Raw genomic sequence first — 81397 nt, 5'->3', positions numbered from 1 at the left:
CCTCAACGGAACCAACCCCACCAACCCCCACCCCAACCCCCACCACCCCAACCTCCCCACCTACCCCTTCCAACACCAACGCCACTGGCTCAACCGGACGGGCAACCGGACCGGAGGCGAGCACCCGCTCCTCACGTCCACGGTGGACCTCGCAGCGGGATCGACGGTCCACAGCGGACGCATCGCCGGCCACCTGCATCCCTGGAGCAGCGACCACGTGGTCCAGGGCATGACCCTGATGCCCGGCACCGCATTGCTCGACCTCGCTCTGCACACCGGCCGAACGGTCGAGGAGCTCACGCTCGACACGCCGCTGCCGCTCGACACGGCGGCGGAGCTCCAGGTCGTCGTCGACGGCACGACCGTGACCGTTCACGCCCGCCACGACGGTGAGTGGTCCCAGCACGCGAGCGGAACCCTCAGCGACCGGGAACTGCCGCCGGCCACCGTCGTTCTGCCACCCGACGCCGTCCCACTGGACGTCGAGGACGTCTACCCGGACCTGGCCGAGCTCGGATACCGGTACGGCAGGACATTCCAGGGATTGCGGGCCGCCTGGCGGGCGGGCGAGGATCTGTACGCGGAGGTCGAGCTCCCCGAAGATCCCGGATACGGGATCCACCCGGCACTGCTCGACGCCGCACTGCACGTCCTGGCGGTGGACGCGACCCAGCCGCGCATCCCGTTCGCCTGGAGCGGGGTCCGTCTGCACCGCCGTGGCGCGACGGCGCTGCGGGTACGTCTGTCCCCCTCCGGTACCGACACGGTCTCACTGGTCGCCACCGATCCCACCGGAGCGCCCGTGCTGACCGTGGAGTCCCTGGTTCTCAGGCAACCCGGAGCAGGCGCTCCGGAGCCGGTGTTCCGGGTGGAGTGGCGCCCGGTGCCCGAGGGGGCCGCGGCGGTCACCGGGCACTGGACCGTGGTCGGACCTCCATGGGCGGCCGCAGCGCTCGGCGCCCGCGAACACCACGAGTTCCGCGACGCGAAGTCGGTCCTCGACATCCTTCGTACCGTGCTCGTCACCGACACGCGGGTGCTCGTCGCGACGGGCGGCGCGGTCGCGGTCCACCCCGGCGAGGAGGTCGACCCCGACCAGGCGGCCGTGTGGGGCCTGGTCCGCAGTGCCCAGGCCGAACACCCGGGCCGGCTCGTGCTCGTGGACACCGACCGGGCGAGCGCAGGCGCCCTCGCCGCCACGGTGGCCGGCGGCGAGTCGCAGGCCGCGCTGCGCGACGGCAACGCTTTCGTCCCCCGGCTGGCCAGGTTGCCGGTGAGCGGAAGCCGGAGCCCGGCACTCGGCACCGTCCTGCTGACCGGGGCGACCGGAGCCATCGGGAAGGCACTCGCCCGGCACCTCGCCACCGAACACGACGTGCGGCGGCTGGTTCTGGTGTCCCGCCGGGGACCGGAGGCCCCCGGCGCCCGGCAGCTGCTCGCCGAGCTCGGACCGGTCGCCGAACTGGTGGCCTGCGACGTCGGAGACCGCACCGCGCTGGCCGAGGTGCTGGCACAGGCCGAGCCGGACACCATCGTGCACGCGGCCGGCGTACTGGCCGACGCCACCGTGGAAACCCTCACCACCGATGCGTTCGACGCGGTGTGGAAACCGAAGGCGGAAGCCGCTCGGCACCTGCACGAGCTGACTCGCGACCGGCAGCTCACGGCGTTCGTACTGTTCTCCTCCGTCGCCGCGACCGTCGGCAGTGCGGGGCAGGCCAACTACGCCGCCGCCAACGCCTACCTCGACGGTCTCGCCCAGCACCGGCACGCCGCCGGCCTGCCCGCCACCGCGCTGGCGTGGGGGCTGTGGGACGAGGCCGGTGGCATGAACGAGTCCGCCCGTACCGGCGGTGTCCTGGTCCCCATGCCCACCGTCGCCGCGCTGGCCGCGTTCGACGCGGCGCTGCACTGCGCCGACCCCGTTCTGGTGCCCGCGCGGTTGAACCCCGCCGCGCTGCGCGGCCGCCCGGCAGACGACGTACCGGCCGTCCTGCGCAGCCTGGTCAGGAACGGGTCCCCGGCGGACCGGGTGGCCCCCGTGCTGCGGGACCGCTCACCGGAAGGTCTCGCGGTGCTGGTGCTGGCCACGGTGGCCGAGGTGCTCGGGCACTCGTCCGGTCACGACCTCGACCGGGACCAGGCGTTTCGCGACCTCGGCTTCGACTCGCTCACCTCGGTCGAGTTGCGCAACCGGATCGGCGCGGCCACCGGGCTACGGCTCCCGGCGACCGTCGTGTTCGACCATCCGACGCCCGCCGCGCTCACCGCGCACCTGGTGGCCGAGCTGCTCCCGGCACAGGCAGGACCGGACGACGCCACGGACGAGCTGACCGGCATCGCCGACAGGATCAGTGCCGCCGACGCGGCCGAACTCTTCGACTTCATCGACCGGGAGCTGGGCCGGTCGGCCACCGGAGGAGACCGGGTATGACAGACGCCGACAAGCTGATCGACTACCTGCGGTGGACCACCGCTGAGCTTCACCAGGCACGTGGTGAGCTCGCCCGGCGCACCGAGCCGGTCGCGATCGTGGGGATGAGCTGCCGCTACCCGGGGGACGTGCGCGGGCCGGCCGACCTGTGGCGCGTGCTCGACGACGGGGTGGACACGACCACCGAGTTCCCGACCGACCGCGGATGGCCTGTCGACGAGCTGCACCATCCCGACCCCGACCACCCCGGCACCTCGTACACCCGCCGGGGCGGGTTCCTGCACGACGCGACCGACTTCGACGCCGGCTTCTTCGGCCTGGCTCCCCGTGAGGCACTGGCGACCGACCCTCAGCAGCGGATCCTGCTGGAGATCACCTGGGAGGCGCTGGAGGACGCAGGGATCGATCCGACGACGCTGCGCGGCAGCAGCACCGGCGTGTTCGCCGGGCTGATGTACAGCGAGCACGCGACCCGGTTGGGCACCGTGCCACCCGAGGTCGAGGGATTCGTCGGCAACGGCGCGGCGGCCAGCGTGGCCTCGGGCCGGGTCGCCTACACCTTCGGCTTCGAGGGGCCGACCGTCACCGTGGACACCGCGTGCTCCTCGTCGCTGGTCGCACTGCACCTGGCAATGCGGGCGCTGCGCGCCGACGAGTGCTCGCTCGCCGTGGCCGGAGGGGTGACGGTCCTCTCCACACCGGGTGTGTTCACCGAGTTCAGCAGGCAACGCGGGCTCTCCCCGGACGGCCGGTGCCGGTCGTTCGCCGCGGCGGCCGACGGCGTCGGTTTCGGCGAGGGCGCCGGGCTGGTCGTACTGGAGCGGCTTTCCGACGCGCACCGCAACGGCCACCGGGTACTCGCGGTGCTGCGCGGTTCGGCGGTGAACTCCGACGGGGCGAGCAACGGCCTCACCGCACCGAACGGGCCGTCGCAACAGCGGGTCATCCGCGCCGCGCTCGCGGACGCCGGCCTCGCACCGTCCGATGTGGACGCCGTGGAGGCGCACGGTACCGGCACACCGCTCGGTGACCCCGTCGAGGCACAGGCGATCCTGGCCACCTACGGACGCGACCGGACCGCCCCGGTGCGCCTCGGCTCCATCAAGTCCAACATCGGCCACGCCCAGGCGGCTGCCGGGGTGGCCGGGGTGATCAAGATGGTGCTGGCGCTGCGGCGGTCGACGCTGCCGAAAACGCTGCACGTCGACGAGCCGAGCCCGATGGTCGACTGGTCGGCCGGAGCGGTGTCGCTGCTGACCGAGCGGGAGGACTGGCCGGCCACCGACCGCCCGCGCCGGGCCGGGATCTCCTCGTTCGGGATCAGCGGTACGAACGCGCACGTGATCCTGGAGGAGGCGCCGCCGGCGCAGGCCCCGGCCGGTGGGTGCGCCCTGCCCGTGGTGGCCTGGCCGCTCTCCGCACGCGACACCACCTCGCTGCGTGCCCAGGCCGGCAGGCTCCGCGACCACGTGCTGGCGAACCCCGGGCTGGAACCCGCGGATGTGGCCTGGTCGCTGGCGGCCACCCGCGCGACGTTCGACCGGCGTGCCGTGATCGTCGGAGCGGACCATGCCGAACTGCTGGACGGGCTCGGGTCGCTCGCCGAGGGTGCCGTCGCGCCCAACGTGATCCTCGGCAGGCGCGGTACCGGGGGTACGGCGATGGTGTTCTCGGGGCAGGGCAGCCAGCGCGCCGGAATGGGACGCGAACTCGCGACGCGCTTCCCGGTGTTCGCCGAGGCCCTCGGCGAGGCCTGCGAGTACCTCGACCCGCACCTCGACCGGCCGCTGCAGGATGTGCTGTCGGCCCCCGGCACCGAACTCCTCGACCGCACCGACTTCACCCAGGCGGCGCTGTTCGCCGTGGAGGTCGCGCTGTACCGGCTCGTCGAGTCCTTCGGGATCCGGCCGGACTACCTGATCGGCCACTCCATCGGCGAGCTGGTCGCCGCGCACATCGCGGGGGTGCTCGACCTCGCCGACGCGTCCGCCGTGGTCGCCGCGCGTGGCCGGGCGATGGCCGGGGCCCCGGGCGGCGGGGCCATGGTGGCGATCCGGGCGAGCGAGGCCGAGATCGCCGCGTCGGTCGCGGAGACCGGGGCACCCGCCGCGATCTCCGTCGCGGCGGTCAACGGTCCGCTATCGACGGTGGTTTCCGGTGACTCGGCGGCGGTGCTCGCACTGGCGCGGCGGTGGCGGGCCGACGGCAGGAAGGTCACCCGCCTGCGAGTCAGCCACGCCTTCCACTCCCACCACATGGATGGCGCCCTCGACGAGTTCCGCGCCGCGCTGACGAAGGTGGTGTTCCGGCCGGCACAGCTGCCGGTGGTGTCGAACGTGACCGGCAGGCTCGCGAGCGACGCCGAGCTCGGTTCGGTCGACTACTGGGTCCACCAGGTGCGTACCACCGTCCGGTTCGCCGACGGTATCGCGTCCGTGCATGCTCTCGGGGTACGCCGGTACGTCGAGATCGGCCCGAGTGCGGCGCTGGTGCCGATGATCAGGGAATCCCTGCCGGAGCCCGCCGATGACACGGTCGTCACGCCGGCCATGCGGCCCGACCGCACGGAGACCCGAGCGGTGCTCGGCGCGCTCGGAGAACTGCACACCTCCGGCGTCCGGGTCGACCTGGCCGCGGTGCACGCGGGCGGCCGCCCGCTTCCCCTGCCGACGTACGCCTTCCGCCGGGTGCGGTACTGGCTTGACGCGGCCGGCTCGGGAACCCCGGCCGAGCGGCGGTTCTGGGCGGCGGTCGACGCCGGTGACCCGGATGCCCTGCTCGACCTGCTGGGTGATCAGAAGGAGGGTGTCGACCGGCAGGCCGTCTCGGCCCTGCTGCCCGTGTTGGCCGACTGGCACGCCCGCAGCCGGCCGGTACCGGCCGAAGTGACCTCACCGTCCGATGCGGACGACGACGGCGCGGCGCTCCGCGAGGAGCTCGCCGGCCTGCCACCGGAGGCACGCGAGGGGATCGTGCTCGACCTGGTGCTGCGACATGCGGCCGACGTACTCGGGCACAAGTCCTCCGGCGGCCTCGACCCGGCGGCGCCGTTCATGGAGGTCGGCTTCTCGTCGCTCACCGCGCTGGAGCTGCGCAACCGGCTGTGCGCCGCGACCGGACTCACCGTGCCGCTCGAGGCCATGTTCGAATACCCCACCTCGGCCGCCCTCGTCGACTACCTGAGTGCCGAACTGGCCCGGCACACACCGTGACCGAGAACCTGTCGGCCGACCGGCCTGCCTGCCTGCCTGCGAATCCGCTACGCATACGAAGTGGAAAGGGCCGTCAGCAAGCTGACGGCCCCTCATGCGAGATTCAGCTCAGTGGACGAGTGGCCCGGCGTCACTCTCGACCAGGATCGCGGTATGCAAGGTGCGCAACGACTGACACGGTTCGAGTCCCAACTCGCCCCGTAGCACCTTCCTTGCGGTCTGGTATACGCGCAGCGCGTCAGCCCGCCTACCGGACCGGTGCAGCGCGATCATGAGCTGGTGGTAAAACATTTCGTGCAACGGCTGCTCCGCGATCATGGCGTAAAGAAAGCCGATCACGTCGCTGTAGTTGCCGAGCGCGAGCGTGGACTCCACGAGGGCATCGATGCACTCAAGGCGATTCTCGGCGAGCCAGGCCGAGAAACCACTGATGATCGGGCCCGTCACAGGTGCGCCCAGCGCGGGCCCGCGCCACAGGTCCAGCGCCGCCTTCAGGTCGTCGACCGCCTCCTCGTGCTCGCCGGCACGCTGATGGGTTTTCCCCGTGCGCAGCAGTTGCTGAAAGTCCAACAGGTCGAGTTCATCGGACCCGAGGCTGAGCACATACCCCGGGGAACGGGTGACAATAGGACTTTCTGTGTATTTTTCACACCTGAGCAACTTTCGCAGTTGTGAGACATGCACATGCAATGCGGCGTTCGCCCTGCGGGGAGCATCGTCACCCCAGATCTCGTCGACAAGCTGACCGACCGACACAACCTGGTCGAACCGGGCGAGCAGAGTGAGAAGCACCGTTTCGGACTTTCGGGCGCCAATCGAAAAGGCGCCATTATCGGTTACGACACGTAACGGACCGAGAACCTCATACCTCACGCGTCCCCCAATCGAAAAACTTCTGAATGATGATCGAGTTTTCCGCGGCCAAGGTTACAGCGTCGCAGCCTGCCAAGAAATGTTGATTGGGCCACAACCTTCTGTCGCCCCACCCAGCGATAGCGCCATTGATACGCATAAGACTTGCAAAGTACGGCTGATACGTTGAAAAAAGAGGCCATTCTCCCCCGGCACAGCCTCGCCGAGCAGCGACGATGCCGCAGACCGATCGCCTCCACCTCTTAGCCGAGGTGCCCGAGTCGCCGATTCGCGCGCACGCAGAGATGGAAGGCAAGGAGAATTTGAGTTCCAAGCGGCCGACTACCGCCATCGTGGCAACTTGGGAAACATTTTACATACATCGATCTGGAAGTCGAAACCACGAACCGGACAGTAAACCAACCTACGAACGGCGGCGTCGACATTACCCGCACAGCATTTCGGCGTGGCCGTCAAGTGGTTTTTTGACGACCAGCACGCCGACCGTGCCGGCCGGGCCCGGACAAGGGCGGGGGGACAAGGGCCGGATGCGGACCGGCGCGGCGCTGTGGGTCCGGCGAGCGAGCGCGTCGGTTCACCGTCCGCTCTGTGCGCTTCGAGTGAATTCCCGGCATGTTCCCGCCGGGTGAGTTCCGCTGAGCAGGAGTCCACACCCACGCTCGATCAGGACGGACCGCAGCCACCGGGAGATCGCCGTGCACATCCTGCTTGTCGCAAGCGCCTTCAACAGCCTTACCCAACGCGTCCAGGCGGAGCTGAGGGACCACGGGCACTCCGTCGCCGTGCAGCTCGCGCACGAGGAGGACCCGGTCCGGGAAGCCGTCCGCCGGGAGTGCCCGGACCTTGTTGTGGCGCCGTACCTGAAGACCGCGATCCCGAGGGACGTCTGGTCGGTCCACACCTGTCTCGTCGTCCATCCGGGGCCGGTCGGCGACCGCGGGCCCTCCTCCCTGGACTGGGCCGTCCACGAGGGAGCGGACCGCTGGGGCGTCACCGTGCTTCAGGCGAACGCGGAGATGGACGCGGGTGACGTCTGGGCGTCCGTGACCTGTCCGCTGCCCCCGGTGGGCAAGAGCGACCTGTACCGCAACGAGATCTCGGACGCCGCCATGGAGGCGGTGCTCCTGGCGGTCGGACGTTTCGCGTCGGGGACGTACGCCCCGGCACCGCAGGCCTCCGGCGCCATCGAAGGCTGCCGCCCCCCGTTCCGGCAGTCGCTGCGTCGCATCGACTGGCGGTCGGACTCCACCGCGACAGCGGTCCGCAAGCTCAGGGCGGCGGACTCCCAGCCCGGTGTGCTCGACGAGTTGCTGGGCGGCGAGTGGTTCCTGCACGGCGGGTATCCCGAGTCCCGGCTGGGCGGGCGTCCGGGGGATGTGGTGGCCACCCGGGACGGCGCGATCTGCCGGGCGACCGTCGACGGCGCGGTGTGGATTCCCGAGCTGCGGCCACGGCGGGCGCCGGGCGGCCCGGCCACCTTCAAACTCCCCGCCGCCTCGGCGCTGGCCGGGCGGCTGTCCGCCGTGCCCGAGCGGCCGGCTCCGCTGCACCGGACCGAGAACGACGGCACCTGGTCCGAGATCGGCTACCGGGAGGAGGCCGGGACCGGCTTCCTGTCGTTCTCGTTCCGCGGCGGCGCGATGAGCACGGCGCAGTGTCAACGCCTTTTGCACGCCTACCGGTTCGCCTGCTCCCGGCCCACCTCGGTGCTGGTCGTCGGCGGTGGCCGGGACTTCTTCTCCAACGGCATCCACCTCAATGTGATCGAGGCGGCGGCCGATCCCGGCGCCGAGTCCTGGGCCAACATCAATGCCATGGACGACCTGGTCGAGGCGGTGCTGACCACCACGGACCGGCTCGTCGTCGCCGCGCTCGCCGGGAACGCCGCGGCGGGCGGGATGATGCTGGCCCTCGCCGCCGACGAGGTGTGGTGCAGGGCGGGCGCGGTCTTCAATCCGCACTACCGCCTGATGGGGCTGTACGGATCGGAGTACTGGACGTACACACTGCCGCGGCGGGTGGGTGCGGCGGCGGCCGGCCGGCTCATGCGGGACGCCCTGCCGGTCAGCTCCACCACGGCCCACCGGCTCGGGCTGATCGACAGGGTGATCCCGTGCACCCCTCAGTCGTTCGCGTCGGAGGTCGGCGCCCTGGCATCCCGCCTGGCAGCCCTGCCCGCGACGCAGTCCCGGATCCACGCGAAGAAGGAGGAGCGGGACCGGGTCGACCTGGCCCCGTACCGGGAGGCCGAACTCGCCCGCATGCACCGCATCTTCGCGGACCCGCACCACCCGTACCACGGGCTGCGCCGGGCCTTCGTCCGCAAGGAGCGCCCCACGACCGGCACCGCGGTCCCGCAGCCCCTGCTCCCCCGGGACTGAGCGCGGTCCGGCGGCGGAGCGGCTACCGCTGCTCCGCCAGCCAGTCGTACCACTGGGCCAGGCCCTCGCCGGTGGTCGCGGAGACCGTCAGCACGCGCACGTCCGGGTTCACCGAGCGCGCGTGCCGCTCGCACTGCTCCACGTCGAAGTCGACATAGGGCAGCAGATCGGACTTGTTGATCAGGATCAGATCGGCGGCGGCGAACATGTACGGGTACTTCAGCGGCTTGTCCGTGCCCTCGGTGACCGAGATGATCACGACCTTGCTGCGCTCCCCGAGGTCGAACAGGGCGGGGCACACCAGGTTCCCGACGTTCTCCACCATGAGCAGCGAACCCTCGGCCGGGGACAGCGCCGTGAGGGCGTCCCGCATCATCTCCGCGTCGAGGTGGCATCCCGCTCCCGTGTTCACCTGCACCACGGCGCAGCCCGTACGCCTGATCCGGTCGGCGTCGAGCCTCGTCTCCTGATCGCCCTCGACGACGGCCACCGGCCGACGGCCGCCGAGGTCGGTGACGGCGCGTTCCAACAGGGTCGTCTTGCCTGCGCCCGGCGAGCTCATCACGTTCACGGCCACGACGCCGCGGTCGCCCATCCACGTCCGGTTGCGCTCCGCGAGCAGGTCGTTCTTGGCGAGTACCCTCTGCTCGATGGTGACGGTCTCACCGGCTCCATCCGGCTGACGACGCCCGTGCGGATGAGGGTGCGGATCCGGATGCGGATGCGGATGTCCGTGGTCCGGTGCACCGTCCTCCCGCAGCATCACGATCCTGGTCCCGCCGGACTCCTCGGCACAGCCGCAGGTACCGCACATGGTTCAGCCCACTTCCATGGAGACGATCTGCAGTTCCTGTCCCGATGTGATCTCCACATCCGCGCTGCCGCAGGGACACAGCAGAATCAGGTCGGTCAAGGTGAATGCGACGGCACAGGTGCGGCAGCGGCCGGCGCCGGGCGGCTGGTCGATCTCCAACCGCGCGCCCTCGGCGGCCGTCCCCTCCGTGACCAGGCCGAAGCAGAACCGCATCGAGTCGGCGACCACGGCCGTGAGCACGCCGACGCGGACGCGGACCGACCGAACCGGACGCCCCCCGGCGCGTTCGCACACCGCGTCGACGACACTCTGTGTGATGGCCAGCTCGTGCACCGGTGCTCGTCCTTCCGCGGGTGGCTCCGACCGTAGGGCCACGGAAGCACCGTGGCGCCGTCCGACGGGACCGGTCCCCCGTCCGGATCACCCGAGCGGTCGACCGCATGCCGTCATTCGGGCCCCGGTGACGAGGCGGAGCGGCGAATTCCCCTGTTGCCGAGGCTCGCGAATCGAGGCGTGATGGTAGCAATGTGCGCATACCCACCTGTGGGGGCCGACGGTCGGTAGGCCGTCATCCTGAAAGGCGGCGATTCCATGCCGACAGAGGAAGCGGTAAAGGCGGAGGACACACTGATCCACGTCCTGTGGATCAACGCAGGACTGAGCTGTGACGGCGATTCCGTCTCCCTGACCGCCGCCACGCAGCCGAGCATCGAGGAGATCGCGCTCGGTGCCCTGCCGGGACTTCCGCAGGTCGCCGTCCACTGGCCGCTCATCGATTTCGAATGCGGTCCGAACGGCGGCGCCGACGATTTCCTCGAATGGTTCTTCAAGGCCGATCGCGGAGAACTGGAACCGTTTGTTCTCGTGGTCGAGGGATCCATTCCGAACGAACGGCTGCACGACGAGGGTTACTGGTGCGGGTTCGGCAACGACCCCGCCACCGGCCAGCCGATGACGACCAGCGAGTGGCTCGACCGGCTGGCTCCGAAGGCGACCGCGGTCGTCGCGGTCGGCACCTGCGCGACGTACGGCGGCATCCACGCCATGGCGGGCAACCCGACCGGCGCAATGGGGGTCCCCGACTACCTGGGCTGGGACTGGAAGTCCAAGGCCGGCATCCCGATCGTGTGCGTCCCCGGGTGTCCGATCCAGCCGGACAACCTCTCGGAGACGCTCACCTACCTGCTCTACATGGCCACCGACCAGGCACCGATGATCCCGCTCGACGACGCGCTGCGGCCGAAGTGGCTGTTCGGGTCCACGGTCCACGAGGGCTGTGACCGAGCCGGGTACTACGAGCAGGCCGACTTCGCGACGGAGTACGGCTCGCCGAAGTGCATCGTCAAGCTGGGCTGCTGGGGCCCCGCGGTCAAGTGCAATGTGCCCAAGCGCGGCTGGATGAACGGCATCGGCGGCTGCCCCAACGTCGGCGGCATCTGCATCGGCTGCACCATGCCCGGGTTCCCGGACAAGTTCATGCCGTTCATGGACGAGCCCCCCGGCGGAAAGCTCTCGACCAACGCGGTCGGGCCGTACGGGTCGACGATTCGGCGGCTGCGCAGTCTCACCACCCACGCCCTGGACCGCGAACCGAAATGGCGTAGGCCCGGCAGGAAACTCACGACCGGCGCCACACGCACCTGGTGAATGACCGCGTACATCACCTCAACGGACAGAAAGAAGAGGCGGCCAATGACCGCGACGCAGCACAAAGGTGCCGGAGGCGGCCAGGGCAAGAACGACCTGGTCGAAATGGCGTGGGATCCCATTACCCGGATCGTCGGCAGCCTGGGGATCTACACGAAGATCGACTTCAAACAGAAGGTGGTCGCCGAGTGCCACAGCACCAGTTCCATCTTCCGGGGCTATTCGGTCTTCATGAAGGGAAAGGACCCGCGGGACGCGCACTTCATCACGAGTCGCATCTGCGGAATCTGCGGTGACAACCACGCCACGTGTTCCTGCTACACGCAGAACATGGCGTACGGGGTGAAGCCACCGCACCTCGGCGAGTGGATCGTGAATCTCGGCGAGGCCGCGGAGTACATGTTCGACCACAACATCTTCCAGGAGAACCTGGTCGGGGTCGACTACTGCGAGAAGATGGTCGCGGAGACCAACCCCGGCGTGCTGGAACAGGCCAACCGCACCCCCTCCCCGCACGCCGACGCACACGGGTACCGGACGATCGGCGACATCATGCGATCGCTGAACCCGTTCACCGGCGAGTTCTACCGCGAGGCGCTCCAGGTCAGCCGGATGACCCGGGAGATGTTCTGCCTGATGGAGGGCCGGCACGTCCACCCCTCCACGCTCTATCCCGGCGGGGTCGGCACCGTGGCGACCATCCAGCTGATGACGGACTACATCACCCGCCTCCAGCGGTACGTGGAGTTCATGAAGAAGGTCGTGCCGATGCACGACGATCTCTTCGACTTCTTCTACGAAGCCCTGCCGGGGTACGAGCAGGTCGGCAACCGGCGCATCCTGCTGGGCTGCTGGGGCTCCTTCCAGGACCCGGAGCACTGCAACTTCGCGTACAAGGACATGACCGACTGGGGCCGGAAGATGTACGTCACCCCCGGTGTCGTCGTCGACGGGAAGCTGGTCACCACCGACCTGGTGAAGATCAACCTCGGCATCCGGATCCTGCTCGGTTCGTCGTACTACAACGACTGGGACGAGCAGGAGACGTTCGTCTCCCACGACCCACTCGGCAATCCGGTCGACCGGCGCCACCCCTGGAACCAGCACACCAACCCGCAGCCGCAGAAGCGGGACCTGGACGACAAGTACAGCTGGGTCATGTCACCCCGGTGGTTCGACGGCAAGGACTACCTGGCGCTCGACACGGGCGGCGGGCCGCTCGCGCGACTGTGGACCACCGCGCTGGCCGGTCTGGTCGACATCGGCTACATCCAGGCCACCGGCCACAGCGTCAAGATCAACCTCCCCAAGACCGCCCTCAAGGGGCCGGTGGAGCTGGAGTGGCACGTCCCGAAGTGGAGCAACACCATCGAGCGCAACCGGGCGCGCAGCTACTTCCAGGCCTACGCGGCAGCCTGCGCGCTTCACTTCGCGGAGAAGGCTCTCGTGGAGATCCGCTCCGGGAACACCAAGACCTGGGAGAAGTTCGAGGTGCCCGAGGAGGGCGTGGGCTGCGGGTTCACCGAGGCGGTCCGCGGTGTCCTCTCCCACCACATGGTGATCCGGGACGGCAAGATCGCGAACTACCACCCGTACCCGCCGACTCCGTGGAACGCGAGCCCCCGTGACACGTACGGCACGCCCGGCCCCTACGAGGACGCCGTGCAGGGGCAGCCGATCTTCGAGGAGAACGACCGGGAGCACTTCAAGGGCATCGACATCATGCGCACGGTGCGCAGCTTCGACCCCTGTCTGCCCTGCGGTGTGCACATGTATCTCGGCGAGGGCAAGAAGCTGGAGCTCCTGCACTCCCCCACCCAGTCCGCGGGCAGCGAGTGATGGCGCAGGAGGATTCCCCGGCCACGCCCGACTGGCGGACCGCCGGTGAACGCATCGACACCCTGATCGCCGCCAGCGGCTCGGGCGGCGCGGTCGCCCGCGAACGCAGCGAGGAACTGGTCCGGCTCGTCACCGACTTCTACGGTGCCGGGCTGGAACGGCTGCTCGGCCTCGTGCACGAGCAGGGGCGGCTGGACGACGACGTCCTGGCCGCCCTGGCCGACGACGAGCTGGTGGCCGGCGTCCTGCTGGTGCACGGGCTGCATCCCTACGGTGTGGAGACCCGGGTCGAGCGGGCGCTGGAGAGCGTACGACCGTATCTGGGGTCGCACGGCGGTGATGTGGAGCTGCTCGCCGTCACCGACGAGGGCACCGTCCGGTTGAGGCTGCTGGGCAGTTGTGACGGCTGCCCGTCGTCCTCGGTCACGCTCAAGCTGGCCGTGCAGGGTGCTGTGGAGGCGGCGGCGCCGGAGATCACCTCGATCGAGGTCGAGACCGCGGCCGACGAGGACGCAGGGGCGGCGGGGCCGCTGGTCCTGGTGGACTCGCTGTTCGCCCGGCTGCACGCGGAGTCCGGGACGGCCGGTGACGACGGCGCCTCGTGGGAGGTCGTGCCGGAGCTGTCGGGGCTGGAGTCCGGCGCCGTGGCCCGGTTCGGTGTCGGCAGGATGCCGGTGGTGGCCTGCCGGGTGGGCACGGATCTCTTCGCCTTCGAGGACCGGTGCGCGCGCTGCGAGCAGCCGTTCGAGGGGGCCACGCTGGCGCGGCGGCTGGGCGGTTTGGCCGGGGACGCGATCCTGCGCTGTGCCGGGTGTCGTGCGCACTACGACGTACGGCGGGCCGGGATCTGCCTCGACGGGGACGATGCGCACCTGGCGCCGCTGCCCCTGCTGTCGGACGGTGCCGCGGTCTCGGTGTCGGTTCCCGCGGCGGTGGCGCCGTGATCGCGTCGGGCCGTTCCGCCTCGCCGGCCTCCACCCTGCTGCGGCTCAGGCGCAACCGGCCGCGACCGCCCGCCGGTGAGCGCTGCGAGATGTGCGCGGAACCGATCGGCGAGAGCCACCCCCATGTGGTGAACCTCGACAGCCGCGCCCTGATGTGCGGCTGCCGGGCCTGCTATCTGCTGTTCACCGACGAGAACGCGGAGCTGCGCTACCGGGCGGTCCCCGAGCGCTATCTGCACTTCGCCGGGCTGACCGTGGACGGGCGTGCCTGGGACGAGTTGCAGATTCCCGTGGGGCTCGCCTTCCTGTTCCGCAACTCCGTCCAGGACCGGATGATCGCGTTCTACCCCGGGCCCGCCGGGGCCACCGAGTCGGAACTGCCGCTGGACGCCTGGGCGGCCGTCGTCGCGTCGAGCCCCGAGCTCGCCGTGCTGCGTCCGGACGTGGAGGCGCTGCTGATCCGGCGTACGGCGGAGAGCGATGGTTCGTGCCATCTGGTGCCGATCGACGCCTGTTACGAGTTGGTGGGGCAACTGCGTTCGCTGTGGCGCGGGTTCGACGGCGGCACCGAGGCCCGTGCCGCGCTGGACGGCTTCTTCGCACGGGTGGCGGAGCGAAGCCGGCCGGCCGCGGGGATCGGGGCGCCGTGAACGACTTCGCGTTCTCCGTGCTCGACGTCGTCGCCGAGCCGTACGCGGCCGCTCCGCAGCTGACCGCGCGGCTGCGGATCGAGGAGCGGACGGGTCGGCGGATCCATGCCATCGCGCTGCACTGTCAGGTCCGCATCGAGCCGCATCGGCGCCATTACGACGAGGCCGAACAGAGCGGCCTGGTAGCGCTGTTCGGCGGCCGGGACCGCTGGACGGACACCCTGAAGCCGTTCCAGTGGATGAGCTGCGACACCACCGTGCAGGGCTTCAGCGGTGCGACCGAGGTCGATCTCCCTCTGCCCTGCACGTACGACTTCGACGTGATCGGTTCCCGCTATCTGCACGCCCTGGGCGAAGGCTCGGTCCCCCTCGCCCTGATGTTCTCCGGCACGGTCTTCACCCGCGGCAGCAAGGGCTTCGGGGTCGAGCAGGTGCCGTGGGACTGCGAGGCCCGGCATCCGATGCCGGTCGAGGTGTGGCGACGCATGGTGGCGGCGCACTACCCGAGCACCGGATGGATCCGGCTGGACCACGAGGTGCTGGCGCGCTTCGCGGACTTCCGGGCCCGGCGCGGGCTGATCAGCTGGGACGAGACGGTCCAGGCCCTCCTGGCCGAGCACGACGAGGTGGTCCTGTGAGCCTTGACCAGGTGCGTTCGATCGCCGATGCCGTCCTGTACGAGGGGTACCTCCTGTACCCGTACCGGGCGAGCTCGCACAAGAACCGGTCGCGCTGGCAGTTCGGGGTCCTCGGTCCGCCGCAGGCCACGGCGGCGAGTTTCGGCGAGGAGCCGGAGATGGAGATGCAGTGCCTGCTGGCACCGCACGACGGGCCGGCCGCCGTCACCGTGCATCTGCGCTTCCTCCAGCTCCAGGTCCGCGAGGTGCGCGGCACGGGCGAGGACGGGGTGGACGTACCGGTCGGACAGCTCATCGTCGACGGGGTGCCGGTGATGTCCTGGGACGAGGCCGTCGAGCGTGAAGTCGTCCTGACCGCACTGCCGTTGGGCGAGGTGGCGGACGCCGTCCACGAGGTCCCGGGCGGCGAGGACACCGAGCCGGTGACCGACGCGCGCGGCGTTCTGGTGGGCCGGATCGTGCGACGGCGGCTGCCGTTGACGGTCCGGGTCCGCACGCGGGCCGTCGTCGACGACGGATACGTGCGCCTCTCGGTGGCGGTGCGCAACGAGCATCCGGAGCCCGTGGCCACCAAGGACGCCGCGATCCGGTCCTCGCTGATCGGCGCGCATCTGCTGCTGCGGGCGCACAACGCCGGGTTCGTCTCGCTGCTCGAACCGCCCGCCGGAGCGGCAGCGGCCGCCGGCCGGTGCCGGCAGCGCAGGTGCTGGCCCGTGCTGGCCGGGCCGAAGGGGACGACGGACACCCTGCTCGGTGCGCCGATCATCCTGTACGACTACCCGGAGGTCGCCGAGCAGAGCCCCGGCGCCCTGTTCGACTCGACCGAGATCGACGAGATCCTGACTCTCCGTGTGATGACCATGACGGAGGAGGAGAAGGCGGAGGCCCGGGCCACCGATCCCCGGGCCCGGGAGATCATCGACCGGTGCGACGGCATGTCGCCCGCCGACCTCCAGCGGCTGCACGGCCTGCTGCGCGACCCGCACCCGCCGGAGCCCGCGGCTCCCGTGGGCCCGGCGGCAGACGTCCGGGATGTGGAACCCGCCGCTTTCGACACCGCGGGCGCGCCCTGGTGGGACCCGGCGGCCGACGCCTCGGTACGGCCCGGCAGCGACGCGGTCGTGATCGACGGGGTCCGGGTGGCCAAGGACAGCCTGGTCCGCGTCCACCCCTCCCGGCGGGCGGACGCGCAGGACCTGTTCTTCGCCGGCCGGGTGGCCCGGGTCACCGCGGTCCTCTCGGACGTGGACGGTGGTACGCACATCGCCCTGGTCCTCGTCGACGACCCCGCCTCGGACCTGCACGACTGGTACGGCCGCTACTTCTACTTCGCGCCCGACGAACTGACACCCCTGAGCGCCGAGGAGACGGCGCTGCACCGAGAGGAGAACCGATCGTGAAGACCCTGGGCATCATCACCGCCGGAGCGGCCGCGGCCGTGGCGGTCGTCGCCGTGGCGGTGGGGATCAGGTCGATCCCCGACATCCGCCGCTACCTGCGCATCCGTTCGATGTGAATCCCGATCCGAGTGACGTGAGTAAGGAGCACCCCATGGCTGAGACACCGGAGAAGCACAGCGGCGTCGAGGAGGAGCCGCAGGAGGAACGGGGCCCGAAGGGATCCCGCGACACCGGCTCGGACCGGCCGTCGGGCGGCCCGGCAGACCGTCCCTCGGGCACCTCGGACGAACAGTCCGACACCTCCGTACACCCGGAGAGGACTCAGGACCCGGATTCGCCCGACCTTCAGTCCGGGGGCGGCTGACCGAGGATGACGAGGGAATCCGACAAGGCCGGCCGGGTGCTGGTCGCGGGCATCGGCAATCTGTTTCTCGGCGACGACGGCTTCGGCCCGGAGGTGGTGCGCCGACTGGCCCGCGACGGGGGGATGCCCCCGCAGGTCCGGGTGGTGGACTACGGCATCCGCGGCATGCATCTCGCGTACGACCTGCTCGACGGGTACGACGCGCTGGTTCTGGTCGACGCGTACCCCGGGGGCGGCGCCCCCGGGGAGGTGACCGTGCTCCGCATCGGCGTGGAGGACCTCGGTTCGGGTGAATTCGACGCACATGGCATGAATCCAGTTTCTGTCCTGGCAAATCTGGATCAATTGGGCGGTACGCTTCCGCTCACCTACCTCGTCGGCTGCACACCCGCCGGAGTAGAGGAGGGCATCGGGCTCGGCGAGGCCGTCGACAGCGCGGTGCCCGAGGCGATGCGGGCAGTGCACACCCTGGTCCGGCAGCTCGCGCCGTCCGTACCGACCGCGTCCGTGAACAGCACCGAACCCCGGAGATCCTGATCATGTGCCTAGGCATTCCTGGCCGCGTCGTGGAGATCGTGGACGGGTATGCGGGCCAGCTGGCTCTGGTGGACGTGGAGGGCGCCAGGCGCCGCGTCAACATCGGCATGCTCGACGAGGCACCCGGTCGCGACGACTGGGTGCTTCTCCACATGGGCTTCGCCGTGGAGCGCATCGACCGGGCGAAGGCCCAGGAGGCCCTGTCGGGACTGGAGATGATGGGCCGCGGCCGGGAGCAGCGGGTCCGGCGCAGATTCGAGGTGCGCGGCGTCGTGCAGGGCGTGGGCTTCCGCCCCTTCGTCTACGTCACCGCTTCGGAGCTGCTGCTCACGGGCTCGGTGACGAACACCGGTGACGGTGTGCTCGCCGAGGTCGAGGGAGCGGCCGGCGCCGTGGAGGAGTTCGGCCGCCGTCTGCGCTCCGACGCCCCTCCGCTCGCGGTCGTCGAGGACGTGCTGACGAGCGAACAGCCGACCCGCGGCGGCACGGGCTTCACCATCGAGCGGTCCAGCGCGTCCGACCGCGCCAGGACGCTGGTCTCGCCCGACATCGCGACCTGCCGGGACTGCCTGGACGAGCTGGGCGATCCGTCGAACCGGCGCTACCGCCACCCGTTCATCACGTGCACGCACTGCGGCCCCCGGTTCACGATCGTCACCGGCCTCCCGTACGACCGGGCCGCCACCACGATGGCGGACTTCGAGATGTGCGGGGCCTGCCGGGCGGAGTACGAGGACCCGCTCGACCGGCGCTTCCACGCCCAGCCGATCGCCTGTCCCGACTGCGGACCGCGGCTCGAACTCGTCGGCAAGCAGGGCGTGGCCCCGTCGCACGACGAGGACGCGCTGCGGACCGCGCGGAAGCTTCTTGCCGAGGGCGCGATCATCGCGGTCAAGGGCCTCGGCGGCTACCACCTGGTGTGCGACGCCCGTGACGACGCGGCCGTGGCGGAACTGCGCCGGCGCAAGCAGCGCGGAGGCAAACCGTTCGCCGTGATGGTGCCGGGCCTCGACGTCGCGCGTGAGCTGGTGACTCTCACGGCGGAGGAGGAGGAGCTCCTGAGCGGTGGGCGCCGGCCGATCGTCCTCCTCCCCCGTCACGCTGCCCGGCGCGGGGCGGGGGTGTCCGACGCCGTGGCGCCCGGCAGCTCCCACCTCGGGCTGCTGCTGCCGTACACCCCGTTGCACGTCCTCCTCTTCGGCATCGGTGACGACTCGCCGGGCCCGGACGCGCTCGTGATGACGTCGGCCAATCTGTCGGGCGAGCCGATCGTCACCGACGACGGCGACGCGTTGACCGCCCTGGCACCGCTGGTCGATGCCTGGCTACGGCACGACCGGCGCATCCATGTGCCGTGCGACGACTCGGTCAGCCGCTGGGCCGCCGGTGCCGAACTGCCGCTGCGCCGCTCGCGCGGATACGCCCCGCTGCCGATCGCGCTGCCCTTCGACGTACCCCCGACGCTCGCCGTGGGCGCCGACCTGAAGAACACCTGCGCGCTGGCCGAGGGCCGCTACGCCTGGCTGAGCCAGCACATCGGCGACATGGACGACCTGTCCACGGTCGATGCCCTGACCCGGACCGAGAGGCATCTGGAGGACCTCACCGGTGTGGCGCCCACCCGGCTGGTGGCCGACCGTCACCCCGGCTACCACTCCGGCGACTGGGCTCGCGCCCACGCGGCCGGGCGGCCGGTCCGCACCGTGCAGCATCACCACGCGCACATCGCCTCCGTGATGGCGGAGCACGGCCTGGGCGCGGACGAGCGCGTGATCGGCATCGCCTTCGACGGCACCGGCCACGGCACCGACGGGGCGGCCTGGGGCGGCGAGGTCCTGGTGGCCGGCTACGCCTCGTTCAGCAGGGCCGCGCACCTGGGTTGCGTACCGCTGGCCGGGGGCGATGCGAGTGTGCTGCGGCCGTACCGGATGGCCCTCGCCCATCTGTACGCGGCCGGCATCCCCTGGGACGAGGACTTGCCCGCGGTCCGTGCCTGCCCGCCCGCCGAACGCGACGTGCTGGCCCATCAGTTCGCGACCGGATTCGGCTGCGTGCCCACGTCGGGCATGGGACGGCTCTTCGACGCGGTCGCGTCCCTGGCCGGCGTCCGGCACATGGTGGCGTACGAGGCGGAGGCAGCCATGGAACTGGAAGGGCTGGCTCGTGGCGCGACAGCCGGCCCCGCGGCTCCGGAGGGCGGCTACCGCTTCGGTATCCGCCCCGGGAAGAAGAAGGAACCCGCCGTCGCGGATCCGGGCCCGGTCGTCCGGGCCGTGGTGTCCGACGTACGGGACGGTGTGCCGGCCGGGATGATCGCCGCACGTTTCCACGCCGCCGTCGCCGCTGTCGCCACCCGCCTCGCGGACCTCTGCCGCACACACACCGGCCTTTCCACCGTGGCGCTGGGCGGCGGCGTCTTCCAGAACGCCGTACTGCTCGAAGCGACCCAACGCGGCCTGACCGAACGGGGCTTCACCGTCCTGCGGCCGCGCCTGCTCCCGCCGAACGACGGCGGGATCGCCCTCGGCCAGCTCGTGATCGCCGCATCGGGCTGACGCCGCCGCACGACCGCACCGCCGTACCTCAAGAGGGATCCACAGAGGAGAGGGACCATGTGTCTGGCTGTTCCGGGGCGTGTCCTCAGTACCGCCGAAGTCGACGGCACCGTGATGGCCGAGGTCGATTTCGGCGGGGTGCACAAGGAGGTGTGCCTCCAGTACATCCCCGATGTGACCGTCGGTGAATACGTCATCGTGCATGTCGGATTCGCCATCCAGCGCCTCGACGAACGGTCGGCCCTGGACACCCTCGCCGACTTCGAACGGCTCGGCATCCTGGCCGAGGAGTTCGAGGACGGCTTCGAACGCGCAGCCCGCCAGGGTGCGTCCCACGAAGGAGCCGGCCGGTGAAGTACCTCGACGAGTTCAGTGACCCCGATGTCGCGAAGAGGCTGATCGACCGGATCCACGCGGCCACCACGCAGAAGTGGGCGCTGATGGAGGTCTGCGGCGGCCAGACGCACTCGATCATCCGGCACGGCATCGACCAACTGCTCCCGGACAGCGTGGAGATGATCCACGGACCGGGATGCCCCGTCTGCGTCACCCCGCTGGAGACCATCGACCGGGCGCTGGCGATCGCCGCCCGCCCCGGTGTCATCTTCTGCTCGTTCGGCGACATGCTGCGCGTGCCCGGCAGCAGCCAGGACCTGTTCTCCGTGAAGAGTGCCGGCGGCGACGTACGCGTGGTGTACTCACCTCTCGACGCATTGAAGCTCGCCCGGGAGAACCCCGACCGCGAAGTCGTCTTCTTCGGGATCGGATTCGAGACCACCGCCCCCGCCAACGCCATGACGGTGTATCAGGCCCAGCGGCTCGGGGTGCGGAACTTCTCCCTGCTGGTGTCCCATGTGCTGGTGCCGCCCGCGATCGCCGCGATCATGGAGTCCTCGACGTGCCGGGTGCAGGCGTTCCTCGCCGCGGGCCATGTGTGCAGTGTGATGGGGACGGCCGAGTACCCGCCGCTGGCCCGGAAGTACAAGGTGCCGATCGTGGTCACCGGCTTCGAGCCGCTGGACATCCTCGAAGGGGTCCGCCGGACCGTCGTCCAGCTGGAGGCGGGCCGGTACGAGGTGGAGAACGCCTATCCCAGGGCGGTGCGCGAGGAGGGCAATGTGCCCGCCATGGAGATGCTCGCCGATGTCTTCGAGGTGACCGACCGGACCTGGCGCGGCATCGGGGCGATTCCGCGCAGCGGCTGGCGGCTCTCCGAGAAGTACCGGGCGTTCGACGCGGAGCAGCGGTTCGAGGTGACGGACATCCACACCGCCGAGTCGTCGCTCTGCCGCTCGGGCGAGGTCCTCCAGGGCCTGATCAAACCGCACCTGTGCGAGGCGTTCGGCAAGGAGTGCACGCCGAGGAACCCGCTCGGCGCGACCATGGTGTCGTCCGAGGGCGCGTGTGCCGCGTACTACACCCACCGCCGCCTGGAACTGGTCGATGCGAAGTGACTGACGCGATGCAGGACATGACCGCCGTGGTGAACGATGTGCCCGACCTCGACTTCGAGGGGTGGGCCTGCCCGGTACCGCTGCGGGACATGCCGTCCGTCGTCATGGGCCACGGGGGCGGCGGCGCGATGTCCGGTGAGCTGATCGAGCACCTCTTCCTGCCCGCGTACGGTGCCGCGGCCGCCGCCGACCTCGGTGACTCGGCCGTCCTGACGGTGGGCTCCGGCACCCGTCTCGCCTTCTCCACGGACTCGTTCGTGGTGAAGCCGATGTTCTTCCCCGGCGGGTCGATCGGCGACCTGGCGGTGAACGGCACGGTCAACGACCTGGCCATGTCGGGTGCGACGCCCCTGTTCCTGTCCACCGCCTTCATCCTCGCGGAGGGCACCGCGCTGAGCGACCTCGGCCGGATCGCGCAGGCCGTGGGCCGGGCCGCCGAGGACGCCGGCGTACGCCTGGTCACCGGGGACACGAAGGTCGTGGAGCACGGCAGTGGTGACGGCGTCTACCTCAACACCTCGGGCATCGGTGTGGTCCCTCCCGGTGTCGACATCCACGCGCGCCGGGCTCTCCCCGGCGACGCCGTGCTCGTCAGCGGCGACATCGGCGTGCACGGTGTGGCCGTGATGAGCTGCCGGGAGGGCCTCGAGTTCGGTACGACGGTGGAGAGCGACACCGCCCCGCTGCACGGACTGGTCGCCGCCATGCTCGCCACCGGCACCGACCTGCGCGTGCTCCGGGACCCCACGCGCGGAGGCGTCTCGGCCTCGCTGAACGAGATCGCCCGCGCCTCGGACGTGGGCATCGAACTGGTGGAGCGGCTGCTTCCCGTACCGCCCACGGTGCGCGACGCGTGCAGCCTGCTCGGGCTCGACCCGCTCCAAGTGGCCAACGAGGGCAAGCTGATCGCGATCGTCCCGGCCGAGGACGCGGACCGGGTGCTGGCCGCCATGCGGGCCCATCCCCTGGGCCGGTCCGCCTGCCGGATCGGCAGCTGCGTGCCGGATCACGCCGGGATGGTCGTGGCGAGGACGGGGCTGGGCGGGAGCCGGGTGATCGGGCTGCCGATCGGCGAACAACTACCGAGGATCTGCTGAGTGAGTGCCGAGGGCGCGCTGCTGTTCGCGCGATACGCCTACCCGCCCAACGAGCTCGGCTACTGCGGCCCGGCCGACGCGGCGGCCCTCCTGCGCCGTGACGCGACCGCCGACATCGAGCGGCGCGCCCGGCAGTTCGAGGGGGCCTGGTGCTATCTCCAGTTCCTCGCGGAGACGGCGGGGCTGGCGGACCCGCTCGACGTGCGGGTGGTCGAGGCGTACTGGATCGGCAACGAACTGCTGGACCGGGCCGATCCCGCCGCTCTGGTGGAGCGCATGACCGACCGGTTCCGGGGGCAGCTCGGCGGCACCTGGCGCGACGCCGGACGGCGCGCCCTGGCCCATCACAGCTTCCAGGTGTTCGAGGTGTATCCGTGGGCCCCGCTCCTGCGGTCGATGGGCCATCCGACCGCCCTGTCCGTGCTCGACCAGTGCCGCGTCCGTACGGGAGTGGTCGTGGCCGCCGACAGGGACATCGCGACCGTGCGGTCACGCCCGCTGTGCTGGAACGGTGCGGTGCTGACCGACGGCGCGTGGCGGGAGGAGACCGTACGCTGCTCGGCCGGCGGACTGACGCTGCTCGACGGTCTCTCCGCGGGCGACCGGGTGGCACTGCACTGGGACTGGGTGTGCGATGTGATCGACGACGAACAGGCCCGGCGCATCGAGTTCATCGAGGCGCGCCGGCGCACGGACTTGGGCCTGGCTTCCTCCGAGCCGGGTGTCGCCCGCCACAACGCGCCCCCTCTGATCGCCGATGGCTCCGTCGATTCCTGACGCGGTCGGCCGGTGTGACCACGGCGCCCCCGCCAGGTCGGTGATCTTGCGGGTGTGATGGAGCGGTTCAGCGCCTGGCGTGGTGGCGCCACCACTGGCGGGAGGTTGCCGGGGCCGCGTAGGATCCGGTCGGTCCTGGAAGGGACCTGTCGGCCCTGCAGGTCGTGGAGGCCGTGAGGAAGCTCTCGATGCCTCAGGTGCCGCACACTTCACACAGGAGCGGTCACGAATCCCATGGGGGGACCAGGTTCTGGTGTCAGCGCTCCCGACCATCATTGTCGTGTTCTTCCTCGTCGCGCTGGTGGCATGGATCGTATCCGCGGTGGTGGGCGGCCGGAAGGACAACGGCGGAGGCGGCAACTGACCGCGGGAAGAGTTCCCCCCTGGGACGGTGCCCGATGTGGTGAGTCGGGTCCACGCTGTCCATGAGGGGCGGCGGCAGGGCATTCGCGAGGGATCTCGGTCAGCCCGGGAAGCTCGGCGGAGCCTGCCGAATGGCATTGTCGACACGCAGAGGTCGCCACCGCGCCGCTGCCCGGCGGTTCGGCGCGCTCTCCACCCGCGTGACGAGGGTCCGATTCCGGTGCACGTCCCGGCCCGACCTGCGGGAACAACGAGCGAACAAGCAGGCACGGTGAGGAGAAGTTCATGTCCGAAGCCTTGTTACGCCATGTTCTACGCGCGTATCTTCAGCTTCTGGATCTGTGCGAGACGCCCTCAAGCGTCCCCCGCCACCACTTTGACGAACCCTCACTGGCCCTGGCGCCGCTGTGGCGACCGGGCCGTTTCCTGCCATGAAGGAGTGCCGCAACGGTGCCCAGCCCCCTCCCCGCCCGCCGCTCCCGCCGCGCACTGCTGCGCGCCACCCTGCCCGCCGCGGTCACCGCGTCGCTGGTGCTCGTCCCGCTGCCCGGTGCGGTCGCCACCCCGTCCGCGGGCGCGGTCATCGCCGAGGTGTACGGCGGTGGCGGCAACTCCGGCGCGACGCTGAAGAATGACTTCATCGAACTCGCCAACCCGTCCGGGGCCGCCTTCGGCCTGGCCGGCTACAGCGTGCAGTACCTGCCGGGCACCCCCGGCGCCAGCAGCAAGTGGGGGGTCACCCCGCTGAGCGGCGCGGTCGCCGCCGGCGCCCGCTACCTGGTCACCGAGGCGGCGGGCACGGGCGGCACCGTGGACCTGCCGACCGCCGACGCCGTCGGCAGCCTGGCCCTGTCCGCCACCACGGGCACCATCGCGTTCGTCAACGGCACCGACGCGCTGACCTGCAAGACCGCCGCGGACTGCGCCGCCGACCCGCGCGTCGTCGATCTGGTGGGCTTCGGCACCGCCGTGGTCCACGAGGGCTCCGGCGCCGCCCCCGGCGCCTCCAACAGCGCCTCGGTGGCCCGCGCCGCGTCTCTCGCCGACACCGACGACAACGCCGCCGACTTCCAGGGCGGCGAGCCCACCCCGGTCAACAGCAAGGGCGAAACCGTCCCCGGAGGCGGCTCCGGCGGGGGCGACACCGGCCCGACCGAGCCCGGCACGGTGCGCGTCCACGACATCCAGGGCGCCACCCGCGTCTCGCCGCTGGCCGGCAAGACGGTCGCGGGTGTCCCCGGCATCGTCACCGGCGTCCGTACGTACGGCACCAAGGGCTTCTGGATGCAGGACCCGAACCCGGACGCCGATCCGGCCACCAGCGAGGGCGTCTTCGTCTACACCGGCGGTGCCGGCCCGGCCGTCGAGGTCGGCGACTCGGTCCTGGTCACGGCCAAGGTGACCGAGTACTACACGAACAGCTCGGGCGGCTCGCAGTCCCTCACCGAGCTGTCCAACCCCAAGGTCACCGTGGTCTCCTCGGACAACCCGGTGCCCGCCCCGGTGGTGCTGAACGGCTCGGCCGTGCCGGCGGCGTACGTACCGGACGCGGCGGGCGGCTCGATCGAGTCCCTGCCACTGCGGCCCGACACCTACGCGCTCGACCTGTACGAGTCGCTGGAGGGCATGAACGTCGAGGTCCGCGACGTACCGGTGACGCAGGCCAGCAACTCGTACCACGAGCTGTGGGTGAACGCCCGCGAGCAGGACCCGCGTTCGTCCCGCGGCGGTTCCGTGTACCTCGGCTACGACCGGCAGAACTCCGGTCGGCTCATGGTCCAGTCGCTCGGCGCGGCAGCCGACTTCCCGGTCGCAGATGTCGGCGACCGGCTCACCGGCGCCACCGGAGGCCCCCTGGACTACACCAATTTCGGTGGATACGCGGTGCAGGCCACCCGGCTCGGCGCCGTCCAGTCGGGCGGGCTGAAGCGGGAGGTCACCCAGTCCGGCCTGCCGAGCGAGCTCACGATCGGCACGTACAACGTCGAGAACCTCGACCCGAGCGACCCGGACGAGAAGTTCGCCGAACTGGCGGCCGGCGTCGTCACCAACCTGCGCTCACCCGACATCCTGGCCGTGGAGGAGGTCCAGGACGACAACGGCCCGGTCAACGACGGCACGGTCACGGCCGGTGCCACCGTCGCCAAGTTCGTCGAGGCGATCAAGGCGGCCGGCGGCCCCGCCTACGACTGGCGTTCCGTCGACCCGGTGAACGGCAAGGACGGCGGCGAGCCCGGCGGCAACATCCGCCAGGTGTTCCTGTTCAACCCCGACCGCGTTTCCTTCACCGACATACCCGGCGGCGACTCCACTACCGCCGTGGACGTGACCGGCAACGGCAAGCGCGCCTCGCTGACCGTCTCCCCGGGCCGGATCGACCCGGCCAACGAGGCCTGGAACAGCAGCCGCAAGCCACTGGTCGGCCAGTTCAAGTTCCACAACAAGCCGGTCTTCGTGATCGCCAACCACTTCAACAGCAAGGGCGGCGACCAGGGCCTGGACAGCCGCTTCCAGGCCCCGACCCGCAGCTCCGAGGTTCAGCGCGCCAAGCAGGCCGAGGTCGAGCAGGCCTTCGTCGCCAAGCTCCTGGCCGCCGACCCCGGCGCCCGGGTGGTCTCCCTCGGCGACTTCAACGACTACCAGTTCTCGCCCGCGCTCCGGACCCTCACCAAGGGCGGCGTCCTGCGCGACCTGGTGAACGAACTGCCCGCGTCCGAGCGCTACTCGTACGTCTACCAGGGCAACTCGCAGGTGCTCGACCACATCCTGGTCAGTCCCGCGTTCAAGCCGCAGCAGACTCGCTACGACGTCGTCCACATCAACAGCGAGTTCGCCACCCAGGCCTCCGACCACGACCCGCAGGTGGTCCGCGTCAAGCCCTGACCCGGCCCGTCCACCGCTCCCCCGTCCGGTCGCCGACCGGGCGGGGGAGCTCGTTGTTCTGCCAGTGCGTCCACACCTCGGACGGAAGCGGCGCATACCGTTCGATGCACCTCTTCCGATACGCAGCCCGAGCCGGATGGCTCGTCCGTCACCATCCAGGTCGCTTCGCAGGCATCTCGGCCCACCGAGCCAGCAGCGGCGGATTCGCATCCACGGGCTTCAGCGATCGCGCGATCCCGTCGGCGTCCGGTGCCACCGGAAGAGCGCAGACGATCACGGTGCTGCCCGTCGCGCTGGTGTGTTCTCCGCACTCTTCGGGGGGGGGCACCCCGAGGACATCCCCGGCGAACTGCGTGTGGGTGAACGCATCCGGCTCCTTCGGGAGTCGCGGTCCGCCCTGTGGCTCTTGCCGTGATCCCGGCGAGGACCTAGCATCCCCTCTCGATCGACAAAATTGGTCCAGTCCAGTCTGGTTCAAGGCTGAACACCACGTCGGGAGACTCTTGTTGCCCCCGTTCCCGCTCTCTCCGGAACAACGGAGCATGCTCTTCCTGGAAGGCCTCTTCGGTCCCGGGATCTTCCGCAACACGCTCATCGCCCTCCCGCTCCGGCCCGAGATGACCAGGGCCCGGGTCCAGTCCGCGATCACACGTCTGCAGCGGCGGCAGGAGGCGCTGCGCAGCGCCTTGGTCGGGCGTGCGCCCTACCTGCAGCGGATCGAGGCCGTCGACCCTCAGCTGCGCACCGTCATCGCGCGCCCCGGCGAGAGTGCGGGAGACCTGCTGGCCGCCAGAAAAGCCGCTTGCCTGGGGTCGGCACAGGTGCGCGAGATCCCTGGTCGCGCAGAGTACGAACTGATCGAGGACTCGGCCGGGCTGGAGCGGTTCCTGCTGGTGACCCTGGATCACCTCGTCTGCGACGGACATGCCGAGCGAGTCCTGACAGCCGAGCTGACGACCCTGCTTGAGGAAGCGCTCGGGCGGCACGGAGGCGATTCGGGCGAACTTCCGTTGGGTTATCGACAGTTGTGCGAGCAGCGAGTCGATGCCGCGGCGCGTGCCGAGCGCGAGACACGGTACTGGTCCCGCTCCCTGGACCGCCTCGAACCGGTTTCGGGACTGATCCCCCGGCCCGGCGGCGGATCGGCCGCCGGGCCGACAGGCGAACTGTTACTGGGCCAGGTGCAGAAGCTCTATCGTGGGCCGGCCCTGCATACGCTGGTCGGCACCGTCTGCCGAGCCCAAGGGGCCACCGCTTTTTCGGTGTTGGCGGCTCTGACCGCGGCGGCGATCTGGCATCGTGGCGGGCCCCGTACGCTCGCCCTGTTCACGCCGGTCTCGACTCGGCAGCGGTCCGGGTTCGGCGCCGCGGCCGGTTGCTTCGTGCACGACCGTCCGGTGGTCTGCCACATCGATCCCGCCCAGGCCCTGTCGGACTGCTTCAAGTCCGTCATGGGCCAGAATCTGGCCGCTCTCCGCTTCTCCGCGCTGAGCGTCGCGGATCTTGCCTGCGCCGTACCACCCTTGGGCGCGGCGCTGCTTTCCGACGGCATCGACTACGTGCAACTGCACGTCGGAATGCCGGCCGAGGCCGCAGCCGATACGCGTTCCGCCGACGCCGCCACCGGTCGGGTGCCGGCGCCGGACGAACGCGAGCCCCGTGCCCTGGGGCCCTTCCGTCCGGCCCTGGACCTGAGTGTCACCACTCTGCGCTTCGAGTTCACCCCCGAGGCAACGACCGCGCGGGCCTTCTGCGGGGGCCCGCCCGGCGGGCTGGCCGTGGCCGAGGGCCTCGCCGACGACGTGCTGGCACTGCTGGCCGGCGTGCTGCGCAACGCGGATGGCACAGTCGCGGCCCTGGTCGAGAGCTCGTTGCCGCGGTGAGAGCGCGGGCGCGCTCCGGGTACAGCGGTGCCGTAGCGGCGAAAGAGCGTGAACGGCGGCTGTGGTCACGGGACTTCAGGCTGTTCTTTCTCTCCCGTGCCGTGGCCCGGCTCGGCGACACGATGCTACCGGTGGCGCTGGCCGGAGGGCTGCTGCAGCAGGGCCACAGCGCCACGTCGGTCGGTGTGGCCATGGCGGTACCCACGGTGTCCTGGGCCGTCCTGGTCATCTTCGCAGGGGTGATCGCCGACCGTGTCGATCCGCGGCGGCTGATGATCGGGGCGGACCTGCTCCGGCTGGTCAGTCAGTCCTTCGCGGCCGGCCTCTTCTTCTCCGGCCACGTGGCGCTCTGGCAGATCCTGGTGATCGGTCTCGTCAACGGTGGCGCCTCGGCGGTCTTCCAGCCCGGAGTGGCCAGCACGGTGCGCCAGTTGTCCGCGGATGCGCAACAGGGGAACGGGGCCATCCGCACCGTCGAGGCGGTGATGTCGCTCGTCGGCCCGACGGTCGCCGGGCTTCTGGTCGCCGTCGCATCGGCCGGCAGTGTCTTCGCCGTGCACGCCGGCACATACGCGGCCAGCGCACTGTGCCTGTGGGCGGTGCGGCTGCCGGGCCATGCGGCATCGTCGGGAACGCGGGCCACGGAGACGGGCACATCGCCGTCCGCGACCGGCGGCATGCGCCAGGGCCTGCGAGAGGGCTGGAGGGCGGTCCGGGTGCGGCCGTGGCTGTGGGGAGTGCTGGCGCTGTGGAGCTTCTTCGCGCTCACGGCGCGTGGCCCCGCTGCCCCGCTGATCGCGACGGAGATGGTCCAGCAGCACGGCGTGACCGACTACGGCCTCGTCAACTCGGCTCTCGGCTGCGGCACCGTCGTCGGCGGGATCCTCGCCATGCGGCTCCGGCCCGCCTTCCAGCTGCGGGCCGGAGCCGTGGGCGTGGCGCTGTTCGCCGTCTTCCCGTTCGCGGTGGGCAGCGGGCTGCCAGTGCCGGCTGTCGCGGCGGGCGCGGTCGTCGGAGGTCTGGGGATGGCTTTCTGGGGGGTGATGTGGGCAACCAGCATCCAGACCCAGGTGCCGCACGAGGTACTCAACCGCGTGTACGCCTATGACATCGCCGGCTCGATCGCCTTTCTGCCGGTCGGCGAGGCGCTGGCCGGGCCCGCCGCGGAGCTGTTCGGACGACGCTCCATGCTGCTGGCCGGTGCAGTGTGCACCGTGGTCGTGTCGGTGGCGCTGCTGAGCGTGCCGGCTATACGACGGCTGCGGCGAGTCGACGGTCAGGACTGAGGCGGGCCGCGCTCCGGCTGCCCGGCTACGACTTGACCAGGCGGCTGTCGAAGCCGGCCCGCACCAGATGGTCGTAAGCCCCGCGCACCGGGGCAGGCACCCGCTGCTCGGTCGCGAAACCGAGCCGTGGATACTCCTGTATGCGCTGCAGCTCTCCGACCAGCATGTCGATGACGAGTTTGCGATCCCCGATGGCCGCCAGGTAGTCCTCCAGGCCGATGCGTTCGGACACACACTGCACAGCGACCTCCGGCCACACCTTGCGACAGGTGGCATAGGCCCGCCGCTCCATGTACGGCTTGCAGATGAGCATGACGGAGTCGACGGCCAGGCCCCGCTGGTCCAGCAGTGTTCGGGTGTAGGTGATGTTCTGCCCGGTGTTGGCGGCGCGCGGCTCGACCAGCACGGCATCCTCGGGCACGCCGAGAGCGATCGCATGCTCCCGGTAGTGCACCGCTTCGCCGCGCGGAAAGCGGTCCTTGGTGGTGGGGCTGTTACCACCGGTGAACACGAGGGTCGGAAAGAGCCCGGCGCGGTAGTGGCCGACCGCGGTTGTCGCGACCCCGAGATCATGGCTGCCGAGTCCGATCGCGGCTGAGCAGGGGCGGACCGGGCGGTTCAGGAGCAGGTAGTCCCACATCTGCTGTGCGGCGTGCAGATCCTGGTCATGGATGGTGATGGTCATGGGTGTTCCACCTTCGCCTCAGGTTCGCGGGTTCAGCAGGCCGTCGAGCAGATTTCGCGGCCGGGCGGCGGCGCCGAGCAGCGCCCGGTGCAGGGGCTCCAAGCGTTCGGGGGCGAAGCCGCAGGCGCTCCAGTCGTTGTAGGAGAGGGCGAAGCCGAGTTGCTGCCACAGTCGTCCGTTGGCGGCCTCGTGACTGCCCGCCGGCTCCAACAGGATCAGTGGGGTGGCCGTCCAGAGGCTGTCGAGCAAGGTGCCACCGCCCGGTTTGCTGACAATGGCACTCGCCGACCGGGCAAGCTCATACGGCAGTTGCCGCCCCTGTCCTTCGGGATCCGCGGGATCCGCGAGGACTTCGAGCAGCGGCGGCAGACCGTCGTCGTGCCAGGGGTGCCAGTCGGGGTCGAGAGTGAAGCAACGGGCCCAGTCGACGGCCGCGGGCGCCTCCGGCACGATCAGATCGAGCGGCAGGCCGGCCCCCGCCAGCTCCCGCGCCCGGTCCCGGTAGCTGCCGATGGCCCAGCCGCCGCCGTGCACCAGCAGCCGCCCCTCGCGTGCGGACCAGGGAATCGGCGGGCGTGTGTCGACGGGGATGGTCCAGGGCAGGGTGCCGTCTTCGCGGGCCAGCCACACATGCTCGGTCCCGGGCGCGTAGCGGCCCGCGCGGCGGTACGACGGTGAGACCACGGCATCGACGTGGCAGGCCATGGTGCGCGTCGGCCGACGGCCGAGGTAGCTGTCGAGGAGGCGCAGCCAGAAGCCGGAGAACACCACGAAGGTCTCCACCCCCTGCTCCTCCCAGTGCTTCTCCAGCGCTCCCACGGCCTGTGGCGTGAAGTCGTCGACCGGGTCGGTCGCCAGGCCCTGGGCCGCCACCGCGAAGCGCAGATCCCGCTGGAAGCGCCGGCGGGACTCCACCACGGCCGCCAGCCGGTCGCCGGGCAGCCAGCGTTCCAGCACGTCGACCATGACGTCCGCGCCGTGCTCCCGCAGCCGCTCGGCAAGGCGCAGACCTGGAACATGGGCACCGAGCGCCACCCCTGAGGTCAGGACGGCGATCATCCTGTGGGCACCTCCGCGCGTGTCGTGCTGATCCCGGCGGTCGCCGCGCAGTTCTCGGTGCGGGCGCGCAGCGCCGGGAAGTCGCCCGGTGCGCAGAATGCGGCGCAGACGAGCCGGCCCCGCGGAGTGCACAGACTGCCGCCGGACAGTGGCAGGACCCCGGGCCGTGCGCCGCCCCCGTACAGCAGTCCCACCGCACGCAGCGCGGCCAGCAGTGATGTCACGTCGGCTCCGTGCTCCACAAACATGTCCTGTTGCCACAGATGCGCCCGCAGGCCGTATGCCCGGACGCGTTCGTCGAGCTCCAGCGTCAACAGCCCCATCGACATCCGGGCGTTGATCTCCAGGACGGGCAGCCAGCCGCCGTCGGCCAGCAGCATGGAGTCGATTCCGGCGGGGCCGAAGTAGCCGGCTACCGCCAGCGCACGGGCCACCTGCTCCAGGACGGCCGGATAGCCACGCCGGTCGAGCTCGGCCGGCAGGTCCGGCGGCACCGGGTGGGAGACCGCGTGCCGGTAGCCGCCGTTGGTCATGCCCTGCAGGCCGCGCAGGGACCAGGTGCCGTCACGGCATATTTCCAGGTGGGCGGAGAAGTCCTGGGCCCGCTCGTAGCGGCGCTGCACCACCAGTTCGGTGCGCAGGCCCTCGTCCTCCTGGGCCTGCAGTCGGCGCACCAGTCGGCGCAGCGCCCCTGGCCCGGTGACCTCGACAGTGCCACGGCCGGCCACCCCGAAGGGGTCCTTCACCAGGACCGTGTCTTGCAACCGCTGCACGGCGACGGCCAGTTCGTCGGCGGAACGGACCACGGTGCCCGCCCCGGGCAGTTCGAGCGCGGCCGCCAAATCCGATGACCAGGCCTTGCCATTGACCTGCTGGACCACAAAGGGGTGCGGCAGCTCGTCAGCCTTGTCGGGACGATGCCGCAGCAGCTGCGTGGTCGCCGGGAACACCGCGTACGGCTGGACGTCCGCGGCCGTGGCCACGGCACGGCACAGTGCGGGATCATCGGCGATCGCCTCTTCCACAGCGGCGCCGGCGTCGCCTGTCGCGGCCGGTCCGGCCGCGACGGACCGGAAGGTGAGGCCCGCCGCACCGAGGGCTTCGAGCTGGGCCGGGGCCAAGGCGCTGCGGGTGACCAACAGGTCGTCCGGTCGGCAGGCCGCGGCAAGCGTCTCGTCCAGGCCGGCGACCACCGTGTGGGCCTCGGCGCCCACCAGGCTCGGTAACCGGGTGAGGGAGGCGGGGCGCCAGAGCTGCTCCGCGTCGAAGGTACCGAAGCGAGCGGTACCCCGGGGCCGCAGTGGACCGGTCTTGACCGTCACCGGGAGGGTTCCCGGCGTGCGATGACCTCCGCGCTGAACGTACGGACCGAATCGAGGTGCTGCAGATTCAGGTTCTCGAAGTCCAGCTCGATGTCGAATTCATCCTCGATCTGCAGCAGAAATTCTATCGCCTCCAGCGAATCCAGACCGAGCACAGTCACCATGTTGACGTCGGGCGAGATCCGAGCGGGATCAAGTCTGCTGCTGAGCACATTGGCCAGCACCTTCATCACGCGTGTCTCGGTGTCGGTCATCTCCTGCACCGTTCACACCCCGTTCATGTAGAGAAGAATGCACTTCGAACAGACCGGCATCATTCCCGTCTCCGCCAGGATCGTCCGGACGCGGCGGAACCGTTCGCTCTGCCACAGTTGCAGCGTCGGCGTCTCGTACAGATTCCCGACGACGAACTCCGGGAAGAACTTGCACGAACTCACATTGCCGTCCGCATGCACCTCCATGCGATTGGTGACGGCCAGGCATCGGGTGCGCCGCTGCGCCGGCTGCGAGGTGCCGAGGATGAACGACTCGACCTCGCCGTCCGCGAGTTCCGGCTGGTAGCGGATCCGCGGCGACCAGGTGCGCGAGGCCAGTCGCGCCATGGACTCCCGCAGCACCGGCAGCAGTTCCTCGGGCAGCCGGTACGTGTAGGAGTGCCAGGTGGGCCGGGCCGTACCGGTATCGGGCTCCAGCCAGGCGAAGTGCTCGCGGTAGACCTCGTCCATCGCTTCGGCGACCTGCGGGCTGATGTACCAGGGGAACTGGAAGTAGACGGTGTTGACCCCGACTTCCTCCGCCCATTCCATGAACTCGTACATGCGATGCACGGTGACATGAGAAACCATGCATCCGACCGATACCTGGCCGCGGTACTCGCCCTTTCGCTGCAGATCGAGCATGGCTTCCATGTTCTTCGTCGTCCGTTTGAACGTGCCGCGACCGCGCAGTTCGTCGTGGTCGGAGTCCAGCCCGTCCAGGCTCACGAGAAGATTGAGGTGCTCGCCCATGCGCAGCAGGTCATCCATGTTGCGCTGGAAAAGCAGACCGTTGGTGCACATGGTCACGGTGCGCGGATAGCGCTCGATCAGGCGTGACACCTCGTCGAAGCGACTGTGCATCAAGGGCTCGCCGCCCCAGATGTACAGACGTCCGGGCACCCCCGACGTCTCCTGCAGTATGTTCTCGATCAGTTCTGGGTCGAGTTCCTGCCGCTGCTTGTCGATTCCCCAGTCCCGAAAGAACCCCTGCTCATTCCACTGGTAGCAGTGCGTGCAGCGAAGGTTGCACTTGTAGGTGAGCTGCAGGCTCACCTCACGCGGCACGTCTGCCGCATAGGCGCGGTCGGCGCGTAATCCCGCCCGGGATTCGGAGCGAATTGCGACCGTGTGCTTGATGTCCGCGAATTCTTTGGCGGTGAGCTTACGGCTCGTCCTGGGGGACATCTCTCTCCTCGGTTCGACTGGCAAGGCTAAGCGAATTCGTGGAGCAATGCGACGCATCGTGGCGTGCTCACACCGCCACTGTCAACCGCTGCCCGGGCCGCCGAGCACGAGCGTCAACTCCCCCGCAACCATGAGCTGTTCCGAGGCATGACCCCAGGTGGAGGCTTGACACCCACAGATGGTCTAGGCCATTATTCCAGGGTCTCACCCTGCCGGCCCGGCACGGGTGAACCGCTGTATCCGGATTGCCACCCCGGAGGTCGGCCGTGGAATCGAGCGCGTTGGACAGGTCTGCCACCGCGGTAATTCAACCCGACTTCACCAGAACGATGACTGACGCAATACAAACGGCCCAGAACAGACCGTCGCACGGGCCCTTTGAGCGGTTCAACCTCAGGGCGAGGATTGCTCGACTCATGGATTTCGTTCAATTCGGACGGCAGTGCGCCCGGTGGAAGACGCGCCAGGTCTCCGGACGGGCGACGCCGCGTCCGACGGGCGCTCGGGCCTTGGCCGGGGCACGGCCGGCGGTGCGTTCGGTCGCCGGACAACAATGAAAAAGAGCTCGCCGGGAAGCTCAGCAGCAGGCCGTCCCGGCTGCCCGGCACATTCGCGAACGCCGAGGAGCCCGACGAGCAGACCGTCGCCGCCACCGAGCTGCGCGACGGAGACGGGTCACTGACCGGCCGCCGGCCGTTCCTCTCCGGTCACCAGGCGCGTTTGGTCCGGCCGGACTTCAGACCTGCGGTCGGCGTCCTCGTCACGCAGGGAATGACAACCGCACCTGCCGTACAGTCCCGCCGTCCGCTGCCCGAGGAACGACAAGCGCACTTGACGGTCGGGATTGTCCTTATCGGTGTCCGCGAAACTCCGTTGGGACAACCGTCAGCGTGGACGCCGGGCGGCACCGGTCCGTCAGGTCCCGGTGCCGCCCGGCGTGGCATGTGCTCTCCTCCGTGCGGGGTCGGACGAGTTCGGAGAAGAGCGGCTTCAGGGTCGGCCAGCGCTCGGCCGTCACGAAGACCGGAATGGTGCCGAGGGGTGCCTCACGGAGGATCTCCTGGCCGCCCGCGACCGTCTCGCCCGTCCATGCGTCGGCCCAGTCCGTGCCGACGGGCAGGTAGACGGTGCGGCGCGTGGCACCCGGTTCGGTGACCGGGGCGACGAGCAGCGCCGAGCCGAGCCGGAAGTGGTCCTGATGGTCCCAGATCTTCGGGTCGTCGGTGTGGTCGAAGAACAGGCCACGCATCAGCGGCTTGTTCTCGGCCGGGCCCGCCTTCGTCTCCTCGGCCAGGTACGGGATCAGGCGTTCACGCAGCTTGGCGTAGCGGCGGAAGCTGTCGAGGACGGTCGGGTCGCCGGAGCGGTCCGCGATGTTCCACGGGGTGCGGTCGCGCAGCGGCAGGCGGTGGTGGTTGCACTCGGAGCGGTACTGCATGACCGGCGCGAACATGGAGAACTCGGTGGCTCGAACGAACAGTTCGGCGTCCGGGACGTCACCGGAGAAGCCCGCTGGTGAAGTCTGCCCCTCTTGGAGGTGGCCGTCCGACCGCGGCGCTGAAGGGGCGCATGGGCGGCACATTGGCGCCCCACATAGGGAACGGCCCCCGATTCACGGGAGTAGCGCCCCTCACCTGCGGAGAAGGAAACGGGAAACAGCACCGATCACCTTGTCCGTCCGGCGGGGACTGTCGCACGCTTACCTGCGAACGCCTTCGCTTGGACGGACGGTCTGGAGGTTCCTGTGCCGCAGCCGTCCACCGGGTTCGGCGAGGAGCTGAGGAAGCGTCGTCTGGACGCGGGAATCAGCCTCACCACCCTGTCTGCCGCCGTGCACTACAGCAAGGCGCAGCTGAGCAAGGTCGAACGAGGCATCAAGGCGCCCAGCCGCGATCTCGTCCGACTGTGCGACGCCGTCCTCCGGGCCGACGGAGCACTTGTCGCCCTGGAAGCCAAACCCGGTTCCACCACGCCGCCGGTGCAGACGCCCGACGGAATCAGTGAGGAGGAGTGGACCATGCAGTTGTCACCGGACGGCCCGAGCTTCTTCCAGCCCCTGGGGCGGCGACAGGTCGTGGGTGCCGGCGCCGCCTCGTTGATGAGACTGCGCATGGGCGCCCCAGGACCGGTTGCTCCGGCTGCGTCCGCGGGCATGCTGGAAGCATCCCGTTCCCTGTTCACGCACTACCGGCGTCTTGGGCAGAGCGTCGAGCCCGGGTTCCTGCTGCCCGGCCTGATTGCTCAGACCCACACGCTGCGGGAACTGTCCGCACACGCCGACGCCAGCACCCGTAGGGACCTGCTGGCGCTCGGATCCCGGTATGCCGAGTATGTGGGCTGGCTGGTGCAGGAGACAGGGGACGAGCAGGCGGCCCTGTGGTGGACACAGCGCGCGGTGGCTTTGGCAGCTGCCGGCGGCGACCGTGCGCTGGGCGGTTACGCCCTGGTCCGCCGGGCACTGATCACGCTGTACCAGGACGACGCGGCGCAGACCGTCGCTCTGGCGCGACAGGCCCAAAGCGGCACACTGCCACCGCGGGTCCGTGGACTGGCGGCGCAACGTGAAGCCCAAGGGCATGCGCTGGCAGGCGACCGTGACGCCTGCCAGCGTGCTCTGGACCGCGCCCGTACGCTCCTCGCCCGCCAGGGGGACAGCGACGATAAACCGGTGATCGGCAGCATGCACCTTCCCGACTCGGTCGGCATGGTCACCGGCTGGTGCCTGGTCGACCTCGGTCGCCCGCGGGAGGCCGCCGAGGAGCTGGACCGGCAGCTCGCTCTGGTGTCCCACGACGCCGTCCGCACCCAGGTGCGGTACGGAGTACGCCGGGCATTGGCCTACGCATCGGACGGCGAGATCGACCACGCCTGCGCCATGACGGCGACGCTTCTCGACGGGGCGGCCGCAGTCCAGTCCGCGACTGTCACGATCGACCTTCGGCGCCTCGCCCGGATCCTGGCCCGGCACCCGAGTAACGCCGCCGTACGACGGCTCGCTCCGCGGCTCGGCACTTTGACGCGCCCTCCCACTTTCTGAAGAGAGGCTTCGACATGACCGACGTGTTCATCAACTACCGCACGGGGGACGGCGAGAAGACTGCCACCCTGATCGACCAGGAACTTTCGCGTCGCTTCGGCAGCGACCGGATCTTCCGCGCATCGAAGTCCATCACGCCTGGCCAGGTCTATCCCGATCAATTGCTGACCCGTCTGCGTCGCAGCGCGGTGCTCCTGGCCGTCATCGGCCCGGACTGGACCAACTTCCAGGCCCGGCTGCGCGATCCCGAGGACTGGGTACGCAAGGAGATCACGGAGGCGTTCGCCTGTGAGCTTCCCGTCGTTCCCGTACTGGACGGCAGGAAGACCGACCGGCTGAGCAGGCGCGACCTGCCTGACGAACTGGCACGGCTCGCAGAGATCCAGTCCGTCCCGTTCAGTACACACGACGCCGAGACGGGTCTGAAACGCCTCGGCGATGTGGTGGCCGACATGGTCCCGGGACTGCGCGGCCTGGACCGGGACGCCACCTCGTCGCTCGCCCCCGAATCCGTGTCCAACTCGATCGGGGACGTGAGTGGAACCGCCGTACAGAGCCGCGACTTCACCGGTGATGTCGGTGGCACCGTCGTCAAGGGCTCCATTGGGCCCGTCCATGCGGGCCAGGGCGACATTTACCAGAACTCCCGCCATGAGTCGGGCGGTCGGCACTTCTCCGGAAACGGGATGACGTACTTCGAGGGCAACCACCACGGCGACATCCGGCACCGGTTCGGTGAACCCGACGGACACGAGGACGACGGCCGGTGAGCGAGCGCAGCGGCACTGCGTGGGTCACAGGCACGAACGGGCCCCTGCACAACGGCACCGGCGACATGTACGTCACCATCGGCGCCGACCAGCAGGGCTCGGGCCGACCCTCCTTCCGGCGCGTCGCCGACGACCAGCTCGCGTGGCTGCGGCGCGTGCTGGTCGCCCCGAGCGGCATGGGGAAGGCACGCTCCGAACTGGCCGACACCGGCACCGTGATCCTGGACGGTGCACCTGGCAGCGGTCGGACGTGCGCGGCCCGTGTACTCCTGCGCGAACATCACCAGAACACGGGTGCTTTCCGCGAACTCCTGCCGGGCGAGGAGGGCGAACTGCCCCTGACACACCCGGAGCTGGTCGGAGTGGGCGACCGACTGCTGCTGGATCTGTCGGCTGCCGACGCCGTGCAGTGGGCAGCCGCCCGGGCCGGCCTCTCGGCCCTCCGCACGACCGTACACGAACAGCACGCACATCTCGTGGTCGTCATGCCTCATGGCGGCGCCCTCGACTCCGACCTCCAGCCGTACAGGGTCGAAATCCAGCAGCCGTGCCGTGAGTGGGTCCTGCGGCGGCACCTTCGTATCCATGGTGTGCCGACCGAGCAGTATCTCCTGCCTGATCCCACGGTCACGGAGTTCGTGCAGGAGCAGAGGCCGCTGCGGGAGATCGCGGACTTCGCCGACCTGGTCCGGCGGGCACGCGAGTCCGCCGCGTCGGGCGTGGGGTTCGCGCAGTGGTGCGCAACTGCCCGAAAGGCGCGGGCCGACCGACGGGGAGAGGTCGCCGCCCTCGTCACCTCGTTGCGTGAGAGCTCCCAGCGGGGACTACTGATCACCGTCGCCATGCTCCACGGCGCTCACGCCGACGTCGTCCACGATGCCGCGCAACTCCTGGTGCGCACCGTCGGGCAGCCGCCCGACGAACTCCCGCTGCTCCAGCGCAAGGATCTCGCCGAGCGCCTGGAGGAGATCTCCGCCGTTGCCGGACCGGACGGCCGCGTGCGATTCAGAGAGCTCGACTACGACTCAGCGGTCCGAACCCATTTCTGGGACCACCTTCCCGACCTGCGTCAGCATCTGGGTGTCTGGACCGCCCGCAGCGTGTCCCTGAGCGGCCCGCACATCACCCGGCAACTGCGCGACGACCTGGTGGCCAGGCTGGCTGGGGAATATCTGCGCACCGGGCGCGCGGAGGGTCTGGCCTCGCTGGCCGAAGCCTGGGGGTCGACGGCCACGAGCAGGGCCGGGCTGGAGGCCGCCACTCAGGCACTCACCTGCGGTCTCGGCGATCCCGCACACGCACGGGACTTCCGCGGCTTGATCTACCAGTGGTGCGCCAACAAGCAGCTCAAGGGAGAGTACGCCCAGGTTCTGGTCCAGGTCTGTGCCGACGTCATCGCGGCCAGCCACCCCGACCAAGCCATGCTTCGGCTGTACTACCTCGCGCGCCGCGAGCACGGCGCCTCCGGCGCGCTGCAAGCGCTGAGTGACCTTGTGGAGACGAGCCACCGGCTGCGCCGCCGATTGCTCCACCGCCTGGCACGTTCGGGACTCTCGGAGGCTGACCTCGGCATCTTCCTGCAGGTCTGCGTCGTCGAGGCGCTGACCGACCTGTACGACAACGGGCGCACACTGGTGGAGGAGAAGAGCGTGCAGTCCTCCTTGACCACCTGCTGGCGCGCCGTACTGACCGGGCTGCCTCGGTCGACATGGGAACCGTATGCGGAACGCTGGATTCACATGGCGGTAGATGCCGGGCACAGGGGTGACTCCCTGCTCGACGTCTTGGTCGGCGCCGCCGATCAGTGCGAGGACCGGCGCGGTGCGGCCTTCGCCGCGCTGTACGCGAGTGCGCGCGACGCCGAAAGCACCGCGCCCGGCGGATCCTCGCGCGCCGCGCTCACCACCGACCTGCTGCTCCAGAAGATCTGCTCAGCTCAGGCCCTCAGCCGGCCGACCACGCCGCCCCGGGCGGCATCATCCAGGGGGACCGAACCGTGACTAGCGGGCGCAAGACGACAACCGTCTTCCTCACCATCCTGTGCGGTCTGGTGTTGACCATCCTCGGTCTGACGCAACAGTGGCCCACGTGGGCATGGCCCACTCTCGCCGTGCTCCTCGTCGCGGCCCCGACCGTGGCCTTCAAAGTCACCGCGCGGCGCCACAGCTCCGTGCCGGTCACCTTCGAGGAACACCTCACCGCAGCTCCCATCGAGCGCACCGAACACCACGTCAGCCGTGTGGCACTGCCCAGTCAATGGGCCGACTACGATTTCTTGATCTCCGCAACCGTTCGCTGGCACCTCGACACGCCCGGCCACTGCCGCGTGCTGAACCCGGCGGGCCTCGCCGTCGAAGCCGTACTGGACCGTGCCCGAACCATCACCGAGCAGCGGGAACCCGGCCGGGTTTCACTCGTCCAGCACGAACTGAGCGGTGCGCTCAGCTCTTTGCTTCCCGACAGTACGGGTCGGCTCCAGGCCATGGCAGAGGATGTACGGCTCACCCTGCACGAGCACGACCAGGAACGTCTGGACAGCCTCGCTGGTGTACGCAAGGACCAGGCGGTCTGGGAGCACCAGCGGAAGTACGAGCAGAGCAAGCGCAGGTACCTGGGTGAAGACGTACTCAAGGACACCGGCAGCGCCGTGGTCTGGTGGCTCGCCAAGAACGACGAACAAGTGGAAAAAACCGTGGAAGACCTCGGCCTGCTCGCCCGGCTCACCTCCGCGGCCAATGACACCGACGTCCCGGAACGGTTGCGGGACATCGTCCCTCTGCCACGTGAGGAACGGGGCGGCGAGGAACACTCGGACTGGCAGGCGGCCGCCTTCGAGCGGGCACCGACGGCCGCGGACCACCTCGCGGACGCTCTGAACGCTCTGGGCCTCGATGACGGGGACACCCAACGGCGGTTGCTGGCAAAGCAGATCGCGGACGCCATCAGGGACCAGGAGCAGCATGAGACGGCTGACGATCTGCTGCGCCGCTTCGACCCGCCGGCGGCCTTCACCCCGAACGGAGAGCCGCCGGACAGCACCCCCGGCGTACCCCGGCCGACACCCGGGATCTGACCCTCAGGGAGGAAGCAATGGAAACCGAGTTCGCTGCACTCGCCGCGTCGGGAGCTACCACGTTGGTCTCGCTCATGGTCACCGACTCCTGGGTGCAGGCGCGTGCCCTCGTCGGACGGCTCTTCTCACGTACCGATGCAGGCGGCGCCACAGTCGCCGACCTGGACGCCGACCGCGCCAGGCTGGCAGCCGGGGACGCTGACGACCCGCAAGCCACCCGCGAGGTCGAGGATCGATGGCGCGCCGATCTGTACCGGCTGCTGGAGACGGACTCCGCCACAGTCGACGACCTGTATGACGTGCTGTCCTCTCTCCAGCAGCTGGTCAACACGTCCGCTGCCCGTCCGGTACCCGTACACAACGCCATCAACGGCGGAGTTCAGCACGGCCCGGTGATCCAGTCGGGCCGGATCACCGGGCTCACCTTCCACGTCCACGGCCCCGGCCTCCCCGTACAGGACTGAGATGTGTTGGTCATGAGACCTTTGCGGCCGGTTTCGAGGATCGCCACGCACTCCACGTGGTGCGTCATCGGAAAGACGTCACGGGGATCGACATTCAGAGAACCTGCAGGTCCGAGGCTGTTCGTCCTTGAGGTCATCCGGTTGGCCGCGTCGTAGGTGTACATCACGGTGCGACCATCGAAGTCGGACCCGGATATGAGACGTCCGGCCGGATCGTACTCGTAGTGCCACTCCAGGCCCTGGGGATTGATGACACCCGTCATAGGCAAGTCGGCATGCTACGGGTGTGCCACATGACGTCGCCTCTTTCGTCGACGAGTTGGCGGCCGGGAGCGGTTCGGGGACACGCCCGACGCACTGCCCGCGCCGCCGGACCCGGGGCTCCGATTGACGGCACGGCCTGGGCGGTGTGACGATGCGCCGATGTCGGACCTGCACGCCCGGATGGCCGCCCGGGTCGGTGACCTCACGGCCGTCGTGGTCGCGCGCTGCGCGGCGGAGGCGCCGTTCTACGGGGCGCTGCCCCGCGCCACCCTCCAGGGTGAGGTGGCGCGGTCCATCGCGGCCGTGCACGCGCTGTTGCTCAGGGCACTGCGCGAAGGCGGCGGGGGTCCGATGGGGCCGGGCGATCTGACCCGGCTCATCGAGTGGTCGGCGCGCCGGGCCGAGGAGCGCGTCCCCCTGGAGGCGGTGATCGCCGCTTACCTGATCGGCGCCGAAGTGTGGTGGCAGACGCTGACCGAGGTCGCGGAGCCCGGTGAGCTGGCCGGGGCGGGCGGCAAGCTGCTCGCCTGCCTGCACGCCGCGCTGCCCGCGGTCGTCCTCGCCCACCAGAACGCCCAGGAGGACCTCCACAGCGAGGACAAGCGCGTACGGCGGGCCCTGATCGGCGCCCTGATAGCAGGACGGCCGTACGAGGAGCTGGCGGGCGTGGCGCGGGTGGCCGTGGTGGGTGAGTACGAGGTGGTTGCCTTCGCGTTCGAGTCCGACCCGCCGAGCAGATTGGTGCAGTCCTCGCTCGACGCCTTCACCGGGATCCCTGTGCTGATGGACCACGTCGCTCGGATCGCCTTGTTGCCGGGCAGGTCCGACGTGCCGGGCCTGGTGGCCCGGCTGGAGAAGGACGTGAGGCAGCCCGTGCGCGCCGCCGCCGCCCGCTCCTCCGTGCCGGCGACCATCCCCTCGGCGGCGCAGGAGGCCGGCCGCGTGCTGGATCTCGTCCGGCGCCTGGGACGCCCGCCCGGGTGCTACCGCCTCGACGACGTGCTGCTGGAGCACCAGCTCGCGCGCCCCGGGGACGGCCTGGTGCGGCTGGCGGCCAAACTCGACCCCTTGGAGGAGCATCCGTACCTGCTTGAGACGCTGCGCGTGTTCGTGGAGCGGGGGCTCAACCGCCGCCAGACGGCGTTGGAGCTGTGCGTCCACCGCAACACCTTGGACTACCGGTTGCAGCGAGTGAGCGCGCTGACGGACCTCGACCTCGCGGTTCCCGCGCAGGCGCGGCTGATCCAGGCGGCGCTCGTCGCCAGGGACCTGGCCGGGCCCGCGGATCACCGCGGGGTCACCGGATGGCAGGGATCCGCGGGAGCAGCGGAAAGCGGATGAACCACGGCCGGCGTCGGCGAGCGGGGAAAACGGCCTCGGACCTTGCCCTGCCCGGTGGCCGCGATGAGGTCCATGGCGGTCCTTCCATGTGCGAACGGGGGCCGGCTGCCCCTGGTCGCGGGAGCGTCAGGGGCGGGCGGCGTGGATCGGGACGGCCGCCGGCCACGGCGGAAGGGATCTCCGGGAGCGGGTCACGGGTTTGCGAGGGCGTTGCGGCGGACGTCGGACCAGGTGCCTGTGTCGGTGCAGATCCCGCAGTCGGCCCCGAAGAACTGTGCCCTCGCCGTCCGGTCCCCCATCAGGTGCGCCTTGAACCAGGCGGTGGTGGGCGCGGCGAACGGGCCGGGGTCGCCCACGACCGTGAAGTGATCGGCGCCGCGCAGTTCCCCGTAGATGGCCGGTATGTGGTCGGCGTCGTTGTAGAAGGCCTTGACCAGGAAGGGGAAGACGATGCTGTCCTTCTGCCCGGCCAGGAGGAGCGCGGGTACGTGTACGTCGTCGATGTCGGCGAGCGGCCCGGGCTGGATGGGCAGGATGGTGTCGATGCGCGGGTCCGCGCCGACGACGATGGCGGCGGCGCCGCCCTGCGAGTGACCGGACGCGCCGATGTGCTCCAGGTCGACACGGTCGTGGAAGGGGCTGCCGTGGTCGGCGTTTCGACGGGTGAGCAGGTCGATCCCGGCGCGCATGGAGATGCCGAGGTTGGACTGCGGGGTGTTGGCGGCGGCGACGATGAAGCCCTGACTGGCCCAGTGGAGCAACAGGTCGCGGTAGACGACCGGGAAGGCGAAGGTGCCGTTTCCCCACACGATCACGGGGTGGCGGCGGTCGCTGGTCGCGATGTCACGCGGGTAGTACAGGGTGGTCACCGCCCCGACCTCCACCGCGGTGGCGTAGGGGCCGGGAGCGCCGTAGTCGGCCGCGGCCGCCTCGGCACTGGCACCGGCGGGGGAACCGGTGGACGCCGCTGCCGCTCCCGCGCCGGCGGAAGCCGTCAGCAGGAGCAGGAGCGAGGTCAGGGGGACGAGCAGTTTTCTCCAGAGCACAGCGGACTCCCGATGTCGTCACGGTGAACTGGATGTTTCATCCGGCTCACGCCTTGTCTGATCGCACATCCTGAAGCACGGTTCGAGACCCGTCTCTGCGCAATCGCGGCAAGCAGCGACGTCGGAGTTTGTGCAACATGCCGAGAGGCCTGAGCGCGGTGAGGGTGCCATGCTCGGTTCCGCCGCTACGACAGAGCGCCCGCCGCCCGGGGCTGACCTCGTACGACATGAGCAAGCCTCGCCAGCGCGTGGGCCTGTACCGCACCGTCCTGCACGAGGGCCTGCGATGATCTGCCCCACTACCTCAACCGGGATCTGCTTCTCCAGGTGTGGCCGGTGTTGCGCACCCTCGTCGGTCGCACCGTACGCGTCGTGCGGGAAGGCGCCTTCCCCCTGGAAAGGACCAGCACCGAGATCGGTGACACGGTGCGGGTGACCTACGAGAAGGAGACCGCGAACCCGCGGATCGTGGGCGCGTCCTTCGACACCTCGGGCAGCGAGCTGCTCAGTAGCCTGCGGACCGGCGGGCAGCAGTGCGCACCACTCAGTCGGCGCGGCCGGAATTCTCCTCCACAGTCCCACCGGAGCGACGCGCTATCCGAGGAAGCTCAACCGCACCTGACGGTTGTGATTCGAAATGTTGGTATCGACCAGGCACACCGACTGCCACGTTCCCAGCTCCAGCCGCCCCCCGATCACCGGAAGCGTCGCATGGGGTGGGACCAGTGCGGGCAGTACGTGGTCGCGGCCGTGGCCGGGGCTGCCGTGGCGGTGTTGCCAGCGGCCGTCGGCGGGCAGCAGGGTGTGGAGGGTGGCCAGGAGGTCGTCGTCGCTGCCGGACCCGGTCTCCAGGACGGCGATGCCGGCGGTCGCGTGCGGTACGAAGATGTTGAGGAGACCGTCCCCGGAGGCGGCGTTCCGGGTGAGGAACTGTTCGCATTCGGCCGTCAGATCGGTGACGGTCTCCGTCGTTCCGGTGGTGATGTGCAGAACACTGGTGGCGAAGGTGTGGGGCATGCCTCCATCTTCTCGCTTGTACGGCGAGATCGCGCGTCCACTTGCCGAGACACCATTGACCGTTTCCGTCATGGATCGCTACGTTCAGCGCCATGTTCCGTTCAGCCCTGCTCACTTCGCGCGGTCACATCGACCTGCTGCGGGTGGCTTCCGCCGCGTGTCGCGGCGGCTGCTGACGTTCCTTCAGCGCTTCCCCTCGCCGGTGACGGGGTGCTCCGGCCGCCCGTTCCCGCTGTCGTACGCGTCTGCGCGTACGCGCCCCGGCGTGTCCCGCCACGTCCCACGCGCCTTGTGACCCTTGTGCCGTAACGACGGCAGTGGGTCGCGTGTGCGTGGCCTCGGCTCGTCTCCCCCTGCCCGTGGACTGCTCGTGGAGCCCTCATGACCATCGGCCATGCTCTCGCCCCGCCGGATATACCGTTGGAATCCGGAGAAACAACTGCTTCATCTGCCCGTCGGTCGCCCGACCTGGAGCCCGTTGTCCCGGCCTCCGTGCGGGGCGGTCGCCTGCCCCCAGTGCCTCGTTGGCTCCGGCGCGCCGTCGGGCCGCTGCTGTTGCTGGCGCTGTGGCAGGTCCTCAGTGCCACCGGCGTCCTGCACGCCGATGTGCTCGCTTCGCCCGGCACCATCGCCCGTGCCGGATCCGATCTGATCGCCGACGGGACGCTGCCGTCGGCGATGGGGATCTCGTTGCAGCGGGTTGCCGCCGGACTGGTGCTGGGGGGTGTCGTCGGCACGGCGCTCGCGCTGGTTTCCGGGCTCTCGCGGCTCGGCGAGGATCTGGTGGACGCGAGCGTGCAGATGCTGCGCACCGTTCCCTGGGTCGGGCTGATCCCGCTCTTCATCATCTGGCTGGGCATCGGCGAGGCCCCGAAGGTGGCACTCATCGCGCTCGGGGTCGCCTTCCACCTGTACCTCAACGTGTACGCGGGCATTCGTGGTGTCGACGCCCGACTCATCGAGGCCGGGGAGTCGTTGGGGCTCGGGCAGTGGGGACTGATCCGGCATGTGGTGCTGCCGGGCGCGCTGCCCGGGGCCATGACCGGGCTGCGCTATTCGCTCGCCACCGCGTGGCTGGCCCTGGTCTTCGGCGAGTCCGTCAACGCCGATGCCGGGATCGGCTTCCTGATGAACCAGGCCCGGGAGTTCTTCCGTACGGATGTCATCGTCGTCTGCCTGGTCGTCTACGCCTTCCTCGGCCTCACCGCCGATGCCATCGTCCGCACACTCGAAAGGCTGCTGCTGCAATGGCGACCGACCTTCACGGGCCAGTGAGCCCCACCGCTCCGGCCGGCCCGGCCGGGACCGCCGTCCTGGTCGAGGGACTGACCCGTTCCTTCGATGGCCGGGACGTCGTCGACGGACTCGACCTCACCCTGCGCGCCGGGGAGTTCACCGCGCTGCTCGGGCGCAGTGGCTGCGGGAAGTCGACACTGCTCCGGGTGCTCGCCGGGCTGGACCGCGACATCGAGGGCACGGTACTCGTGCCGAAGCGGCGTGCGGTCGCGTTCCAGGCGCCCCGGCTCATGCCGTGGAAGCGGGTCTGGCGCAATGTGCTGCTGGGGCTGCCGGGAAAGCCGGAACGGGCGGTGGCCGAACGGGCGTTGGAGGAGGTCGGGCTGAGTGAGCGGGCCGGGGCGTGGCCCAGGACGCTCTCCGGCGGTGAGGCACAGCGCGCCTCGCTGGCCCGTGCGCTGGTGCGTGAGCCGGATCTGCTCCTGCTCGACGAACCGTTCGGCGCGCTGGACGCGTTGACCCGCATCAGGGCGCAGCGGCTGGTGGCCGAGCTCTGGCAGCAGCGCGGCTGTGCCGTACTGCTGGTCACCCACGATGTGGACGAGGCGCTGCTGCTGGCCGACCGCGCGCTGGTGATGCGGGACGGAACGATCGCGTACGAGACACCCGTCGCCCTGGACCGGCCGCGCAGCGCGAGCGGTCCCGGATTCGCCGCACTGCGCTCCCGGCTGCTGACGGAACTGGGTGTCGAGGACGATGCCGTCGAGAACGTCGAATCCGCCTGAGGCAGGGCCCCTCGCCTCCCGTCCGCTCCGGCCGCCGCCTTCCCCGTACGCACTGCGAAAGAGAAACCCGTGAGAATCCGCGCCCTGCCCGCCCTCCTTCTGCCCCTCACCCTGCTGGTGTCCGCCTGCGGCGGCGCCACCTCCGCCTCCACCACCGGAAACACCGACGGGAAGGGCAGCGTCATACTCAACATCGGTGACCAGAAGGGGGGTTACGAAGCGATCCTGCGGGCCTCCGGTGAACTCGACGACCTCGACTACCGGATCAGATGGTCGACCTTCACCTCGGGTCCACCCCTGCTGGAGGCGATCGATGCCAAGGCCGTGGACGTCGGGGGCGTCGGCAATACGCCGCCGGTATTCGCGGCGGGTTCCGATTCCAGGATCGTCGTGGTGGGCGCCGGTCACGGCTCGTCCGACGGCGAGGCCATCGTCGTCCCCGAGGACTCGCCGGTGAAGTCCCCGAAGCAGCTCAGGGGCAGGTCGATCGCGGTGGCACAGGGCAGCTCGGCCCACTACCAGCTGATCGCCTCGTTGAAGAAGGCGGGGCTCGGCATCGGGGACGTGAAGCCGAAGTACCTTCAGCCGGCCGATGCGCTGGCCGCGTTCAGCCGCGGCAAGGTCGATGCCTGGGCGATCTGGGATCCGTACACCTCTCAGGTGCTGCGCAGCACGAAGTCCCGGGTGCTGACCACCGGGCAGGGTGTGGTGAACGGTCTCAGCTTCCAGGTGGCCTCGCCGGACGCACTGGCGGACAGCGGGAAGTCCAGGGCGATCGGGGATCTGCTGGTGCGTCTGCAGCGGGCACAGTCCTGGGTGTTCAAGCACCCCGATGCCTGGGCGAAGGTCTGGGCGAAGGAGACCGGGCTGCCCTACGAGGTGGCCCTGGATGCGGTCGAGCGGAGTTCCGGGACCCGTGTGTCCGTTGCCGTCGACCCCGCCGCGATCGCCTCCGAGCAGGCCATCGCCGACACTTTCGCCGATCTGGAGCTCATCCCGCGGCGCTTCTCCTTCAAGGACTACGTCGACACCCGGTTCAACCGCGATCTGCCCCCGTCCTCCACCGCTCCCCGCTCGTACGGAAAGGCCTCGTCATGAATGTCCATCTGCACTGGTTCCTGCCCACCGGCGGCGACGGGCGCACGCTCGTCGACCGGCACGCGTACGCCGACGGCGGGATCAAGCGGAACCGGATCACACCGGTGAGCGGGGTGCGCGCCCCCGACATCGAGTATCTGGCGCAGATCGCCAAGGCCGCCGAGCAGCTGGGCTTCGAGGCCGTGCTGACACCCACCGGGACCTGGTGCGAGGACGCCTGGCTGACGACGGTGGCCCTGGCCCAGCACACCGAACGGCTGAAGTTCCTGGTGGCGTTCCGGCCGGGAGTGATCTCCCCGGTGCTCGCCGCGCAGATGGCGGCGACCTATCAGCGGATCACCCGGGGACGACTGCTGCTCAATGTCGTCACCGGCGGCGACTCGACCGAGCAGCGGCGGTTCGGTGACCATCTCGACCACGACCGGCGCTACGCGCGGACCGCGGAGTTCCTGTCGGTGGTGCGGGGCGCGTGGAGCGGGCGGCCGTTCGACTTCGACGGCGAGCACTACCAGGTGGAGGGCGGGCTGACCGCGCTGCCGCCGGACCCGCTGCCGGACATCTTCTTCGGCGGGTCGTCGGCGGCGGCCGGCCCGGTGGCCGCCGCTCATGCCGATGTCTATCTGACCTGGGGCGAGCCGCCGGGCGCGGTGAAGGAGAAGATCGACTGGATCCGGGGCCTCGCGGAGGAGCAGGGGCGTACGGTCCGCTTCGGTATCCGGCTGCATACGATCTCCCGCGACTCCTCGCGCGAGGCATGGGCGATGGCCGACCGGCTGCTGGGCGATCTCGATGCCGAGACGATCGCCGCCGCCCAGCAGGCTCTGGGCAGGAGCGAGTCGGTCGGGCAGCAGCGGATGCTGGCGCTGCACGGCGGCTCGCGCGACAGGCTGGAGATCTCGCCGAACCTGTGGGCGGGCGTCGGGCTGGTGCGGGGCGGTGCGGGGACCGCGCTGGTCGGCAGTCACGCGGAGGTCGCCGACCGGATCGAGGAGTACCACGCGCTGGGGGTGGAGCACTTCGTGCTGTCCGGCTACCCGCATCTGGAGGAGGCGTACTGGTTCGGCGAGGGCGTCACCCCCGAGCTGGCGGCACGCGGCCTGCTGTCGACCGTACCCGCGTCGCCGCTGCTCGGGGTGGCTGCCGCGAACGGCCGGCCGGCGTCCGCGCCGGGCGGGGCACCGCTGCTGGTCGCCGGAGGACGCTGACCGGCCGACCGGTGCGGACGGGCCGGCCCGTCCGCACCGGTCCCTGGGAAGAACCGTGGCCGGCCGGTCGGGAAGATCCGCGACCCCCTCACAGTTGGTAGAAACGTGAACAACTTTGGGGTGGTAGCGCCACGCGAGATCGATGTCGTCGTGATCGGCGCCGGACAGGCCGGACTGTCCGGCGCCTACCATCTGCGCCGCACCGGCCTGGCGCCCGATCGCGACTTCGTCGTGCTGGACCATGCCCCGCACCCCGGCGGCGCCTGGCAGTTCCGCTGGCCCTCGCTGACATACGGCAAGGTCCACGGCATGCACGCCCTGCCCGGCATGGAGCTCACCGGAGCCGACGGGGACCGGCCCTCCTCCGAGGTGATCGGTGAGTACTTCGCCGCGTACGAGCGCGCCTTCGAGCTGCGGGTCCACCGCCCCGTCGAGGTGAGCGCGGTACGTGAGGGCGTCGAGGGGCGGCTGCTCGTCGAGACCTCCGAGGGTACGTACGCCACCCGCGCCCTGATCAATGCCACCGGTACCTGGGACCGGCCGTTCTGGCCGCGTTATCCGGGGCAGGAGAGCTTCCGGGGACGGCAGCTGCACACCGCGAACTACCCGGGTCCGGCCGAATTCGCCGGACAGCGCGTGGTGGTGGTCGGCGGCGGTGCCTCCGGTACGCAGCATCTGATGGAGATCGCCGAGGTGGCGGCCGAGACGTACTGGGTGACGCGACGGCCGCCGGTCTTCCGGGACGGCCCCTTCGACGCGGACCGGGGACGGGCCGCGGTGGCACTGGTGGAGGAGCGGGTGCGGCGCGGGCTGCCCCCGCAGAGCGTGGTGAGCGTGACCGGGCTGCCGCTCACGGACGCGGTCCGGCGTGCCCGGGAGACCGGGGTGCTGGACCGGCTGCCGATGTTCGACCGGATCACGGCCGACGGGGTCGCCTGGGACGACGGCCGGACGATCGAGGCGGACGTCATCCTCTGGGCCACCGGATTCCGGGCCGCCATCGATCACCTCGCGCCCCTGAAGCTGCGCGAGCCGGGCGGCGGTATCCGGGTCGAGGGCACTCGGGCGGTACGGGACGCGCGCGTCCACCTCGTCGGGTACGGGCCGTCCGCCAGCACGATCGGCGCCAACCGGGCGGGGCGGGCGGCGGTGCGCGCGATCGGCCGGCTGCTGGACGGGCAGGACGCGGTGGCCGAGGCCGATGCGGCGCTCGCGCCGGCCGTGGTGTGACGGCGCGGGTGCTCAGCCGGTGGACGGGCCGCGGTGGTTGCGGTTGAACTCCGCCACGTTCTTCTGGTGTTCCGTGTAGCTGCTGGTGAACCGGGTGTCCCCCGGCGCGACCGTGACGAAGTAGAGCCACGCTCCGGGAGTGGGGTTGATCGCCGCCGACATCGCCTGCTCCCCCGGGTTCCCGATGGGGGTGGGCGGCAGCCCCTTGCGCTCATAGCTGTTGTACGGGCTGTCGATCTTCGTGTCGCCCTTGGTGGTGTGCAAGGTGCTGCGGTTCAGCGCGTAGTTGAGCGTGGAGTCCATCTGGAGCGGCATGCCCCGGTCCAGCCGGTTGTGGACGACCCTGGCGACCTTGCCCATGTCGGCCACGCTGTCCGCCTCGGCCTGCACGATGCTCGCGATGGTCACCGTCTGGTACACCGAGACGCCGTTGCGCCGCGCGCCCTCGGTGATGTGGTCCGCACCGAATCGCTGGACCGCCGTGTCCGCCATGTACCTGAGCAGGCTCTGCGGGGTCGTGCCGGAAGCGACGGGGTACGTCGCCGGGAAGAGGTAGCCCTCGGGGTTGCCCTTCGCCGCGGCCGGGAGCGGCAGGTCCGCCGTACCGGCGGCCTTCTCGGTGGTCCCGGGCTCCACCGCGAGGATCTTGTCGACCGCCGCGTACACCTGGGATGCCCGCCATCCCTCGGGGATCACGAGCGAGCGGGCCCGCTCGACCTGCGGCCCCCTCGTCAGCAGCGGCACAAGCACCGCCGCCACGACCAGGACGAGCAGGATGCCGATGAACAGCGCCAGACGGCCGCGCCGGTTCGGGCGGGGCCTGCGGCGGGGCGGGGTGTCCGGGGACTCGTTCACCATGCGGGCACGCTATCCCGCCGTCCGGAACCGCGGCCCGGACGACACGGGTCCGGCAATCCCGAAAGGGAACACACGAACAAGGGATCGGATGTTCGCTGGAACGCGTGATCGTTCCGCCATTCGTTGCTCAACTCCCCCGCGGCGCAGGATGATTACAGGGCGCAAGCGACGGGCTGCAGACCGCGACTGCGCTGTCCCACATATGCAGCACGCACAAGGAGAAACACCGAATGAACGTCATCACCAACCTGCTCGCCGGCATCATCCACTTCGTGGGTTGGCTCATCTGACCATCGCTCCGCCCGGCGCCGTCGCTCCCCGTCCCACGGGAGCGGCGGCGTCGCCGCGTGTGCGGCCCGACCGTCCGGCCGATCTCGTCGATCAGCCTGTCGCGGGGGCCAGTTGGGTGTCCCGCCGGACCAGCGCGGCATAGCGGCCGTCCTGTTGGAGCAGTTCCTCGTGACTGCCGCGCTCGGCAGTCCTGCCGCCGTCCAGGACGACGATCTGGTCGGCGTCGCGGACCGTGGAGAGACGGTGCGCGATGGTGATGGTCGTACGCCCTTCGGAGAGCGCGTCGATCGCTTCCTGCACGGCGAATTCCGTACGGGTGTCGAGGGCGCTCGTCGCCTCGTCGAGCACGAGGACGGGCGGGTCGCGCAGAATCGTGCGGGCGATCGCGAGGCGCTGCTTCTCGCCGCCGGAGAAGCGGTAGCCGCGCTCGCCGACGAGGGTGTCGTAGCCGTCGGGCAGTGACGCGATGTGGTCGTGGATCTGTGCCGCGCGGGCGGCCGCCTCGATCTCGGCGTCGGTCGCGTCCGGCTTGGCGAAGCGCAGATTGTCGGCGACCGAGGCATGGAAGAGGTAGGTCTCCTGGGAGACCACGCCCACGGCTCTCGCCAGGGTGTCGAAATCCAGATCGCGTACATCGACTCCGTCGAGCGTGACCCGGCCACCGGTGACGTCGTAGAGCCGGGGGACCAGATAACTGAGCGTGGACTTGCCCGATCCGGTCGGTCCGACGACCGCCAGGCTGCCGCCCGCCGGGACGGTCACATCGATGCCGCTGAGGGTCGGACCGCTCTTCTCGTCGTAGCTGAAGTCGACGTCCTCGAAGCGGATCTCGCCGCGGATCGTCTCCAGCCGGACCGGGTTCGCGGGCTCGGTGATGTCCACATCGAGGTCGAGGTACTCGAAGATCCGCTGGAAGAGCGCCAGGGACGTCTGCATGTCCACCCCCGTGGAGAGCAGGCTCACGGCGGGCCGGAAAAGTCCCTGCTGGAGCGAGACGAAGGCGACGAGGGTGCCGATGGAGACGGCTGGGCCGCCGGACTGCAGGGCGAGGCCGGCCGCCCAGTAGATGACCGCGGGCATGGCGGCCATGACGATGCCGATCGTGGACATCCGCCACCGCCCGGCCATGCTGGAGCGCACTTCGAGATCGACGAGCTTCTCGGACTCCTCGGCGAAGCCCTTGGTGAGGGAGTCGGCGCGGCCCATCGTCCGGCCGAGCAGGATGCCGCTGACGGAGAGCGACTCGGTGACCGTGGCCGCCATGGCGGCCATCTGCTTCTGGCGCCGGGTGGTGATCTTCTTGCGCTCGCGGCCGACCCGGCGGCTGATCCAGACGAAGACCGGCAGCAGCAGGAGCGAGACCACGGTGAGCCGCCAGTCGAGCGCCAGCATGGCGACGACCGTGGCGACGACCGCGGTGAGATTGGAGACCAGCGAGGTCGCGGTGGAGGTGACGGTCGCCTGCATGCCGCCGATGTCGTTGGCGATGCGGGACTGGACCTCGCCGGTGCGGGTCCGGGTGAAGAAGGCGAGCGGCATCCGCTGCAGCTGGGCGTAGACGGCGGTGCGCAGGTCGTGCATGACCCGCTGGCCGACCGTGGTGGAGATCAGGGTCTGCAGGACACCGAAGACGCTGTTCATCACGGCGGTGAGGATCATGCCGAGGGCGAGCAGCGACAGCAGCCCCGTACGCCCCTGGGGGATGGCGGTGTCCAGGATCTCGCGCAGCAGGAAGGGCGAGGCGACCGACACCAGCGACGAGGCGCCGACGAGCAGTCCGACCAGCGCGAGCCGGCCTCGGTAGGGGCGGAAGAGGCGCAGGATGCGGCGCACCTCGGCGGGCGGACGGTTCGCGTCCTTCGGCGGGGGTGTCCAGTTGATTGCGTCGGGTTTCATGGGCTCCTTCGTCGGGCGTGCGATGGCTGCGACTCGAGCGGGGGCCGGGCAGGACTTCGAGCGGGGGCTCGCAGCGAACGGACTTTTGAGAGCCTAGCTCATTGTTACCTATACTCACAATGAATGGGGTCCTGATATTGTTCCCTCCATGGACTCCTCCGACGCCGACGGCGTGCTCGCCGAGCAGCTGCTGCGGGTGACCCGCAGGCTCCAGCGGATCCAGAGCCGCCAGCTGGAGCCGATGGGTATCACTCCCGCACAGTTCCGGCTGCTCCGCACCGTCGCGCATTACGACGGCCCGCCCCGGATGGCCGATCTCGCGCAGCGCCTGGATGTCGTCCCGCGCGCCGTGACCACCCTGGTCGACGGCCTGGAGGCGAGCGGGCGGGTGCGTCGCGCCCCCGATCCGGACAGCCGCCGGGTGGTCCGCATCGAGATCACCGACGAGGGTCTCGCCACCCTCCGGTCGCTGCGCGACGCGCGCCGCGCCGCCGCGGAGGAGATCCTGGCCCCACTGACCGCCGATCAGCGCGAGGTGCTCGGCGGACTGCTGTCCGCTCTGGTGAACGGAATGCCGGAGCGCCGCTGTTAGAACACCGCACGGACACGCCCGCGCCCGCCGGGTGACGCGCGTCCGCCGCCGTGGTACCGAACCGAACCGCCGAGGAGACCTCGACATGCCACTGCTGGAGCCGAAGCCGGAAGCACTCCGCCCCGAAGCGGTGCGGACGCCGTCCGTGGACCGGGTCCCCGACCGGCAGGCTCCGGGCACGCCCGAACCGCTGCGCGGCGACCTGATCGCCCTGCTCGGTCCGGGGAAGGTGCTCTGGAAGGTCTCCGACCTGGTGAAGTACGCCTCCGACGCCAGCCCCTACCGCTTCGTCCCCCAGGTCGTCGTGGTCCCGGAGGACATCGACGACATCTCGGCCGTCCTGTCGTACGCGCACGGCAGGGGCCGTGAGGTCGTCTTCCGGGCGGCCGGCACCAGTCTGAACGGCCAGGCCCAGGGCGAGGACATCCTGGTCGACGTCCGCCACCACTGGGCGGGCATCGAGGTCCTGGACGACGGCGCGCAGGCCCGCATCAAGCCGGGTACGACGGTCGTGCGGGCCAACGCCGCCCTCGCCCGCCACGGCCGGCTGCTGGGCCCCGACCCGGCCAGTGCCATCGCCTGCACGATCGGCGGAGTCGTCGCCAACAACGCCTCGGGGATGACGGCGGGCACGACGCGCAATTCCTACCGCACGGTCTCCTCCCTCACCTTCGTGCTGCCGAGCGGCACCGTCGTCGACACGGCCGATCCGGCCGCGGACGCGGATCTCGCCCGCGCCGAGCCACGGCTGTACGAGGGACTGCTGGCCCTGAAGGCGGAGATCGAGGCGGATGCCGCGCTCACCGCCCGGATCCGCGCCAAGTACGAGATCAAGAACACCAACGGCTACCGCCTCGACGCCTTCCTGGACGGCACGACACCGGTCCAGATCCTGCGCGGCCTGATGGTCGGCTCCGAGGGCACCTTCGGTTTCATCTCCGAGGTCGTCTTCGACACGCTGCCGCTGGACCGCCGGATCTCCACGGCCCTGCTGTTCTTCCCGTCCCTGACCGCGGCGGCGGCCGCCGTGCCCCGGTTCAACGAGGCGGGAGCGATCGCCGTCGAGCTGATGGACGGCAATACGCTGCGCGCCTCGGTGAGTGTCCAGGGCGTTCCGGCGGACTGGGCCGAGCTGCCCAAGGAGACCGCGGCGCTGCTGGTGGAGTTCCGGGCCCCGGACGAGCAGGGCCAGGAGGCGTACGAGCGGGCGGCGGCGGCCGTCGTCGAGGAGCTCGACCTGGTCGCGCCCGTCCCCTCGGTGACCAATGGGTTCACCCGCGACGCCAAGGTCATCTCCGGCTACTGGAAGGCCCGCAAGGCGTTCGTCACCGCGGTCGGCGGCTCCCGCCCCTCGGGTACGACGCTGATCACGGAGGACTTCGCGGTGCCGCCCTCCCGGCTGGCCGAGGCCTGCGAGGCCCTGCTCTCGCTCCAGGCCGACCACGGCTTCGACGCCGCCGTGGCGGGCCACGCGGCACACGGCAACCTCCACTTCCTGCTCGCCTTCGACGCGGCGAAGCCGTCCGACGTCGACCGCTACGCCGCGTTCATGGACGACTTCTGCCGGCTGACGGTGGAGCGTTTCGACGGCTCCCTGAAGGCCGAGCACGCCACCGGCCGCAACATCGCCCCCTTCCTGGAGCTGGAATGGGGTCCGCAGGCGACCGAGCTGATGTGGCGCACCAAGCAGATCATCGACCCCGACGGCGTCCTGGCCCCCCGGATCGTCCTCGACCGCGACCCGAAGGCCCATCTGCGCGGACTGAAGACCATTCCCGAGGTCGAGGAGATCGCCGACCCCTGCATCGAGTGCGGTTTCTGCGAGCCCACCTGTCCCAGCCACGACCTGACCACGTCCCCGCGCCAGCGGATCGTGCTGCGCCGGGAGATGATGCGGCAGCCCGGCGGCTCCCCGGTGGAGACGCAGCTGCTCGACGCCTACGGCTATGACGCCGTCGACACCTGCGCGGGCGACTCGACATGCAAGCTCGCCTGCCCGGTGGGCATCGACACCGGCGCGATGATGAAGGACTTCCGCCACCGGCGGCACTCGCCGCGCGAGGAACGGATCGCGGCGCTCACCGCGAAGAACTTCAAGGCGGTGGAGGCGGCGGCGCGGCTCGCGGTGGCCGCGGCCGACCGGATCGGCGACCGGCTCGGCGACGGGCCGCTGGAGACCATCACCGCTCTCGCCCGCAAGGCCGTACGCCCCGATCTGGTGCCCGAGTGGCTGCCGGAGATTCCCGGCGCCGCCGCCCGGAAGCTGCCCCGCACCTCCCGTGCCGGGGCGAGCGCCGTCTACTACCCGGCGTGTGTGAACCGCATCTTCGGCGGCCCCGAGGGCCATCGCGGTCCGTCGCTGCCGCAGGCCGTCGTCGCCGTCTCCGCCCGCGCCGGAAAGCCGGTATGGATCCCGGACGACGTCGCGGGGACCTGCTGCGCGACGATCTGGCACTCCAAGGGATACGACGAGGGCAACGCGGTGATGGCCAACCGCATCGTGGAGGCCGCCTGGGGCTGGACGGCCGGGGGAAAGCTCCCGCTGGTCGTCGACGCCTCGTCGTGCACCCTGGGCATCGCCCATGAGGTGGTGCCGTATCTCACCGACGACAACCGGGAGCTGCACCGGGAGCTGACCATCGTCGACTCCCTGGTCTGGGCGGCCGACGAACTGCTTCCGGAGCTGACGGTCCTCCGGAAGACCGGTTCGGCGGTCCTGCATCCGACGTGTTCCATGCAGCATCTGGACGATGTGCAGCAGCTGCGTACGGTCGCGGAGGCATGCGCCGAGGAGGTCGTCATCCCCGACGACGCCGGCTGCTGCGCCTTCGCGGGCGACCGGGGCATGCTGCACAAGGAGTTGACGGCCTCGGCGACGGCGAAGGAGGCCGCCGAGGTGAACGGGCGCGAGTACGACGCCTATCTCTCGGCCAACCGGATGTGCGAGATCGGTATGGACCGGGCCACGGGCCACTCGTACTACTCGGTGCTGATGGAACTGGAGCGGGCCACCCGCCCAGGAGCTGTGGTGCGCTGATCACGGGGGCCGGCCCCCGTGGCCGCCCCGTATCGCCGGGCGGGCTCGACATCTTCGAGCCCGCCCGGCGTTTTCGCGCGGGCACGAAAGTCCATGGTTTCGGAACGGGAGTCCAATCGCTCCCCTTGCGCAACAACATCCCCAACTACCAAGGTCCTTACCGAGGTTCATTCACCAGCCGCGCACGTCAGACCCCCTTCACGGAGGATCGATGAACGACGCAGCACAGCAGAACGACGGTACGCAGGGCGGCGGCGAGGGCTCCATGAGCCGCCGCTCGGTCCTGTGGACGACCGCCTCGGTGGCCGGCGCCGGGCTCGGGCTCGGCGCCCTCGGCAGCTCCACCGCGGCCGCCGCCACCGGCCGGGGCCAGGAGGCCGCCGCGGACGTGGCGGAGGCTCCGAAGCGCCAGGGCCGGACCATGGTGGGGGTCCCCTTCGACCGGCGCTCCACCGTCCGGGTCGGCATCGTCGGCCTCGGCAACCGCGGCGGCAGCATGATCGATCTCTTCCTCGCCGTCAGCGGCGTACAGGTCGTCGCCGTCTGCGACCCGGTCAAGGAGAAGGCCCAACGGGCCGCCGCGAAGGTGACCGCCGCGGGTCAGCCGGCACCCGCCGTCTACACCAACGGTGAGCACGACTACGAGAACCTCTGCAAGCGCGGAGACATCGACTTCGTCTATGTGGCGACTCCGTGGGACTTCCACTTCCAGATGGCGAAGACCGCCATGCTGAACGGCAAGCACGTCGGTGTGGAATGTCCGATCGCTCTCCAGCTCGACCAGCTCTGGGAACTGGTCGATCTCTCCGAGCGCACCAGACGCCACTGCATGCAGCTGGAGAACTGCTGCTACGGACAGAACGAGATGCGGGTGCTGCGCATGGCACACGCCGGTCTCTTCGGTGACCTGCTGCACGGCGCGGGCGCGTACAACCACGATCTGCGTGGCCTGATGTTCGACCCGGACTACTACGAAGGCCCCTGGCGCAGGCTCTGGCACACCAGGCTGCGCGGCGATCTCTACCCCAACCACGGGTTCGGCCCGGTCGCCAACTACATGGACATCAACCGCGGCGACCGCGCGGTGAGCATCACCAGCGTCGGTTCCCCGTCCCTCGGGCTCGCCGAGTACCGCGAGAAGAACATGCCGGCCGGTGACCCGAGCTGGAAGGAGACCTATATCGAGTCCGACCGGACGATCAGTCTCGTCCAGACCGCCAAGGGACGGGTCATCCGGCTGGAGCACGATGTGTCCACCCCGCATCCGTACTCGCGGATCAACAGCCTCGGCGGCACGAAGGGCGTCTTCGAGGACTACCCCGCCCGTATCTACATCGAGCCCGACCACACCAATGACAACTGGGGCGACTTCTCCAAGTACCAGGAGTGGGACCACTGGCTGTGGAAGGAACACGCCAATCCGCCGGGGGGTCACGGCGGCATGGACTACATGCTGGTGTTCCGGCTGATGCAGTGCATGCGGCTCGGTCTCGTCCCCGACTTCGATGTGTACGACGCGGCGACCTGGACCTCCCCCGTGCCGCTCAGCCACCTGTCCATCCGGGCGAAGGGCGCGCCGCAGCAGATCCCGGACTTCACCCGCGGTGAGTGGAAGAAGGCCCGCTCCGGCATGGACTCGGAGAACCCCGAGAAGGCCTGAGTAGCCGGCCGGGCCGGGCACGCGCCCCGCGGGGCCCGTGCCCGGCCCGCTCGTGCGCCGTCGCGGCCGTGGCGCGATACGGCCGTTCCCGGAGAAAACCAATTGCTCGAACCGACGTCCTGGGGCGAACCTGGCACGGTTTGGATCATTCGCCTTGATCCATGCACCGAACGACCAGTCACACCGAACCATGGGACGTCATGCAGATTCGCGATCTTCCCTACCCGGATCCCGGCGATCCCGATGTCCGGTCAGGGCCACGCTTCCTGCTCTGGCTCGGCCGCAATCAGTTCAGGGGTCAGCTCAAGTCCATGGCCTGGGGGCTGCTGCACCAGTGCTCCATCGCCGGGCTGCCGCCCGCCGTCGGTCTGGCCGTCCAGGCGGTCGTCGACCGCTCCGCCGAACGGCTCGCCTGGTCGGGCGGGCTGATCGCGGTGCTGGGCGTGCTGATCGCGCTCGGCGACACCATGCTTCACCGGACGGCCATCACCAACTGGATCACCGCTGCCGCCCGGGTCCAGCAGCTGCTGGCCCGTAAGACCGCGGAGCTCGGCTCGGCGCTGACCCGTCGGGTCGCGGCGGGCGAAGTGGTCGCGGTCTCCACCGGTGACGTCGAGAAGATCGGATGGTTCGTCGAGGCTCTCTCGCGCTTCGCCGCGGCCGCCGCCGCCCTGGTTCTGATCTGTGCGGGGCTTCTCCTCTACCTGCCGTCGCTGGGCATCCTGGTGACGGTCGCCGTGCCGTTGCTGGCCCTCGCCGTGCTGCCGCTGCTCCCCCGGGCCACCCGGCGCGCGGACCTCCAGCGCGAGAAGGCCGGCAAGGCCACGGAACTTGCCTCGGACACCGTGGCCGGGCTGCGGGTGCTGCGCGGGATCGGCGGCGAGGAGCTGTTCCTCGGCCGTTATCGGCGCGCCTCCCAGGAGGTCCGCGAGGCGGCGGTGCACAGCGCGCGGATGTGGTCGCTGATCTCGGCGGTCCAGGTACTGCTGCCGGGCTTGCTGCTCATCGCGCTGGTCGTGTACGGGGCAACGCTGGCACGGGACGGCCGGATCGGCGTCGGCCAGCTGGTCACGGTGTACAGCGCGGCGACGCTGCTGCTGTTCCCGCTGCGCCACTTCGAGGAGATCGCGATGGCGTACTCCTTCTCCCGGCCGTCCGCCCAGCGCGCGGTCCGGGTGCTGTCGTTGCGCCGCACGGCCCGCCCGTCGACCCTCGATGGCTCGCCGACCGGCGATCTGTACGACCCGGTCACCGGTCTGATGGCTCCGGCCGGCCTGTTCACCGCGGTGGTCTGCGGGGATCCGGACGAGGCGGGCCGGCTGGCCGAGCGGCTCGGCGGGCACGCGCAGGCGGACGCCGGCCCGGACGAGGACGCCGCGGGGCGCGGGGTCCCGTCCGTGCTCCTCGGCGGCGTACCGCTGGACGAGCTCCCGCTGGACTCCGCCCGGGCCGCCGTACTGGTGCAGGACAAGGACCCGGTTCTGCTCTCCGGCACGCTCGGCGAGCTGCTGGACGTTCCGTCGTCCGGCCGGGTGACCGCCGAGGAGGCGCTGACGGCCGCGCAGTGCGGCGATGTGCTGGCCTCCTTGGCACAGGCCTCGCTCGCCACGGACGGCGACCCGATGACCACCCGGATCACCGAGCGCGGCCGCTCGCTCTCGGGCGGCCAGCGCCAGCGGCTCGCGCTGGCCCGCTCCCTGGTGACCGACCCGGAGGCGCTGGTGCTCGACGAGCCGACCTCCGCCGTCGACTCGCACACGGAGGCCCGGGTCGCCGCCGGGATCAAGGCACTGCGCCAGGGCCGCACCACCGTGGCGTTCGCCTCCTCACCACTGCTGCTCGACCTCGCGGACCGGGTGGTGCTGGTGCACCGGGGCACCGTCGTCGCGGTCGGGGACCACCGCGACCTGCTGCGCGCGGAGCCCCGCTATCGGGCCGTCGTGACACGTGAGACGGACGAGGAGATCGCGGCCCTGGCATCCCGGGGCACGACCGCAACGATCGAGGAAGTCGAGGAACGGGCATGATCGGCGTCGCAGTACCGGCGTACGACCCGGCCGCGCCGGAGTCGGCGACGACCCTGCCGGTCGGCACCCCCACCACCGTACGGAGCTACGTACGGGAGCTGCTGCGGCGCCATCGCGGACGGTTCGCCGTGCTCGTCGTGTTCAACGCCGTCGCGGTGATCGCGTCGATCACCGGCCCGTATCTGCTCGGCGGGCTGGTGGAGGACCTCTCCGACGGTGTGCGGGACCTCCATCTGGAGCGCACCGCCGGGGTGTTCGCGCTCGCGCTGGTCGTGCAGACCGTGTTCACCCGGCTGATGCGCCTGCGCAGCGCGATGCTCGGCGAGGAGATGCTGGCCGATCTGCGCGAGGACTTCCTCGTGCGGTCGGTCGGGCTGCCGCCGGGGGTGCTGGAGCGGGCCGGTACCGGAGATCTGCTCTCCAGGATCACCACGGACATCGACCGGCTGGCCAACGCGATGCGCGAGGCCGTGCCGCAGCTGGCGATCGGCGTGGTGTGGGCGGGGCTGCTGCTCGCCGCTCTCACCGTGACGGCTCCGCCGCTGGCGCTCTCGGTACTGATCGCGCTGCCGGTGCTGATCGTCGGCTGCCGCTGGTACTTCAGGCGGGCGCCGTCCGCGTACCGTTCGGAGGCCGCGGGATACGCCGCGGTCGCCGCGATGCTCGCGGAGACCGTGGACGCCGGACGGACCGTGGAGGCGCACCGCCTCGGTGCGCGCCGGGTGGCGCTGTCGGACCGGCGCATCGCTCAGTGGACCGCTTGGGAGCGCTACACGCTCTTTCTGCGCTCCGTGCTCTTCCCGGTCATCAACGCCACCTATGTGACGATTCTGGGCGCGGTGCTGATGCTCGGCGGCTGGTTCGTCATCGAGGGATGGCTGACCGTGGGACAGCTGACGACGGGCGCGCTGCTGGCACAGATGATGGTCGACCCGATCGGTCTGATCCTGCGCTGGTACGACGAGCTGCAGGTGGCGCAGGTGTCGCTGGCCCGGCTGGTCGGCGTACGGGACATCGAACCGGACGCGGGCGACGCGGAGGTCGTCCCGGACGGCCGGGACGTCCGGGCCGACGAGGTGCGCTTCGGGTACCGCGCCGGCCTCGACGTACTGCACCGGGTGTCGCTGGACGTCGCACCCGGTACGCGCCTCGCGCTGGTCGGCCCGTCCGGCGCCGGCAAGTCCACACTGGGACGGCTGCTGGCCGGGATCTACGCCCCGCGCACGGGCGAAGTGACGCTGGGCGGAGCCGAGTTGTCACGGATGAGGGCGGAGGACGTACGTACGCATGTGGCGCTGGTCAACCAGGAGCACCATGTGTTCGTCGGCTCGCTGCGGGACAACCTCCTGCTGGCCCGTACGGGCGCCGGGGACGCCGAGCTGTGGGCGTCGCTGGCGGCCGTCGACGCGGACGGCTGGGCGAAGAACCTGGAGGAGGGGCTGGACACCGAGGTCGGCTCCGGCGGTCTGGCGCTGACCCCGGCCCAGGCCCAGCAGATCGCCCTGGCCCGGCTGGTCCTGGCCGATCCGCACACCCTGGTGCTGGACGAGGCGACCTCGCTGCTGGACCCGCGGGCCGCCAGACACCTGGAGCGCTCCCTGGCCCGGGTGCTGGACGGCCGTACGGTCGTGGCGATCGCACACCGGCTCCACACCGCGCACGACGCGGATGTGATCGCGGTGGTCGAGGGCGGCCGGATCAGCGAACTGGGCGGTCATGACGAGCTGGTGGCGGCGGACGGCGCGTATGCGGCGCTGTGGCGGTCCTGGCACGGCTGAGCGCACCGCCCCGAAGCCGTCCGGGCGCGCCCGGGCGGCTTCGGGAAAGGGACGGCGAAGGGAAAACGCCGGACAGTCCCGGGGTATCGCCCCGCGACGATCGGCGCACGAACCCATGGCCGCCGACGACGGCGGGAGATGCGTCGGTCGCGCCGGGTTCTGTCGACGCCTCGACATCCACTCCGCGTTCTCGGCGTTCGCGGTCCGGTTCGACCGTCCGAGCGACGGCATCGGTGACCCGGCGGCGGAGCGCCGCCCGCGCCGTCAGATGAAGTTCAGCGCGGCCGCTCCGCCCACTCCCCCGAGCACCATGAACACCGGCATCAGCACCTTCAGCTCCACCCAGCTCCCGGCCCGGAACCGCATGGCCTTCGGCGGGCCGACCGGGTACCAGCGCTTGCGGCCGATCGGGATGGGCCACAGGATCGGGCAGCCGGAGACGGTCAGCGCGTCACCGATGTCGTGGACGAGCGCGCCGAGCACGATCGGCAGCCCGAGCCAGAGGTACTCCTGGCCGGGGGCGGTGAACAGCCAGTCCGAGCCGTTGCCCGGTTTGTCCAGGACGCCTGCCAGTATCCAGGCGCTGGTCGCGCCGAGCAGCCAGACCAGGACGTCGCTGGACATCCGGGCGGCCCGCCACAGGAGCCCTTCGACGGCGAGCACCAGATGGACGAAGAGGATCGCCAGGACCGCCCACCGGCCGCCGGTGATCGCCGCGGCGGAGGCCCCGGCGCCGATCAGGACCGCCCAGAGCCAGGTGTGGGTCAGGGTCCGGTGGCCGCCGTTGCGGGTCGAGTCGCCACGCATCCTGGTCGCCTTGTAGACGGCGTGCGAGAGCTTGTCGACGATCTCGCAGAGCCCCCGGGACACCGGCCCGAAGGCGCGCGAGATGGTCGCGGACTTGTGGTCGAGGTCCGGGGCCAGCGCGGCTCCGGCGGTGATCAGCGCGCCGACGACGAGGACGGGCCATGGCATCGCGTGGCCGGCGGCCGCCGCCGCCGCGCCCACCCCCAGCCAGGCCGCCGCCCCTGACAGAGAGTGTGCCGGTCCCATCATGGTTCTTCCCGCCCCCAGAGTCGTATCGCTGCCATTGCCGTTACGGCACGGCCGAGTTGAGTGGGAAGCGTATCGCCCATGATCTTCATACGGTCGTCCGGTTCCCTCATCCGGGCGGAAGGCAGGCAAGATGGGGGCGTGACCCTTATCGATCAGCTGCCCCCGACCGACGACCCCGACGCCCTCTTCGAGGCCTTCTCGTCATGGACCGAGACGCGGGGCATCACCCTCTATCCGGCCCAGGAGGAGGCGCTGATCGAGGTGGTCTCCGGCGCGAATGTGATCCTTTCCACTCCGACCGGCTCCGGAAAGAGCCTGGTCGCGGCGGGTGCGCACTTCACCGCGCTGGCCCAGGACAAGGTCACCTTCTACACCGCGCCGATCAAGGCACTGGTCTCGGAGAAGTTCTTCGACCTGTGCAAGCTGTTCGGTACGGAGAACGTCGGCATGCTCACCGGCGACGCCTCGGTCAACGCCGACGCCCCGGTGATCTGCTGCACGGCCGAGGTGCTGGCGTCCATCGCGCTGCGTGACGGCAAGTACGCCGACATCGGCCAGGTCGTGATGGACGAGTTCCACTTCTACGCCGAGCCGGACCGCGGCTGGGCGTGGCAGATCCCGCTGCTGGAGCTGCCGCAGGCGCAGTTCATCCTGATGTCGGCCACACTCGGTGACGTCCGGATGTTCGAGGAGGACCTGACCCGCCGCACCGGCCGCCCCACCTCCGTGGTGCGCTCCGCGACCCGGCCGGTCCCGCTCAGCTACGAGTACCGGCTGACCCCGATCACCGAGACCCTCACCGAACTCCTGGACACCAGGCAGTCGCCGGTCTACATCGTGCACTTCACGCAGGCCGCGGCCGTCGAGCGGGCGCAGTCGCTGATGAGCATCAACATGTGCACCAAGGAGGAGAAGGAGAAGATCGCCGATCTGATCGGCAACTTCCGCTTCACCACCAAGTTCGGCCAGAACCTCTCCCGTTATGTGCGGCACGGTATCGGGGTGCATCACGCGGGCATGCTGCCGAAGTACCGGCGCCTGGTGGAGAAGCTCGCCCAGGCCGGACTGCTGAAGGTGATCTGCGGCACGGACACCCTCGGCGTCGGCGTCAACGTGCCCATCCGCACCGTGCTGTTCACCGCGCTCACCAAGTACGACGGCACCCGCGTCCGTACGCTGCGCGCCCGGGAGTTCCACCAGATCGCCGGCCGTGCGGGCCGGGCCGGCTTCGACACGGCGGGCTTCGTCGTGGCGCAGGCGCCCGAGCACGTCATCGAGAACGAGAAGGCCGTCAAGAAGGCGGGCGACGACCCGAAGAAGAAGCGCAAGGTGGTCCGCAAGAAGGCCCCCGAGGGCTTCGTCGCCTGGTCGGAGACCACCTTCGACAAGCTGATCCAGTCCGACCCCGAGCCCCTGACCTCCCGTTTCCGGGTCACGCACACCATGCTGCTGTCCGTGATCGCGCGTCCCGGCAACGCCTTCGAGGCGATGCGGCGCCTGCTGGAGGACAACCACGAGCCGCGCCGGGCGCAGTTGCGGCACATCCGCCGGGCCATCGCGATCTACCGTTCGCTGCTGGACGGCGGTGTCGTGGAGCAGCTCGACAAGCCGGACGCGGAGGGCCGGATCGTCCGGCTCACCGTCGATCTCCAGCAGGACTTCGCGCTCAACCAGCCGCTGTCCACCTTCGCGCTGGCCGCGTTCGACCTGCTGGACCCGGACTCCCCCTCGTACGCGCTGGACATGGTCTCCGTCGTCGAGTCGACGCTCGACGACCCCCGGCAGATCCTCGCCGCGCAGCAGAACAAGGCGCGCGGCGAGGCGGTCGGGCAGATGAAGGCGGACGGCGTCGAGTACGAGGAGCGGATGGAGCTGCTCCAGGAGGTCACGTACCCGAAGCCGCTGAGCGAGCTGCTGTGGCACGCGTACGACGTGTACCGCAGGAGCCACCCGTGGGTGGGCGACCATCCGGTCTCGCCGAAGTCCGTGATCCGTGACATGTACGAACGCGCCATGACGTTCACGGAGTTCACCTCCAACTACGAGCTGGCCCGTACCGAGGGCATCGTGCTGCGCTATCTCGCCAGTGCGTACAAGGCGCTGGAGCACACCATCCCGGACGACCTCAAGTCCGAGGACCTGGAGGATCTGATCGCCTGGCTGGGTGAGATGGTCCGCCAGGTGGACTCCAGTCTGCTGGACGAGTGGGAGCAGTTGGCCAACCCGGAGGTGGAGACCGCCGAGCAGGCGCAGGAGCGGGCCGACGAGGTGAAGCCCGTCACGGCCAACGCCCGTGCCTTCCGGGTGCTGGTGCGCAACGCGATGTTCCGCCGGGTGGAGCTGGCCGCGCTGGACAAGGTCGGTGAGCTCGGTGAGCTGGACGGCGGCGCGGGCTGGGACGAGGACGCGTGGGGCGAGGCGATGGACGCCTACTGGGACGAGTACGACGACCTGGGCACCGGTCCGGACGCCCGCGGCCCGAAGCTGCTGAAGATCGACGAGGACGGGGCGCACGGTCTGTGGCGGGTCCGGCAGACCTTCGCCGATCCGAACGGCGACCACGACTGGGGCATCAGCGCGGAGATCGATCTGGCCGCCTCCGACGAGGAGGGCCGGGCCGTGGTCCGCGTGACCTCCGTCGGTCAGCTGTGAGGACGTACGCCGCGGGCGCGGCGCCGCTGCGAGAGTGGAGACGAACCGCATGACGAACCCCGCCGAGCGCCTGGTCGATCTGCTCGACCTGGAGCGGATCGAGGTCAACATATTCCGTGGGCGCAGTCCCCAGGAGTCCCTGCAACGGGTCTTCGGCGGGCAGGTCGCCGGGCAGGCGCTGGTGGCGGCCGGCCGGACCACCGACGGGGACCGGCCGGTCCACTCGCTGCACGCGTACTTCCTGCGGCCGGGTCGTCCGGGTGTGCCGATCGTCTACGAGGTGGAGCGCGTCCGGGACGGCCGGTCGTTCACCACCCGCCGGGTCACGGCCGTCCAGCAGGGCCGGACGATCTTCAATCTGACGGCGTCCTTCCACCGGCCGGAGGAGGCGGGTTTCGAGCACCAGCTGCCGCCGGCCCGCGAGGTCCCGGATCCCGAGGAGTTGCCGACCGTCGCCGAGGAGGTCCGTGAGCACCTGGGCGTGCTGCCGGACGCTCTGGAGCGGATGGCTCGCCGGCAGCCCTTCGACATCAGGTACGTCGACCGGCTGCGCTGGACGAAGGAGGAGGTCGAGGACGCCGACCCGCGCAGCGCGGTGTGGATGCGGGCGGTCGGCCCGCTGGGCGACGACCCCCTGGTGCACACCTGCGCGCTGACGTACGCCAGTGACATGACGCTGCTCGACGCGGTCCGTATCCCGGTGGAGCCGCTGTGGGGGCCGCGCGGCTTCGACATGGCGTCGCTGGACCACGCGATGTGGTTCCACCGGCCGTTCCGGGCCGACGAGTGGTTCCTGTACGACCAGGAGTCGCCGGTCGCCACCGGCGGGCGGGGACTGGCTCGTGGCCGGATCTACGACCGGGGCGGCAATCTGCTGGTGTCCGTGGTGCAGGAGGGGCTGTTCCGCCGTCTCGGCGCATAGCCCGCTGCCCCGGGTCAGACGCCGGGCAGCGGGTCCTGCTCGACCTCGTGGCGGCGGGTGCGGATGTCCGGCGGCGCGGGGTGGAGTTTGGCGTCGCAGGCGGGGCCGAGGCCGGTGCGGCGTGACTCCGTTCCGGTGAGCGGGCGGCCGCACATGCGGCAGCGCACCACCTTTCGCCGGGCGGGACGGCCGGCCGGGTCGTCCTCGGGCGAGGGCTCGGTGCCGGTGCCCGGGAAGGGCTCGGGGAAGGGATCGGGGAAGGGATCGGCGGATTCCACGGATCGATCTTCTCAGGACGCCCGTCTGCTCTGCGACGTCCGAGCAGCACACTACGGAGGAGTTCACTGGTGAGCAGCGTGCTGGCCCTGAAGCGAGTCGGGGTGGAGGTTTCGCCCGTCGGCCACGTCGTCGAGTTCACCGACGCGCCCGGCGGCGAGTCCCGGGTGGTCGCCCATGTGGAACGCGAACTGCCGGAGGGCGGGATATCCGCGTATCTCGCCGCCCGCAAGTCGGGGGCGCGCTCCCTCGTGCTGTGGGCCGACCCCGAACGCCGGGCCCGGCTGGCCACCCTGGTCACCGCGTCCGCGGCCGACGGCGTCGCCACGTACCGGGTGCTGGGCGCGCGGGGCGAGCTCGTCGGCACGCTCGTCCGGGAGAAGGCCCTCTCCGGCACGGGGCTGCGGACCCGCTGGACGGTGGCCCAGGCCGGCTGCCCGGAGGCGGTCGGACTCAAGGGCCGGATCTTCTGGTGGTACGTGTGGTGGCTGCTGTTCCCGGTCCAGGTCGCGATCGGCGTGGGCAGCCTCCTGAACGGCGGGGGCGATGTGGCGCGCGGTCCGCGCCGCATCATCTGGCGGGCCGGCCGGGAGGTGCCGCTGGAGTTCTTCTCGGACGACGACGAGATCCATGTCCACGCGCCGTGGATCGACCGGCGGCTCGCGGCCGCGCTGAGTGCGCTGATCCCCACCTTCGACGGCTGGCTGGGTACGCCCTGGGACGACAGGCGCACCTGAGACCGGGTACGCGGGGCCGGGCCGGTCAGGGGGCGAGGATCCTGGCCTTCTGGGCCTCGAACTCGCTCTCGCTCAGCACTCCCTGGCTCTTGAGGTCGCCGAGCTCCTTGAGCTGGGCGATCTTGTTGCTCATCTCGTCCTCCGGCGCGAGGGAGGTGGGCACGGGGGGCGGGGGCGCCGCGGCGGCCTGCTGTGCCTGCGCCTGCTCGGCGTCCTGGCGCGCCCAGCGGCCCGCCTGCCGCCGGGAGACCCGGTTGGAGACCGAGGTGGCGGTTCCGGCGATCACCGCTGTACGGGCGACGCCACGAAGAAGGCCTGGCATGGTGCATCTCCTTTGACTGGCTCTGCGGGGACGGCCCGCGGTCCGCTGCGCGGTACGGCCGGTCCCTGGGCGGCGGCTCAGGCTCTGGACCCGGCCTCGGCCGCGTCGAGCGACGCCAGGATGTCCTGGACCGGGATGCGTCCGTTGGCGACGAGGCGTCCCCCGGAGCGACGCAGGGCGGCCGCGAGCGGTCCGGCCCACACGTTCTCGTAGATGACGATCCCGGCGGCGCTGCCGGGTTCGAGGACCGCGCTCACCTCGTCGATGTCGTCCCGGCCGAGCAGGCCGGAGGACACCCCTTCGAAGACGGCGAGGTCTTCCTGGCCGTTCGCGGTCAGCTCGGAGAGTTCCACGCCGTCCACCGTTCCGTCCTGGTTCTTCCTGACGAAGACCAGGTCCAGGATCCGGATGATTCCCCGGTCGACCAGATCGACCAGCAGGGGCATCCCCTCGCCCGTCATCCGGCTTCCCGGGAACTCGATCACCAGGTAGTCGATCGGCCCCGTCTCGTCGGTCTCGCTGCTCACACCGGCTCCTCAGAATCTCGACTGCCCCACGTCCGGCCGGGGCCTGTGCCTCCGTCATTGGAGCAGTGGGCGGCCCGGTGCGCATCTCGGTCGGGGACACGGGGCACGCCGACCCGTTGGGCCGTCGGAGGGACGGGGAGTCACTCCGACGGCCCAGTGGCGCGAGCCGCGCCCCGCCTCCCCGCCACCGCCGCCGATGGTTGCCGGGCAGCACGGCGTCCGAGGAGGCACGGAGATGACGGCCGATGAAGTGATGGTGGGCGTGGGACTCATCGTGGTTCTGGCGGTCGGCTCCCAGCTGGTGGCGAGCCGGCTGCGGGTGCCCGCGCTGCTGATCCTGCTGCCGGTCGGCTTCATCGCCGGGGCGCTGACGGACGACGTCGACCCCGTGAAGCTGCTGGGCGAGGCGTTCTCCCCGCTGGTCTCCCTCGCGGTCGCGGTGATTCTCTACGAGGCCGGGCTCGGTCTGGAGATCGGGCGGCTGCGGGGCCATACGCGTCGCATCGTGGTCAGGCTGATCTGGCTGGGGGCGCTCATCACCTGGCTGTCCGCCGCCCTGTTCGCCGTGCCGGTGCTGAGCATGTCCAAGGGCGCGGCGGTGATGCTGGGCGCGATCCTCGTCGTGTCCGGGCCGACGGTCGTCGGGCCGCTGCTCAATTTCGTACGGCCCTGCGAGCGGCTGCAACGCGTCCTGATCTGGGAGGGCTCCCTGATCGACCCGGTCGGCGGCATCCTGGGGGCGCTGGTCTTCCATGCCGTCGTCGCCGGTGAGCTCAAGGGGTTCGGGAGCCAGGTGGAGCAGTTCTCGGCCAGCGCCGCGGTGGGTGCGGTGGGCGGCGTGGTCGGGGCGGGTGTGCTGTGGCTGCTGCTGCGCCGTGCCCGGCTGAGCGAGGAGCTGGCCACTTCCGCGCAGATCGCCGCGGTGATCGGGATCGCGGCCGCCTGCGACGCGCTCCGCGAGGACACCGGGCTCATCTCCGCGGTCGTGATGGGAATGGCCATGGCGAATCTGCCGGGCCTGGACGTTCCGGCCCGCCGGCCGTTCCTGGACACATTGGTCTCCCTGATCATCGGGTTGCTGTTCATCTCCATCTCGGCCACGGTCACCCCGGCCTCGCTGCGGCACGTGGTGCTGCCCTCGCTGGCGCTGGTCGCTCTGCTGGTCCTCGTGGTGCGCCCGCTCGTGGCGCTGGTGTCGACGGCCGGGACCGATGTGCGCGGCGGCGAGCGGTGGTTCATCGGATGGATGGCCCCGCGCGGCATCGTCGCCGCGGCGACCGCCTCCACGTTCTCGGCGACTCTGGTGGCGCGGGGCGTCGACGGCGCCGAACGGATTCTGCCCGCGACCTTCGTGGTGATCGTCGCCACCGTCACGCTGTACGGCCTGACGGCGTTTCCGGTCGCCCGGCGGCTCGGGGTGCTGCGCCCGTCCCGGTCCCGGCCGCTGCTGGTGGGCGGTTCGCCCTGGGCGGTCGATCTGGGGCGCGCGCTGAACTCGGCGGGGCTGGACGTGCTGATGTGGGCGGGTGCCGAGTGCCAGCGGGCCCGGATCGAGGAGGCCGGGCTGGCGCTGGCGCCGGGCGAGCTGCTCGCGGCGGCCTCCGGTGCCGGGGCCGAGCTGGAGGGCATCACCGGTGTGCTGCTGCTCACCGAGGAGGACGACTTCAACGCACTGGCCGCCATGACGCTGCGGGAGAGTGTCGAGGGCCCGGTCCACCGGCTCGCGCCGGGCGCCGACAGCCAGGGCGTGGTGGCGCCGTACACCGGGGGCGAGCCCCTCTTCCGTACCGGTCTGACCGGGCCGGAGCTGGCCCGCCGGTACGAGGCCGGGGCCCGGGTGCTGACGCGGCGGGCCGACGGAGCCGTCCCGGCCGGGCACGACGTGCTGTTCGTCGTACGCTCCGACGGGCGGCTCGCCCCGGTCACCCACGCGCACACCCCGGATGCCCGGCCGGGCGACACCGCCGTCCTTCTCGGTCCCCCGTCGCGGCCGCCTTCGCCCTGAGCACGGTCAGCCGCGTTCCCTGGCGTGCGCCGCGTCCAGCGCCTCGTCCAGGGTGCGGGCCGCCGTGATGAGCGAGAGGTGGGTGAACGCCTGCGGGAAATTGCCGAGTTGCTCGCCGCAGGGGCCGATCTCCTCGGCGAACAGACCGACATGGTTGGCGTAGGTGAGCATCTTCTCGAAGGTGTAGCGGGCCTTGCGCAGCCGGCCCGCGCGGGCCAGGGCGTCCACGTAGAGGAACGTACAGAGACTGAACGTGCCCTCGGAGCCCCGCAGTCCGTCCGGGGATGCCGCCGGGTCGTAGCGGTAGACGAGGCTGTCGGAGACGAGTGTGCGGTCCATGGCGTCGAGTGTGGCGAGCCAGCCCGGGTCCTTCGGGGCGAGGAACCCCACCCTGGGCATCAGCAGCAGTGAGGCGTCGAGCACTCCGCCGCCGTAGTACTGGACGAAGGCCTGCTCGGACTCGCTCCAGCCCCGTTCCATGACCTGTTCGAGAACCGCGTCCCTGGCCCGGGTCCACCGGGCGGTGTCGGCGGGCCGGCTCAGCTCGGACGCCAGGCGCAGACCGCGGTCGAACGCCGCCCAGCACATCACCCGGCTGTAGGTGAAGTCCTGCCGTCCGCCGCGGGTCTCCCAGATGCCCTCGTCGGGCCGGTCCCAGGAGTCCACGAGCCAGTCGAGCGTCCGGGCCACGACCTGCCAGCCCCGGTAGCCCGCCTGGATGCCCACCTCACGGCCCTCGGACAGGGCGTAGAGGGCCTCGCCGTAGATGTCGAGCTGCAACTGGTCGGCTGCCGCGTTGCCGAGCCGTACCGGGTACGAGCCCCGGTAGCCCTCGAAGTGGGTCAGGATCTCCTCCCTCAGCAGGGGTTCCCCGTCGACGCGGTACATGATCCGGAGGGGTTCCTCGCCGGTGTCCTCCCGTAGCCGGTCGCCGAGCCAGTGGGTGAAGGCGATCGCCTCGTCCACGAACCCGAGGTCGAGCAGGGCCCGGACCGACAGCGCGCCGTCCCTGACCCAGGTGTAGCGGTAGTCCCAGTTGCGTTCGCCCCCGATCTGCTCGGGCAGGCCCATGGTCACCGCCGCGACGGGGGCCCCGGAGGGGGCGTAGGTGAGCAGTCTGAGGGTGATGGCGGAACGGTTGACCATGTCGGACCAGCGGCCCCGGTAGCGGGAGCCGCGCACCCACCGCTGCCAGAAGTCGACGGTCTCCCAGAGCTGTTCCGTGAAGGCGCCGACGGTCGGCCCGGGTGGCGCGGGACCGTCCGCCGCACAGACGGTGAGGACCGCGACGCTCGACTCGCCGACGCCCAGGACCACTTCGCCCACGGCGTCCCGGCCGTCGCGTGCCACGGGGAACGCGGCCCGGAGGTGGGCCGCGATCCCCGGCGCCCGGAACACGGCTCCCCCGGGGACCGGTTCGAGCGTGTGGGTGGCCCGGCCGTAGTCGAACCGGGGCCGGCACTCCATGGCGAACCGTACGGTCCCGCGTACCGCGCGCACGGCCCGTACCAGGGTGTGCCGGTCGGTGGGGGTCCCGGTGCGTCCGGGCGGCATCCAGTCGAGCACCTCTCCGACGCCGTCCGGGGACATGAAGCGGGTGACCAGGACCGCGGTGTCCGGGTAATAGAGCTGCCGGCAGGTGATCTCGGGGTCGTCGGGCGCCAGCCGGAAGAAGCCGCCGCCGTCGTGGTCGAGCAGTGCGGCGAAGATGCTGGGGGAATCGAAGCGCGGGGCGGCGAACCAGTCGACGACCCCCTGTGAGGAGACCAGCGCGGCGGTCTGCAGGTCCCCCACCAGCCCGTGTTCGGCTATGGGCGGGTATCGGTCCATGAGCGTCCAATCCCGGACGGGTCCTTTCGGAGGGATCGTCCTCGGTCCCCTGTCCGCCCGGCCCTCCGTGATCACCCGCCCGCACCGTGGGTATCGGCGCGGGCGCGGGGCGTGACGGCGACGTCCGGATGGCGCCGCAGCCACGGCCTCAGGCGCTCTTCCCCTCCTCCTGCGGATTCGCGCACAGCGCCCAGATGATGAAGACGTTGATGGCGATGAGCACGAGGGACCAGAGCGGGAAGTAGGGCAGCCAGAGGAAGTTGGCGACTGCGCCCAGGCCCGCGAGCACGATGCCCACCACACGCGCCCAGGCGGCCCCGGTGAACAGCGCGCAACCGGCGAGCACGATGACGATGCCGAGAGCGAGATGGATCCAGCCCCAGCCGGTGAGGTTGAAGCGGAACACGTAGTCACGCGTGGCGACGAACACGTTGCTCTTGGCGATGGCCGCGATTCCCTCGAAGATCGCCATCGCTCCACCGAAGATCATCAGGACCCCCGCGAAGGCGGTCCAGCCGATCCGGAAGGGGTGGTTCGAGGTCTGGGCGGCGTGGGGCGCCGCGCCCGGCCCGTTGACGGTACTTGCCATTGCGGCCTCCTGGGGTGGACGAGCAACCCGGTGGACCGAGTGGCCACCGGAGCCTCCCCGAACAAGGGTGACACGGCGGCGCCCGGTCGGCAGAACGACCGTTTCCGGAGCGACACCCTGACACGACCCATCTCCGGACAGGGATATCATCTCCATGATGAGAGAAATCGAAGAGCCGGGGCCCGGATCCGTCGATGCCCGGCTCGCCGCACGGCTGGGCGAACTGCGCGCCGAACGCGGCTGGTCCCTGGACGAGCTCTCGCGGCGCAGCGGAGTGAGCCGCTCCACGCTGTCCCGGCTGGAGCGCGGCGAGTTGAGCCCGACCGCCGCCCTGCTGGGCACGTTGTGCACGGTCCACGGACGGACGATGTCCCGGCTGCTGCTGGAGGTGGAGGCGGATCCTCCGCAACTCGTCCCGGCCGCACGGCAACCGGTCTGGCGGGACGAGGCGTCGGGGTTCGTACGCCGCTCGGTGTCGCCACCGCACACCGGCCTGCGCGCGGAGATCGTCGAGGGCGTCCTCGACGCGGGGGCCGCCATCGCGTACGAGAACGCACCGGTGTCCGGTGTGGAGCAGCACGTCTGGGTCCTGGAGGGGACGGTCGAGATCACCGTGGACGGCACGGTGCACACGGTGCGCAGCGGCGACTGTCTCCGGTTCCGGCTCCGAGGCCCCTCGCGCTTCCACTGCCCGGGACCGGAGCAGGTCCGCTATGCCCTGATGATCGTTCTGCCATGACGGCCGGGCAGACCGCGAAGGCCGTGAAGGCTGCGAAAGGACTCCGTACATGACCGAGATCGTCCCCGTGGGCGGCCCCGAACTGATCACCTACGCCGATGAGTTGGCGGCTCTCCTGGTGGACACCGTGAACGGCGGGTCGTCGGTGGGCTTCCTCGCGCCGCTGGACCGCGACACGGCCGCCGCCTGGTGGCGGGAGAGGGCCGGGGCCGTCGAGGCCGGCCTCCTTCAGGTCTGGATCGCCCGTGACGCGGAGCGGGTCGCGGGAACCATCGGCCTGGTCCCGGCCCGGCTGCCCAACGCCCGCCACCGTGCGGAGGTGGCGAAGCTGATGGTGCGTCCGTCGGCCCGCGGCCGGGGCGTCGGCCGGTCGCTGCTCGACGCCGTCGAGCGCTCGGCCGCCGGAACCGGCGTCACACTGCTGGTCCTGGACACCGAGAGCGGAAGCCCGGCCGAGCGGCTCTACCGCTCGGCCGGCTGGACGGAGTGCGGTTCGATCCCGGACTACGCCGGGGACCCGGCCGGAGCCCTGAGGCCGACGACGCTCTACTACAAGGCGATCGGTTCCGCGCACCCTGTGCCCTCCCGTTGACGACGCGAGCGCCGGGTGACGATCTCCTGGGCGGGGCACTGGAGTTCGGGACCCGGCGCGAACCGTACGCGGGTCGCTCATCGGGGTCATGCCGCGTTCGACGCGGTGGCGGGAGTCCCGCAGGTCGGCGGCGTGCACGGGCTCCGGGCGGCCGACGACCGGCTTCGTACGGACCGGTCCGGGGCGTGACAATGGCTGCGGAAGTCACATCTACGAGGAGACCCTCATGACGCTGCACGACATCCCGCTGCGCACCCTCACCGGCGAGCCCACCTCACTGGCCGACTACAGCGGCAAGGTGGTCCTGTTGGTGAACGTCGCGTCCCAGTGCGGGCTCACCCCGCAGTACGCGGGCCTGGTGAAGCTCCAGAACGAGTACGCGGACCGCGGCTTCACCGTACTCGGTGTGCCGTGCAACCAGTTCGCCGGCCAGGAGCCGGGGAGCCCGGAGGACATCCAGACCTTCTGCTCGACGACGTACGGCGTCAGCTTCCCGCTGCTGGAGAAGACCGAGGTGAACGGCGAAGGGCGCCACCCGCTCTACGCCGAGCTGACCCGGCTGGCGGACGCGGACGGCGAGGCCGGCGACGTCCAGTGGAACTTCGAGAAGTTCCTGATCTCCCCGGCCGGCGAGCCGGTCGCGCGGCTGCGCCCGCGCGTCGAGCCGGAGTCGCCCGAGCTCGTCACGGCCATCGAGTCCCTCCTGCCGGCCTGACGCACCGCGTCCCCGTTCGCCGGACGGGCCGGATTCCTGGCCTGTCCGGCGACCGGGGACAGCCCCGGCGGGACGGTCTCAGCGGATCGGCATGCCCGAGAGGGTGCGGGCGATGACCAGGCGCTGGATCTCGCTGGTGCCTTCGAAGATCGTGTAGATCGCCGCGTCCCGGTGCATCCGCTCCACCGGGTACTCACGGGTGAAGCCGTTGCCGCCGAGGATCTGGACGGCCTGGGCGGTGACCTTCTTCGCCGTCTCGCTCGCGTAGAGCTTGGACATGGAGCCCTCGGCCGAGGTGAACGGCTTGCCGGTGGTCGCCATCCACGAGGCGCGCCAGACCAGCAGCCGGGCCGCGTCGATCCGGGTACGCATGTCGGCGAGCTGGAAGGCGATGCCCTGGTTGTCGATGATCGGACGGCCGAACTGGGTGCGGGTCTTCGCGTAGTCCAGCGCCACCTCGTACGCCGCGCGGGCGGTACCCACCGCCATCGCGCCGACCGCGGGGCGGGACGCCTCGAAGGTGGCCATCGCGGCGTTCTTCACCCGTTCGCCACCGGAGGCGGCGCGCTCGCGGGCCCGCGCCAGGCGCTGGTCGAGCTTCTCCTTGCCCCCGAGCAGGCAGTGACCGGGAATCCGGACATCGTCCAGGACCACCTCGGCGGTGTGCGAGGCGCGGATGCCGTGCTTCTTGAACTTCTGGCCCTGGGAGAGGCCGGGGGTGTCCGGCGGGACGATGAACGAGGCATGCCCCTTGGAACCCAGCTCGGGGTCGACCACGGCGACGACGACATGGACATTGGCGATGCCTCCGTTGGTCGCCCAGGTCTTGGTGCCGTTCAGCACCCACTCGTCCTTGGCCTGGTCGTACACCGCGCGGGTGCGCATCGAGGCGACGTCGGAGCCCGCGTCCGGCTCGGAGGAGCAGAAGGCCGCGACCTTCACGTCGTCGGCATCGCCGTACATCTGCGGGATCCAGGTCCCGATCTGCTCCTCGGTGCCGTTGGCGAGGACGCCCACGGCCGCCAGGCCCGTACCGACGATGGACAGGGCGATGCCCGCGTCCCCCCAGAAGAGCTCCTCCATCGCCATCGGGATGCCGAGCCCCGTCGGGTCGAAGAACTGCTGGGCGTAGAAGTCGAGGGAGTAGATGCCCACCTTGGCCGCCTCCTGGATGACGGGCCAGGGCGTCTCCTCACGCTCGTCCCACTCCGAGGCCGCCGGACGGATCACATCCGCGGCGAAGCCGTGAAGCCAGTCACGGACCTGCTTCTGGTCATCGTTGAGTTCGAGCGTGAACTCCGCCATGTTCCCCTCCACGTACTGCCGTGAAAAAACCACTCGTTACTTGCGGTAACCGCAGTCTGTTACCGACAAGTAGCCCCTGTCAACCGCCCCGGTTCCCCTCCGCGCCGCGCCGGGCAGGGTGTTACGTTGCGCAGGCAGGACGCATTTGCACAGCCAGGGGCGGGGAGAGGCGACATGGAGAGCACACGACAGGCAGAGCGCCAGCGGACAGCGGCCGAGAGCCGCCGCCGCGAGCTGCTCGAAGCCGCCGACCGCGTGGTGCTCAGAGACGGGCCAGGGGCGTCGATGAACGCCATCGCGGCCGAGGCCGGCATCACCAAACCCATCCTCTACCGGCACTTCGGCGACAAGGGCGGGCTCTATCGCGCCCTTGCCAAGCGTCACACCGACGCCCTGCTGATCGCCCTGCGGGCCGCACTCGACGCCCCCGCCGAGCGCCGCCGCCGCGTCGAGTCGACGCTCGACACCTATCTGGCGGCGATCGAGGCCCGGCCGCAGGTCTACCGCTTCCTGATGCACCCGGCCGACGACGCGGCGCCCGCCACGGAGCAGGGCTTCGACGTCGGACGGCACTCGGCGCCGCTGCTGCGCCGGCTCGGCGAGGAGCTGGCCCTGGTGATCGCCGAGCGGGTGGACCTGGGCCCGGACAGCGAGGCCATGGCGCGGATCTGGGGCCATGGCATCGTCGGCATGATGCACGCGGCGGGCGACTGGTGGCTGGGCGAACGCCCCTGCTCCCGCGAGCAGTTGGTGAGCAGTCTGGCCGATCTGCTGTGGGGCAGGCTCTCCGCCGCGGGCGACCGGCCGGGCGGCCCCGGATTCTGAGACCGCGGAAGCGGTCAGCCGGTGCGCGCCCAGGGCGCCCGGCGGGCCGCGCGCAGCGCCCTCCTGCGGCGCAGCCCGGTCAACCGGTCCGTGTAGACCTCGCCTTCGAGATGGTCGCACTCGTGCTGGAGGCAACGCGCGAAGAAGCCGGTGCCGGTGATCCGGACCGGCTCGCCGTCGACGGTGAAGCCCTCGACGACGGCCCGGTCGAACCGCGGGGTGGCCGCTTCGAGGCCGGGCAGTGAGAGACAGCCCTCCGGGCCCCGCACGGTGATGCCGTCGGCCTCGACGAGCCGCGGGTTGACGAGATGCCCGAGGTGCCGGACATCGTCGTCGTCCGGGCAGTCGTAGACGAACACCCGCAGCGGAACGCCGATCTGGTTGGCCGCGAGGCCGACGCCCTCGGCCGCGTACATCGTGGCGTACATGTCCTCGACGAGACGGGCGAGGGAGGGACCGAAGTCCGTGACGGGTTCACAGGTCCCGTGCAGCACCGGATCACCGAGCAGGCTCATGGCACGAATCAGTCCGGAACTGCCGGGGATCGGGCGGTTTCGCATGGCCGCAATCGTACGTTCCACGTGACCTCCACCTTCCCGGCGGTGCCAGGGTGCGGTCGCCGCGCCGGACATCGATAGGCTGGGCGTGGACCGATGCAAGGAGGATCTAGGACGATGGCAGGCAACACGGAGCCGCTGTCGCCGCGGGCCAAGCTGGCCGTGACGGCGGGAAAGGCCGCGGCGGCGGTGTCACGAGCCGCCGGGCGCGGCAGCGGATCGGTGATCGGCGGCCGGGTGGCGCTCAAGCTCGACCCCGACCTGCTGGGGCGGCTGGCGCAGCACCTGGACGTGATCCTCGTGTCGGCGACGAACGGCAAGACGACGACCACCCGGCTGATCGCCGAGGCACTGCGGGCCGCGGGCCCGGTCGTGTCGAACGCGCTCGGCGCCAACATGCCGGCGGGCATCACCTCGGCGCTGGCGGGCGGCTCGGACGCGCAGTACGGCGTGATCGAGGTCGACGAGAAGTACCTCGCCGGGGTCGCGCGCGACACGACGCCGAAGGTGATCGCGCTGCTCAACCTCTCCCGCGACCAGCTGGACCGCGCGGCGGAGACCCGGATGCTGGCGGAGAAGTGGCGTGAGGGGCTGTCCGGCTCGAAGGCCGTGATCATCGCGAACGCGGACGACCCGCTGATCGTCTGGGCTGCTTCCTCCTCCCCCAATGTGGTGTGGGTCGCGGCGGGACAGGCGTGGAAGGACGACGCCTGGTCCTGCCCCGCCTGCGGCGGTGTGATGCAGCGCCCCGGCGACGACTGGTTCTGCGGCGAGTGCGGATTCCGCAGGCCCGCGCCCAGCTGGGTCCTGCACGGCGACTACGTCCTGGACCCGCACGGTTCGGCCTGGCCGATCCACCTCCAGCTGCCCGGTCGCGCCAACAAGGCCAACGCCACCAGCTCCGCCGCCGTGGCCGCCGTCTTCGGTGTGCCGCCGCAGGTCGCGCTGGAGCGGATGTACCAGGTGCAGGCCGTCGCGGGCCGCTACGACGTGGTGTCCTTCCTCGGCCGTGAGCTGCGGCTGCTGCTGGCGAAGAACCCGGCGGGCTGGCTCGAAACGTTCTCCCTGATCGACCCGCCGCCCACGCCGGTGATCCTCTCCGTCAACGCCCGCGGCGCGGACGGCACGGACACCTCCTGGCTGTGGGACGTGGACTACACCCAGCTCGCCGGTCACCCGATCTTCGTGCTCGGCGACCGCAAGCTGGACCTGGCCGTCCGCCTCGAAGTGGCCGGTCTCGACTTCCGGGTCTGCGAGAACCTCGACGAGGCCGTGCAGCAGGCCCCGCCCGGCCGTATCGAGGTCATCGCCAACTACACCGCCTTCCAGGATCTGCGCCGTCGTGTCGGCAACTGACCCCGGCCCCGGCCACCTCCGGAGAGGACGAAGCATGAGCAACAACGGTCTGCGTCTGGTCTGGGTCTACCCCGACCTCCTCAGCACCTACGGCGACCAGGGCAACGCCCTGGTGGTGGAGCGCCGGGCCCGGCAGCGCGGTCTCGACGTGCAGCGCGTCGACGTACGCAGCGACCAGCCGGTCCCGACGTCCGGCGACATCTATCTGATCGGCGGCGGCGAGGACCGGCCGCAGCGGCTCGCCGCGGAGCGGCTGCGCCGCGACGGCGGGCTCAGCCGGGCCGCGTCCAACGGCGCGATCATCTTCTCGGTCTGTGCCGGCTACCAGATCCTCGGCCACGAGTTCATCAACGACCTCGGCGAGCGCGAGCCCGGCCTCGGGCTGCTCGACGTGATCTCCACCCGTGGCGAGGGGGACCGGTGCGTCGGTGACGTACTGGCCGACATCGACCCGCACCTCGGTCTGCCGCCGCTGACCGGTTTCGAGAACCACCAGGGCGTCACCCATCTCGGCCCGACGGCCCGGCCGTTCGCCAGGGTGCAGCTCGGCCGGGGCAACGGCACCGGTGACGGCACCGAGGGCGCGTACAACGACACCGTCTTCGGTACGTACATGCACGGCCCCGTGATGGCGCGCAACCCGCTGATCGCGGACCTGCTGCTGAAGCTGGCCCTCGATGTGAACGCGCTGCCGCCGACGGACGACCGCTGGTACGAGGCGCTGCGCGCCGAGCGCATCGCCTCGGCCACGCAGCCCGCCTGATGAGGCGCATTTCGCTCTTCTGAGCGGAGTCCAGCAGGCGGACGCCCGGTTCGGTCCCGCCACCCTGCGCCGGTAGGGTGGCGGGGATCCAACCGGACGACGTGGTCCGGTCGTCGGCCCACGTTGCAAAGGTTTCCCGGGCAATGCGAATTGGTGTGCTCACCTCCGGCGGCGACTGCCCCGGCCTCAACGCCGTCATCCGTTCCGTCGTGCACCGTGCGGTGGTCGACCACGGCGACGAGGTCATCGGCTTCCACGACGGGTGGAAGGGCCTGCTGGAGTGCGACTACCGCAAGCTCGACCTCGACGCGGTCGGCGGCATCCTCGCCCGGGGCGGCACGATCCTCGGCTCCTCCCGGGTCCAGCCCGCCCATCTGCGAGGCGG

General features: G+C 70.5%; 67 protein-coding genes and 3 pseudogenes (1 of these 70 running past the window's edge). 49 read left to right on the top strand and 21 right to left on the bottom strand.

The window, feature by feature from the left end; translation table 11 throughout:
- Nucleotides 1–142: 142 nt before the first annotated feature.
- Nucleotides 143–793 (top strand): annotated as a pseudogene (locus tag ACWCPY_RS22685) (polyketide synthase dehydratase domain-containing protein); the annotation flags it as partial.
- A 143-nt stretch (nt 794–936) separates the two neighbouring features.
- Nucleotides 937–5646, top strand: a pseudogene (locus tag ACWCPY_RS22680) (SDR family NAD(P)-dependent oxidoreductase); the annotation flags it as partial.
- 108 nt (nt 5647–5754) lie between these two features.
- Here the strand turns inward: ACWCPY_RS22680 and ACWCPY_RS22675 are convergent.
- A complete protein-coding gene (locus ACWCPY_RS22675) occupies nt 5755–6438 on the bottom strand; it encodes an AfsR/SARP family transcriptional regulator (RefSeq protein WP_451267630.1) in 684 nt (227 codons plus the stop codon).
- 776 nt (nt 6439–7214) lie between these two features.
- Here ACWCPY_RS22675 and ACWCPY_RS22670 point away from each other — a divergent pair.
- Nucleotides 7215–8900, top strand: coding sequence for a hydrogenase maturation protein (locus ACWCPY_RS22670; RefSeq protein WP_451267628.1), 1686 nt, complete (start codon nt 7215–7217; stop codon nt 8898–8900).
- Between the two features lie 22 nt (nt 8901–8922).
- Here the strand turns inward: ACWCPY_RS22670 and hypB are convergent, their stop codons facing one another.
- Nucleotides 8923–9714, bottom strand: a complete 792-nt coding sequence (gene hypB / locus ACWCPY_RS22665; protein WP_451267626.1) for a hydrogenase nickel incorporation protein HypB — start codon at nt 9712–9714, stop codon at nt 8923–8925.
- Between the two features lie 3 nt (nt 9715–9717).
- Nucleotides 9718–10047, bottom strand: coding sequence for a hydrogenase maturation nickel metallochaperone HypA/HybF (locus ACWCPY_RS22660; RefSeq protein ID WP_451267624.1), 330 nt, complete (start codon nt 10045–10047; stop codon nt 9718–9720).
- A gap of 258 nt (nt 10048–10305) precedes the next feature.
- On the opposite strand from ACWCPY_RS22660, the gene ACWCPY_RS22655 reads away from it, so the two are divergent.
- The 17 genes from ACWCPY_RS22655 to ACWCPY_RS22575 all read left to right on the top strand — a co-directional run bounded on the left by ACWCPY_RS22655 (nt 10306) and on the right by ACWCPY_RS22575 (nt 30031).
- Nucleotides 10306–11361: an NADH-quinone oxidoreductase subunit B family protein gene (locus ACWCPY_RS22655; RefSeq protein WP_451267622.1), complete on the top strand. Its 1056-nt coding sequence runs from the start codon at nt 10306–10308 to the stop codon at nt 11359–11361.
- A 45-nt stretch (nt 11362–11406) separates the two neighbouring features.
- On the top strand, nt 11407–13200 hold the full coding sequence (locus ACWCPY_RS22650; RefSeq protein ID WP_451267620.1) for a nickel-dependent hydrogenase large subunit: 1794 nt from the start codon (nt 11407–11409) through the stop codon (nt 13198–13200).
- Nucleotides 13200–14144 (top strand): NifU family protein, encoded by a 945-nt coding sequence (locus ACWCPY_RS22645; protein ID WP_451267618.1) that lies wholly within the window; start codon nt 13200–13202, stop codon nt 14142–14144. The genes ACWCPY_RS22650 and ACWCPY_RS22645 overlap by 1 nt, the downstream gene beginning before the upstream one ends.
- On the top strand, nt 14141–14794 hold the full coding sequence (locus ACWCPY_RS22640; RefSeq protein ID WP_451267617.1) for a DUF5947 family protein: 654 nt from the start codon (nt 14141–14143) through the stop codon (nt 14792–14794). The genes ACWCPY_RS22645 and ACWCPY_RS22640 overlap by 4 nt, the downstream gene beginning before the upstream one ends.
- A complete protein-coding gene (locus ACWCPY_RS22635; protein WP_451267615.1) occupies nt 14791–15432 on the top strand; it encodes a DUF6084 family protein in 642 nt (213 codons plus the stop codon). The genes ACWCPY_RS22640 and ACWCPY_RS22635 overlap by 4 nt, the downstream gene beginning before the upstream one ends.
- Complete coding sequence (locus ACWCPY_RS22630) at nt 15429–16832, top strand: hypothetical protein (RefSeq protein ID WP_451267613.1); 1404 nt, start codon at nt 15429–15431, stop codon at nt 16830–16832. Before ACWCPY_RS22635 ends, ACWCPY_RS22630 begins: the two co-directional genes overlap by 4 nt.
- Nucleotides 16829–16948, top strand: coding sequence for a DUF6893 family small protein (locus tag ACWCPY_RS22625; protein WP_370804632.1), 120 nt, complete (start codon nt 16829–16831; stop codon nt 16946–16948). Before ACWCPY_RS22630 ends, ACWCPY_RS22625 begins: the two co-directional genes overlap by 4 nt.
- 35 nt (nt 16949–16983) lie before the next feature.
- A complete protein-coding gene (locus tag ACWCPY_RS22620) occupies nt 16984–17196 on the top strand; it encodes a hypothetical protein (RefSeq protein ID WP_451267611.1) in 213 nt (70 codons plus the stop codon).
- 6 nt (nt 17197–17202) lie between these two features.
- Nucleotides 17203–17733, top strand: coding sequence for a hydrogenase maturation protease (locus ACWCPY_RS22615; protein WP_451267609.1), 531 nt, complete (start codon nt 17203–17205; stop codon nt 17731–17733).
- A 2-nt stretch (nt 17734–17735) separates the two neighbouring features.
- Entirely contained in the window at nt 17736–20288 is a 2553-nt protein-coding gene (gene hypF, locus ACWCPY_RS22610; RefSeq protein ID WP_451267607.1) for a carbamoyltransferase HypF, read from the top strand.
- A 57-nt stretch (nt 20289–20345) separates the two neighbouring features.
- Entirely contained in the window at nt 20346–20642 is a 297-nt protein-coding gene (locus tag ACWCPY_RS22605) for a HypC/HybG/HupF family hydrogenase formation chaperone (protein WP_329820740.1), read from the top strand.
- A complete protein-coding gene (gene hypD / locus ACWCPY_RS22600) occupies nt 20639–21742 on the top strand; it encodes a hydrogenase formation protein HypD (RefSeq protein ID WP_451267605.1) in 1104 nt (367 codons plus the stop codon). Before ACWCPY_RS22605 ends, hypD begins: the two co-directional genes overlap by 4 nt.
- A gap of 17 nt (nt 21743–21759) precedes the next feature.
- Entirely contained in the window at nt 21760–22839 is a 1080-nt protein-coding gene (hypE, locus tag ACWCPY_RS22595; RefSeq protein ID WP_451267641.1) for a hydrogenase expression/formation protein HypE, read from the top strand.
- Entirely contained in the window at nt 22840–23616 is a 777-nt protein-coding gene (locus tag ACWCPY_RS22590) for a DUF6390 family protein (protein WP_451267603.1), read from the top strand.
- An 813-nt stretch (nt 23617–24429) separates the two neighbouring features.
- Nucleotides 24430–26862: an endonuclease/exonuclease/phosphatase family protein gene (locus ACWCPY_RS22585; RefSeq protein WP_451267601.1), complete on the top strand. Its 2433-nt coding sequence runs from the start codon at nt 24430–24432 to the stop codon at nt 26860–26862.
- A 104-nt stretch (nt 26863–26966) separates the two neighbouring features.
- Nucleotides 26967–28745 carry a condensation domain-containing protein gene (locus ACWCPY_RS22580; protein ID WP_451267599.1) on the top strand — a complete coding sequence of 593 codons (1779 nt, stop codon included), beginning with the start codon at nt 26967–26969 and terminating at the stop codon, nt 28743–28745.
- A 131-nt stretch (nt 28746–28876) separates the two neighbouring features.
- Nucleotides 28877–30031, top strand: coding sequence for an MFS transporter (locus ACWCPY_RS22575; protein WP_451267597.1), 1155 nt, complete (start codon nt 28877–28879; stop codon nt 30029–30031).
- A gap of 25 nt (nt 30032–30056) precedes the next feature.
- Here ACWCPY_RS22575 and ACWCPY_RS22570 read toward each other — a convergent pair whose 3' ends face one another.
- The 6 genes from ACWCPY_RS22570 to ACWCPY_RS22545 all read right to left on the bottom strand — a co-directional run bounded on the left by ACWCPY_RS22570 (nt 30057) and on the right by ACWCPY_RS22545 (nt 36121).
- Complete coding sequence (locus ACWCPY_RS22570) at nt 30057–30716, bottom strand: YdcF family protein (protein ID WP_451267595.1); 660 nt, start codon at nt 30714–30716, stop codon at nt 30057–30059.
- A gap of 18 nt (nt 30717–30734) precedes the next feature.
- Nucleotides 30735–31775: a hypothetical protein gene (locus ACWCPY_RS22565; protein ID WP_451267593.1), complete on the bottom strand. Its 1041-nt coding sequence runs from the start codon at nt 31773–31775 to the stop codon at nt 30735–30737.
- Nucleotides 31772–33097: a peptide ligase PGM1-related protein gene (locus tag ACWCPY_RS22560; RefSeq protein WP_451267591.1), complete on the bottom strand. Its 1326-nt coding sequence runs from the start codon at nt 33095–33097 to the stop codon at nt 31772–31774. Before ACWCPY_RS22560 ends, ACWCPY_RS22565 begins: the two co-directional genes overlap by 4 nt.
- Nucleotides 33094–33351 (bottom strand): acyl carrier protein, encoded by a 258-nt coding sequence (locus tag ACWCPY_RS22555; protein ID WP_451267589.1) that lies wholly within the window; start codon nt 33349–33351, stop codon nt 33094–33096. The genes ACWCPY_RS22560 and ACWCPY_RS22555 overlap by 4 nt, the downstream gene beginning before the upstream one ends.
- Nucleotides 33352–33363: 12 nt before the next feature.
- Nucleotides 33364–34539: a radical SAM protein gene (locus tag ACWCPY_RS22550; RefSeq protein ID WP_451267587.1), complete on the bottom strand. Its 1176-nt coding sequence runs from the start codon at nt 34537–34539 to the stop codon at nt 33364–33366.
- A gap of 850 nt (nt 34540–35389) precedes the next feature.
- Nucleotides 35390–36121 (bottom strand): TIM-barrel domain-containing protein, encoded by a 732-nt coding sequence (locus ACWCPY_RS22545; RefSeq protein ID WP_451267585.1) that lies wholly within the window; start codon nt 36119–36121, stop codon nt 35390–35392.
- A gap of 162 nt (nt 36122–36283) precedes the next feature.
- On the opposite strand from ACWCPY_RS22545, the gene ACWCPY_RS22540 reads away from it, so the two are divergent.
- The 6 genes from ACWCPY_RS22540 (at nt 36284) to ACWCPY_RS22515 (ending at nt 43488) form a co-directional block, all read left to right on the top strand.
- A complete protein-coding gene (locus ACWCPY_RS22540) occupies nt 36284–37576 on the top strand; it encodes a helix-turn-helix domain-containing protein (RefSeq protein ID WP_451267583.1) in 1293 nt (430 codons plus the stop codon).
- 14 nt (nt 37577–37590) lie between these two features.
- Nucleotides 37591–38346 (top strand): toll/interleukin-1 receptor domain-containing protein, encoded by a 756-nt coding sequence (locus ACWCPY_RS22535; protein ID WP_451267581.1) that lies wholly within the window; start codon nt 37591–37593, stop codon nt 38344–38346.
- The gene (locus ACWCPY_RS22530; RefSeq protein ID WP_451267579.1) at nt 38343–40346 is read left to right on the top strand and encodes a hypothetical protein; all 2004 of its coding nucleotides are present in this window, start codon (nt 38343–38345) and stop codon (nt 40344–40346) included. The genes ACWCPY_RS22535 and ACWCPY_RS22530 overlap by 4 nt, the downstream gene beginning before the upstream one ends.
- A complete protein-coding gene (locus ACWCPY_RS22525) occupies nt 40343–41419 on the top strand; it encodes a hypothetical protein (RefSeq protein WP_451267577.1) in 1077 nt (358 codons plus the stop codon). The genes ACWCPY_RS22530 and ACWCPY_RS22525 overlap by 4 nt, the downstream gene beginning before the upstream one ends.
- A gap of 17 nt (nt 41420–41436) precedes the next feature.
- The gene (locus ACWCPY_RS22520; protein ID WP_451267575.1) at nt 41437–41883 is read left to right on the top strand and encodes a hypothetical protein; all 447 of its coding nucleotides are present in this window, start codon (nt 41437–41439) and stop codon (nt 41881–41883) included.
- A 423-nt stretch (nt 41884–42306) separates the two neighbouring features.
- Nucleotides 42307–43488: a PucR family transcriptional regulator gene (locus ACWCPY_RS22515; protein WP_451267573.1), complete on the top strand. Its 1182-nt coding sequence runs from the start codon at nt 42307–42309 to the stop codon at nt 43486–43488.
- Between the two features lie 191 nt (nt 43489–43679).
- Here ACWCPY_RS22515 and ACWCPY_RS22510 read toward each other — a convergent pair whose 3' ends face one another.
- A complete protein-coding gene (locus tag ACWCPY_RS22510) occupies nt 43680–44534 on the bottom strand; it encodes an alpha/beta hydrolase family protein (RefSeq protein ID WP_451267571.1) in 855 nt (284 codons plus the stop codon).
- Nucleotides 44535–44743: 209 nt separating this feature from the next.
- On the opposite strand from ACWCPY_RS22510, the pseudogene ACWCPY_RS22505 reads away from it, so the two are divergent.
- Nucleotides 44744–44927 (top strand): annotated as a pseudogene (locus tag ACWCPY_RS22505) (hypothetical protein); the annotation flags it as partial.
- A gap of 201 nt (nt 44928–45128) precedes the next feature.
- On the opposite strand, the gene ACWCPY_RS22500 reads toward ACWCPY_RS22505, so the two are convergent.
- Entirely contained in the window at nt 45129–45551 is a 423-nt protein-coding gene (locus ACWCPY_RS22500; RefSeq protein ID WP_451267569.1) for a secondary thiamine-phosphate synthase enzyme YjbQ, read from the bottom strand.
- Nucleotides 45552–45643: 92 nt separating this feature from the next.
- On the opposite strand from ACWCPY_RS22500, the gene ACWCPY_RS22495 reads away from it, so the two are divergent.
- The 6 genes from ACWCPY_RS22495 (at nt 45644) to ACWCPY_RS22470 (ending at nt 51105) form a co-directional block, all read left to right on the top strand.
- The gene (locus tag ACWCPY_RS22495; protein WP_451267639.1) at nt 45644–45727 is read left to right on the top strand and encodes a putative leader peptide; all 84 of its coding nucleotides are present in this window, start codon (nt 45644–45646) and stop codon (nt 45725–45727) included.
- 205 nt (nt 45728–45932) lie between these two features.
- On the top strand, nt 45933–46826 hold the full coding sequence (locus ACWCPY_RS22490; RefSeq protein ID WP_451267567.1) for an ABC transporter permease: 894 nt from the start codon (nt 45933–45935) through the stop codon (nt 46824–46826).
- Nucleotides 46799–47572 carry an ABC transporter ATP-binding protein gene (locus tag ACWCPY_RS22485; protein ID WP_451267565.1) on the top strand — a complete coding sequence of 258 codons (774 nt, stop codon included), beginning with the start codon at nt 46799–46801 and terminating at the stop codon, nt 47570–47572. Before ACWCPY_RS22490 ends, ACWCPY_RS22485 begins: the two co-directional genes overlap by 28 nt.
- Nucleotides 47573–47641: 69 nt before the next feature.
- The gene (locus tag ACWCPY_RS22480) at nt 47642–48670 is read left to right on the top strand and encodes an ABC transporter substrate-binding protein (protein WP_451267563.1); all 1029 of its coding nucleotides are present in this window, start codon (nt 47642–47644) and stop codon (nt 48668–48670) included.
- A complete protein-coding gene (locus ACWCPY_RS22475) occupies nt 48667–49875 on the top strand; it encodes an LLM class flavin-dependent oxidoreductase (RefSeq protein ID WP_451267561.1) in 1209 nt (402 codons plus the stop codon). The genes ACWCPY_RS22480 and ACWCPY_RS22475 overlap by 4 nt, the downstream gene beginning before the upstream one ends.
- Nucleotides 49876–49980: 105 nt before the next feature.
- Nucleotides 49981–51105, top strand: coding sequence for an NAD(P)-binding domain-containing protein (locus ACWCPY_RS22470; protein ID WP_451267559.1), 1125 nt, complete (start codon nt 49981–49983; stop codon nt 51103–51105).
- 12 nt (nt 51106–51117) lie between these two features.
- Here the strand turns inward: ACWCPY_RS22470 and mltG are convergent, their stop codons facing one another.
- Both mltG and ACWCPY_RS22460 read right to left on the bottom strand, forming a co-directional pair.
- Nucleotides 51118–51963, bottom strand: coding sequence for an endolytic transglycosylase MltG (mltG, locus tag ACWCPY_RS22465; RefSeq protein WP_451267557.1), 846 nt, complete (start codon nt 51961–51963; stop codon nt 51118–51120).
- Between the two features lie 381 nt (nt 51964–52344).
- On the bottom strand, nt 52345–54150 hold the full coding sequence (locus ACWCPY_RS22460) for an ABC transporter ATP-binding protein (RefSeq protein WP_451267556.1): 1806 nt from the start codon (nt 54148–54150) through the stop codon (nt 52345–52347).
- 148 nt (nt 54151–54298) lie between these two features.
- Between ACWCPY_RS22460 and ACWCPY_RS22455 the strand changes: the two genes are divergently transcribed.
- From ACWCPY_RS22455 to ACWCPY_RS22435, 5 genes are all read left to right on the top strand, one after another.
- Complete coding sequence (locus ACWCPY_RS22455) at nt 54299–54742, top strand: MarR family winged helix-turn-helix transcriptional regulator (protein ID WP_266422932.1); 444 nt, start codon at nt 54299–54301, stop codon at nt 54740–54742.
- An 85-nt stretch (nt 54743–54827) separates the two neighbouring features.
- Nucleotides 54828–57779, top strand: a complete 2952-nt coding sequence (locus ACWCPY_RS22450) for an FAD-binding and (Fe-S)-binding domain-containing protein (RefSeq protein WP_451267553.1) — start codon at nt 54828–54830, stop codon at nt 57777–57779.
- Nucleotides 57780–57990: 211 nt separating this feature from the next.
- Nucleotides 57991–59439, top strand: a complete 1449-nt coding sequence (locus ACWCPY_RS22445) for a Gfo/Idh/MocA family protein (protein ID WP_451267551.1) — start codon at nt 57991–57993, stop codon at nt 59437–59439.
- Between the two features lie 200 nt (nt 59440–59639).
- On the top strand, nt 59640–61466 hold the full coding sequence (locus tag ACWCPY_RS22440; RefSeq protein ID WP_451267549.1) for an ABC transporter transmembrane domain-containing protein: 1827 nt from the start codon (nt 59640–59642) through the stop codon (nt 61464–61466).
- On the top strand, nt 61463–63244 hold the full coding sequence (locus ACWCPY_RS22435) for an ABC transporter ATP-binding protein (protein WP_451267547.1): 1782 nt from the start codon (nt 61463–61465) through the stop codon (nt 63242–63244). Before ACWCPY_RS22440 ends, ACWCPY_RS22435 begins: the two co-directional genes overlap by 4 nt.
- Before the next feature lie 264 nt (nt 63245–63508).
- Here the strand turns inward: ACWCPY_RS22435 and ACWCPY_RS22430 are convergent, their stop codons facing one another.
- Nucleotides 63509–64300, bottom strand: a complete 792-nt coding sequence (locus tag ACWCPY_RS22430) for a metal-dependent hydrolase (protein ID WP_362452527.1) — start codon at nt 64298–64300, stop codon at nt 63509–63511.
- 78 nt (nt 64301–64378) lie between these two features.
- Here ACWCPY_RS22430 and ACWCPY_RS22425 point away from each other — a divergent pair, with 78 nt between their 5' ends.
- Both ACWCPY_RS22425 and ACWCPY_RS22420 read left to right on the top strand, forming a co-directional pair.
- Nucleotides 64379–66952, top strand: coding sequence for a DEAD/DEAH box helicase (locus tag ACWCPY_RS22425; RefSeq protein ID WP_451267545.1), 2574 nt, complete (start codon nt 64379–64381; stop codon nt 66950–66952).
- A gap of 49 nt (nt 66953–67001) precedes the next feature.
- A complete protein-coding gene (locus tag ACWCPY_RS22420; protein ID WP_329820765.1) occupies nt 67002–67874 on the top strand; it encodes an acyl-CoA thioesterase in 873 nt (290 codons plus the stop codon).
- Nucleotides 67875–67888: 14 nt separating this feature from the next.
- Here the strand turns inward: ACWCPY_RS22420 and ACWCPY_RS22415 are convergent, their stop codons facing one another.
- The gene (locus ACWCPY_RS22415) at nt 67889–68152 is read right to left on the bottom strand and encodes a DUF6011 domain-containing protein (RefSeq protein WP_451267543.1); all 264 of its coding nucleotides are present in this window, start codon (nt 68150–68152) and stop codon (nt 67889–67891) included.
- A 69-nt stretch (nt 68153–68221) separates the two neighbouring features.
- On the opposite strand from ACWCPY_RS22415, the gene ACWCPY_RS22410 reads away from it, so the two are divergent.
- Nucleotides 68222–68887: a hypothetical protein gene (locus ACWCPY_RS22410; protein WP_451267541.1), complete on the top strand. Its 666-nt coding sequence runs from the start codon at nt 68222–68224 to the stop codon at nt 68885–68887.
- A 25-nt stretch (nt 68888–68912) separates the two neighbouring features.
- On the opposite strand, the gene ACWCPY_RS22405 is transcribed toward ACWCPY_RS22410, so the two are convergent.
- Both ACWCPY_RS22405 and ACWCPY_RS22400 read right to left on the bottom strand, forming a co-directional pair.
- Entirely contained in the window at nt 68913–69209 is a 297-nt protein-coding gene (locus tag ACWCPY_RS22405; RefSeq protein ID WP_451267539.1) for an SHOCT domain-containing protein, read from the bottom strand.
- Between the two features lie 77 nt (nt 69210–69286).
- Entirely contained in the window at nt 69287–69736 is a 450-nt protein-coding gene (locus ACWCPY_RS22400; protein WP_451267537.1) for a DUF6325 family protein, read from the bottom strand.
- Between the two features lie 235 nt (nt 69737–69971).
- Between ACWCPY_RS22400 and ACWCPY_RS22395 the strand changes: the two genes are divergently transcribed.
- The gene (locus ACWCPY_RS22395; RefSeq protein WP_451267535.1) at nt 69972–71741 is read left to right on the top strand and encodes a cation:proton antiporter; all 1770 of its coding nucleotides are present in this window, start codon (nt 69972–69974) and stop codon (nt 71739–71741) included.
- A gap of 6 nt (nt 71742–71747) precedes the next feature.
- Here ACWCPY_RS22395 and ACWCPY_RS22390 read toward each other — a convergent pair whose 3' ends face one another.
- The gene (locus ACWCPY_RS22390) at nt 71748–73607 is read right to left on the bottom strand and encodes a glycoside hydrolase family 15 protein (protein ID WP_451267638.1); all 1860 of its coding nucleotides are present in this window, start codon (nt 73605–73607) and stop codon (nt 71748–71750) included.
- Nucleotides 73608–73719: 112 nt separating this feature from the next.
- The gene (locus tag ACWCPY_RS22385) at nt 73720–74160 is read right to left on the bottom strand and encodes a DUF7144 family membrane protein (protein WP_451267533.1); all 441 of its coding nucleotides are present in this window, start codon (nt 74158–74160) and stop codon (nt 73720–73722) included.
- Between the two features lie 157 nt (nt 74161–74317).
- Here ACWCPY_RS22385 and ACWCPY_RS22380 point away from each other — a divergent pair, with 157 nt between their 5' ends.
- From ACWCPY_RS22380 to ACWCPY_RS22370, 3 genes are all read left to right on the top strand, one after another.
- Nucleotides 74318–74899 carry a helix-turn-helix domain-containing protein gene (locus tag ACWCPY_RS22380; protein ID WP_451267531.1) on the top strand — a complete coding sequence of 194 codons (582 nt, stop codon included), beginning with the start codon at nt 74318–74320 and terminating at the stop codon, nt 74897–74899.
- Nucleotides 74900–74948: 49 nt separating this feature from the next.
- Nucleotides 74949–75491 carry an N-acetyltransferase family protein gene (locus tag ACWCPY_RS22375; protein ID WP_451267529.1) on the top strand — a complete coding sequence of 181 codons (543 nt, stop codon included), beginning with the start codon at nt 74949–74951 and terminating at the stop codon, nt 75489–75491.
- Nucleotides 75492–75717: 226 nt separating this feature from the next.
- Nucleotides 75718–76206: a glutathione peroxidase gene (locus tag ACWCPY_RS22370; protein WP_451267527.1), complete on the top strand. Its 489-nt coding sequence runs from the start codon at nt 75718–75720 to the stop codon at nt 76204–76206.
- 78 nt (nt 76207–76284) lie between these two features.
- Here the strand turns inward: ACWCPY_RS22370 and ACWCPY_RS22365 are convergent, their stop codons facing one another.
- The gene (locus ACWCPY_RS22365) at nt 76285–77511 is read right to left on the bottom strand and encodes an acyl-CoA dehydrogenase family protein (protein ID WP_451267525.1); all 1227 of its coding nucleotides are present in this window, start codon (nt 77509–77511) and stop codon (nt 76285–76287) included.
- A 174-nt stretch (nt 77512–77685) separates the two neighbouring features.
- Here ACWCPY_RS22365 and ACWCPY_RS22360 point away from each other — a divergent pair, with 174 nt between their 5' ends.
- A complete protein-coding gene (locus ACWCPY_RS22360; protein WP_362452505.1) occupies nt 77686–78336 on the top strand; it encodes a TetR family transcriptional regulator in 651 nt (216 codons plus the stop codon).
- 14 nt (nt 78337–78350) lie between these two features.
- Here ACWCPY_RS22360 and def read toward each other — a convergent pair whose 3' ends face one another.
- Nucleotides 78351–78896 carry a peptide deformylase gene (gene def, locus ACWCPY_RS22355; protein ID WP_451267523.1) on the bottom strand — a complete coding sequence of 182 codons (546 nt, stop codon included), beginning with the start codon at nt 78894–78896 and terminating at the stop codon, nt 78351–78353.
- A gap of 114 nt (nt 78897–79010) precedes the next feature.
- Here def and ACWCPY_RS22350 point away from each other — a divergent pair, with 114 nt between their 5' ends.
- The 3 genes from ACWCPY_RS22350 to ACWCPY_RS22340 all read left to right on the top strand — a co-directional run.
- Complete coding sequence (locus tag ACWCPY_RS22350) at nt 79011–80249, top strand: MurT ligase domain-containing protein (protein WP_451267521.1); 1239 nt, start codon at nt 79011–79013, stop codon at nt 80247–80249.
- A 34-nt stretch (nt 80250–80283) separates the two neighbouring features.
- A complete protein-coding gene (locus ACWCPY_RS22345; protein ID WP_451267519.1) occupies nt 80284–81012 on the top strand; it encodes a type 1 glutamine amidotransferase in 729 nt (242 codons plus the stop codon).
- 143 nt (nt 81013–81155) lie between these two features.
- Nucleotides 81156–81397, top strand: the start of a protein-coding gene (locus tag ACWCPY_RS22340) for a 6-phosphofructokinase (RefSeq protein ID WP_362452501.1). 787 nt of this gene lie beyond the right edge of the window; only the first 242 of its 1029 coding nucleotides appear in the window; it begins with the start codon at nt 81156–81158; its stop codon lies beyond the right edge, outside the window.

This window comes from Streptomyces sp. NPDC002403, from assembly GCF_053593015.1.
The sequence above is the reverse complement of the archived record's forward strand: the minus strand, read 5'-3'. Positions and strand labels throughout refer to the sequence as shown.

Excerpts from the sequence above, each read along its gene's own strand:
- hypB (WP_451267626.1), bottom strand. The coding sequence starts at position 9,714 with ATGTGCGGTACCTGCGGCTGTGCCGAGGAGTCCGGCGGGACCAGGATC.
- ACWCPY_RS22655 (WP_451267622.1), top strand. The coding sequence starts at position 10,306 with ATGCCGACAGAGGAAGCGGTAAAGGCGGAGGACACACTGATCCACGTC.
- ACWCPY_RS22650 (WP_451267620.1), top strand. The coding sequence starts at position 11,407 with ATGACCGCGACGCAGCACAAAGGTGCCGGAGGCGGCCAGGGCAAGAAC.
- ACWCPY_RS22645 (WP_451267618.1), top strand. The coding sequence starts at position 13,200 with ATGGCGCAGGAGGATTCCCCGGCCACGCCCGACTGGCGGACCGCCGGT.
- ACWCPY_RS22620 (WP_451267611.1), top strand. The coding sequence starts at position 16,984 with ATGGCTGAGACACCGGAGAAGCACAGCGGCGTCGAGGAGGAGCCGCAG.
- ACWCPY_RS22615 (WP_451267609.1), top strand. The coding sequence starts at position 17,203 with ATGACGAGGGAATCCGACAAGGCCGGCCGGGTGCTGGTCGCGGGCATC.
- hypF (WP_451267607.1), top strand. The coding sequence starts at position 17,736 with ATGTGCCTAGGCATTCCTGGCCGCGTCGTGGAGATCGTGGACGGGTAT.
- ACWCPY_RS22605 (WP_329820740.1), top strand. The coding sequence starts at position 20,346 with ATGTGTCTGGCTGTTCCGGGGCGTGTCCTCAGTACCGCCGAAGTCGAC.
- hypE (WP_451267641.1), top strand. The coding sequence starts at position 21,760 with ATGACCGCCGTGGTGAACGATGTGCCCGACCTCGACTTCGAGGGGTGG.
- ACWCPY_RS22580 (WP_451267599.1), top strand. The coding sequence starts at position 26,967 with ATGCACCTCTTCCGATACGCAGCCCGAGCCGGATGGCTCGTCCGTCAC.
- ACWCPY_RS22570 (WP_451267595.1), bottom strand. The coding sequence starts at position 30,716 with ATGACCATCACCATCCATGACCAGGATCTGCACGCCGCACAGCAGATG.
- ACWCPY_RS22565 (WP_451267593.1), bottom strand. The coding sequence starts at position 31,775 with ATGATCGCCGTCCTGACCTCAGGGGTGGCGCTCGGTGCCCATGTTCCA.
- ACWCPY_RS22555 (WP_451267589.1), bottom strand. The coding sequence starts at position 33,351 with ATGACCGACACCGAGACACGCGTGATGAAGGTGCTGGCCAATGTGCTC.
- ACWCPY_RS22550 (WP_451267587.1), bottom strand. The coding sequence starts at position 34,539 with ATGTCCCCCAGGACGAGCCGTAAGCTCACCGCCAAAGAATTCGCGGAC.
- ACWCPY_RS22545 (WP_451267585.1), bottom strand. The coding sequence starts at position 36,121 with ATGTGCCGCCCATGCGCCCCTTCAGCGCCGCGGTCGGACGGCCACCTC.
- ACWCPY_RS22535 (WP_451267581.1), top strand. The coding sequence starts at position 37,591 with ATGACCGACGTGTTCATCAACTACCGCACGGGGGACGGCGAGAAGACT.
- ACWCPY_RS22520 (WP_451267575.1), top strand. The coding sequence starts at position 41,437 with ATGGAAACCGAGTTCGCTGCACTCGCCGCGTCGGGAGCTACCACGTTG.
- ACWCPY_RS22515 (WP_451267573.1), top strand. The coding sequence starts at position 42,307 with ATGTCGGACCTGCACGCCCGGATGGCCGCCCGGGTCGGTGACCTCACG.
- ACWCPY_RS22500 (WP_451267569.1), bottom strand. The coding sequence starts at position 45,551 with ATGCCCCACACCTTCGCCACCAGTGTTCTGCACATCACCACCGGAACG.
- ACWCPY_RS22495 (WP_451267639.1), top strand. The coding sequence starts at position 45,644 with ATGTTCCGTTCAGCCCTGCTCACTTCGCGCGGTCACATCGACCTGCTG.
- ACWCPY_RS22490 (WP_451267567.1), top strand. The coding sequence starts at position 45,933 with ATGACCATCGGCCATGCTCTCGCCCCGCCGGATATACCGTTGGAATCC.
- ACWCPY_RS22485 (WP_451267565.1), top strand. The coding sequence starts at position 46,799 with ATGGCGACCGACCTTCACGGGCCAGTGAGCCCCACCGCTCCGGCCGGC.
- ACWCPY_RS22475 (WP_451267561.1), top strand. The coding sequence starts at position 48,667 with ATGAATGTCCATCTGCACTGGTTCCTGCCCACCGGCGGCGACGGGCGC.
- mltG (WP_451267557.1), bottom strand. The coding sequence starts at position 51,963 with ATGGTGAACGAGTCCCCGGACACCCCGCCCCGCCGCAGGCCCCGCCCG.
- ACWCPY_RS22460 (WP_451267556.1), bottom strand. The coding sequence starts at position 54,150 with ATGAAACCCGACGCAATCAACTGGACACCCCCGCCGAAGGACGCGAAC.
- ACWCPY_RS22455 (WP_266422932.1), top strand. The coding sequence starts at position 54,299 with ATGGACTCCTCCGACGCCGACGGCGTGCTCGCCGAGCAGCTGCTGCGG.
- ACWCPY_RS22450 (WP_451267553.1), top strand. The coding sequence starts at position 54,828 with ATGCCACTGCTGGAGCCGAAGCCGGAAGCACTCCGCCCCGAAGCGGTG.
- ACWCPY_RS22445 (WP_451267551.1), top strand. The coding sequence starts at position 57,991 with ATGAACGACGCAGCACAGCAGAACGACGGTACGCAGGGCGGCGGCGAG.
- ACWCPY_RS22440 (WP_451267549.1), top strand. The coding sequence starts at position 59,640 with ATGCAGATTCGCGATCTTCCCTACCCGGATCCCGGCGATCCCGATGTC.
- ACWCPY_RS22435 (WP_451267547.1), top strand. The coding sequence starts at position 61,463 with ATGATCGGCGTCGCAGTACCGGCGTACGACCCGGCCGCGCCGGAGTCG.
- ACWCPY_RS22430 (WP_362452527.1), bottom strand. The coding sequence starts at position 64,300 with ATGATGGGACCGGCACACTCTCTGTCAGGGGCGGCGGCCTGGCTGGGG.
- ACWCPY_RS22425 (WP_451267545.1), top strand. The coding sequence starts at position 64,379 with ATGATCTTCATACGGTCGTCCGGTTCCCTCATCCGGGCGGAAGGCAGG.
- ACWCPY_RS22420 (WP_329820765.1), top strand. The coding sequence starts at position 67,002 with ATGACGAACCCCGCCGAGCGCCTGGTCGATCTGCTCGACCTGGAGCGG.
- ACWCPY_RS22405 (WP_451267539.1), bottom strand. The coding sequence starts at position 69,209 with ATGCCAGGCCTTCTTCGTGGCGTCGCCCGTACAGCGGTGATCGCCGGA.
- ACWCPY_RS22395 (WP_451267535.1), top strand. The coding sequence starts at position 69,972 with ATGACGGCCGATGAAGTGATGGTGGGCGTGGGACTCATCGTGGTTCTG.
- ACWCPY_RS22385 (WP_451267533.1), bottom strand. The coding sequence starts at position 74,160 with ATGGCAAGTACCGTCAACGGGCCGGGCGCGGCGCCCCACGCCGCCCAG.
- ACWCPY_RS22380 (WP_451267531.1), top strand. The coding sequence starts at position 74,318 with ATGAGAGAAATCGAAGAGCCGGGGCCCGGATCCGTCGATGCCCGGCTC.
- ACWCPY_RS22375 (WP_451267529.1), top strand. The coding sequence starts at position 74,949 with ATGACCGAGATCGTCCCCGTGGGCGGCCCCGAACTGATCACCTACGCC.
- ACWCPY_RS22370 (WP_451267527.1), top strand. The coding sequence starts at position 75,718 with ATGACGCTGCACGACATCCCGCTGCGCACCCTCACCGGCGAGCCCACC.
- ACWCPY_RS22365 (WP_451267525.1), bottom strand. The coding sequence starts at position 77,511 with ATGGCGGAGTTCACGCTCGAACTCAACGATGACCAGAAGCAGGTCCGT.
- ACWCPY_RS22360 (WP_362452505.1), top strand. The coding sequence starts at position 77,686 with ATGGAGAGCACACGACAGGCAGAGCGCCAGCGGACAGCGGCCGAGAGC.
- def (WP_451267523.1), bottom strand. The coding sequence starts at position 78,896 with ATGCGAAACCGCCCGATCCCCGGCAGTTCCGGACTGATTCGTGCCATG.
- ACWCPY_RS22350 (WP_451267521.1), top strand. The coding sequence starts at position 79,011 with ATGGCAGGCAACACGGAGCCGCTGTCGCCGCGGGCCAAGCTGGCCGTG.
- ACWCPY_RS22345 (WP_451267519.1), top strand. The coding sequence starts at position 80,284 with ATGAGCAACAACGGTCTGCGTCTGGTCTGGGTCTACCCCGACCTCCTC.